The 110,245-nt window shown below is 44.5% G+C and carries 75 protein-coding genes, 1 tRNA gene and 2 pseudogenes (1 of these 78 running past the window's edge); 53 read left to right on the forward strand and 25 right to left on the reverse strand.

From position 1 onward, the window contains the following. The 12 genes and pseudogenes from BN161_RS16905 to BN161_RS30625 all read left to right on the forward strand — a co-directional run. Positions 1-1,709, forward strand: the 3' portion of a protein-coding gene (locus BN161_RS16905; RefSeq protein WP_044268461.1) for a tetratricopeptide repeat protein. It extends 34 nt beyond the left edge of the window; only the last 1,709 of its 1,743 coding nucleotides appear in the window; the start codon falls outside the window, past its left edge; the stop codon is at positions 1,707-1,709. A 128-nt stretch (positions 1,710-1,837) separates the two neighbouring features. Beyond that, positions 1,838-2,233 carry a DUF3244 domain-containing protein gene (locus BN161_RS16910; protein WP_044268464.1) on the forward strand — a complete coding sequence of 132 codons (396 nt, stop codon included), beginning with the start codon at positions 1,838-1,840 and terminating at the stop codon, positions 2,231-2,233. A gap of 98 nt (positions 2,234-2,331) precedes the next feature. Next, positions 2,332-2,955, forward strand: coding sequence for a tail fiber domain-containing protein (locus BN161_RS16915; protein ID WP_044268467.1), 624 nt, complete (start codon positions 2,332-2,334; stop codon positions 2,953-2,955). A 21-nt stretch (positions 2,956-2,976) separates the two neighbouring features. Continuing rightward, a complete protein-coding gene (locus BN161_RS16920; protein WP_044268469.1) occupies positions 2,977-3,270 on the forward strand; it encodes a hypothetical protein in 294 nt (97 codons plus the stop codon). A 79-nt stretch (positions 3,271-3,349) separates the two neighbouring features. Continuing rightward, entirely contained in the window at positions 3,350-4,303 is a 954-nt protein-coding gene (locus BN161_RS16925) for an acyltransferase family protein (protein ID WP_044268472.1), read from the forward strand. Between the two features lie 29 nt (positions 4,304-4,332). After that, positions 4,333-5,106, forward strand: a complete 774-nt coding sequence (locus tag BN161_RS16930) for a class I SAM-dependent methyltransferase (protein WP_044268474.1) — start codon at positions 4,333-4,335, stop codon at positions 5,104-5,106. Between the two features lie 97 nt (positions 5,107-5,203). Further along, the gene (locus BN161_RS16935) at positions 5,204-6,742 is read left to right on the forward strand and encodes an MAC/perforin domain-containing protein (RefSeq protein ID WP_044268475.1); all 1,539 of its coding nucleotides are present in this window, start codon (positions 5,204-5,206) and stop codon (positions 6,740-6,742) included. A gap of 158 nt (positions 6,743-6,900) precedes the next feature. Continuing rightward, positions 6,901-7,947, forward strand: a complete 1,047-nt coding sequence (locus tag BN161_RS16940; RefSeq protein ID WP_044268478.1) for an MAC/perforin domain-containing protein — start codon at positions 6,901-6,903, stop codon at positions 7,945-7,947. 132 nt (positions 7,948-8,079) lie between these two features. Further along, entirely contained in the window at positions 8,080-10,119 is a 2,040-nt protein-coding gene (gene metG, locus BN161_RS16945) for a methionine--tRNA ligase (protein WP_044268482.1), read from the forward strand. 19 nt (positions 10,120-10,138) lie between these two features. Continuing rightward, positions 10,139-11,809, forward strand: a complete 1,671-nt coding sequence (locus tag BN161_RS16950) for an ATP-binding protein (protein ID WP_044268484.1) — start codon at positions 10,139-10,141, stop codon at positions 11,807-11,809. 199 nt (positions 11,810-12,008) lie between these two features. Next, the gene (locus BN161_RS16955; RefSeq protein WP_044268488.1) at positions 12,009-13,460 is read left to right on the forward strand and encodes a lipopolysaccharide biosynthesis protein; all 1,452 of its coding nucleotides are present in this window, start codon (positions 12,009-12,011) and stop codon (positions 13,458-13,460) included. Next, a pseudogene (locus BN161_RS30625) lies at positions 13,457-15,147 on the forward strand (DUF6044 family protein). The gene BN161_RS16955 and the pseudogene BN161_RS30625 overlap by 4 nt, the downstream one beginning before the upstream one ends. Here BN161_RS30625 and BN161_RS16970 read toward each other — a convergent pair. The 5 genes from BN161_RS16970 to BN161_RS16990 are packed head-to-tail and all read right to left on the reverse strand — an operon-like array spanning position 15,129 to position 19,230. Continuing rightward, positions 15,129-15,629 carry a KdsC family phosphatase gene (locus tag BN161_RS16970; RefSeq protein ID WP_026367081.1) on the reverse strand — a complete coding sequence of 167 codons (501 nt, stop codon included), beginning with the start codon at positions 15,627-15,629 and terminating at the stop codon, positions 15,129-15,131. The pseudogene BN161_RS30625 and the gene BN161_RS16970 overlap by 19 nt on opposite strands. Positions 15,630-15,662: 33 nt before the next feature. Next, the gene (locus tag BN161_RS16975) at positions 15,663-16,526 is read right to left on the reverse strand and encodes a glycosyltransferase family protein (protein ID WP_044268496.1); all 864 of its coding nucleotides are present in this window, start codon (positions 16,524-16,526) and stop codon (positions 15,663-15,665) included. A 3-nt stretch (positions 16,527-16,529) separates the two neighbouring features. Beyond that, positions 16,530-17,570 carry an N-acetylneuraminate synthase family protein gene (locus tag BN161_RS16980; protein ID WP_044268498.1) on the reverse strand — a complete coding sequence of 347 codons (1,041 nt, stop codon included), beginning with the start codon at positions 17,568-17,570 and terminating at the stop codon, positions 16,530-16,532. Between the two features lie 59 nt (positions 17,571-17,629). Further along, a complete protein-coding gene (locus BN161_RS16985) occupies positions 17,630-18,382 on the reverse strand; it encodes a cytidylyltransferase domain-containing protein (protein ID WP_044268500.1) in 753 nt (250 codons plus the stop codon). Beyond that, positions 18,379-19,230, reverse strand: a complete 852-nt coding sequence (locus BN161_RS16990) for a hypothetical protein (RefSeq protein WP_044268502.1) — start codon at positions 19,228-19,230, stop codon at positions 18,379-18,381. The genes BN161_RS16985 and BN161_RS16990 overlap by 4 nt, the downstream gene beginning before the upstream one ends. A gap of 158 nt (positions 19,231-19,388) precedes the next feature. Here BN161_RS16990 and BN161_RS16995 point away from each other — a divergent pair, with 158 nt between their 5' ends. Genes BN161_RS16995 through BN161_RS17010 form a run of 4 tightly spaced genes read left to right on the forward strand, consistent with a single transcriptional unit; the run spans position 19,389 to position 23,287 of the window. Further along, positions 19,389-20,015 (forward strand): ORF6N domain-containing protein, encoded by a 627-nt coding sequence (locus BN161_RS16995; protein WP_044268504.1) that lies wholly within the window; start codon positions 19,389-19,391, stop codon positions 20,013-20,015. Continuing rightward, positions 20,012-21,286: a glycosyltransferase gene (locus BN161_RS17000; RefSeq protein WP_044268505.1), complete on the forward strand. Its 1,275-nt coding sequence runs from the start codon at positions 20,012-20,014 to the stop codon at positions 21,284-21,286. The genes BN161_RS16995 and BN161_RS17000 overlap by 4 nt, the downstream gene beginning before the upstream one ends. Continuing rightward, positions 21,283-22,548: a glycosyltransferase family 4 protein gene (locus BN161_RS17005; RefSeq protein ID WP_044268506.1), complete on the forward strand. Its 1,266-nt coding sequence runs from the start codon at positions 21,283-21,285 to the stop codon at positions 22,546-22,548. The genes BN161_RS17000 and BN161_RS17005 overlap by 4 nt, the downstream gene beginning before the upstream one ends. After that, positions 22,541-23,287, forward strand: coding sequence for a glycosyltransferase family 2 protein (locus BN161_RS17010; RefSeq protein WP_044268507.1), 747 nt, complete (start codon positions 22,541-22,543; stop codon positions 23,285-23,287). The genes BN161_RS17005 and BN161_RS17010 overlap by 8 nt, the downstream gene beginning before the upstream one ends. A 198-nt stretch (positions 23,288-23,485) precedes the next feature. On the opposite strand, the gene BN161_RS17015 is transcribed toward BN161_RS17010, so the two are convergent. Further along, entirely contained in the window at positions 23,486-24,187 is a 702-nt protein-coding gene (locus BN161_RS17015) for an SIR2 family NAD-dependent protein deacylase (RefSeq protein ID WP_044268508.1), read from the reverse strand. 191 nt (positions 24,188-24,378) lie between these two features. Here BN161_RS17015 and BN161_RS17020 point away from each other — a divergent pair, with 191 nt between their 5' ends. The 6 genes from BN161_RS17020 to BN161_RS17045 all read left to right on the forward strand — a co-directional run bounded on the left by BN161_RS17020 (position 24,379) and on the right by BN161_RS17045 (position 27,781). Then, on the forward strand, positions 24,379-24,975 hold the full coding sequence (locus tag BN161_RS17020; protein ID WP_007211687.1) for an FKBP-type peptidyl-prolyl cis-trans isomerase: 597 nt from the start codon (positions 24,379-24,381) through the stop codon (positions 24,973-24,975). A gap of 20 nt (positions 24,976-24,995) precedes the next feature. After that, complete coding sequence (locus BN161_RS17025; protein ID WP_044268509.1) at positions 24,996-25,862, forward strand: FKBP-type peptidyl-prolyl cis-trans isomerase; 867 nt, start codon at positions 24,996-24,998, stop codon at positions 25,860-25,862. 192 nt (positions 25,863-26,054) lie between these two features. Then, the gene (locus tag BN161_RS17030) at positions 26,055-26,519 is read left to right on the forward strand and encodes an Lrp/AsnC family transcriptional regulator (RefSeq protein ID WP_007211685.1); all 465 of its coding nucleotides are present in this window, start codon (positions 26,055-26,057) and stop codon (positions 26,517-26,519) included. A gap of 10 nt (positions 26,520-26,529) precedes the next feature. After that, positions 26,530-26,841, forward strand: coding sequence for a DUF4491 family protein (locus BN161_RS17035; protein ID WP_007211684.1), 312 nt, complete (start codon positions 26,530-26,532; stop codon positions 26,839-26,841). Positions 26,842-26,936: 95 nt separating this feature from the next. Beyond that, positions 26,937-27,010: transfer RNA gene (locus BN161_RS17040), tRNA-Ile, on the forward strand. Between the two features lie 399 nt (positions 27,011-27,409). Continuing rightward, positions 27,410-27,781, forward strand: a complete 372-nt coding sequence (locus tag BN161_RS17045) for a hypothetical protein (RefSeq protein ID WP_244436534.1) — start codon at positions 27,410-27,412, stop codon at positions 27,779-27,781. A gap of 132 nt (positions 27,782-27,913) precedes the next feature. On the opposite strand, the gene BN161_RS17050 is transcribed toward BN161_RS17045, so the two are convergent. Beyond that, positions 27,914-28,270 (reverse strand): hypothetical protein, encoded by a 357-nt coding sequence (locus BN161_RS17050; protein ID WP_022392981.1) that lies wholly within the window; start codon positions 28,268-28,270, stop codon positions 27,914-27,916. Between the two features lie 239 nt (positions 28,271-28,509). Between BN161_RS17050 and BN161_RS17055 the strand changes: the two genes are divergently transcribed. Continuing rightward, complete coding sequence (locus BN161_RS17055) at positions 28,510-29,298, forward strand: LiaF transmembrane domain-containing protein (protein WP_044268630.1); 789 nt, start codon at positions 28,510-28,512, stop codon at positions 29,296-29,298. Positions 29,299-29,302: 4 nt separating this feature from the next. Then, positions 29,303-30,106, forward strand: coding sequence for a LytTR family DNA-binding domain-containing protein (locus BN161_RS17060; protein ID WP_044268511.1), 804 nt, complete (start codon positions 29,303-29,305; stop codon positions 30,104-30,106). A gap of 103 nt (positions 30,107-30,209) precedes the next feature. Here BN161_RS17060 and BN161_RS17065 read toward each other — a convergent pair whose 3' ends face one another. Next, positions 30,210-31,868, reverse strand: coding sequence for a flotillin family protein (locus tag BN161_RS17065; RefSeq protein WP_044268515.1), 1,659 nt, complete (start codon positions 31,866-31,868; stop codon positions 30,210-30,212). 25 nt (positions 31,869-31,893) lie between these two features. Then, on the reverse strand, positions 31,894-32,391 hold the full coding sequence (locus BN161_RS17070) for a hypothetical protein (protein ID WP_044268518.1): 498 nt from the start codon (positions 32,389-32,391) through the stop codon (positions 31,894-31,896). A gap of 144 nt (positions 32,392-32,535) precedes the next feature. Between BN161_RS17070 and BN161_RS17075 the strand changes: the two genes are divergently transcribed. The 5 genes from BN161_RS17075 to BN161_RS17095 all read left to right on the forward strand — a co-directional run bounded on the left by BN161_RS17075 (position 32,536) and on the right by BN161_RS17095 (position 39,985). After that, entirely contained in the window at positions 32,536-32,988 is a 453-nt protein-coding gene (locus tag BN161_RS17075; RefSeq protein ID WP_044268521.1) for a hypothetical protein, read from the forward strand. 100 nt (positions 32,989-33,088) lie between these two features. Next, positions 33,089-33,526, forward strand: a complete 438-nt coding sequence (locus tag BN161_RS17080) for a hypothetical protein (protein ID WP_044268524.1) — start codon at positions 33,089-33,091, stop codon at positions 33,524-33,526. Between the two features lie 8 nt (positions 33,527-33,534). Beyond that, positions 33,535-34,749 carry a sodium ion-translocating decarboxylase subunit beta gene (locus BN161_RS17085; RefSeq protein ID WP_009130245.1) on the forward strand — a complete coding sequence of 405 codons (1,215 nt, stop codon included), beginning with the start codon at positions 33,535-33,537 and terminating at the stop codon, positions 34,747-34,749. A gap of 376 nt (positions 34,750-35,125) precedes the next feature. After that, on the forward strand, positions 35,126-37,378 hold the full coding sequence (gene bglX / locus BN161_RS17090; protein ID WP_044268529.1) for a beta-glucosidase BglX: 2,253 nt from the start codon (positions 35,126-35,128) through the stop codon (positions 37,376-37,378). Between the two features lie 9 nt (positions 37,379-37,387). Next, the gene (locus BN161_RS17095; RefSeq protein WP_044268531.1) at positions 37,388-39,985 is read left to right on the forward strand and encodes a beta-mannosidase; all 2,598 of its coding nucleotides are present in this window, start codon (positions 37,388-37,390) and stop codon (positions 39,983-39,985) included. A gap of 98 nt (positions 39,986-40,083) precedes the next feature. Here the strand turns inward: BN161_RS17095 and BN161_RS17100 are convergent, their stop codons facing one another. From BN161_RS17100 to BN161_RS17135, 8 genes are all read right to left on the reverse strand, one after another. Next, positions 40,084-41,256, reverse strand: coding sequence for a glycoside hydrolase family 26 protein (locus BN161_RS17100; protein WP_081743732.1), 1,173 nt, complete (start codon positions 41,254-41,256; stop codon positions 40,084-40,086). Positions 41,257-41,266: 10 nt separating this feature from the next. Next, positions 41,267-42,751 carry a hypothetical protein gene (locus tag BN161_RS17105; protein WP_044268536.1) on the reverse strand — a complete coding sequence of 495 codons (1,485 nt, stop codon included), beginning with the start codon at positions 42,749-42,751 and terminating at the stop codon, positions 41,267-41,269. A 24-nt stretch (positions 42,752-42,775) separates the two neighbouring features. Beyond that, positions 42,776-44,233: a hypothetical protein gene (locus BN161_RS17110; protein ID WP_044268635.1), complete on the reverse strand. Its 1,458-nt coding sequence runs from the start codon at positions 44,231-44,233 to the stop codon at positions 42,776-42,778. Between the two features lie 8 nt (positions 44,234-44,241). After that, positions 44,242-45,204, reverse strand: coding sequence for a hypothetical protein (locus BN161_RS17115; RefSeq protein WP_044268538.1), 963 nt, complete (start codon positions 45,202-45,204; stop codon positions 44,242-44,244). A 14-nt stretch (positions 45,205-45,218) separates the two neighbouring features. Then, positions 45,219-46,727 carry a RagB/SusD family nutrient uptake outer membrane protein gene (locus BN161_RS17120; protein ID WP_044268540.1) on the reverse strand — a complete coding sequence of 503 codons (1,509 nt, stop codon included), beginning with the start codon at positions 46,725-46,727 and terminating at the stop codon, positions 45,219-45,221. Positions 46,728-46,741: 14 nt separating this feature from the next. Beyond that, positions 46,742-49,849, reverse strand: a complete 3,108-nt coding sequence (locus tag BN161_RS17125) for a SusC/RagA family TonB-linked outer membrane protein (protein WP_125910863.1) — start codon at positions 49,847-49,849, stop codon at positions 46,742-46,744. Positions 49,850-50,096: 247 nt separating this feature from the next. After that, complete coding sequence (locus BN161_RS17130) at positions 50,097-51,128, reverse strand: glycoside hydrolase family 130 protein (protein WP_044268543.1); 1,032 nt, start codon at positions 51,126-51,128, stop codon at positions 50,097-50,099. A 29-nt stretch (positions 51,129-51,157) separates the two neighbouring features. Further along, the gene (locus tag BN161_RS17135) at positions 51,158-52,735 is read right to left on the reverse strand and encodes a sodium:solute symporter (RefSeq protein ID WP_044268639.1); all 1,578 of its coding nucleotides are present in this window, start codon (positions 52,733-52,735) and stop codon (positions 51,158-51,160) included. A 156-nt stretch (positions 52,736-52,891) separates the two neighbouring features. Here BN161_RS17135 and BN161_RS17140 point away from each other — a divergent pair, with 156 nt between their 5' ends. Beyond that, positions 52,892-53,758, forward strand: coding sequence for an AraC family transcriptional regulator (locus BN161_RS17140; protein ID WP_007219165.1), 867 nt, complete (start codon positions 52,892-52,894; stop codon positions 53,756-53,758). Positions 53,759-53,925: 167 nt separating this feature from the next. Here BN161_RS17140 and BN161_RS17145 read toward each other — a convergent pair whose 3' ends face one another. Continuing rightward, positions 53,926-55,392 (reverse strand): catalase, encoded by a 1,467-nt coding sequence (locus tag BN161_RS17145; protein WP_044268544.1) that lies wholly within the window; start codon positions 55,390-55,392, stop codon positions 53,926-53,928. A 161-nt stretch (positions 55,393-55,553) separates the two neighbouring features. Here BN161_RS17145 and BN161_RS17150 point away from each other — a divergent pair, with 161 nt between their 5' ends. After that, on the forward strand, positions 55,554-56,219 hold the full coding sequence (locus BN161_RS17150; protein ID WP_044268546.1) for a M15 family metallopeptidase: 666 nt from the start codon (positions 55,554-55,556) through the stop codon (positions 56,217-56,219). Between the two features lie 68 nt (positions 56,220-56,287). On the opposite strand, the gene BN161_RS17155 is transcribed toward BN161_RS17150, so the two are convergent. Both BN161_RS17155 and BN161_RS17160 read right to left on the reverse strand, forming a co-directional pair. Beyond that, positions 56,288-58,444, reverse strand: coding sequence for a S8 family serine peptidase (locus BN161_RS17155; protein WP_244436535.1), 2,157 nt, complete (start codon positions 58,442-58,444; stop codon positions 56,288-56,290). A gap of 82 nt (positions 58,445-58,526) precedes the next feature. Then, positions 58,527-58,976, reverse strand: a complete 450-nt coding sequence (locus tag BN161_RS17160) for a hypothetical protein (protein WP_244436537.1) — start codon at positions 58,974-58,976, stop codon at positions 58,527-58,529. A 185-nt stretch (positions 58,977-59,161) separates the two neighbouring features. Between BN161_RS17160 and BN161_RS17165 the strand changes: the two genes are divergently transcribed. The 7 genes from BN161_RS17165 to BN161_RS17195 all read left to right on the forward strand — a co-directional run bounded on the left by BN161_RS17165 (position 59,162) and on the right by BN161_RS17195 (position 71,133). Continuing rightward, positions 59,162-60,319, forward strand: coding sequence for a zinc metalloprotease (locus tag BN161_RS17165; RefSeq protein ID WP_044268644.1), 1,158 nt, complete (start codon positions 59,162-59,164; stop codon positions 60,317-60,319). Positions 60,320-60,397: 78 nt separating this feature from the next. Continuing rightward, the gene (locus tag BN161_RS17170) at positions 60,398-61,528 is read left to right on the forward strand and encodes an AAA family ATPase (RefSeq protein ID WP_044268548.1); all 1,131 of its coding nucleotides are present in this window, start codon (positions 60,398-60,400) and stop codon (positions 61,526-61,528) included. Positions 61,529-61,540: 12 nt separating this feature from the next. Then, positions 61,541-62,767 carry a THUMP-like domain-containing protein gene (locus BN161_RS17175; protein ID WP_044268550.1) on the forward strand — a complete coding sequence of 409 codons (1,227 nt, stop codon included), beginning with the start codon at positions 61,541-61,543 and terminating at the stop codon, positions 62,765-62,767. A 467-nt stretch (positions 62,768-63,234) separates the two neighbouring features. Then, positions 63,235-65,826 (forward strand): xylan 1,4-beta-xylosidase, encoded by a 2,592-nt coding sequence (gene xyl3A, locus BN161_RS17180; protein ID WP_044268553.1) that lies wholly within the window; start codon positions 63,235-63,237, stop codon positions 65,824-65,826. A gap of 49 nt (positions 65,827-65,875) precedes the next feature. After that, positions 65,876-67,135 (forward strand): glycosyl hydrolase family 8, encoded by a 1,260-nt coding sequence (locus tag BN161_RS17185; RefSeq protein WP_044268555.1) that lies wholly within the window; start codon positions 65,876-65,878, stop codon positions 67,133-67,135. 271 nt (positions 67,136-67,406) lie between these two features. Continuing rightward, positions 67,407-68,537, forward strand: a complete 1,131-nt coding sequence (locus tag BN161_RS17190; protein WP_044268558.1) for an aldose epimerase family protein — start codon at positions 67,407-67,409, stop codon at positions 68,535-68,537. Positions 68,538-68,781: 244 nt separating this feature from the next. Continuing rightward, entirely contained in the window at positions 68,782-71,133 is a 2,352-nt protein-coding gene (locus BN161_RS17195; protein ID WP_044268561.1) for a glycoside hydrolase family 2 TIM barrel-domain containing protein, read from the forward strand. A 174-nt stretch (positions 71,134-71,307) separates the two neighbouring features. On the opposite strand, the gene BN161_RS17200 is transcribed toward BN161_RS17195, so the two are convergent. Then, positions 71,308-73,311, reverse strand: a complete 2,004-nt coding sequence (locus BN161_RS17200) for a RagB/SusD family nutrient uptake outer membrane protein (protein WP_044268564.1) — start codon at positions 73,309-73,311, stop codon at positions 71,308-71,310. Positions 73,312-73,332: 21 nt separating this feature from the next. Beyond that, positions 73,333-76,395, reverse strand: coding sequence for a SusC/RagA family TonB-linked outer membrane protein (locus tag BN161_RS17205; protein ID WP_044268566.1), 3,063 nt, complete (start codon positions 76,393-76,395; stop codon positions 73,333-73,335). 383 nt (positions 76,396-76,778) lie between these two features. Here BN161_RS17205 and BN161_RS17210 point away from each other — a divergent pair, with 383 nt between their 5' ends. Beyond that, positions 76,779-80,852, forward strand: a complete 4,074-nt coding sequence (locus BN161_RS17210; RefSeq protein ID WP_044268569.1) for a hybrid sensor histidine kinase/response regulator transcription factor — start codon at positions 76,779-76,781, stop codon at positions 80,850-80,852. A 180-nt stretch (positions 80,853-81,032) separates the two neighbouring features. On the opposite strand, the gene BN161_RS17215 is transcribed toward BN161_RS17210, so the two are convergent. Continuing rightward, positions 81,033-81,890, reverse strand: coding sequence for an AraC family transcriptional regulator (locus BN161_RS17215; protein ID WP_044268572.1), 858 nt, complete (start codon positions 81,888-81,890; stop codon positions 81,033-81,035). Between the two features lie 219 nt (positions 81,891-82,109). On the opposite strand from BN161_RS17215, the gene BN161_RS17220 reads away from it, so the two are divergent. The 13 genes from BN161_RS17220 (at position 82,110) to BN161_RS17285 (ending at position 108,284) form a co-directional block, all read left to right on the forward strand. Beyond that, positions 82,110-83,750, forward strand: coding sequence for an alpha-L-fucosidase (locus BN161_RS17220; RefSeq protein WP_044268574.1), 1,641 nt, complete (start codon positions 82,110-82,112; stop codon positions 83,748-83,750). A gap of 92 nt (positions 83,751-83,842) precedes the next feature. Next, positions 83,843-86,920, forward strand: a complete 3,078-nt coding sequence (locus BN161_RS17225; RefSeq protein ID WP_044268577.1) for a SusC/RagA family TonB-linked outer membrane protein — start codon at positions 83,843-83,845, stop codon at positions 86,918-86,920. A gap of 24 nt (positions 86,921-86,944) precedes the next feature. After that, positions 86,945-88,630: a RagB/SusD family nutrient uptake outer membrane protein gene (locus BN161_RS17230; protein ID WP_044268579.1), complete on the forward strand. Its 1,686-nt coding sequence runs from the start codon at positions 86,945-86,947 to the stop codon at positions 88,628-88,630. A gap of 83 nt (positions 88,631-88,713) precedes the next feature. Beyond that, positions 88,714-91,344 carry a glycoside hydrolase family 31 protein gene (locus BN161_RS17235; protein WP_044268582.1) on the forward strand — a complete coding sequence of 877 codons (2,631 nt, stop codon included), beginning with the start codon at positions 88,714-88,716 and terminating at the stop codon, positions 91,342-91,344. Positions 91,345-91,429: 85 nt separating this feature from the next. Then, entirely contained in the window at positions 91,430-91,813 is a 384-nt protein-coding gene (locus BN161_RS17240; RefSeq protein ID WP_044268585.1) for an L-rhamnose mutarotase, read from the forward strand. A 309-nt stretch (positions 91,814-92,122) separates the two neighbouring features. After that, positions 92,123-95,305 carry a SusC/RagA family TonB-linked outer membrane protein gene (locus BN161_RS17245; protein ID WP_044268588.1) on the forward strand — a complete coding sequence of 1,061 codons (3,183 nt, stop codon included), beginning with the start codon at positions 92,123-92,125 and terminating at the stop codon, positions 95,303-95,305. A gap of 10 nt (positions 95,306-95,315) precedes the next feature. Beyond that, positions 95,316-97,313: a RagB/SusD family nutrient uptake outer membrane protein gene (locus BN161_RS17250; protein ID WP_044268591.1), complete on the forward strand. Its 1,998-nt coding sequence runs from the start codon at positions 95,316-95,318 to the stop codon at positions 97,311-97,313. A 17-nt stretch (positions 97,314-97,330) separates the two neighbouring features. Then, the gene (locus BN161_RS17255) at positions 97,331-98,521 is read left to right on the forward strand and encodes a DUF5000 domain-containing lipoprotein (RefSeq protein ID WP_044268593.1); all 1,191 of its coding nucleotides are present in this window, start codon (positions 97,331-97,333) and stop codon (positions 98,519-98,521) included. A gap of 30 nt (positions 98,522-98,551) precedes the next feature. Further along, entirely contained in the window at positions 98,552-99,790 is a 1,239-nt protein-coding gene (locus tag BN161_RS28160; protein ID WP_052356317.1) for a DUF4998 domain-containing protein, read from the forward strand. Between the two features lie 137 nt (positions 99,791-99,927). Further along, the gene (locus BN161_RS17270; RefSeq protein WP_044268595.1) at positions 99,928-101,832 is read left to right on the forward strand and encodes a glycoside hydrolase family 97 protein; all 1,905 of its coding nucleotides are present in this window, start codon (positions 99,928-99,930) and stop codon (positions 101,830-101,832) included. Positions 101,833-102,004: 172 nt separating this feature from the next. Continuing rightward, positions 102,005-104,821 carry a TonB-dependent receptor gene (locus BN161_RS17275; protein WP_044268598.1) on the forward strand — a complete coding sequence of 939 codons (2,817 nt, stop codon included), beginning with the start codon at positions 102,005-102,007 and terminating at the stop codon, positions 104,819-104,821. 295 nt (positions 104,822-105,116) lie between these two features. Then, positions 105,117-106,049, forward strand: coding sequence for a metallophosphoesterase (locus BN161_RS17280; RefSeq protein WP_044268601.1), 933 nt, complete (start codon positions 105,117-105,119; stop codon positions 106,047-106,049). A 216-nt stretch (positions 106,050-106,265) separates the two neighbouring features. Then, on the forward strand, positions 106,266-108,284 hold the full coding sequence (locus BN161_RS17285; protein ID WP_044268604.1) for an LruC domain-containing protein: 2,019 nt from the start codon (positions 106,266-106,268) through the stop codon (positions 108,282-108,284). Between the two features lie 164 nt (positions 108,285-108,448). Here the strand turns inward: BN161_RS17285 and BN161_RS17290 are convergent, their stop codons facing one another. Then, positions 108,449-109,411, reverse strand: coding sequence for a FimB/Mfa2 family fimbrial subunit (locus tag BN161_RS17290; protein WP_044268606.1), 963 nt, complete (start codon positions 109,409-109,411; stop codon positions 108,449-108,451). Positions 109,412-109,662: 251 nt separating this feature from the next. Here BN161_RS17290 and BN161_RS17295 point away from each other — a divergent pair, with 251 nt between their 5' ends. Beyond that, positions 109,663-110,016, forward strand: coding sequence for a cupin domain-containing protein (locus BN161_RS17295; protein ID WP_044268609.1), 354 nt, complete (start codon positions 109,663-109,665; stop codon positions 110,014-110,016). Positions 110,017-110,091: 75 nt separating this feature from the next. Here the strand turns inward: BN161_RS17295 and BN161_RS29235 are convergent. Beyond that, a pseudogene (locus BN161_RS29235) lies at positions 110,092-110,245 on the reverse strand (IS982 family transposase); the annotation flags it as partial.

The following is a 110,245-nucleotide window of genomic DNA, read 5'->3' on the forward strand; positions in this document are numbered from 1 at the left end:
TCTTACCACTTTACTTCCTCTCCTGTGACAGTAAACCTTATCCTCATGTCTTACAACTTGCTGACTCCCTTATAAATATTTGTCCGGACAGTGCTATTGTATTATTGGACCAATTCAAGGATAGCATCAGTCAAGAGCCAGAAGAAACACAAATATATTATCAACTGCTGACTATAAAAGCAAGAGATAAAGCATATATTGCACATACTTCGGATAGCTTGATGCTGGAAGTACTGCACTATTATGAAAAGAAGAAAGATAAAAAATATCTGCTGGAAGCATATTATTATGCAGGACGGATATATAGGGATTTGGGAGACGCACCGCAAGCGCTGGAATATTTCTTCAAAGCTATTGATGCATCAAGTGCTTGCATGGATTATAAGTTAACAAGTCGCATCTATAGTCAAATAGGAACCCTTTATCTTTATCAAGAAGTATATGATAAAGCACACGATGTATTCGTCAAAGCATATCAATATGATATCTTGGCAAAGGACAGCATCAGTATTATTTACAGCTTACGGGATATCGGACGGACATTTAGCACACTGAGCAAGGTGGACAGTGCAATATATTACTACGAAAAGGCAGATAAATTAGCTAACAAAATAAAGAACATAAATCTGAAAAGAATCGTCAACAGTGAACTATCTGAATATTACACTAAACTGGGGATGTATCAAAAAGCTTATCAAAGCATGCAAATTGCCTTTGAACAGATCAACACTATCAATTTAGCTCCCCGTTATTGTACGGCAGCGCGTTATTACTACCATACAAATCAATTAGACTCTGCGACTTATTATTACACCCAATTGTCACTCATGAACCGATATAGCTACAAGGCAGAAGGCTATCAGGGATTGGGCTACATTGCACGTCTAAAAGGAGAATATAAAAAAGCATTAGAGTATTTAGACAAAGATTTAGCATATACAGATTCTGCGAGAAATATCATTCAGACAGAAACAGTACGCAAAATAAACTCATTATATAATTACCAATTAAAAGAAAAAGAAAACAACCGATTGAAAGATATGGCTAATAACCAGAAAATATGGAATATTATTTTCATCTCCTTTCTCATCTCTCTTATACTAATCTTTGCTGTTTATTGGCAATATCATAAGAGAAAAAAACAAGAAGAATTAGCCCAACAAAGGAGAATAAAAAGAATGCAAGAAGAACAATATAACCAAAGTTTGGCATGCATTGAGGAAAACAGGAGGCAAATAAAAAAACTGGAACAATCGCTACAGAGTGCAGAAATCATAAAAAGTTCATTAAATCAAGATTTACTCAATCTCCAGAAAAAGCTTATTGAAAAAAGCAATGAGCAAATTATAGCTAAACAAGAATTTCGTGAACAAGGTATCTCTATTTTAAAGAAATCACCAATATACCACAAATTTCTAAAGGCGGAGCAAGGGATAAAAATTAAAAAAGAAGACTGGCAAGAACTGATTCATAGCATAAATGAAGCCTATACAGATTTCACGCTACGTCTACTTGATCTCTATCCAATGAAGACAATAGAGATGCAAGTTTGCCTACTCATAAAAATAGGAGTACCTCCTACCCAAATTGCATATATAACCTCACATACCAAGCAAGCCATTACATCCATACGCAAAAGGTTATACAAGAAGGTTTTCAATATGGATGGAAGCCCCGAAGATTGGGATATTTTCATTAGCTCAATGTAGTCAGAAGCGTACTTGTTGCGTACTATTATTATTGAGTACCTGCAAAATGCGTACTTATTGCGTACTTAATTATCGCATAATTCTTACACGAAGTCCCTACATTTGTAAAAACTCAAAAAGAAAGAATCATGTTACGTTATCTTTTTATCTTCATATTAGTAGCAGCATCTCTTCTTCTCACAGCAAGTGCAAAAGGAGCTATCATTCATATGATATATAACGTTGCGGAGTGCAATGATCCTAAAGACACAAACCCATGGGAACAAGACAAGCGTTCTATCACCAACTTCCCATCTGTCACGCAAGAGGACGACGTTATATATATTTATTCAAATATCATGCAAAACAACGTAAATATTATAATAAAAGACAGCAGCAATAATATTACACAATCTACTTCTATAACACTATTCCCTAATCAGCCAACAGCTATTAAGATAGTTACGACAATAAAAGGAGATTATAGGATTGAATTAAGATATAATCAAGTATCACTTTATGGTTATTTTAGCATTATGCCATAATTCACTAAAATATCAGATAATCTTCTAATATAAATCAAATAAGAAACAACGTTGTTTTCATAATATATTCTTAGTATTAACATTAAAATGTAATTAACATGAAAACAATCTTCACATTCAAAACTATCGTAAGTTTCCTTTTGCTTACATTGGGACTAAACCTTAATGCCCAAATCAAATATACTGATAGAGGCTTTCTCACTTTCGGTTCTACCACTTCTTATCATGATGGTACTAAATACTATGATTTGACACTCAAAGGAAATATATTTGTCCAAAGTCCGGCAAATGCAGGAAACTTTTTCCAAATAGACACCAATCCCGCAGCAACCCGTCTTGCAAGTCATTTGGATCAAGTAGTATTCTACAATACTGGAACAAGCACATTCAACAGCATTCAAGTGAAGAATGTATATAATTACTCCGATGCCAGAGCCAAAGCAAATATCCAATCTTTATCTCAAGGTTTGTCTATATTACAACAATTAAGACCCGTTTCATACAATTTCACAGACAATTCCGATAACACCAAGTTCAGAAAAGGTGGAGATGGAAAGGAAATCGGACTATTGGCCCAGGAAGTAGAGCAAGTTCTACCCAATATTGTCCTGACTGATCCGGATGGAAACAAATTGATTAACTACACAAGCCTCATTGCAGTACTTATAAATGCTGTTAAAGATCTAAACGAAAAAGTCGCCGCATTGGAAGCTCAACAGTAATTAAGAAAGGGGAAAACAGACATGAAAAAGAAATCCATATTAATTACTGCCTTTGCACTCGTTATCGCCATAGGCTGTACAAATGACGGAGTTATTCCGATAGAAGAAAGCAATGTCCTAACCCGCGCTGTGACTCAAACCATATTCAGTAATCAGACTGTAACATCCAACAGAACTGTTACGGGCACAGATATATTATCTGAAAATATCACAGTCAGCAATGGTGCCAAACTTATCCTAAAAGGAAGTCAAAGTATAACCATAAATAAACCTTATACTATAGAAAAAGGTTGCCAACTGGAAATAACACACTAATTCGTTTTAGGAAAGAGAAAGAAGAGGGAAGAGAATTTTCATTGTCTTCCCTCTTCTCAACGACACAAAAAAACAATTTATGGAACACCGTATTCGAGAATTAGACCACCTGAAAAGCATTTTCATTCTTCTAATGGTTGCTTTCCACTTGGTGTATATAGGCGATAAATATCCTTATGCAAAGCAGATTGTATATACATTCCATATGTCCGCCTTCCTTATTCTATCCGGCTATTTGACCAACATCCAAACAGACAACGGAAGTTTCTTAAAGAAACAATTATGGATTTTTATCCCATACATCTGCATGGAGACGGGCTATGTCATTATGTCTTATATCTTACCCGTCAGAGAAAGCGTATCAGAAGTTACCCCAACCCTATTATTACACAAAATATTTGTTAAACCAATAGGCACTTATTGGTATCTGCACACCCTTATCATCTGTAACCTTATTTATTATTACATATTCCGTTATATTCATGCAACAACCATTTCACGCATAATACTATTTGGCGTATGCCTGTTCACAATATCTTATTGGGGAGGACTTATGGCATTTGCCAATGCCATTTACTTTCTTGCAGGAGCCATTATCAGGCAAAGCAAACTACCATTCACCCATATCTTTCAGGCGTCACTCCTCGCCCTTATTCCTATCGTAATACTCTGCTGTTTCCCAGATAATCTGAACAGGGGAACATTGGCAGGTATTATCATTACTTACTTGGCAATCAGTATACTATTGTATATTCACCGCTACTTGCCCGAATGCATCAAACAAAACCTTTACTTTATTGGTCAAAATACTCTTGTTATACTTCTATTCTCTCCGATTTTCACAATCTTATGCAAGGTATTTCTACCAGTTTTACAGTTTGAGCCAACTGGAATGCTTTTTATGTTCACATCAGTCTTTTTCACAACAATGGGCTGTTTAGCAATGGCATGGGGTATGGACAAGCTACATTTATCCCACTTCTTCTTTGGGAAAGACACCATTTTTAAACCAATAATGAAATTAACAAAATAAAAATAACAGACTTACTAACATCATACATTATGCAAGAACGACAGAAAAACAGAAAACTCTACTTCGAGGAACTTTCCATAACAAGCAAGAAATACTATATTCCTTATATCTCGAAATTCAAGAAGATTGAAGAAGGAATGAATATTTTAGAGATAGGATGTGGAGATGGGGGCAATCTGTTGCCCTTTGCCGAACTGGGATGCAGCACGACAGGAGTCGACATATCCGCAGGTAGAATTAAGGATGCCATCCTGTTTTTTGAAGAAAGACAAATCAAAGGAAACTTCATTGCATCCGATATCTTCAAGCTAAAAAGCCTTGAGCATAATTTTGATTTGATTATCTGCCATGACGTTATTGAACATATAGAAGACAAAGCGACATTTTTGTTCAATCTACCGAAATATACTAAACCCGGAGGTCTTATTTTCATGTCATTCCCCGCATGGCAGATGCCGTTTGGAGGGCATCAACAAATATGCAAAAGCAAGACAATCTCTCACGTTCCCTTTATTCATCTGCTACCCGCCTTTATGTATAAAAGCATTCTGAAAATGAGTGGAGAAAACGAAGATTGCATTAAAGAACTTTTGTCCATAAAGGAAACCAGAACCCCCATAGAGTTATTTGAAAGACTCGTGCGCAAGAATCATATCACAGTTGTAGACAGACAATTGTTCTTTATAAATCCTCATTATGAAATAAAATTCGGACTGACGCCCCGAAAGCAGTCTGCAATAATCGCCGGTATTCCATATCTGAGAAATTTATTCACTACATCATGTTTCTACATTTTGAAATAAAAGATAATAAAAGAGTTTCCATTGAAGTTACTTTTACCGGAAACTTCTTCCCTTTTTGATTTTGAAATATATGAATTAAACTTTAAAAAAAAGAGTTATGAAAAAAGTACATTTTCTTTATTTAGTATCTTTATTATTGCCGTTTTGGAGCTGTAATAATGAAATGATGGATCTTGATGCACCAATAAATACTGATGCATCAACAAGAGCCACTGGAGATGGTGAAAATGATTTGCTGGGACATGGTTATGATGCAACGTCCAGTGCATTTAAAGGTTCCAAATATGGGAAAGCCAGAATTATCGACTTGGAACGCTTTTTGTCAGGAAAAGGACGTGACCCTATTACCGGAGTAGAGGTTGCAGTGTATCCCGGCAATATAGAAAAATCTCTTCTTCCTTCTGGAGGAGAAACGTATATCGAATGGGGATCCAACCTGGAAGAGTATAGTAAAGGCCAACACTCCAGATACAATGCAAATACAGAAATAAGTGCATTAGGAGTAAAGTTGTATAGCGCAGACTTGAAGGCCTTTTACAATGATTCTTCCCGATTTAGTAGTTCCTATTGCTTCTATAGAATAAATGTCCAAAAGACTACAAGGAAACTAAAACTGTCCCAGATATATCCCGCCTATTTGAAGTATTTTCTAACAGACGATTTCCTGCATGATTTGAAATATTATACAGGAGACGGCATTGTTGCAAAATATGGTACCCATGTACTTACAGATATTTTGCTAGGAGGAGTTTGCAGTGCTATGTTCAACGCAAAAATGACTACTGCCGCTAATGAGAGCTCTTTCAAAAGTGAAGCAGATTTATTTATCAGACAGGTTTCAGTCGGCACAGGCAGTTCCGAAGCACAAAAACGATTTAGTAGTTTTAAAGATGTAAGCATATCTATAGTATCTTATGGTGGCAAAGATGCAATTGATCAATCCAATATCTCGTTTGACCCATCAAAAGGTGAGCTGGGAGATTTTACTCTTAACTTTAATAATTGGCTAAATAGCATAGACCAAACTACAGAACAAGTGATTGGAATAGGGGATAATACAACGGAAATTTATTTTATAAGCGATTTAGTGGATGATGCTTCTAAAAAGAAAGAAATAGAGGATGCCATTGTGAGATATTGTGAAAAGCAACAAGTAAATATGTCTTTAATGCAAACTTTGGATTATGAAAAAGCAATTCTCCACTTTACACACACCGACAATAAGAAGTATACGCCGGCAATGATGTATATACCGGCAGAATCATATTTCCCGGAAACTGTGGTTTTGAATTATTATCCAATGGAGAGTAGTGCACCTCTAGAAATGAAAGAAAGTGATATGTGGAAATTCCGTTGGACCTTCTATCCTTATGGAGAATATTATCGCATCGGGATAAGAGGAGCGAATTTTGTTGATTATGCATTTACGGTACGTTCATTATCTACTCTATTACCAAGGTTTAACGAAAAAGCATTTGACCAATTGTGGGCTGTAGAAGCGGTTTCCATACAAAACAACAAATATATGTTGAGGCACGTAAATAGTGGACAATATCTTTCGCACGATGACTTATTATTGCACCCTAAAAACCCGAATGATCAGTCGCTATGGTTTGATATAACAATAGTTCCATAAATAAAGATTAAAAAACTCATTTCTCTTAGAATGAATACATTTTAGGGGAAATGAGCATTCATGATATTAACAAAGCGTAAAAGAATATCTTGTCAAGAAGACCGTATATGGATATTTCTTAAATTTGTTTTTTTCACTGTCAATATAAAAATTAAAATATGAGACTGAACTACACATTATTTTGGGTACTGTTACCGCTTTGGGGCGGATGTGATTCTTCGGAAACAAAAACTGAAATCGAACCACCGATCGTAGTAGAGAAAGATCCTGTTGATATAAAAGTATTTATAGAAACTGTAACGAGCGATAAAACCTATGATTACATAGATTTATTGGGCAGAGGATTTGACTGTAAAAAGAGTACCATAAAGGGATATGCCAATGTAAAAGGAAAAGTCATTGATATAGAACGTTTATTGAAGGGTGACGGATATGATTATGTAAAACAGGAACCAATAAAATTATATCCTGGTTCTCTAGAAGTATCTTTGTTGTACCAAGGGGGAATTTGGACTATAAATGAGAATCGGGACCTGAATAGATATATAGATAATATCTATTTAAATAGCCATGTGGAAACGAAGATAGGAGATGATACTCTTGAACTATTTACTGAGGATATAGGAGATATCGAGGAAAACCTGCAAGGTAATTACTTTTACAAAGCAGAATTACTAAAGCCTACCAGCAGATATACCCTCCCCCAGGTTTGTCCGGAGTTTTTATATTTTTTTCTGTCTGAAGAATTCCAGAGCGACTTGGAGAAGAGCAGCGGGAACGCGATAGTGGAAAAATACGGTACCCATGTTCTTACCGATATACTCTTGGGAGGATATGTATCTATCTCTTACATCGCTCAATACACCTATATGCTATCTGACGCAGACTATAAAAAACGAGTTCAAGTTTATACCAACTATCTTTCCGTTTCCCGTTATCCTTTGGAGGTAACCCAAATCTTTGAGAAATGCAGTAAAGTAAATATTCATTTTAAATCCAATGGAGGGGACCCGTCACAGATTGTTGCCGAAGGTGATAAAATCGTAGGCTTTGACAAGTGGATCAGAGGGATCAACAACCAAGTAGGAACTTTAATCGGGATCGGACATTCTACTACTCATGTATTTTTGATCAGTGATTTTGTAAAAGATGAAAAGAAGAAAACCGAAATAGAAAAAGCGATTTTACGGTATTGCAATCAATAACCGATACACAATTTCTGAATCTTTTTGAATACATCATTGGACATTTCATTGTCTTCTCTTTTTCTTTGAGTGGAAAACCGTTATCTTTGCACACTAAAATGCGCTCATAACAAAAGAGATACATATATCACAATGGAAAAGAAATTCAAACGCACTACCGTTACGTCGGCATTGCCCTACGCTAACGGCCCCGTTCATATCGGACACTTGGCAGGAGTTTATGTACCCGCTGATATCTACGTCCGCTATCTGAGACTGAAAAAGGAAGATGTAATCTTTATCGGAGGTTCGGACGAACACGGAGTACCCATCACAATACGCGCCAAGAAAGAAGGTGTAACACCGCAAGATATAGTAGACCGTTATCATACGCTTATCAAAGAGTCTTTTAAAGAGTTCGGCATCTCATTTGATGTATACAGCCGCACAAGTTCAAAAACTCACCACGACACCGCTTCGGAATTCTTCCGTAAGCTGTACGATAAAGGCGATTTTATCGAAAAAACCAGTATGCAGTATTACGACGAGGAAGCCAAGACTTTCCTTGCCGACCGCTATATTACAGGCGAATGTCCCCACTGCCATGCAGAAGGTGCCTACGGCGACCAATGCGAGAAGTGCGGTACGAGCCTCAGCCCCACAGACCTGATTAATCCGAAAAGCGCCATCAGCGGAAGTAAGCCCGTAATGCGCGAAACGAAGCATTGGTATCTGCCGCTTGACCAACACGAAAGCTGGTTGCGCCAATGGATTCTGGAAGATCATAAAGAATGGCGCCCCAATGTATATGGTCAGTGTAAAAGCTGGCTTGACATGGGCCTGCAACCCCGTGCAGTAAGCCGTGACCTTGATTGGGGGATTCCTGTACCCGTAGAAGGTGCGGAAGGAAAGGTGCTGTATGTATGGTTTGATGCCCCTATCGGCTACATCAGCAACACAAAAGAGTTGCTGCCCGACACTTGGGAAACCTGGTGGAAAGATCCCGAAACCCGCCTGATTCACTTTATCGGTAAAGATAATATCGTATTCCACTGCATCGTATTTCCTGCCATGCTGAAAGCGGAAGGCAGCTTTATTCTGCCTGATAACGTACCGAGTAATGAATTCCTGAACCTGGAAGGCGACAAGATTTCGACTTCACGCAATTGGGCCGTATGGTTGCACGAATACCTGGTAGACTTCCCCGGCAAGCAGGATGTGCTTCGCTATGTGCTGACAGCCAATGCGCCTGAAACTAAAGACAATGATTTCACCTGGAAAGATTTCCAGGCACGCAATAACAATGAATTGGTAGCCGTTTACGGTAACTTCGTGAACCGTGCCCTGCAACTCACCAAGAAGTATTTCGATGGTGTAGTGCCTGCTGCCGGTGAACTTACGGACTACGACCGCGAAACACTGAAAGAATTCTCGGATGTAAAAGCAGAAGTAGAAAAGTTACTGGATGTATTCAAGTTCCGCGATGCACAGAAGGAGGCCATGAACCTGGCCCGCATCGGAAACAAATATCTGGCAGATACCGAACCGTGGAAGATCGCCAAAACGGATATGGATCGTGTAGCCACTATCCTGAACATCTCCCTGCAACTGGTTGCCAACCTTGCCATTGCATTCGAACCATTCCTACCGTTCAGCAGCGAAAAACTACGTAGTATGCTGAACATGGACAGCTTCGACTGGGCTACTTTGGGCAGTACTAATTTATTGCCGGCCGGACACCAGTTGGCTACCCCTGAATTGCTCTTCGAAAAGATAGAAGACAGCGTTATTGAAGCACAGGTACAGAAGTTGCTTGATACGAAAAAGGCTAATGAGGAAGCCAACTACAAAGCTAACCCCATCCGCCCGAATATCGAATTCGATGACTTCATGAAGCTGGATATTCGTGTGGGCACCGTGCTGGAATGCCAGAAAGTCCCCAAAGCCGATAAATTACTGCAATTCAAGATTGCCGACGGACTGGAAAACCGTACTATCGTCAGTGGTATCGCACAGCACTACAATCCGGAAGAACTGGTAGGCAAGCAAGTATGCTTCATTGCCAATCTTGCTCCGCGTAAGCTGAAAGGCATCGTCAGCGAAGGTATGATCCTCTCTGCCGAGAACTTTGACGGTTCGCTCTCTGTGGTTACTACGATGAAGGAAGTGAAGCCAGGTAGTGAAGTGAAGTAAATAATAATCTTAATGCCGAATGACAACTCAAGAACTCATAAAGCTTTTGGAGGATTTCATCCACTTGCCGGGAGAAAATGAAGTCGTAGAATTCAAAAAAGCTCAGAATGGATTCGATACACTCAAGTTGGGAGAATACTTCTCAGCTCTTAGCAACGAAGCCAATCTTCGCCAGGAGGAATTTGCTTGGTTGTTATTCGGCATTCATGATAAAACCCATGCCATCTTAGGCAGTTCATATAAACCGACACGTCCTTCGCTTGATGCTCTGAAAAGGGAAATAGCCGAAGGGACTAACTGTGGTATCACTTTTACAGAAATACATGAAATCATGTATCAAGGAAAAAGAGTTATCATGTTTCAGATACCGGCAGCTCCCAAAGGTATTCCTACTTCTTATAAAGGACATTTTTATGGTCGCGACGGTGAATCATTGGTAGCCTTGAGCCTACATGAATTAGAATCTATTCGCAATCAAAGCCATCAGTCCGATTGGAGTGCTCAAATTGTAAAAGAGGCAACTTTGGACGATTTAGATCCTAGAGCTATTTCCATTGCACGCTCACTATACATTGCGAAGAATAAAAAGAATGCTCCTGAAATAGCAGAATGGGATGATGTTACCTTTCTGAACAAGGCTAAACTGACTATAAAAGGTAAAATAACCAATGCAACCATTGTCTTGTTAGGGAAAGGAGAGAGTGAAGTACTCATTTCGCCGGCAGTAGCCAAAATACGCTGGATACTCAAAGACTCACAAGGGACAGAGCGGGATTACGAGATTAAGAGTTGTCCGTTCATCATCTCCATTGAAGAGGTTTACCAGAAAATACGTAATCTGAAATATCGCTATATCAACCCTGAATTCCGCACCCTATTCCCCGAGGAAGTAGATACGTATGAGCCGTACGTCATTCGAGAAGCTATTAATAATGCCGTTGCGCACCAAGACTATACATTAGGCGGACAAATCAATGTAGTAGAGTATGAAGACAAACTTGTATTTACCAATAAAGGAAGTTTTATTCCCCGCACAATTAGTAACGTATTGAAGGACAACGCACCGGAAGAAGTTTATCGAAATCCCTTCCTGGCTCGTGCAATGGTAGGGCTACAAATGGTGGACACAATAGGCAGTGGAATACGGAAAATGTTCAATTTTCAACGCCAACGCCTCTTTCCTTTGCCCGACTATATCATTGATAGAGACAGGGTGCAAGTCACCATTATCGGAAAGATTCTGAATATGGAATATGCCAATATCTTAGCTCAAAAACAAGATTTGACATTGGTGGAGGTAGAGGCTCTCAACCGTATACAATTAAATCGTCCGATATCAGAAGAAGAGGTAGCCTTGCTCAGGAAGAAGAAACTTATTGAGGGAAGAAAGCCAAACTTATTTATAGCAAAACCGGTTGCTCAACAATTAGATCAGAGAACAGCCTATTCCAACAATAAAGGATTTGAAGATGATTACTATTGCGATCTAATCTTAAAAGCGATAACAGAACACGGAATGCTTACAAGAGAAGAAATAACTAAATTACTCTGGAAAAAGCTGCCTGATGTTTTGAATGAAAGCCAAAAACTAATCAAAGTAAAAAATCTCTTATCTAAATTGCGATCATGTAATAAAATAGTGAACCAAAGACAAGGAAGTATATCTAACTGGCTATTAAAGAAAGAGTGAAATTATCCGAGAAATATCCGAGAAATATCCGAGAAATATCCGAGAAATTGGAGTATAGTGCTGATAATCTGAACAATGCAACATCTGCATTAAATGCTGTTTAAATTGCATTTAAACAGCATTTAAACGCAATTTACGAGCAATTTATCCGAGAATTAAACGCAATTAAATGATATCTTAATCATAAACCAAACAAGTAATGGCAGAATCGTCACTAAAAGAAAAAACAGCCAAAGGAATATTTTGGGGAGGAATAGGCAGTGGTTCACTACAACTGCTTAATCTTATCTTTGGGATATTCCTTTCACGTCTATTATCGCCATCAGATTATGGTATGATAGGTGCGCTGACTGTATTCGCCGCAATGGCAGGCTCTTTTGCCGAAAGCGGATTTATACTGGCTATTGTCAACAAGAAGGAAGCAGAGCACGAAGATTATAATGCTGTTTTTTGGTTCAATATCTGCATGGGAGCACTTCTCTATCTCATACTGTTTGCCTGCGCTCCATTCATTGCTGATTTCTATCACACTCCTGAACTTACTAATCTGGCACGTTTCCTGTTCCTAAGTTTCTTCATAGGAAGCATCAGTGTAGCACCTGTCGCCTATTTCTTTCGCAATCTGATGGTGAAAGAGCGTAGCCAGATACAGATTATTGCCATCATCATCTCGGGGGCAGCAGGTCTCACCTGTGCTTATCATGGCTGGGGAGCATGGGGCATCGCCCTGCAAACCGTGCTGTACTCCAGTATCAATACTTTGCTAAATTGGTACTTCTCACCTTGGCGACCTACCTTTTCATTCCATCTGCAACCACTACGACAGATGTTGCCTTTTAGTAGCAAGTTATTGTTCACTTCCATGTTCACGCAAGTCAACAATAATATCTTCTCTGTATTACTGGGACGCTTCTACACCATACCGCAAGTGGGCTTCTACACCCAAGGAAGTAAATGGACCACCATGGGCTACTCCACTATCTTAGGAATGATAAATAATGTGGGACAGCCCGTTTTCCGCGAAGCATCGGAAGACCGGCAACGCTTGCAGAACATTTTCCATAAGCTTCTGCGTTTCACCGCTTTTGTCTGCTTTCCCGCCATGTTCGGACTGGCAATCGTCGCACAGGAACTTATTGTATTAAGCGTCACAGACAAATGGCTCCCCTGCGTGCCAATTATGCAGATTCTATGTGTGTGGGGAGCATTCATGCCTATTTCCACCCTGTACTCCAATCTTATGAATAGCCTGGGACGACCTAATATTTATATGTGGAATACCATTGGTTTAGGAGTATTCCAGTTGATTTGCCTGTGGTTCAGTTATTCCCACGGACTACAGATCATGCTGATTATTTATACCACAGCGAACATTCTCTGGCTACTGGTGTGGCAACATTTTGCTCATAAGTATGCAGGTATTCTACTATTCGATGTATTGAAAGATATTGCTCCTTACCTGATATTATCCGTTGTAGCAGTCGGAACAGCCTATATAGTTGCCAGCCGCATAGAGAATATATTCCTTTCTCTTATGCTGAAAATAGTTCTGGCAGCGGCCATTTATCTGTTTTGCATGTGGAGATTGAAGTCGCAAGTATTCCGTGAAAGCCTGCAATATCTGGTTAAAAAGAAAAAGATGCAACAATGATTTCAGCAGTTCATAACCGTTCCAAGACATTCTTTCTGACAGGTATACTGATCACATTAGGATATTACATCCCTTATTTTATCAATGGGGAGAATTCCTACATTCAGATATTAGACAATCTGGACAGCACAATAGCCTATTTGAATGTACTGAAAGAAAATGGCACTTTATTCAATACAGAAGTTCCGTTTCCAGCCATGGAAGGACTGAAAGTATCCAACATAGCATACTGCTTTCTGCCACGCCTGCTACTGGTCGATATCTTCAACCCATTTACTTCTTACATACTGAATGAACTCATCGGACGACTTATCGGTTTTACCGGAATGTGGTTCTTTCTGACTCGCTATCTACTGAAAGAGAGTAAACACAGAACTATTGTGTCTTTCCTCACCTCACTCTGTTTTTCACTGATGGCGTATTACGCAGACTACGGTTTGAGCGTGATGGGACAGCCTTTGCTGGCCTACGCATTTCTGAACCTGAAAGAAGAAAAACAAAAAATATCCAGCTATCTGATAATAATCTTTGTAGCACTCTATTCTTCATTGGTACTGGCCGGAGTATTCATTGGGATTACCCTGTTTGCATACTATCTATACCTTAAAATAAAAACAAAAAAACATATAGGCCCTATGTAACAGGGTTCTGTATATTGGTGCTGACCTACATCATCAGTAATTACAGTCTATTTACCGACTTCCTGTCACCCGTCATTTCCCACCGTACGGAAATTATCTACTCCTCATCACTCCGGGAAACCATAACGAGAAGTCTGGAAATGCTGAAAGTCACCCAGATTCACACAGGCAGCCTACCGGTTATATTCATCCTCTTCTATATATTCCTTATTTACATTCACGATAAACAAATCGACAGTAAAGTGAGGTTTCTGCTGAAAGTAATAGCTACCATTCTTCTGTGGTATCTAATCTTCAACCTCCTCAAATATGCATTTCCCAAAGCGCATATACTGACTATGTTTCAGTCTGATCGCTTCTACTTCCTTCTCCCCTTTTTATGGTTGTGTGTGACAGCCCTCCTGTTCGATAAAATCGTAAGTTACAAATACGGGCGCTACCTGTTACTTACCGCATTTACATTATTGGTGGGAGTAACTTTCTGGATCAATCCGGAATATAAGAACAACTTAAAACAATTATGCGGAATCAATATTTCCGAACCAACTTACAGACAGTTTTACGATACTCGCCTGTTTGACGACATACATGGTGTAATAGGAGATGATTCGGATAGTAACAAAGTCGCTTGCCTGGGGTTCTTTCCTTCTGTTGCGCAATATAACGGGTTTTATACATTAAACGGATACTTCCAAAATTACCCGCTGGCATACAAACATACATTCAGAAAGGTAATTGCCGGAGAACTGGAAAAATCAGCCGAACGTAAAGCGTATTATGATCGTTGGGGAAGCCGTTGTTATTTATACTCCTCTGAGCTACAGGGAGATTTATGGGGAAAAGATAAACAAGGAGAGGTCCGGAACCTGGAAATAGATACGACCACTCTGAAAGAACTGGGATGTACCTATCTATTTTCGGCTGTGAATATTCGCAATTATCAGGAACTCGGCTTGCAATACATAGGTACTTATACGACACCTACCTCTTTCTGGGAAATCAAGGTCTACAAAGTAGGGGAAAAACCTCAGGATAGGAACTGCTGAAGCACCCCTTCAAGCATCCCATTATCAGAAAGCAGTTTCTCCACAAACTCACGAAAGGCACCAAAGCCCCCATGCTGTGCAGTGACGTAATCGACCTCACGTTTCACATAATCCGGTGTATTACTGGGGGAAGCGCTGAATCCAACCTTACGGAGCAGAGCCAAGTCGTTCACATCATCACCGATGAAAGCAACATCCTGTAACGTAATGCCCAACTCACGACACAGTTCTTCCGCCTGTGCCACTTTATCTTTCACCCCCAGGTAGCAGTAATCTATCTTCAGCTTATCAGCACGTTTCTGAACAATCTGCGTATTCTCACCCGTCATAATGGCTACAGGTATATTCAGCTTGCGAAGGAAAATAACTCCCCAGCCGTCTTTCACGGAGAAGCGTTTCATCACATCGCCCTGTTCGGTATAGTACATTCCACCATCAGTCCACACACCATCAATATCGGTAATCACTAACTTTGGTAACATAGTTTTTTCTTTTTATTCAGATGATACAATCATTTATTTCCACTTCCCGCTCTTTCCCCTCAGCCCATCGCGATAGCCACACAGCAATGCCCACAATTTACTGAACTTCTGCTGCTCATACAGTATGATAAAAACCACACGCTTATAAAAATGATAGCGCAAATGCGACTTCAGATTCAACGCTTCAGGATACAGACGATGCAGGAGAATACCATTGCGCACATTATAGTAGGAACGGGCCGGACCATATTCATTAGGAAATACTTCTTTTCCCAGCAAACGCCTTTTCTTCTTCTGATAACCCAAATCGTGTGTCAGCAGAATATTCTTGAAGCATAAAACGGGAATATCTTTCCTTTTAGCCCTCCAACAAAACTCACAATCCACTCCCCAGACAAAGAGGGATTCCATAAAGTCACCCAAAGTATCGAACAGGCTAACCGGATATATACTTCCCGAAGTCATTGCCGAATACACTTCATCCACAGAGTCCGTTGGCGGATACATGGTGGTTTGCTGAGATTTAATAAAATAATTGGTAGAGAAAATGGCAGCCTTGTCCTCACCATAGTTACGGATTGCCCGAAGATAGCTTTCGAAGTTCCGCCCACCGAAACAGCTATCCTGATCCAAGGTCAGCAGATGCGTAAATCCATTTGCACGGGCATACGCCACCGCCTTATTCAGCGCAGAACCGATGCCCAGATTTTCACCACAACCATCCTGAATGATTTTCCCTCTCCCATCTCCCAAAGAATCCAAATCCAGATCCCTGCGATCGGCTGCCGGGGTATTATCCCACAACATCAATTCATCCAGCTGAGCAAGATAGGTAGCGATATTCTTTACTACCGCATCATCCGGATAATATAAGATGACTATGCCTAAGAGTTTCATAAATTATTGGATGACATCCGGATAGATAATCTCATTCCGGGGAATTTCTTTCAATACTTTATGCCCTACCACTTTCGCACGGTCCGCCCACTTAAAGCCGTCGCCGGGGCTCAACAGATGGATATCCTGTTCAGTAATAACATCTCCGGGATGCAGCGTCTTATTCGTTGCAATGGAACGCTCCAGTTTCACCTTTGCCGAGGCAACGGAAGAGTCGATATACAGTTCTTCTTTTCCCAGCCAACGTTCGGCAATACGGATATCACGTATCATGCGGTTCACACCGTCGGGGCCAAGAGAGCCTTGCTGATCGGTTCCCTTCATGCGGCGGTCGATGGTGACATGCTTCTCTATGATTTCCGCACCCATACCCACGGCAACGATAGGAGCGGCAATACCGATGGTATGGTCGGAGAAGCCGATGCAATACTGCCCGTAGTGCTGTTTCAGATAGGTGATAGTCTTCAGGTTCAGATTATCAGGCTGGGTAGGATACTGGGATACACAATGCAAGATAGAAATGTTGTTATGATAACGGGTAATCACCTCCAAAGCATCATCCAATTCTTTTCTGCCTGCCATGCCGGTAGACAGAATAATGGGTATCTTGGTTTCAGCCATCACTTCCAGCAACGGCAGGTTGGTAAGATCCCGGCTTGCCACTTTCAGACGGTCGGGCGTGAAGAGCTTCAGCAAAGAGAGGCAGCCTTTGGAGCAAAGTGTTTCCACGAAATCAAGCCCTAAAGACTTGGCGTGCCTATACACTTCGAAGTGTTCCTCGTCCGTCAGCTCTAGAAAAGCACGATGTTCGCCGTAGGTACGTCCGAAAGAATGGGGAGAATCATACGGACGGTTCATCTGTGAGTCCGTCAGTTCTTCATTCAAATCTCGTTTAGTCAATTTCACCGCATCCATCGGACGAAGTTCTATATTGAACACTTCTTCACGAACAGGGCGGGACACCAGGTCTACGATCAGTTTGGCTATATCGACGGAACCGTTATGGTTCTGTCCGATTTCTCCTATTATATAAGTACTATTCATTTACGAATTATAAATTACGAATTACACTTGGCTGCACGGCGGTAGAAGGTATACATGGACTATTTTTCATTTCTTGCAATATTCTCCAACATTCTGGCACGATATTCAGGATGCGATTGCACCAGTTGCAACAGGGCATGCACACTACGGTCGGTCTTCTCATGGAAAGTGGCATAAAGTTCCTGTAGCAAGGTGAAGTCTTCCATCGTATCGAGAGTGAAACGAAGATCGAAACGGCCTTCCAACTCAGCAGGCAACGGAAGCAGACGCACCTTGAATTTTTCGGGATGCGTATAGAGATAGATAGTGACATGCTCGATGTAGAGTTTCTCTTGCGTAGAAACGGCGGCACGACGCAGGGCATCAATCGTTGTCAACTCGGAATATAAGCCCAAATGGGATTTGATGGTAGGACGCTCATCGGCAAAGCCATAGGCAATATAATCTGCCGGACAGAAATTGTGTTCGGCAAAGAAGGTATTGAAAGTTTCGGGACGAAGGAACGGATTATCCGAACAAACACGGATAAAGCGGTTGATACCGAAAACTTCGGCAGCACGGATAAAGCGGTCGAGTACATTGTCCTCGTCGCCACGGAAACTGAGGATACCCGCCTGGCGGGCTACTTCGGCAAGCACGTCGTCCTGCGGGCGATTGGTGGTGGCAAGTACAATACATTTGTCCGGACAAGCCTGTTTGATATTGGCTATCAGAATGTCGATGATGCGCTGTTCGCCATAGAAGGGGAGCAGAATCTTGTTGTGCAGCCGGGTAGAACCGGTGCGTGCCTGAATGATTATTCCATCTTTCATAATTTCATCCGTTTAAAAGCGTCGATATAAGAGCCGGGAGTGACATTGATAATTTCCTTACCCAGCCGGCGTGCGTAGGCTTCGAGTATAAAGTAGGACTTGAAGGCTACGTGCATGTGATAGAGAATGGTGTGGAGCCGGGCACTGTTCAAGTTTTCCTGTTTCACGGTGTCGGCCTGCGATTTATTCTGGTCGTAGAAGTGCTTTTGGTGCATCAGTACTACGTTGTCGTCCGTTACGGTGATTTCCGGCAGCCAGGAATGGTCGGCACCTGCGAGATAAATCTTCTTGAAAGGCAGACGCAATCCCATAGCGATAGAAGGTATCAGCACGTTATGCGGACGGGGAACGCCCCAGCCTTTGCGGAATATCCAGTTGCAGAAACCCTGGAAGCCTTCGATAGGCGTTGTATTATAAATATAGAGCTTGATGTGGGGGTTACCCGCCAGTAAGGGTCGCCATTCTTTATTCTTTAGGGCACGGGCGGGGACAAAGAAGTTCATGTCCCAGGTAGTCTTTTCGGCCATTGTCTTGAAAAGCTGTATACGCTTCTCGGGAACGATCCAGAACAGTGGGTCTGCAATCAGATAAAGTTCGGGGCGGAGACGCTCGAACATAGGAGAACTTACACAGAAGTTCACTGCCAACAAGGTTTTTCCCTTGATGAAATCCGCCGAATCTTCTACCGTGCGGTTCAGCGAAGGGCCGTTAGCCAATATCAGCAATTCATCCGGATTACTGAAAGAAGACGGCAAGCGCGTGCGCCACTTGGACTGCAACAGGATTTTCACTATACTGAGGAAGCACTGCCAAAGCTGTTCCAACCATTTCAAACCTTTTTCTCCCATATTCACTGTTTATGATACTTCAATTCATGAGTTTGCCCACAAAGATAGAGACTTTCGTCTTTACCGGCTAAAAAAGCAGGGAATTTGTTAGACGGAAAACGGTAAAAGCCGTACTTTTGTCGAAACATTCCGAAACATCAAGACAAGAATATACGATCATGGAAACAGAAGTTATCCAGAGTAAGATATACGAAATCAGGGGTATAAAGGTTATGCTGGACAAGGATTTGGCGGAACTCTACCAAGTGGAAGTAAAAGTATTAAACCAGTCAGTCAAGAGGAACATCAAAAGATTCCCGTCGGACTTCATGTTCCAATTGACCAAGGATGAGTGGGATAACTTGAAGTCACAATTTGTGACTTCAAGTTTAGGAAGAAAAGAGGGAAACTTGAAATTCCCAAATGGAACATCAAGTTGGGGAGGTACCCGCAAGTTGCCCTTCGCTTTCACCGAACAAGGTCTTGCCATGTTGTCGGGCATTCTGAACAGCGACATAGCCATCCAAGTAAACATCTCGATAATGAGAGCTTTCGTAACCATCAGACAAGGACTTCCCGCAGTGAGCAATCATCAGGAGCTGGAAGAACTGAAGAAGCGTATACAGACATTGGAAGAAGTCAGCGAAGAGACATTGGCAGCTATCAACGACCTGTCTGAAGACAGCCGCAAGGAGTTCGATGATATTTATATGGCTCTGTCTCAACTGTCGGAAAAGAAAGATACCCGGCAGAACCCTGTCGGATATAAGGCCATTCAAAACAGAAGGGAAGGAGGAAAAGATTGAGAGTACTTATAATCAATACGTCCGAGAAAACAGGCGGAGCCGCCATCGCTGCCAGACGCCTGATGGAATCGCTCCATACAGCGGGAACAGACGTGAAGATGCTCGTCCTGCACAAGGAAAGCCAATCGGAACAGGTGATCTCTGTAGGCAAAGACTGGCAAAAGAAGTGCACTTTCCTCTGGGAAAGACTGGTTATCTGGACAAATAACCTCTTCAGCCGGAAGAATCTCTTTACCGTCTCCATAGCCAATACAGGCTTCAACGTTACCAAACTGCCTGCCTTCCGGGAAGCCGACATCATACACCTCCACTGGATAAACCAGGGAATGCTTTCACTGAACAATATACAGGAAATCTTCGAATCGGATAAGCCCGTTGTCTGGACCCTGCACGATATGTGGGAATGTACCGCCATCTGCCACCATGCCCACACCTGCACCCTCTTCAAAAGCGAATGCAGAAACTGCCGCTTCCTGCGCTTCCCAGGCAACAACGATCTGGCGCACCGGGTATTCAAGAAGAAACAAAAACTATTCAGTCATGCCAGCCCCTTGAATATCGTTGCAGTCAGCACATGGCTTTCCTCACAAATACAGCAAAGTGCCCTACTTAAAGAGAAACCTGTATCCGTGATCCCTAATACACTCTCGCCCATCGATTTCCGGATGATGGACAAAGAACTGTCCCGAAAGGAACTGTCCCTGCCCGATAAACATATCATTCTGTTCGGAGCCGCCCGCATCGACGATCCGATCAAAGGAGTGGAATATCTGCTCCAGGCCATCCGGTTATTGATTGAAAAGAAGCAATTCCCACAGGAAAAACTTCACCTGGCACTATTCGGCAAAATCAAATATCCGGAGAAACTTCTCAACTCCATCCCCGTCAGCTACACCTATCTGGGACGAATAGGCGATACAAACAAACTCTCGCAACTATATTCCGCCGCAGACGTCACCGTATCCGCCTCTTTCTATGAAACATTCGGCCAGACTCTGATCGAGGCCCAAGCCTGTGGTTGCATTCCGGTTTCTTTTGGCAACAGCGGACAGGCCGACATCATCCGCCACAAAGAGAACGGCTTCCTGGCCGACTACCTCTCTGCCGACAGCCTGGCAGAAGGCATCCGATGGGGAATATCCGAAGCCCGGACAGCCATCTCCAAAGAAAATATGCGAAGCGAAGTATTCAGGAAATACTCCGGTGAAGTCGTTGCAAAGCAATATCTCAATCTCTACCAAAACTTAATCAAAAGAAAGGTAACACAATGAGAATACTACTTATCAATACAACAGAAAAGATAGGCGGCCCCGCCGTAGCTGCAAGCCGCCTCATGGAAGCCCTCAAGAATAACGGCATCAAAGCCAAGCTATTGGTGCGCGACAAACAGACCGAACAGATCACCGTAGTGGAGTTGCCCCACAACCTGCGCATGGTATGGAAGTTCGTATGGGAGCGAATCGTTATCTGGAAAGCCAACCATTTCAACAGAAACCACCTCTTCGCCGTAGACATTGCCAACACCGGCACGGACATTACCAACTTACCGGAGTTTCAGCAAGCGGACGTTATACATCTCCATTGGATCAATCAGGGGATGCTTTCTTTAAAGAATATCGAAAAAATTCTGGCTTCGGGTAAGCCCGTAGTCTGGACTATGCACGATATGTGGCCCTGTACCGGCATCTGCCACTACTCCGGCGGATGTACACATTACGAAGAGGAGTGTCATCATTGCCCCTTCATCCACAACGGAAGCCGGAAGAAAGACCTCTCCCACCGCATCTTCCTCAAAAAGCAGAAGCTATACGAAGGCCGTCATATCAACTTTGTAGCCTGTAGCCACTGGCTGGAAGAACGCGCCCGGAAGAGTGCCCTCTTCAGCGGACATGCCATTACCAATATCCCCAATCCTATCAACACCAATCTCTTCAAGCCGCATAGCAAAAAAGCTGCACGGGAGAAATGCAGGCTTCCGCAAGACAGCAAACTGATTCTGTTCGGTTCGGTGAAGATAATGGATACCCGGAAGGGAGTGGAATATATGATTAAAGCCTGCAAACTATTGGTAGAGAAGCATCCGGAAATGAAGGACCAACTGGGTGTAGTGGCCTTTGGCAACCAGTCGCAACAGTTACAGAATATGTTGCCTTTCAAGGTTTATCCGCTCGACTTCGTCAGCAATGAGCATCAGTTAGTAGATATCTACAACGCCGTCGACCTCTTCGTCACCTCATCTCTGGAAGAGAACCTGCCGAATACTATTATGGAAGCCATGTCCTGCGGCATCCCTTGCGTAGGATTCAACGTAGGCGGCATACCGGAGATGATAGACCATCTGCACAACGGCTACGTGGCACAATACAAATCGGCCGAGGATTTTGCCAACGGCATCTACTGGATACTGACCGAACCCGAATACGCCACACTCTCCGAACAAGCCTGCCGGAAAGCCGTTTCCCATTATTCAGAAAGTACCATTGCCAAGAGATACATCGACGTTTATAACAAAATAACCGGAAGACATGCATAACCGTCCCACGCCCAAGTTCAGCATCATCACCGTGACTTACAATGCCGAGGCCGTATTGGAAGACACGATACAGAGCGTTATCTCCCAAACCTACCACCACGTAGAGTACATCATCATAGACGGTGCATCCAAAGACCGCACCCTCGCCATTGCCGAAAGGTATCGCGACCGTATCACCTTGCTTGTCAGCGAACCGGACAAAGGACTGTATGATGCCATGAACAAAGGCATCCACCTTGCAACGGGCGACTATCTCTGTTTCCTGAATGCCGGAGACAGTTTCCACGAAGACGACACCCTGCAACAAATGGTGCATACTTTAGGAATCGGCGAACTGCCGGACGTACTATATGGCGAAACAGCTTTAGTAGATAAAGAAAGGCATTTCCTCCGTATGCGCCGCCTCTCCGCCCCCGAAGTGCTGACATGGAAGAGTTTCAGGCAAGGTATGCTCGTTTGCCATCAGGCATTCTTCGCCAAACGAAGCCTGGCGGTACCATACGATATGCGATACCGCTTCTCCGCCGACTTCGACTGGTGCATCCGCATCATGAAAAAAGCGCGGACGCTGCATAACACGCATCTCACGCTTATCGATTATCTGGAAGAAGGTATGACGACGCAGAACCAAAAGGCTTCCCTGCGGGAGCGCTTCCGCATCATGGCGAAGCACTATGGACTGATAAGTACCGTGGCGCACCATGCATGGTTTGTGGTGCGGGCGGTATTGAAGAAGTAAAACTTTGCAAGCACAGCCCATACTTTCCACCCAATAACAGACGATTCCTTGCCATAGGCTTGGCATGCTTTTGCCATAGGTTTGGCAAAGTCTTGCCATGCCTATGGCAAAAGCATGCCAAGCCTATGGCAAAAGCGTGCCAATGCGATGGCACAACACGGCAAAAGTATCGCTTGTAGTTCGCTATAGTAGTGGCAGTTAACGAAGAATCTCTTTCTTCAGTTCCTTCACCCCTTCCGAAGCGCCTTTCTGAATGATATGTATCTGCCTCATTGAGTGCGTATCCACCGGTTTCGGATCAATCAGATATACTTCTGCCGTTCGAGGCACATAGTTCAGCAGTCCCGCTGCCGGATATACATTCATCGAAGTACCTATAATCACAAAGACATCCGCTTTCTCCACATAGTCGACAGCCGTTTCTATCTCCGGCACCGCCTCACCAAACCAAACAATAAACGGACGCAACTGCGAACCGTCGCCCGCCTTGTCGCCCATCTTCACCTCATATTCTTCCGGTTTCAACTCCTTTACGTAGCGAGGATTATAAGGGTCGCGACTGGAACACACCTTCGTCAGTTCACCATGCAGATGAATGATGCGCGTACTCCCGGCACGCTCGTGCAGATTATCCACATTCTGCGTAACCACCGTCACATTGAAGTCCTTCTCCAGCTCGGCAAGTCCGGTGTGCCCTGCATTGGGCTCCACATCAAGCAGCTGCTTACGGCGCTCGTTATAAAAGTTTATCACCAGCTCCGGATCGCGCACATACCCTTCGGCACTGGCTACCTGCATCACCGGATATTTGTCCCACAATCCGCCTGCGTCCCGAAACGTACTGATACCACTCTCGGCACTCATACCGGCACCGGATAAAATCACTAAATTCTTCTTCATACCAAAATCTCCTTTCTATTATAGCAGTTTCTTTTCTACAAAAATACAGAAGATTGCCGAAGTTGCCACAGATATAAGAAAATTTAAAACCTAAAAGCATAAATCATTCAAATAAAACACTTACTTTTGCGACTTGTAATTTTGCAACTGATTGAAAGAGATAATACTTTCAGTCTCAACCCCAAAGATATATGGATAAATTCAGTTACGCTATCGGCCTTGGAATAGGTCAAAATTTATTAAGTATGGGTGCAAAAGGCATCGAAGTAGATGACTTTGCACAAGCTATCAAAGACATACTGGAAGGAAACAAAACCGCCATCTCACACGCAGAAGCACGCGATATAGTAAACAAATACTTCGCAGAACTGGAAGAGAAAATGAATGCAGCCAGCATAGAGCAAGGCGTACAGTTCCTGGAAGAAAACAAGAAACGTCCGAATGTGGTTACTTTGCCAAGCGGTCTGCAATACGAAGTCATCAACGAAGGCAAGGTAGGCACTTATGCAAAAGCCACCGACCAAGTGAAATGCCACTACGAAGGCACACTGATTGACGGAACCCTGTTCGACAGTTCTATCAAACGCGGACAACCCGCCGTATTCGGTGTGAACCAGGTTATCCCCGGCTGGGTGGAAGCGCTTCAGTTGATGCCCGAAGGTGCCAAGTGGAAACTTTATATTCCTTCCGATCTTGCCTATGGCGCACAAGGTGCGGGCGAAATGATACCGCCTCACAGCACATTGATTTTTGAAGTGGAATTACTCGAAATATTATCCCAAAAATAAAAATAAACAGTAAAAGCAAAATGAAAAAAGTAACATTTATCATGGCTCTTGCAGTAGGCGCAGGTTTAGCTTCCTGTACTGCACAAAGCCCGAAAGCAAATCTGAAAACAGATGTTGACTCATTGTCTTACGCCATCGGTATGGCTCGTACGGAAGGTCTGACTCAGTACCTGATGCAACAAGGTGTTGACACTACTCAGATGGCTGAATTCATCAAAGGTTTCAACGAAGGCGCTGCTAAAACCAGCAAGAAAGACGTTGCTTACATGACCGGTATGCAAATTGGCCAGATGGTAGGCAAACAATGGGTAGAAGGCTTCAACCAACAAATCTTCGGTGGCGACTCTACTCAGACTATCAGCCGTGAAAACCTGTTGGCAGGTTTCATCGCAGGTATCACAGACAAGACTGGCGTTATGACCAAAGAAGCTGCTACAGCTTACATGCGCGACGGTATGGAAGCCATCAAGGAAAAAGCTTCAGCCGCTAAATACGCTGATAACAAAGCTGCCGGTGAAAAATTCCTTGCTGAAAACAAAGGTAAAGAAGGTGTTGTAACTACTCCGAGCGGTCTGCAATACAAAATCATCACCAAAGGTACAGGTGAGATTCCTGCCGACACCAGCAAAGTGAAAGTAAACTACAAGGGTACTTTGATTGACGGTACTGAATTCGACAGCTCTTACAAGCGCAACGAACCTGCTACCTTCCGTGCCAACCAAGTTATCAAAGGCTGGACAGAAGCCCTCACAATGATGCCTGTAGGTTCTAAGTGGGAACTTTATATTCCGCAGGAACTGGGTTACGGTGGCAGAGAAACCGGCGGTCAGATCAAACCGTTCTCTACCCTGATCTTCGAGGTAGAGCTCGTTAGCATCGAAAAATAAGTATCAGCCGAAGATTTTTTCTTCAACGGTACAGACTTAGCGGGCGAAACGGATGTAAACAAAAACATCTGCTTCGTCCGCTTCTTTTTTACTCTTTCCCTATTTTTTCCTCCTTTTTTATAGAGAAATTAAAATAAAGTCCTATATTTGCTTACTATTTGATAAAAACAAGAACTTACACAAATTGATATTATGGAAAAAATAGACAATCTTGACCGGCAGATTCTGGAAATCATCTCTCAGAATGCCCGCATTCCTTTCAAAGATGTAGCTGCTGAGTGTGGCGTATCACGTGCTGCCATTCATCAACGTGTGCAACGTTTGATAGATTTAGGCGTCATTGTCGGCTCCGGTTATCATGTGAACCCCAAATCCCTGGGCTACAGAACCTGCACATATGTAGGTATCAAGCTAGAGAAAGGTTCCATGTACAAATCAGTGGTTGCCGAAATGGAGAAAATACCGGAAATCGTGGAATGCCACTTCACTACGGGCCCTTACACGATGCTGACGAAAGTATATGCACGCGATAACGAGCATCTGATGGACTTGCTGAATAACAAAATGCAAGAAATTCCGGGTGTAACCGCTACCGAAACGTTGATTTCACTGGAGCAAAGTATCAAGAAGGAAATTCCTATTTGCCCGGAGAAATAACAGATAATTTATGGAATTCTTAAACGAATATCATCTTTCGGGACTGTTCATCGGCATTTGTACATTTCTTATCATCGGATTATTTCATCCTGTGGTAGTGAAAGCCGAGTATTATTGGGGTACCAAGTGCTGGTGGATTTTTCTTGTATTGGGCATCGGGGGCGTTGTGGCGTCGCTTTGCGTAGAGAATATCTTGATTGCGTCCCTCTTAGGCGTATTTGCTTTCTCTTCGTTCTGGACCATCAAGGAGGTCTTTGAACAAGAAGACCGCGTAAAGAAAGGTTGGTTCCCTAAGAACCCCAAACGTACGTATAAGTTCTAAAAACAAAGCAATAAACAGTATATTTTGCCCGAAAGGTTTGCATATTTCAACTGAATATACTATTTTTGTGCCCGCTATCCGATGAGGATAACACCGGACTTGTAGCTCAGTTGGTTAGAGCAACAGACTCATAATCTGGAGGTCCCTGGTTCAAGCCCAGGCTGGTCCACGAAGAAAAAGGCTGATTCCTAAGGGAATACAGCCTTTTTCTTCTTTATGGAGACCTCTGATTAAGGGTCTGTTGCTTTAGTGGTTTTAGTCTCAAATTAGCCAATTGTTGACCTATTGTTGACCCCAAATGAGCTACTTAAAATGCTAACAATTAAAGCAGAAGTCCAACAGGACAAACAGCGAAGTGACAAGACGTATAAAAATGGAAATAAAGAAAGTGGGAGAAAACCAATATTCTATTTCCACCTACTACTATGATAATGACACCTAGCAATATAGCGGATCAGAAACAATCACTCTCAATGGAAAAGTTTTAAATATCATAGAACGCTTTCCTAAAGACTTTATATTTCAATTTACATTAGAAGAATAGAACTCCATCTCATCACAATTTGTGATGACATCACGAATAAAACGACCTAAATCCGCTATGCCACTGACTCTTACAGAGCATGGAGTAGTAATGCTTTCAAGCGTACTAAAAAGCAATATTGCCATTCAGACAAATGTTCTGATTGTACGTGCTTTTGTTGCCATGCGACAACTGATTACAGCAGTTCCACAAATAAACAGAGTTGGACAATTAGAACAGCAAATGAAAAAGTTGAAAAACCACATAGAAGAAGTGTTTGCCGATTATAAAGATATTAACGATGATACGCGGATGCAGTTAGAACTCATTAATCAGACATTGGCAGAACTGCAAACCAAGAAGAAATTGGAAGAAAAAGCCACGCAGAAGAATCGGATTATACAACATGAGGAATAATTATTTGATTGTCAAACTCTGAATATAAATAATAGGTATTGGCAGGCAATGGAGGAGAAAACGAAACAGATATAAAAAGGGTATCCGATTCGCTCAGATGCCCTTTTTATACCTATTGAAAATAAGAAACAGTTATTCCAGATAAAGCGGCTCCACCTCCGTCACATTATCATGGAACCACTCATCGAGCTTTGCCTCTACCTTATCCTTTATCTGTGGTGTGATATATTTCTTCACCTTTTTATAAGCATAAACAGCAGCAAATCCTTTACCCACCATAAAGAGCTGTCCCAGAACATCCTCTATACTGGTAGGAAACACAATGGCCACCAAAGCAAGCATTATATTGGTCCGCTCACTATCGGGAGTCGTATCGGCAGTCATTACATAATAAGCGGTAAGTACGGGGCGACCGGTAGCGCGACCTGCCTTCTTAATATACTCTTCTACTTTCGTACGGATATCATCCATGGATAAATTTACTTTCATAGTTCTTCTTATTATTCATTTACTTATTAGACGCAAGAAGATGAAGTTTGGTTGCAGAATATTGCTGTTTTTTTATCAAATAGTTCCATTTCACCGCCCGAATTCACCGATTCATACCCGGAACTCATCGGCTTTTCTACCGGAAATCAGCCGGAAAGGCTATATAGAGAGGAATAATTCGCTTACCTTTGAGCCATCAAACCCTAACAATGGAATATGAATCAATAACAATAGAAACAATGGAAAAGAAACAAAACTTCCCGCCTCATGCAGGTTTATCAGGTAAGGCACTGATAGCTTCGCTCTTCATCATCTCCGGAATATTACTGTTTGCCCGTAACGTAGGGTGGATTACATATGACTTATTCAGCATAGTGGTATCCTGGAATAGTCTTCTTATTGTATTAGGTATCTATACAATGACGCGCCGCCATTATATAAGCGGACTCATCCTTACACTGATAGGAGCCTACTTCCTGATCGGAGGATTGTCATGGTTGCCGGAGAATTCACAAACCTTCGTCTGGCCTATTGCACTGATTATAGCAGGTATCCTGTTCTTTGTAAAGGCTCACCGCAGGGAACGCTGGATGAAAAGCCATATGAACGGCCATTACCGGGACTGGACTAAAGGAAGAGGTGGACATATACACATGGATATGGAAAACAATGAGCAACAATGCGAATCGGAAAACGGCTACCTGCGTTCCGACAATGCTTTTGGATCTGTACGACATGTCGTACTGGATGAATTGTTCAAAGGAGCCAGCATCCGGGCTTCATTCGGGGGAACTATCATCGATCTGCGCCACACACATCTTGCACCGGGAGAAACTTATATCGATATCGACTGTACCTGTAGTGGAATAGAACTGTACATTCCTTCAGACTGGAACGTTCTACCCCAATGCAATGCTTTTGCCGGCGGATGCGAGGATAAGCGTTGGCAGGGAGCGAATATTAATAAAGAAAGTACATTAATAATCCGCGGAAATATTTCCTTCGGCGGATTAGAAATTAAAGACTAATCCTATGAGAGCACATCCAATCATAGATTACCCTTATCGTTGGTTTCCGATGCTTGCGCTGGCATTGATTCTGGCAATCATCCAGGCGACTTTGTCGTGGGGATATGCCGGAGCTGACTGGCTGCCGGCCATCATAGACGGAATCACGACCATCGGATGGCTTGCAGTACTGGCATACCTGGCCTGGTTTGTGGTGGGTTACGTATCCATACTCCAGACAAAGGTCATCACTGTCGCAGCAGGAATATTACTCTGGATTGCGGGCAGCTTCATGATTTGTGACATTATGGTAAGAATAGCGGGAATACCTTATATATCTTTTGCTTCTACCATACCTTTCCGCCTGTTGTTTGGCGTACCAACCTGGATCGCTATCATTTTGTGGTATCACCTGATAGTAGTGAAAGATCCCGAAGCACAGGAAGAAGAATTCATAGTACCGCAAGCAGAAGAAGAAAAGCCGGAAGCACAAGATGAAATCATTGACCGCATTACGGTAAAGGACGGTTCACGTATACACATAATCAAAGTGGACGAACTACTCTATATCCAGGCATGCGGAGATTACGCAACCCTGGTTACCCCAACAGGCGAATACATCAAGGAACAAACCATGAAGTATTTCGAAGGGCATCTGCCGACAAACAATTTTGTACGTATCCACCGTTCCACCATTGTAAACGTGACACAAATATCCCGGGTTGAATTATTCGGGAAAGAGACTTATCAAGTGTTATTGAAGAACGGGACCAAACTGCGGGTCAGTCTGACGGGCTACCGTTTATTGAAAGAACGACTGGGAATATAAAGACCTGAACTATTTTATTAAGCAAAAGCGAAGAATTCCTCCCCTGTTTCAAGGGGAAATGAATCCTTCGCTTCTTTTTTAAATGACAGAGAAAGTGATTTGATTATTTCTTCTTTTCGTCTTTCTTCGGTTCTTCATTCTTGGTTTCCTGCTTGTCTTCCTTCCCTTCCGGATGGATGATACCCTTCACAGTCTCACCAATAGGCAACTTATCCAGTACACCCAGACTTGGAGCAACCGTCTTCACCAATGAACTCAAAAAGTTACTCGTACCTCCGTTTCCACCATCGAATACAGTGATGTTTCCTAAGTTCATGTGTTCGAATGCCTTCACCTGTTCTCCGGCAATTTCCTTCCACTGATCTACCATCTTGTACTGGATGGCGATAGCCGGGTTGGATTCCGCTGCACGTACCATGGCCTCGAAACCTTCAGCCTCGGCAAGCAATGACTTCTTCTTACCTTCAGCTTCGGCCTCCAGTTTCATCTGGATAGCTCTTGCTTCAGCTTCAGCCTGCGCCAGAGTAGCCTTTGCACGAGCTTCAGCCTCACGGGTAATCTTTTCGGCAACAGCATCAGCCTGAAGAATGGCTTCCTGTTTTGCAACCTCAGCAGGCACAATCTTTTCTGCCTTCAAAGAAGACTCCACCTTGCGTGCTTTAGCTTCTTCCACTTCCTTCTGTGCTATTTCACGGGCAGTCTGCACGGCAGCTTCCGAACGTGCTTCAGCTTCACCGGCCTGCTTGTCAGCATTAGCGCGAGTCACAGCCAGTTCAGCGTCAGACTGTGCCACAGCTTTCTGAGCTTCATTTCGTCCGATAGCTGCTTTCTTTCCGGCTTCTGCCTGTTTGATTTCCATGTCGGAGTTCAGTTCGGCGATGCGGCTTTCCTTCTCGGTGTTGGCCTGTTCAATTTTGATATTCTTTTCGGCTTCCGCCTTTGCCACCTGTGATTCTTTTTCAGCATTGGCAATGGCTACCTGTGAGATTCTATCCTTATCCGCATTAGCCACAGAGATCTCCTGCAACTTCTTCGTCTCGGCAATGGCGATATCCTGGTCTTTGCGTGTTTCGGCCACTTTCGTTTCACGCTCCTTTATCTGGTTAGCAATCTTGATGGCACCCAGTTTCTCCTGTTCTTCTATATTTGCCTGAGCCTCATTCAACGCCTTACTTTCAGCTTCCTTACCCAAGTTGACAATATAATTGGCGGCATCACGGATATCACTGATATTGATGTTCATCAGATATAAACCGAATTTACGGAGTTCCGTATCGATGTTATCTTTTACTTTGGAAAGGAACTTATCACGGTCGGAGTTCAGTTCTTCAATCGTCATATCGGCAATGACCAAACGCATCTGACCGTACACAACATCCGTAATCAGGTTCTGCTTATCATCTATTGTCAGTCCCAACATACGTTCGGCGGCGTTTTGCATTACCTCCGCATCGGTACTGATGGCTACGGTAATCGTAGTCGGCACATCCACACGGATATTCTGGGCAGACAGGGCACCGGTCAACTTACAGTCTATCTGCATCGGCTTCATAGACAGGAATTCATAGCCCTGAATAATCGGCCATACAAACGCGGCACCACCATGATACAACTTAGCGGACTTCTTGTCACCGCCCGTTTTACCATATACTACCAGTACTTCGTCACTTTTACATTTCCGGTAACGGGAAAGGATACCAATGAAGGTAAGCAAAATAACCGCCACGAGTATGGCGGCCATAATCATCATTTCTTGTGTCATAAATCTATGTTTTTGAGTTTCGTTTTTATTGAATATACAGTGTTCCTTCCCTGTAGGTCGTAATCATGGTTTTGTCGCCCGTCTGATAAGACTTGGTTCCTTCCGATATTACATCTATCTCGCGCATGGCTCCATCGCGACTCACCTGTACGGTATATCTGCCATCCCCCTGTTTAAAGTAGATGGTACATTCGCGCCCTACAAGCTGTTCCGTCTTTTCCGTCTTATTCACCTGCTGCAACTGATAGGCTTTCTTATAGAGAAACCACACGGCAAATACGAAAAACAGACCAATCAGAATGGCAACGGCATAACTCTGAATGTCAGTATTTCCAATCAGATACATGTACCAGCCGAAACCGATACCGAAATGCGTCAGTCCCTTAAAAGACACCATGCTGCTGATGTCGGCATCCACGTCTACATCCGCATCAATGTCTCCGAAGAAGATGGAAAGGATAAACTGTATCACAAAAATACCAGTTGTGACTACGGCGATAATCAGAAATATGTTACTACTCATAGGAATTTGAGTTATTGTGGTTTACGATATATTTAGATATATTATTCCAAATATACACATTTGCAGAACATGCGCAAAGAAACCGTTCTCTATTTAACAAAATTTTCTTGAAGGGGAACACAACATTACACAAAGATATTTGTTATGTTTGCGGACGCTACGATGAAACATCTGCACTATATATTCTTATTCATGTGCCTCGCATTAGGAATGTCCGTCATTCTGCAAGAGGAACAGCCGGCACTTCGGATGCTTACCGAAGCCTCGGCGGATGATTCCGTCACTCCTGTCCAAACAGGGTGTTTCATTTCAATGTCAACCGATTACTTCTCGACCATTGCCCACCGCCCCTTCTTCAACGATGAAAATAATGAGCGTAAAATCAATGGCATCCTTTTCCAGGAGAATTTCTACAATCAGGCCAGTGCTCCCTCGAAACTGCTGAAACTAAAGATCCATCCATCTGCAGAACAGATGCAACGTATATTTTCCACCCATTTACGGGTGGAACAGAATGCCAGTCTTTCTTTCACTCCCAGCGCTATCCGTTATTCTTACGGGTACTACGTCTACGAGCTGAAACATATTCTGATTTAAACCGCCACCTTACTTATTACCAACCATTTTCCGGAGGTATGCCATTGGCGTGTCTTTGGTCAGTCTATTGTTTATTCACTTCTAAATTAATGCGATAACTATGCTCGATTTATTAATAGCCACCCTCGAAATGATGGGGCTTACATTCGTGATCGGCTTCTTCGTGGCCTTCATCATCAAAATGATTGCCGTTGCCGCCGACTCATTCGACTTCTACAGCTCACACCAGAAAGAACTGCTTCGCCTGCGACGTCTGCGCAAACTGCGCCAGAAGGTAGAACTCATGATACGGGACATCCCCATGGAAGATAACGGACTTCTCGATGACAAACGCGAAGAGTTCAGCCGGGGAGTAAACCGGGAACTTACCGACTATCACGGATATTACCACGGGGTAAGCACCGGAGTCTCCAAAACGAACCTGGTAGATTATTACTACCCCGAAGATACACACATGATGTACCTGAATCAACAAGAAGAGATGTTATATCAAAAAAACAAAAAACACTCCGGCAAATCAGCCGATAAGACCAAATAAGAAATAGTATGGAAAATATAGATTTCGCGACCCTGTTCCAAGGTTTTGGAACGATGATGGAAAGTGGCTACCTGCTTGCGTCAGCCCGTGTATTTTTAATCCTTTTAGGTTTGCTGCTTATATATCTGGGCTGGAAAGGAGTGCTCGAACCTATGGTAATGATTCCGATGGGACTGGGTATGGTCGCCATCAATTGCGGAACACTTTTCATGCCGGACGGCACATTGGGCAACCTCTTTCTCGACCCGATGCTTTCGGACACGGACGACCTGATGAATACGATGCAGATAGACTTTCTGCAACCTGTCTATACGCTCACCTTCAGCAACGGATTGATAGCTTGCTTTGTGTTTATGGGTATAGGCACATTGCTGGATGTAGGCTTTCTGTTGCAGAAACCTTTCGTCAGTCTTTTCCTGGCTCTATGCGCCGAACTGGGTACTTTCCTGACTATCCCCGTAGCTTCGGCTCTGGGACTGACCTTGCAGGAAAGTGCTTCCGTAGCCATGGTAGGCGGTGCAGACGGTCCTATGGTTCTATTCACGTCACTGGCTCTTGCCAAACATTTGTTTGTGCCTATCACCGTAGTGGCTTACCTGTATCTCGGACTGACCTATGGCGGCTACCCGTATCTGGTGAAACTCCTGGTTCCGAAACGTCTGCGTGCCATCAAGATGACTTCAAAGAAAGCTCCCAAGAATTATGATGCCAAAGTGAAACTGGCATTCTCGGCTGTACTGTGTGCGGTGCTGTGTTTCCTGTTCCCGGTAGCTTCACCGCTGTTCTTCTCCCTCTTCCTGGGAGTGGCTGTACGTGAATCGGGTATGAAGCATATCTATGATTTCGTCAGTGGTCCGCTGCTTTACGGTTCTACATTTATGCTGGGCGTATTGCTGGGTGTGCTTTGTGACGCGCACTTGTTACTCGATCCGAAAATTCTGAAACTGCTGGTATTGGGTATAGTGGCATTATTGCTTTCCGGTATCGGTGGCATCATGGGTGGATACATCATGTACTTTATCAAGAAGGGAAATTATAATCCGGTGATCGGAATTGCCGCCGTCAGTTGTGTACCCACTACGGCTAAAGTGGCTCAGAAGCTGGTGAGCAAAGATAATCCGGACTCGTTTATTCTGGGAGATGCCTTGGGAGCGAATATTTCCGGGGTTATCACTTCGGCTATTATTACGGGTATTTATATTACGATTATCCCATATCTCTAAGCTTACAATCACAAACCTTCCTTCACCGGCAATGTGTTCCAGCAATGCCGGTGAAGATTGTTTGTACATATTTATCAATAAAAGAATATCCCCAAAGAGGGTGTCATTAATATCTGATAATCAACGGAATAAGATTGGATATATAAAGGCAACGACTGAAATGATTTAAGGTAACGACTGAAATAGGATGAAGTAACGACTGAATCAGGATGAAGTAACGACTGTTTCCGGTTCCACGTTTCATTATAAACATTTGTCCGATAATATCCGAAAGTTCAAGATAGTATCATTAAACAGCAAAATCTAATCATATCGGAAAAGGCATGTTCTGTACATTTGCACACAGAATAATAAACCTTTAAACGTACATGCCGATATGTTCAGACACATTCTTTATTATGTAACTTCAGCCTTCCTCTTGCTTCATCTATCCATCTATTATTCCACTGATTATAAATCAGATAAGGAGACAGAAAAGCGCATCGAGGCACTCCTCGGAAAGATGACACTGGAAGAGAAGATAGGGCAAATGAACCAATTGCACTGTGAGAACTTCCCATACCTTAAAGCCGAAACACGCAAGGGCAGAGTAGGCTCCGTGATGAGCATAACCGACCCAAACATCTTCAATGAAGTACAACGCATTGCCGTAGAAGACTCCCGCCTCGGTATTCCGCTTATCAACGCCAGAGACGTGATACATGGATTCAAAACCATCTTCCCTATACCTTTGGGACAAGCCGCCAGTTTCAATCCGGAGATTGCGGAAACCGGTGCCCGGATTGCCGCGACCGAAGCTTCCGCCGCAGGAATAAGATGGACATTCGCCCCCATGATAGATATCACTCATGATCCCCGCTGGGGACGTATAGCCGAAGGATTCGGAGAAGACCCGCTTCTCGTCTCTCAAATGGGCGTTGCAGCGATAAAAGGTTTTCAGGGAAGTAGCCTAAACCACCCGACCTCCATTGCTGCCTGCGCCAAACACTTTGCCGGATATGGTGCTTCGGAAGGAGGTAGAGATTACAACTCCACCTACATCACCGAACGCCAATTCCGCAACCTTTATCTCCGGCCTTTCGAAGCAGCCGTCAATGCCGGAGCAGCCACCCTGATGACGGCATTCAACGACAATGACGGCATCCCCTCTTCAGCCAATCCTTTCCTGTTGAAGGATGTGCTCCGCAATGAGTGGAATTACCGGGGCACGGTAATATCGGACTGGGCATCTGTCTCCGAAATGATCCGCCACGGATTCTGCGAGGACGAGAAGGAAGCGGCACTGAAAGCCACAAATGCGGGGACCGATATAGAGATGGTGAGCGAAACCTATATCAAGCATCTCCCTCAATTAATAAAAGAGGGGAAAGTTTCCATGGAAACTATCGACAATGCGATAAGAAACATCCTGCGATTGAAGTTCCGGCTAGGATTATTCGAACATCCATACATTGCCGACCAAAGAAAAGAGACATTCTATCGCCCGGATTTCCTGGAAGCAGCGCAGACAGCGGCCGAACAATCGGCTGTTTTATTAAAGAACGAAAGGGGAACTTTACCCATTCAGAGCAGCATAAAGACAATTCTCGTAACCGGGCCATTGGCGGACGCACCCCATGAGCAATTAGGCACCTGGGTGTTTGACGGTGATGCCTCATACTCGCAAACGCCTCTACAAGCATTGCGCCGGATAAGTGGTGACAGCATCGAAGTGCTATATGCCCCGGGATTGAACTATTCACGCGATACGGTCACCAGCCAATTCAATAAAGTAGTGGAATTAGCCCGGGAGGCGGATCTTATTCTTGCTTTCGTAGGCGAAGAAGCCATACTTTCCGGTGAGGCGCATTGCCTTGCCAACCTGAATTTGCAAGGGGCGCAATCCGGGTTACTGCACCGTTTGTCCGAAACGGGAAAACCACTGGTTACAGTAGTCATGGCAGGGCGACCGCTTACCATCGGACAGGAAGTGAATATCTCGGACGCCCTGCTCTATGCTTTCCATCCGGGAACAATGGGCGGCCCTGCATTGGCAAACCTTCTTTTCGGCAAGGTTGTACCTTCCGGTAAATTACCCGTAACCTTCCCAAAGGAAACCGGACAAATCCCCATTTACTACAACCACACCAGCACCGGACGACCGGCAAGCGGAAATGAAAAGAATATCTTCAACATCCCTGTGGGTGCCGAACAAACTTCTTTGGGGAACACCTCTTTCTATCTGGATGCAGGCAAAGATCCCCTATTCCCATTCGGATATGGCTTATCCTATACAACATTTGCATACAGTAATCTGCAATTATCTTCCACTCAATATACCCGGAATGAAGTAATTATCATTACCTTTGACCTAACTAATACCGGCAAGACGGACGGCACCGAAATAGCGCAACTCTATTTCCGCGACCTGGCGGCATCCGTAACCCGGCCGGTAAAGGAACTGGCTGCTTTTGAACGTATCCACCTGAAAGCCGGAGAGACACGGCACATACGGATGGAGATACCGGTAAAGCTGCTATCCTTCTGGAACTATGCGATGGACTATTGTGTAGAGCCCGGAAAGTTTGATTTGTGGATAGGAGGCAACAGCCGGGAAGGATTAAAAGCGACATTCAACATAACTCAATAACTAACAGTCATGAAAAAACCGAATTTGAACATGAAGCGAGCGTCACTACTGACCTCATCACTCTTGTGCAGCGCCCTGCTGATAGCCGTTCCTCTCCGGAAAGAGCTGAACGAAGGCTGGCAATTCAAACAGGCCCGGCTCAGTAACTGGTATCCCGCCACCGTTCCCGGAGTGGTGCACACCGACTTAATTAACAACAAAATCATCGAAGATCCCTTCTTCCGCCTCAACGAACGCGGCATGCAGTGGATAGACAAGGAAGACTGGATCTACCAGACCTCCTTCCAACTGACTCCCGAAATAATGGAGAGGCAGAACATCGACCTCGTATTCAAAGGACTCGACACTTATGCAGACGTATATCTGAACGAAAAGAAAATACTGGAGACCAACAACATGTTCCGCGAATGGAAAACAGACATAAAGGCGGAACTGAAACCCGGAGAAAATATCCTGAAAATCTATTTCCATTCTCCCATCAAGGTGGACATCCCCAAATGGGATGCACTGCCCTACCACTACGAAGCCAGTAACGACCAGTCCGAAAACGGTGGATTATTCGACAAGAAAGTCAGTGTATTTGCCCGCAAAGCCGGTTATCATTACGGTTGGGACTGGGGACCTCGCTTAGTGACCTCCGGCATTTGGCGTCCTGTATACATTGAAGCATGGGATAACGCCCGACTCAGCGATGTCTTCATCCGTCAGCAGGAAGTCAGTAAAAGCCGTGCATCCATCGTGGGAGAAATAGAAGTTCAATCGGACAAAGAAATAGACGAAGCCACCTTTACGGTGACTGATGCCGCTTCCGGCAGAGTAATGGCAGGCAAAACCGTTTCCCTCCACAAAGGAAACAATAAGATTTCCCTTCCGTTTATCATCCGGAATCCCCGATTGTGGTGGAGTAACGGACTGGGTGAGCAGCATTTATATGACTTCCGTACCGCACTTACCATCAATAACGAAACATCCGACATTCAGAGCACAAAAGTGGGTATCCGCTCGCTGAAGATCATCAACCGCCCGGACAAGGATGGAAAGACGTTCTATGTGGAACTGAACGGAGTCCCCGTCTTTGCCAAAGGAGCCAACTACATTCCGCAAGACAACTTCCTGCCACGCGTCACACCGGAACTGTACGAAAAGACAATCCTTGACGCCGCCAATGTCAACATGAACATGCTTCGCATCTGGGGCGGCGGCATTTATGAGAATGACCTGTTCTATGAACTCTGCGACCGCTACGGCATCCTTGTCTGGCAAGATTTCATGTTTGCATGCAGCCTCTACCCCGCTGAAGGGGAATTACTGGAGAATATCCGCCAGGAAGCCATCGACAATGTGAAACGTCTGCGTAACCATGCCTGTATCGCCCTCTGGTGTGGAAACAACGAATGTAATGACGCCTGGTTCAACTGGGGCTGGCAGAAACGATACAAGGCGCAGAATCCGGAGTATGAAAAGAAGATCTGGAAACAGTTCACCGATCAGTATTATGTCACCCTTCCCGAAGTTGTGAAGGAATACGCACCCGAAAGTTTCTATTGGCCTTCTTCCCCGTTCGCCCGTGAAGACGGTGGCAGCGATGACCACAACGGCGACCGCCACTACTGGGATGTGTGGCATGGTAAAAAGCCCATCGAGACGTACAACAAAGAACGAAGCCGTTTTTTCAGCGAATATGGCTTCCAATCCTTCCCCGAATTTGAATCCGTGAAGCGCTACGCTCCCTGTGAAGAGGACTGGGATATCTATTCGGAAGTCATGATGTCCCATCAGCGCGGAGGCATGCACGCCAACCAACTGATTGAGACTTATCTGCTGAACGAATATCGCACACCCAAAAACTTCGAAGCCTTCCTCTACATGAACCACGTACTGCAAGGAGATGCCATCAAAACAGCCATCGAGGCACACCGCCGGGATATGCCCTACTGTATGGGAACTCTCTTCTGGCAACACAACGACTGCTGGCCCGTGGCTTCCTGGGCAAGCCGCGACTACTACGGTCGCTGGAAAGCGCAGCATTACTTTGCCCGCAAGGCTTACCGTGATATTCTTGTTTCTCCCATAACCGACGAAGACGGAGTATTGAACATCCAGGTGGTTTCCGACCGCCTCAAATCCTGTAACGGCACGCTCCAGGTAGAAGTAATGAAACTGACAGGAGAGAAAGTGAGCAGTTTCAAACGAAATATAAAAATAGACGCCAACAGTAGCCAGACGGTATTCTCGGTTCCTTTGGGTGAAGCCTTAAAAAATACACCTAAAGAAGATGTATTCGTTCATGCCGTCCTGCTGACCGACAAAGGGACAAACAGTTATGCCAATAACTACTTCCTCGTGAAACAGAAAGAAGTGAACTATCCCAAAACTGCTATCACTTCGAGCATAGAGTCCATTGAAGGCGGTTTCGAACTGACTCTCAACAGCGACAACTTCGCCCGTGCCGTATTCATAACCATCGGCGATGTGGACAGTTCATTCAGCGACAATTACTTTGATATATTGCCCGGCGGTTCTGTGAAAGTGAATGTCTATACCGATTTACCGCAGCCTGCATTTGAAAAACAATTAAAAGTTATTTCCCTGAGCGACGAATACTAATCCACTCATATTTTCCATTCGCATATTCTGCATCGATCAGTTTTTTCCTGGCTTCCCAATCATCATCACCCGTATTCAGGTGATGATGATTGGGAAACTTATTTCACCTCCACATTCTCAGGCATCTGATACATGTCCGGCAGATCGCTACTGAAGAAAGTAAGCTCATTAGCATGGAACTTAATGAAATCCGCCTCAGAAGCATGCCCCTTGAATACAGAGAAATAATGCATATCCGATTCGTTGCCTCCGACAAACTTATTGCGCCACATCACAATCATGCTGACTTTGCGCCCAGTTGCAGGAGTAAGTATCTGCTTACTCCAATAATCCTTATCAGTAAATCCTTCGACACCGGTTTCCGTCACTCCGCAAGGCTTCTTCTTTTTCTTCGATAATTCGGAAATAGTCTTTAGATTGGAAGAGAAAGTGGCAGGATTCAAACCGTGGTAACAATCCATACCTATAAAATCTACATACTCATCACCCGGCCAACGGAAAAGGAAGTCCTCTTCACGCTTCACGGAATCCATCTGCGGGGAAATGGCATAGATAAACTGGTGTATACCTTTTGTATCACGAAGATAATTGACTGTAAACTTCCAGAGACCGATAAACTCCGCCTCCGTAGTGCAACTTTTCCCCCACCACGACCAAGTCTGTGTATGCTCATGGAAAGGACGGAAAATAACAGGAATCGGCTTCCCCTGATCATCTTTCAATTCACCGGCAAATGTAGCCAGGCGATCAAGCCAGGTCTTAAACTTAGCCTGTACGGCACTCCCGTCTTCAAGAATCCTACGTACGACTTCGGCACTCGAATTATCCCACGAATCACCTCCGGTCAAAGGATTATTCAGGTGGCAGCATGCAATAATTACCTCCCCACGACGACGTGCCTCAAGAATACAGCGTTTGCGAATAGCATTAGCCTCATTCCCCTCGCAGCGATCATCCATAATCTCCGCAAAATCTACACTGAATATAGCCGGATAATCTCCGCATACCTCCTTCGTATCAGAATTGCCCGAAACATCATACCATTTACGGCCATAGAACAAATCATCATGGTGTCCGAACATGAATCCGGTTTGCTGTATATCCCATAGACGGGCATACAAGGCCTTAGTTTCGGCTGTTGCACTTTTATCTACCATGCTCAGTTCTACAGTTTCGGTACCCGGCGGTTCGGGTGCAGGCTCATCATTATCTTTAGAACAGGACGAACAGCCCAACAAGGCAATAAAAATTGCCATATATACTTTTTTCATAACTATCTTATTATTGAATATCAGTTAATAACTGGAACGTCTGTGCCTTCAAGGTCGTTTTATACGTTCCTTTCAAATGAAGTCCCGTTTCCTGGGGAACAGGAAATCCATCGGCATCCTTGGGTTGAAGATTTTCCTCATACTTATAAAGGGAGGCATTCTCCATCGGACGGGATAAAGTGAGCTGCACAGATTTATCTTTCTCTCCCACATTCACCATGGCCACCGTCAATTTGCCCTGGTAAGTACCTGCCACCACATAGACATCTTTATCTTCCGAAGCTACAGCAGTATGCAATATATCCGTTCCGGCAGGAAAATAGCGACACATCAGCGACCAGGTATAGAACCAGGGCCGTATCTGTTCTTCATCGGGTTTATTAAAGACTTCCTCTCCCAGAATATTCCACATGCCCCATATCTTAACATCTTCCGTCTTTCCGGAATCTCCGCTGCTATGCATCGCATCATCCAGCATCCACACAGCCATACCCGAATATCCTCCGTTCATCACTTCCATGGCAAGCAACGGCATATCGAGACCATAGAAATAATCGTAACAGAGCATATTGCAGTCACTCCCTTTAGTGAAAGGATGCCCTTCGACCCGGCGGTTATATTCTGCCATCAACAAAGAATCAGCATCACGCCAATACTTATAACCGGCCTCACCTAAAACAATCTTTTTCCCCTCGGGAACATGACGTTTATAGCGGGAAAGAATTTCAGGATATTGCCCGGTACGCACTTCATTCTGACCCGGATAAGCATGGACATCGTACAATCCGATAATGGAGTCAGCATCCAGTGCCGCTTGTTTCACCCACCCCTCGGCATCATAGGCAGAAGCCTCATTCTTGTAATCGGCTACTACATCCGGCCCTGCAAGCATCACCTTTTCCGTCAGCCCGGGATACTCTTTCATCTTCCGGTGAAAACGGAAAAGCATTCGTTTCCACATTTCATAATCACCATTGGTAGATGCCCAGTTTCCATCAGGCTCGTTGAAGATTACAAAATACTTGATGCAAGAGAAACCAAGGTCATTCACCAGGTAATTAAGATAGTCAACGGACATATCCACCCATTTCTGATCCTGCTTCATATCCCAGGCAGGCGGATTGTATTCACCGTACATGACGGTTATCCCCCGCTCGGTGCAATACTTCAGGAGTCGGGAAATGGAAGCTATATTCCGTGTTTTATCATACATGCCTGTTGCAGAATCATAATAGCGATAGGGGCTGTTTATCATGCAACGTATATACTGCGGCTTCATAAAGTCGAGTCGTTTGCAGAGTGTTTCCCAGTCTTTATCAGAGACAGAAGCACCCCAAGCTTCAGCCTCATCATAGGGATCCCACTCGGCACCATTGCCGATATATCCGGCATTCGTCACTTCCGGTGAGACCGTAATCTCCACCACTTCTTGCGAGGTGCAAGCTGATACGAGCCATAACAGCATACAACTTAAAATCATATTTATCTTCATCATAATCTTATTATGAACGGTTATCAATTAATAATCGAAATTCGTATATACCACCAGAGACTCTCCGGGCATTTGGAATGCTTCGCCTTTGGCCGGGCGCAATGTCACCCCTTGGCGATGGGGTAATAATCGGCAATCACCTTCTTTCTGTAATCGGCCCTCGGCATACAAGTACTGTTTCACACCTTTCAATACGGGGAGAGAAGTACTTTTAAGTAATACAGATTTCTCTTCCCTGGAAACATTGACCACGGCAATCATATATTTACCGTCTTTTTCCACAGCAATCGCCTTAAGAGACTTGTCTCCTTCCACCTCAACCTTATAAGCACGCGAACCGGCAGGCATATAGCGCGTCAGCAACGACCAGGCATAAAACCAGGGACGCACTTCCTCTTCTTCTGTACCGAAATACTCTTCGCCAAAGATATTCCAAAATCCCCATACCTTCAGTTTATCAGGTGCTTCTTTCGCATGCATGGCATCATCGAGCATCCACACCACCGAACCGGAATATCCTGCATTTACTGTTTGGAAAAGAGCATCTGCCATGTCAGTACCGTACATGAAATCATAAACAAACATTTGAGAATCATCCATCGAAGCATAAGGCTTTGCCGCTGCCCTACGGAGGTTTTCACGCTGATAAACAGAATCGGCGGGTTCCACAAACTTAAATCCAATCTCACCCATCACGATTTTCCGACCTGCCGGAACAGCTTGTTTATAGGCACGGATAATGTCAGTATACTCCCCGCTGTTCACCGTTATTTTAGAAGGATAGGTATGGATATCATAAAGTCCAATCTCATCTTTCAGATGCGTAGCACAACTATCCACCCACCAGGCCTCATCAGCCGTCCAGATTGCAGCATCAGGCCCCACAACCGAAAGTTTACCTGCAAGTTTGTTCTTTTGCAATTCTCCGTAGAAGAAGCGGATGGCACGTGCCCAAAGGGAATATTTTCCGTCCGTTGAAGACCAGTAGCCATTCGGCTCATTCACCAGATTGTAGTATTTGATACAGGAATATCCTTTTTCCTCTATCAGAAAACGAACATATTCGGCAGCAGCGGAAAGATTCTTTTCACGGATCACCTCTTTCCGGGCATCTACCATTCCCCCACCCCAATCACCGAACATTACTGTCACATCACGCGATTGGCAGTAATCCAATATATGAGACAAATGCTCCAAGCCACGTTCGGGATAAAGAATTCCATCCTGCATTACCGATGTAGTGTTGGTCATGACACGTATAAACTGAGGGCGCATAAAGTCCAGACGGTCATACATCTTCTTCCAGTCGGCCTCGGAAATATCCAAACGTCCTTTTCCGTAATCCAATTGATAAGGGTCCCACTGAGCACCGTTACCGATGTAACCTTCATTGATAATCTGTTTCGTATCTACAGAAACAACAGTCTGTGAAGCGGCATAGCCGCCCCACAGAAAGAAAACAGAGAGTATAGCAAACCGTTTCATAAGATATATCAACGTTTGGAGACAGAGATCCAGTAACGGCGCACTTTCTTGACAAACTTGTCATAGTCACTGTAAATATTCGTCCAGTCATCCGTACCACTCAGATTGAAGGCAAAGGCATTCCGATCGATAGTCATGCTCAATCCGTTACCCAAGTCTTCTGTTCCGGCAGCCACTAAAGAACCAGTAGTCTTCCGGCCCTCTTTATCTGTAAAGGTAATCGTATTCGCTGCATAATCGCGTACCCATGTACTTTCACCTTCAGGAATCTGGCGATAGAACTTCTTCAGGTCGATATCTACACCGGGATTCTCTTTGTTACCGTCGCCCAGGAAGATGAAATCAGCATATTTTCCATCGGCTCCCGCATCATTGATACAGATACCGCTTGTATTACCCTCATCCGTCACTCCGGTCATTGTAAAGGTAAGCACATTGTCGCACTCAGCCTGCGGACCATACGTTTCCGACCAGCACCAAGGCTTATCTGTTAATTGCATCACGGCGCCTCCACCAAACTCCGGCCCGGTACCACCGTAGACAGTCAGCTTCTTTACATCCCAAGTGCCTACAAGAGTTTCCGTAAATTCGGATACGGTAATCGTATAATTACGTGTCTCTCCGGTAGTGGAAGTAACAGTGATTGACGCACTCCTCGAATCATTCTCAAAATTCAAGGCATCTCCCACCTGTAAGGAAGCTTCCGCCTGATAGGAGAGTTGTAGCTTTTTCAGTCTGATGTTCGACAAATCGGGTACGGCATCAACATTGATAGCCAGGTTTATATCTCCCGTAACAGCATCCACAGTCTCAATAAGGGCGGTCCCCATCTGATTTTCAAATTGTATATCCAATATGGTGCGCTCATGATTCCAGCCACCATCATTGATGTCGTCCTGCAAATCTTTCACACATGCCTGCTGGGTCAACACAATGCAGGCAAGCAAAATGTATTTCGTTAGTTTTACCATAATCTTACTTCTTTTTAAGGTCTGAGACTTCCATTCAAATTTATTTCAGCCTGCGGTATCGGATAGAAAGTCACCTGATCTTCCGAAAGCCCGGCCGCCTCGGGAACATCCGTCGTAATCCGGTTCCATCGGCGCAAATCATATACATGATCGCCTTCAAAGGCAAGTTCAAAAGTTCTCTCTTTCAGTATTTCCCTGCGGAATTCATCTTTCCCCAGATTCGGTTTCATATCTCCCAAACCGGCACGGCTACGAATGAAGTTTACCAGTTCATAAGCCTTAGCCGTAGGACCTGCCGCCTCTGCATAAATAAGCGCCACATCAGAGAAACGGAGCAGGAAAGGCCGGGTACTGGTCTTTTCACCCTCAAACTTCGGGTCTATATATTTGCGACAGAACGGATAAGGAATCTTTCCGGGATATTCTCCCAGCAGCGTACCATCTGCCTTGTAGACTTTATCAACAATAAGCTCTGTTTTACGCTTATCATTTGCATCAAAAGTATTATAAAAAGCAACCGTGGTCTGATATTCGCCCCAACCGTCATGAGTGGGGATATACTCATCCTTGTCCCCCTGTTTCAGATACAGAGTGGCTCCGTCTATATAAGGAATAAACATCTTGGATATTTTAGAGTATTGCCCTTCGGAAGAACCGCTCCGGTCCATCGCCATGATAAAAATATGTTCTTTGCCACGTGCTTTCTCAACGTCATAAATATCAAGCAGCGAGCTCTCGAGGCCATATACCGACTGCTTTTCAATCACTTCACCTGCAAAATATGCTGCACTGTCGTACATGACTGTTGCATCGCGGTGCATGTCACGATAGAGTTTCACCCCATGTTCTTTAGCAGACGCCACATACAAGTATGCCTTTGCAGCCAAGGCCTGCGCAGCCACCCGGTCGGCACGCCCTATCTTAGGAGTTTCATAAACAGGCAGTAACTCTGCGGCCCGACGACAATCCGAAAGAATCAGGTCGTACATGGCATCCATATCAGGTGCAAGCGCGGTTGAAGTCTGATCCACCGTTTCCACTACTGATTTATGCAAAGGAACAAGGCCGAAGTTACGCACCAGGTTAAAGTAATTCCAGGCGCGGAGGAAATAAGCCTCACCCAGAAAAAGGTCTTTTTGTTCTTGGCTGAAGCCTGCATCCGGCACTTTTTTAATGACGGCATTGGCACGGTTCACACCGATGAAGGCATACTTGAAGAAATTCTCCAACGAACCGTTTGTTTTAAAGTTACCCACTTTCCAGTTATTCAGGTCCTGATTGTCGGCACTTGCATCCGACTTGGTCGTCATGGTTTCACTTGCCATATCACCCAAAAAGAAAATGGTTCTGGAATATTCCAGGTAGTTCAGCGTGCCGTACGCATACATAACTGCGGCCTCTGCATCGGCTGCCGTCTTGAAGAAATTATCTTCAGAATAGAACCCGTAAGGAGTCTCATCCAGATTGCATGCTCCCAATGCCAGGGTCCCGGCAAGCAGTGATATTACAATTCTATTTTTCATATTGTATCAGTTATTTAGAAGGTTAAGTCAAGTCCGAAAGTCCATTTACGCAAACGGGGATATCCGCCGCTATAAACTCCATTCAACCCTACTTCGGGGTCGTATCCCTTGAACTTGGTGAAAGTGTATAAATTAGAAGCATTCATATAGATACGCGCTTTAGAAAGGAATGACTTTTTCGGTAAGTCAAACGTATAGCCTATATTCAGATTCTGAACACGCAGGAACGATCCGTCCTCTATCCACCAATCAGAAATCTTCACCTGACGACCGTCGCGCAGGCTCGGATACTTATTTGTCGGATTATCGGGTGTCCAGCGTAATGGAGAGTTACTGGGCTCACCGAATGCTTTCGTATTCAACACGTCCTGACCAAATACCCCGTTAAGGAATACGCTCACATCAAACTTCTTCCAGGACAGGTTCAACGCCAAACTGGCTGTAAAATCCGGATTAGGATCACCAATAATGGTCTTATCCGCTTCCGATATTTCGCTGTCTCCATTCAGATTCATGTATTTGAACTCTCCGGGGTTAGCGTAATCACCGGACAAACCGGCATCGATTCCTTCATTCAGGGTCTGGACAATACCATCCACTTTATATCCATAGAACACATTTACCGGTTGGCCGATAGCCAGTATATTGGTATAGTCGCGATATTGTTCAAGACTATTGCCCGAATATTCAAAGAGCATCCCCGTCATCGGGTCGGTAACCAAACCGGATTCCAAAGTGTTACCCAGGTCTTTCACTTTATTGCGGTTGCGCGAGTAAATCAGGGTTCCGCTCAACTGCCAGTCTTTCGTTTGCAGGATATCGGCATCTACCGTTAATTCAAAACCACGGTTCTGGATTTTACCGTCATTCACCCACATCTTGTCATATCCCGAAGACAGAGCCAGATTACGTTCACGAAGCAAGTCGCTGGTCTGTTTATCATAATAGTCAAAAGAAACTCTCAGACGGCGGTTGAGAAATGCCATGTCGATACCAAAGTCAGCTTGCGCAGTTGTTTCCCACTTCAAATCAGGGTTCGGGATACCACTCCATACCCGGTAAATCCATCCCGGACCTGTCCAGCCGGAAACATATCCCGGACCGATGGTAGTAGCCCAGCTGCCATCATTATAATACTTATCCGTACCGTAACGGCTCAAAGTCTGATAAGGACTGATTCCCTGATTACCGGAAATACCATAGCTGAAACGGAACTTCAACTCATCAAATACATTCAGATTCTTAATGAACGATTCTTCATGCGCTTTCCAGCTGACAGCTCCTGAAGGGAACATAGCCCACTTGTTATTTTTACCGAATTTAGAGGAACCATCGGCACGAGCCGTCAAGGTCAGCAGATACTTATTATCATATACATAGTTCAGACGGAACATTCCTGAAACGAGTTTATTATCCGAATATCCATTCCATATTTCATTCTTCTCCGGATTTCCGGCACCCATATTCTCATTACCCAATGCTTCGTTCACAAAATCCTTACCCGTCAGACCGGAACTTCTGGACATATAGTATTCATAAGAATAACCTACCATGGCACCGATGTCATGCTTGTCGAATTTCTTCTGGAAGTTGGCGAAAGTTTCAGAAACCAGATTGTGCCCTTCCCAGTTCTCTATCTCTGCCTGACCGTTGCTGAATTCTCCAGCTTCGGTATATTTCTTCGGATAGTACCTGTCGGATACGGACTTACCAAACTTATAGTTCAATTGGGAGGTCAGTTTCAGGAAAGGGAAGAGTTGCCATTCCAGCGCTACGGAAGAGATGACATCCAAAGACTTGGTTTCATTCTTCTGCAAGTCTGTAATCGCCATCGGATGGCTGAAGTCACTTGCATTGGTCAGATAATAGTCCCCGTTTTCGTCATAAACCGGATAAATAGGGTTTCTCCAGTACGACAAGCCACCATTGGCATTGCGCACACCGCGGGAAAGGATGTTGGAAAAGCGTACTTTGAAGTTATCATATATATTATGGTCTACACTCAAATTGTATCCACCTTTTGTGTAGTCATCTTTTATATACATACCATTATCCGTATAGAAATTAGCGCTAAGATTGAAAACAGTCCGGTCATTGGAACTGGAAATCGTAGCAGTGGTATTATTGGAAACCGGAGTGTCACGGAATACCAGATCATCCCAACGGGTATTGGTAGTCCAGGTAGTTTGCAGTTCTTCTACCGATGGATAGTAGACACCGGTGGAACTTACTTTTCCCACATAAAGCGGATCAAGCCCTCCATTGATGCGCGACTCGTTGTTTAAGGAAGCCATCAATACGGGGTCGCGCCACAAATCAAGTTTCGTATCAAACTGCGAAAGGGTAATCTGCTGGCGAACCGTTATGTTGGTAGTCCCTGTCTTCGCACGCTTTGTTGTAATCATAATAACACCGTTCGCACCGCGGGAGCCATAAATAGCAGAGGCTGAAGCATCTTTCAGGATTTCCATATTCACGATATCCGACGGATTGATCTGCTTCAGATCTCCGGCATCTCCCAACGGAAAGCCATCCACTACCACCAGTGGAGCATTGGAACCACGCAACGAACTACCACCACGGATACGCACCGTAGCGCCGGCTCCCGGGTCCTGTGAAGAATTGATGACTTGCAGACCGGCTGCACGTCCCTGTAACAATCCTTCCACCGAATTGGCGGGGATTTCTTTCAGGGCCTCTGTCTTGACGGACGTAACCGAACCTGTAACGTCACTCTTCTTCACACTACCGTAGCCTATCACCACTACCTGCTCCAGTTGAAGTGCATCGTCAAGCAGAGTTACATTGATCGTACTCTTCCCATTGACGGGCACTTCCTTATTTTGCATACCTACATAAGAAAACACCAATGTTGCCGTACGCGGCACATCTTTCAATATATAATTACCATCGATATCGGTAATCGTTCCGCCGGATACTCCTTTGACTTGCACAGTAGCGCCAATCAGGAAGTCTCCTGCTGCATCCTTTACACAGCCGGCAACTGTTATTTTATCCGGTGACTGTGCATAAGAAACGGGAATGTTACTAAAGAACATGCATAATGCCATTATCTGCCAGGACAAAAATACATGCCACCAACTTTTTGATTCATTTTTCATACTTATCAAGAATTAAAGAAAACACACATTTTACATTCATAGAATTCTATTTTTCATTAGCTATATCATGATAGGACAAAAGTAAGAGGATTATGAATGACAGCATTTATATTACTTGTTCAATGATTGTACTTTTTTGAACGTTTTTCCGGCTATAATCCACACCCTGCTACCGTTTTATTTGCAAGAGGTATCAATTATCGCATTTACATGGGATAACTAGAAGAGATCAATAACAAAAGGGGATTTAGTGCAATCTGCAGCTATCGGAAAGTAGATAATCAAGTAATTCATCAACGGCGCAAGTAGCTACACAGACATATTTATCGGCACTGCCATAGTATACGAAGAGTTCGCCGTCCACAATTACATTTCCTGTAGGAAATACACAACCATTATACAGACCGGAAGTTTCAAAATCCAGTTCCGGTTCAAGTATAGGTTGAGGAGTTTTAGCCAGAATGTGCAGCGGATTTTCCAGGTCAAGCAGCAGAGCGCCAACACGATAGTATCCCCGTCCGCCATGCTCCACACCATGATACAGCACCAGCCAACCCTTTTCCGTTTTAAGCGGAGGAGTACTTCCGCCCAACTTTTCCTCCCATGAGTTCTCGATTCCGGTAATCAGCAAATGGCTTTCCTTGTCTTCCCAATTCAGCAGATCGTCCGAGAACTTCATCCAGATGGATGGATAATCCACGCCATACTCACCGCCTATGTATTCTTTAGGACGATGCAGCATCACATACTTTCCCTGAACTTTCTCCGGGAAAAGAATAACATCCCTGTCGTCCAATACCGGAGAGGTCAGACGTCCCAGTCTCTTAAACTCACGGAAATCAGTAGTAACAGCCAATCCCGTATTACCCAGATTTTTACGGAGAGCCATAGGAGCATCACTACCGCAATCCGGCAACAACACTTCATCATGGCTGAAGTTCCAATATTGCCCCGGTGCATACGGACGATAGGCATAAGTGATGTAATACTCCGTATCGTACTTCACGATGCGGGGATCTTCCACACAACCCGAATCAGGACCGTCCTCACTGGGGCCGAACGCCGGAACATCGGATACACGCTCAAAGTGGAATCCTTCTTTACTGGTGGCCAATCCTAAACGGATCACATGTTCGGCATCATTTCCCGCAGCTCTGTACAGCATATAGAACGTACCATTGTCATAAACCACTCCGGGATTGCAGGTTACCAACGATTCCCAATCATTCGAATCCAACGGGGAAAGTATCGGATTTCCCTCAAACTTCTTTAATTTCATCTTCTTATTTCTTTATAATTATATAACAATCAACTGAATATAATCCATATCAATACACTCAACACCAACAGGACAATCGCCCATGAATGATAATTCTTGTACCATACCAGAGCACGGTTCGCCCGGAACTCCGCTTTCAGTTCACGCATGGAGAAGGTGGTATCCACAAGCCTTTCGGCAACCGGTTTCGAATAGCACATACTGACCAGATAAATAACGATCCCACTCACCGCCAACAAGAAAGGAACAATCAACAGGAAGTGCATATCGCCAAATATTTCATTCTTATAGAAAAGCATCACAACCGCTATAGCCAAGCCACTGAGCAGACCGGCAAAAGCACCATTTCCATTCACACGCTTATTAAACACACCCAGCAAAAATGCCGCAACAACAGGCGGAGCAATGTAAGAAAGCATCTCCTGATAATACTTCAGCAACGAACCGAACTTCCCGATCTGAGGTGCCCATAAGGCAGCCGCAACAATAATAACGCAAGAGGTTATCTTTCCGATAATCACGAGTTTCTGGGAGCTGGCATGCTTATTATATTGCGCATAGAAGTCCATTGTGAACAGTGTAGACGTAGAGTTAAGAATAGCACTCAAAGTAGAAGTCAAAGCAGACAAAAGCGCTGCCAGCATGATGCCCAACAATCCCACCGGTATCAGCTGAAGCACCATATTGGGATATACCATATCCGGCTTTTCAAGCCCCGGAAACAAATGGCGGGCAATCACACCCGGTATGGCAATAATAAAAAGAGTCAGCATGGTAAGGAAACCCGTAAACAATACCCCCTTACGTCCCTCATCCACTGACTTCGAACTCAATACACGCTGCACCAACGTCTGGTTATTTGCCCAGAAATAGATGCCCAGAACCGGCATACCGACTATCAGCCCCAGCCAGGGAGTGGCCGTATCCGTCAACGGACGAATCAGCTTCACCGATATATCACCACTGACAAACAACTGATAGAAATAATCTCCGCCTTGCTGGAAACAGTAGAAAGTCAGCAAGATAGATCCTAATATAAGAATGACAGCCTGTATCAATTCCGCATTAATGGCAGAAGACAAACCACCCGGGATAGTATAAGATGCAGCAATAATTGCAAACACAATAATGATCAGTTGCAAATCAGCATCGGGAAGTATCAGCTTAATAATCAGCGCAGCAGCATACAAAGCCCCGGCAGCGTCCAGGAAAATATTTCCTATGATGCAAATGGCAGAGAAGTAATAGCGCGAACGGCGGTCAAAACGCTTCTCCAGAAATTCCGGTATCGTGAATATACCCGACTTAATATAAAGAGGTAGCAGGAAAACGGCAAAGAACACCATTACCACAATACCCGTCAGGTTATAATTAAACACAGCGATACCCGTGTGATAAGCATCACCGGACTGACCTATCAAAGTGGTACTTGAAATACTGGCAGCAAACAGCGACAACCCCACTACCCACCAAGGCATTGAGCGTCCCGCCAGAAAATAGGATTGGGAGTCTGAGCTCTTACCATTCTTCAGCCCCCACCAGATGATAAAGGCCAAATAAACAAGGACTATTACAAGATCTAAATTGCTTATTGAAAATGTCTCCATAGCATAGAAATTAATTGTTTTGAATTCATGCTGCAAAAATAGAGGGGATTCTGATAATTCGCTTATGATATTCTGTCTATTGATTGTACTTTTTTGAATACCTGACTGTATTTTCATTAGAATTCGTAGCTTTGCAAGAGAGAAACAACTACGACCATGAAAGACATACAAAAAGAAATCACTCCCATTGCCGCGGATGACCTGTTCATTGTACTCAATCATCCGAACGCCAAGTTCGACTATCCGGTACACTATCATCCGGACTATGAAATCAACCTGGTTATGGACACCTACGGAAGCCGCATCGTTGGAGATTCGGTAGAGGCTTTCGAAGCCCTGGACCTCATCATGATAGGTCCCAACCTTCCGCACGCCTGGAAAGGAGAAGTAGTAGAAGGAAACCATGTGATTACCATCCAGTTCTCGGACAAGCTACTGAACTTTCCGATATTGGAAAAACGCTTATTCAACCCCATCAAACAACTGCTGCTTGAATCACAACGGGGCATTGGCTTTTCCAGACAAACCCAACTGGTGATGAAAGATAAGATTATCAAGCTGACCCGGATGCAGGGGTTCCATACGGTATTGGAGTTTTTCTCTATCCTACATGAGCTTTCTATTGCCGACCGTCATATCTTAGTCAGCAACCAATATGATACCAAAGACACCGTACGCACTTCCAAAAGCCGACGGATAGCCAAAGTCTGCGACTATATCGAGAAGAACTTTGAAGAACCGATTAAGCTGGGCGACGTGGCGCAACTGGTGAATATGTCCGAATCTGCATTCAGCCATTTCTTCAAAAAAAAGACGAATTGCACATTCATCGATTATATCACGAACCTGCGGATAGCCCGCGCTTGCCAGCTATTGGCAGAAACCACCCACACGGTAGCCGAGATCTGCTATACTTGCGGCTTCAATAACTTATCTAATTTTATAAGGATATTCAAAAAGAAGAAAGGGAGTACACCGCAAGAATACCGTATGTTCTTGCAACAGATGCTTATTAAGTATTAACCTCAAGGTTAAGCCATACCACATCCATCCCTTATTGCGGATATGCAAAAGATGCCATCTTTCGTTGCAAAAGGTGGCATCTTTCACTGTAAAAGATGGCATCTTTTGATGTAATAGATGCCATCTTTTGCATATAGGGTCTTAGTGTTGTTCAGGACATCCCTTAACTATCGGGTTGCTTTCAATGCTTCATCCAGGTCAAGGCCTAAAGCTTTGGCTACGCCTGTACCATAGGCCGGATCAGCTTTATAGCAGTTGCGCACATGACGTTGCTTAATGAAGAGTTCGGCATCACCCATGGCACGGGCTGTATTTTCGCACGTCAGTTGCTGATCTTCGGCAGACATCAGGCGGAAAAGATCACCCGGCTGGCTGTAGTAATCATCATCGTACTCACGTTCGTTATAGTTATAAACGTCGCCATGAACTTTCAAAGGCGGTTCTTTCTTCTCGGGAGAGTCTTGCCATTCACCGTAGCTGTTGGGCTCGTAGCTCTTGGCACTGCCGTAATTACCGTCTACACGCATGGCACCGTCACGATGGTAAGCATGGAACGGGCAACGGGGTTTGTTTACCGGAATCTGTTCCGCATTCACTCCCAAGCGGTAACGCTGTGCATCACCATAAGAGAAAAGGCGTCCCTGCAACATTTTGTCGGGAGAGAAACCGATACCTTCCACTATATTCTGCGGATTGAAAGCTGCTTGCTCTACTTCGGCAAAGTAGTTTTCCGGATTACGGTTCAGTTCCAGGATACCTACATCCTGAAGCGGGAAATCTTTGTGCGGCCATACCTTTGTAAGGTCGAACGGATTGATGCGGTATTCGTCCGCCTGCTCTTCCGTCATCAGCTGTATCTGGAATTGCCACTTCGGGAAGTCACCCTTTTCGATGCTCTCGTACAAGTCGCGTTGGTGCGATTCACGATCCTTGGCAATGATAGCCTCGGCCTCCTGGTCGGTCAGATTCTTGATGCCTTGCAGCGTGCGCAGATGGAACTTCACCCAAATACGTTCGTTGGCGGCATTGAAAAAGCTATAAGTATGACTACCGAAACCATGCATGTGGCGATAGGAATAAGGAATACCACGGGGACTCATCGTGATGGTCACCTGATGCAGAGCTTCGGGCAGCAGGGTCCAGAAATCCCAGTTATTGTTCGGACTGCGCATATTGGTGCGCGGGTCACGTTTTACGGCATGGTTCAAATCGGGAAATTTCAACGGATCGCGCAGGAAGAATACAGGAGTGTTATTTCCCACTAAATCCCAGTTGCCTTCTTCCGTATAGAACTTCATGGCAAAACCACGGATATCACGTTCGGCATCAGCGGCTCCCCTTTCACCGGCTACGGTGGAGAAACGTACGAAGCACTCCGTCTTCTTACCTACTTCGCTGAAGATAGCGGCACGGGTGTACTTTGTGATGTCATGTGTTACGGTAAACGTACCGTATGCGCCGGAACCTTTGGCATGCATACGTCTTTCAGGAATCACTTCACGGTCGAAGTGTGCAAGTTTTTCCAGAAACCAGGGGTCTTGCATCATGATAGGACCACGTTGTCCTGCGGTCTGAGTGTTTTGATTGTCGGCGATCAGGCGCCCGTTGGCAGAGGTGAGTTTTTTCTTTTCCATGGTATTTTTGTTTAGAGAACTAATATATGGAACAAATGTAAGGATTCGTAAGTTCATTACAAACAGATAAATTCTATGAGGAAATAGACAAAATCTATGTATTCGCACAGAACGGCTAATCCGGTGGGAATTCGTACCTTTGCAGGCAAAGAAAAAAAGGCATGAAGTATATATATTATTTTCTACTTGCTCTCTGGTTTATCCCCGCATCCGCACAAAAGAGTGAAACGGCAAGATATCTGGAAAGCATCGGACTGGTGAATATTGCCGAAGCGGACAGCTCCATCGTCGTAGACCTGATGTATACCCGGGCGGATAATTTCACGGGAAAGGTGCTATACGAAGATCTGCATGAGGCGTATCTGCATCCCGATGCCATGAAAGGACTGCTACTGGCGCAACAGGAACTGAAAAAGCGATACCCCGGCCGTCGCCTCATCGTGTATGATGCCGCCCGCCCGATGAGTGTGCAGCAGAAAATGTGGAATGTGGTGAAAGGCACCTCCAAGTATATCTATGTTTCCAATCCCGCACGTGGTGGCGGACTGCACAACTACGGTCTGGCGGTAGACATCAGCATACTGGATGAAGCGGGAAATCCCCTGCCGATGGGTACGGAAGTAGACCACCTCGGCCCCGAAGCTCACATTACGAATGAAGCCGCACTGGTGCAAAGCGGGAAAATGACAAAGCAGGAACAGGCGAACCGGCAACTGCTGCGGAGCGTCATGCGTGCCGCAGGTTTTCGCGCATTGCCCAGCGAGTGGTGGCATTTTAACTGGTGCAGCCGGCAGGAAGCTAAACAAAAATACAAAGTTATACCATAAAGTTCCTTATATTCACATAAAATTGGAATGCAAAGATTATTGATGCACATCCGCATCATAAAGCTATATTAAGGGACATATACTTTTTCTCTTATAATAGTTCCATCTTCTAATTGATATTCAATGATATAAAATCCCGGAGACAGATTTGCCGTCTTTATATCAAATGGAGCTATCAGTTTTTTATCAGAGTAAACCTGTTTATATGAAAGATTGTATACTGCAACGGATTTCGTACCGACCTGACGAGAATCCCAACTTGGTCTTCTATAACTGGGAGTAAAATTAAGCCATTCAGACCAGGAACCACATCTATTATGACCTGTAACAAGAATTGTGACTTTATTAGTGTCGTAAGGCATTATATCAGCTTTGTTATCATAGGGCCAGATTCCACAATTACCTTGTAGCAATTCCCAGGTGTAAGAGGTCGCACCATCCATATTTGCTACAACATACATATACTCCCACTCCGTGGCCTCGTCAGCCCCCTCTATATCATGCGTCTCAGGAATACCTGCATGGGGCCACTCTTCTAATGTAACGACTCTATCGTCATAATAGATAGATGCTGCAACAGGTAATGAATACCCGGGAGCGTTAGATATACGCACTTCTATTGAATTAGTACCGTCACCGGATATAATTTCTCCCCCTAAAAAAAGATTCCAGACAATAGAATCACACCTGTCAGTAGAACCTGATAGGGAGAAAGTATGGGTTTCACATTCACATAACAGATCCGGCACTATCATGGTAAATGGCTTACTGGCTATAACAGCTTCGTATGCATCGACTAATCCATAACCTGTTTCATTATTCCAAGTACCATTATTGTCCCTAACCGAATATTGATATGCAGGCAATTTTCTACAAGAAGTATAAATCCAGGAAGCTACAGAACTGGCTAGTGCATCCGGCTTGACAGACAACAGCAAGGCAGCTATACCGGCAACGTAAGGACAAGCAGCTGAAGTACCCCCAAAGTAGCAATAATCACCTGAAGAGGAACCGGTAATACCGCTAATATCCGTTGTATATATGCTTGAGCCGGGAGCAACAACCTTCAAGCCATTACCGTAATTTGAAAAGTCACAACGACTACCGTTCAAGTCCATAGCTCCGACAGAAATTACCTTATCCAAAAGGCAATAGGGATTGACACTACCTGTATATTCATTTCCTGTTGAAAAGACAACAATAGCACCACGTCCATTCCTTCCTTTTGTTGTTGCCGATACGATGGCTTCTTTTACGGTTTTACTTACTCCCCCGGTTGGAAGTATGCCAAATGAGCAACTTAACACATCAGCGTCTCCATCTCTATACGCTTTAATAATCCCATTTGCTGTAGAAGAGGTGGTTGACTTCCACTTTCTTTTACCGTCAATTGTATCCCCAGTTGCTATTCTGACAGGTATCATTTTACATTGGGGAGCAATTCCGGTCATACCTATATTGTTCTCAACAGCGGCTATAATACCGGCACATGCAGTACCATGAAAGTCATCGGGAGCCGCATCTCCATTCTGTCCCGGAGATCCCCAATTCGTTGTATCATACCCGGGAAGCAGATTGGCCTTTAAATCAGGATGATTCAAGTCTACCCCTTCATCGATAACCGCAACTTTTATATCTTTCCCTTTAGAAATTCTCCAGGCAAGTAATGCGTTTACATCAAAACCCGTGAATGTGTTTTTTATTGCCCATTGTTGCGGAGAATAATTATCTACTGTAGTATTAGCAGCAGGAGCATCTGTAAATCTTATAAAATCCGGCTCAGCATAGACAATCAAGTTGGAAGACATTAGTCTACTCACAATATCCAATGCTTTATCAGAAGATGGGACCCGAACTAAAAAAACATCTTCCAACCCATCGATTGGTGACTCTGAGATATATGGAATATTCAACTGACTGAACACAGACTCTATCCTCTCTCCAGAATTCACTTTGACAAGAATACCATCTGTCAGAACATGTATATCTCCATCTTGTGAACGAATTACACGATACACAGCCTCAACATTACTATCATTCCTTAATTGCATGACATCATCTTCAGAGTTAATGTTTAAAAACATGGATCCTCCTTTTAATGGAATGGTTTTACGGTTATTCTTAATTGCCGTTCTTTTTTGCACATCAGCAACCCCTGCCTTAAAAAGGATATAAGAAAGGGTATCAATGGTTTCGAAATGAATCTTTTGCTTATTCTCACCCAAATAAAATAGTTATTTTTGAGCTGATAAACTGCAAAAACAAAAAAACGTAAGTAAAAGCACTGTGTATTTTCTCATAATATCTCTATTTAAGGGTTATTGACCTTACATAGAAAGAGGCACTATAATCGTCTTTCTTACTTCTACTATCCGGTCTAACTTCTTCATCCTCACAAGGATAAAATTTTCCACTGAGCAATACTTGTACTGATGACTTATTCATAGTCCAGTCTCTCATTTCTGGAATGGGCAATCCCCCAACAGGGTATAGATTTCCTTCATAATAAAAGGAAATAGAAAGATAATGACCATAAACTTCACTGTTTTCCAGGTCTTCGCTATAGACTATACAATCTTTCGGTAATGGATCCGGTTTCGGAGCGCCATATTCCACTCGGAAAAGTGTCATTTCATAGTTTACAAGTTCTTTTCCAGCAGGATACGGATCTTCATCATCTTTACATGATATTGTCAATAAACACAGAACGCTAAGAGCGAAACATACATAATTAATTTTCGATTGTCGCATATTCATATTCTTTAGGTTAAACATTTTACAAATGTAGTGTTATTTACATCGATTGATATATATTTACGTATGTTTAGGAACACAGAGAAACAACATCCACTCACTTTATCTACTTAACTTTGCCAGAACTCCCGGAGATTTTCCTTATATTTGTGCAGACAAACCGGGTAAGAACTTCATACCATGCAACCATGAAACAAGCTCTCAAACTTATACTTTCCACCCTGTTCGGTGCATGCATCGGCTTCGGTGCAGTGGTGCTCTGCATTACATTCTTTACGGAAACCACATTAAGTGAATTCTTCGGGAATATGGGAAACATACAGTTGAGCCGACTCTTGCTTTCCTGTATCTTATCATTGGCCTGTCTCATCCTTGCCGTTTTCGTACAGATTATTCTGCACGAAGGCGGGCATCTGATCTTCGGACTTGCCACCGGTTACCGGTTCGTTTCTTTTCGGGTAGGTAGCCTTACACTGATAAAAGAAAAAGGAAAGTTCCGTTTCAAACGTTTCTCCATCTCCGGCACGGGCGGACAATGCCTGCTCTCTCCACCGGATAAGCCTTACGAACAGTTGCCTTATTTCTGGTATAATGCAGGCGGAGTACTGATGAATCTACTGACGGCAATCCTTGCACTTGTTCTTTGGGTTGCCTATCCCGAGATACCGCTGCCTTTACATTTATTCCTTTTATTCTCCTTTATCTGCGGTTTCTTCCTGGCACTGATGAACGGTATTCCATTGAAGATGTCGGGCATCACGAATGATGCCTACAACCTGATATTGATGCACCGGGATCTGAATACCCGGAAGTATCTGGCATTACAGTTAGCCGTCAACGCTGAAGTTCAGAAAGGCGTAAGACTGAAAGACATGCCGGACGAATGGTTCCCGAACGATGAAGTGACAGATTACAGGAATATCATGCAGGTTGCCGTGAAACTGCTCTATATTTCGCGCTATGTAGACCGGAAAGAATTTGAAACTGCACACGCCCTGTTTAGCGAAATAGAGCGGCATAAAGAGGAAATTGTCGGACTATACGTAAAAGAAATCGAGTGTGAACTCCTGTTCCTCGAACTGATAGGTGAACGGAGAAAAGAAGAAGTAGAGCGGCTTTATACAGATAAGATAAAGAGATACATCCAGCGGTATAAGATTATGATGTCTTCCAAACAACGCTTGCTGTGTGCTCTTGCCTTGTATTGGGAGAATCAGCCGGAACGGGCGAAAGAGATTTATGAAAAAGCAACGCGCAAGCGGGATAAGTATTTGCTGCAAGGCGAGGTTAACTCTGATCTGGATATTATGGAGACGATGCTTCGGGAGGCACAAGTACAGTTATAAGTGAAACCACCATTATTTTCTTTGCATTATTACTTTATAATAATTATCTTTGCATAATCATCATAAAGTAAAGAAGCCATGCTAATCATCCGAAACCCTTTCATTATAAACGGATACATATCCCCTGCCTATTTCTGTGACAGAAAAGCAGAGAGTGAGATGCTTATCCGGCAAATTACCAATGGTAATAATACCGCATTAATCTCAACGCGAAGAATGGGTAAGACAGGATTGATACGTCATTGTTTCCAGAGTAAAGAAATTCAAAAGACATATTACACATTCTTTATTGATATATATGCGACCAAATCTCTGCGTGAATTTGTGTTTGCTCTCAGCAAAGAAATTATCGAGTCATTGAAGTCCTCGGGCAAGAAAACAATACAGACTTTCTGGGAAACGATGAAGTCACTGCAAGCCAGTCTGACATTTGACTTCAATGGTAACCCTTCATTCAATTTAGGCTTGGGAGACATCCAATCTCCGGACGCTACGCTGGATGAAATATTCCATTATCTGGAACAGGCGAACAAGCCCTGCATCGTAGCCATTGACGAATTCCAGCAAATCACAAATTATGCGGAAGACAATGTGGAAGCTATCCTGCGCACTTACGTGCAACATTGCAACAATGCCCATTTCATCTTTGCCGGAAGCCAGAGGCACATTATGGGCAATATATTTCTGACAGCCTCACGCCCTTTCTATCAGAGTGTGTCGATGATGCATCTGGAAAGTATTCCTTTAGAAGAATACATCAAATTTGCTCAGAAACATTTCAAAGAAGCAGAGAAGAACATATCCAAAGAAGCCATCGAACAGATATACCAATATTTCGAAGGCATCACCTGGTATATGCAGAAAGTATTGCATACCCTATATGATATGACACCTGTTCATGAGATTGCAGATGTTTCGATGGTTGAGGAAGCCATCTGTCAAATCATAGGTTCATTTCAATATACCTACTCCGAAACCCTTTTCCGGATGCCCGAGAAACAAAAAGAACTGCTCATTGCCATTACCAAAGAAGGGAAAGCAAGTGCCATCACCTCCGGTGCATTCATCAAGAAATATAGATTGCCATCTTCCAGCTCTGTACAATCAGCATTAAAAGGACTGTTAGAGAAGGATTTTGTCACACAAGAGGCGGGAGCTTATCAGATTTACGACCGTTTCTTCGGCTTATGGCTTCAAAGAAACTACTAAACGACAAGGTTTATGGAATTGAATGACGAAACCCTTCGTTTTATACACGAACACGGCAAGGATGATGTACGCAGCCTGGCTCTGCAAGCGCCGAAATATCCCGGTGTGGATATGCCTGTTGCACTGACGCAGATAGCGGGCAGACAGGCGGCGGCAGAGAAAATACCGTCCTGGCATAAGGAAGAAGGCATTCTATATCCCCGTCACCTATCGTTAGAGCAATGTTCTTCGGAAGCTACGGCACGATACAAAGCATCTATCATTCCGGAGCCTTCCTCCGGCACACTGACCGACCTGACCGGAGGCTTCGGCATAGACTGCGCTTTTCTTTCTCCGAAATTCCATCATGTCACCTATGTGGAACGGCAGGAAGCTCTTTGCGAGATTGCATCGCACAACTTCCCGTTACTGGGCCTGAATCATATCCGGATAGAAAACAAAGACGGCATCCGGCATCTGCAAGAGATGTCTTCCGTCGACTGGATATTCATTGATCCTGCCCGTCGTGACGGGCATGGCGGGAAGACTGTTGCCATTGCCGACTGTGAACCGAATGTAGCAGAGCTGGAATCCCTGCTGCTCGAAAAGGCGCAACACGTAATGGTGAAACTCTCCCCTATGCTCGACCTGTCTTTGGCTATTCAGGATTTAAAGCACGTACAGGAAGCACACATTGTTTCTGTAAACAATGAATGCAAGGAACTTTTGCTTATCTTAGGACACAACATTGTTGCCGCAAAGAATATTCCTATCCATTGCATCAATCTGCAAACGAAGGACGGGAGGAATACAGAGACAACCGGACAGTTCTTCACTTTCACCCGCGAACAGGAACAATCAAGCCCGAATGAATATGCCGGTACTTTAGATAAATATCTGTACGAACCCAACGCGTCCATCCTCAAAGCAGGGGCTTTCCGCAATGTAACCTGCATATATAAGGTAAAGAAGCTGCATCCTAACAGTCACCTCTATACTTCCGGTGAACCGATAAAGAACTTCCCCGGAAGAAGCTTCCGGATAACGGGTATATGTACATTGAATAAGAAAGAGCTAAAAGGCGTATTAGGAGATCTAAAGAAAGCCAATATCACGGTTCGTAACTTTCCTAGTTCAGTAGCGGAACTCCGTAAACGTATCAAATTGAGCGAAGGCGGAGAAGTTTATCTGTTCGCTACGACCTTGAATAATGAACAGAAGGTTCTGATCCGATGTGAGAAAACAGAAGGAAGGAACTAATATGATTTGTTGGCGCAATTGATTCCTTCTTTTTGCGGTATTATATAGGAGTGAACTGAAGAATATAACTTCCTGTGTGATAGCCTACTTGGTGTTCCACTAAGATTAGTCGTAGTGGAACACTAGTTCAGTCGTAGTGGGAAGTGGCTTCAGTCGTAGTGGGAAGTATGTTCAGTCCTAATGGGAATATAGCTCATTACCATACCTAAAGAAATAAATCCCGCCAGCAGGTTAACACAACAAATTACAATATCCCCCTCCGAAATATAGCCTTGTAACAGGCATTTTTCTCTTTAATGTAACCTCAGCAAAACAAGATGTAACATCCGGAAGAAATCTGTAACATAGACTCAACTATCTGAAATACGATTCTTCTTCCAAATCCTCTTTTCTCCCTACTTTTGTAATCGTCATCCACAATGACAAAACAGAAGTCTATTAATAACAATAAAAAACGCACTAATACCATGAAAAGAAAACTTCAGTTGCTCACCGGAATCGGATGCCTGTGTCTGTGCTTCCTTTCCTGTTCACAACCTCCCTACAAGAACCCGGCACTAAGCCCGGAAGAACGCGCCAATGATCTGGTAGGCCGACTTACATTGGAAGAGAAAGCCGCATTGATGCAAAACACATCTCCTGCCATCTCCCGACTGGGCATAAAAGCCTATGACTGGTGGAACGAAGCGTTGCACGGCGTAGGACGTGCCGGACTGGCCACCGTATTCCCACAAGCCATCGGTATGGGAGCGTCTTTCAACAACGAACTGCTTTACGATGTATTCACCGCAGTTTCGGATGAAGCACGTGCCAAAACCACCGAGTTCAGCAAGGCCGGAGGATTGAAGCGTTATCAAGGACTCACCATGTGGACACCCAATATCAACATCTTCCGCGATCCGCGCTGGGGACGGGGACAGGAAACTTACGGAGAAGATCCTTACCTCACCAGCCAGATGGGCATGGCAGTGGTACGCGGCCTGCAAGGACCTGAAGGAGAGAAGTATGATAAGCTACATGCCTGTGCCAAGCACTATGCCGTACATTCCGGTCCGGAATGGAACCGCCATAGTTTCAATGCCGAAAACATCGACCCGCGTGATTTATGGGAAACTTATCTGCCCGCTTTTAAAGACCTGGTTCAAAAAGCGCATGTGAAAGAAGTGATGTGTGCCTACAACCGTTTTGAAGGTGAACCCTGCTGCGGAAGCAACCGCCTGCTTATGCAAATTCTGCGTGACGAATGGGGATATAAAGAAATCGTAGTATCGGATTGCTGGGCAATCAGCGACTTCTACAACAAAGGTGCCCATGAAACCGATCCCGACAAACAACACGCTTCCGCCAAAGCCGTACTCTCCGGAACAGATGTGGAATGTGGCGACAGCTATGCTTCGCTGCCCGAAGCTGTGAAAGAAGGGTTGATTGACGAGAAACAGATAGACATCTCTCTGAAGCGCCTGATGAAAGCCCGCTTTGAGTTGGGTGAGATGGACGAACCTTCGCAAGTGTCCTGGGCACAGATTCCTTACAGCGTGGTAGATAGTAAAGAACATCGTGAACTGGCACTCCGCATGGCACGCGAGAGCCTTGTATTGTTGCAAAACAATCAGAGTTTACTGCCTTTAAATAGAAACCTGAAAGTGGCCGTGGTAGGACCTAATGCCAATGACTCCGTAATGCAATGGGGCAACTACAATGGTTTCCCCTCACATACCATCACTCTATTGGAGGGCGTCCGCGAATATCTGCCCGAATCACAGATCATCTACGAACCCGGATGCGACCTAACCTCCGACGTCACTTTGCAAAGCGTATTCCAGCAATGCAGCATGGATGGCAAGCAAGGCTTCAGCGCCAAATACTGGAACAATACGAAACAGGAAGGAACACCGGATGTAACCAATCACATCAGCACCCCCTTCCACTTCATCACCACCGGTGCCACGACCTTTGCAGCCGGCATCAACCTGCAAGATTTCTCTGCCAGCTACGAATCCGTATTCCGCCCCGCCAAGAGTGAAGATATCGCTTTCCGTTTTCAGACCCAAGGGATAACAAAACTCTCCATTGACGGCAAGGAAGTTGCCGCAGGCATGAACTTCAAAAACAAGTCCAAAGTCTACACCCTCCATGCAGAAGCCGGAAAAGAATATCGTATCAAGATTGATTTTGCTTTCCGCAACCGTGATGCCGCACTCGATTTTGACATGGGGCGTGAAGTCCCCGTTGACCTGAAACAAACTGTAAACAAGGTAAAAGAGGCAGATGTCATCATCTTTGCCGGAGGTATATCCCCGGCAGTGGAAGGTGAGGAAATGCATGTCAACATTCCCGGCTTCAAGGGAGGTGACCGCGAAACCATCGAACTTCCATCTATCCAAAGCCGTCTGCTTGCCGAACTGAAGAAAGCCGGAAAGAAGATCGTATTCGTCAACTTCTCCGGTTCCGCTATCGCCCTGACTCCCGAATCGAAAACATGTGATGCTATCCTGCAGGCATGGTATCCCGGTCAGGCAGGTGGTACGGCTATCGCCAATGTCCTCTTCGGAGATTATAATCCGGCAGGACGCCTTCCGGTCACTTTCTATAAGAGTACGAGCCAACTGCCCGGCTTTGAAGATTATTCCATGAAGGGACGCACGTACCGGTACATGACGGAAGCTCCGCTCTTCCCCTTCGGGCATGGTTTGAGTTATACCACATTCCGTTATGGAGACGCTTCATTGAGTACACAGGAAGTGAAAGACGGAGAACAAACCATCCTGACCATCCCCGTGAGCAATGTAGGTGAATGCGACGGGGAAGAAGTGGTACAAGTGTATCTGCGTCGTCCGGGCGACAAAGAAGGTCCGTCTCACGCACTCCGCGCCTTTAAGCGTGTGAACATCGCCAAAGGGGCAACCGGCAATGTGACCGTATCATTAAGCAAAGAAGATTTCGAATGGTTTGATACGGAAACCAACACAATGCGCCCGATAGAAGGCGAGTATGAAATACTTTATGGTGGTACGTCGGAGCTGAAACAGTTGAAGGCGATACCAATCACTGTTAAATGATAATTTAACTACGTAATCTTGAAAATCATATAATATAAAACGTTCCTTTATGAAGAACTTATTTTACTTCCTCCTCTGCCTCATCGCCGGGACATCGTGTAGTCAGGCAGACCCGACAAAGCCCTGGGATAAAGGTGCCTTTGAGACACGGAAATACCGAAATCTCTTTGCCGAGATGGATTATAAACAGGCAGACATCGACGCCAAGCTCAAATCCGTCTTCGACGGTGTGTTCTACGGTCCTGACAAAGTATATTTTGAAGTAGGCGATTCTATGGCATATATCAGCGACATCAAAAATCATGACGTCCGCACCGAAGGTATGTCCTACGGATTAATGATTGCCGTCCAGTTCGATCGTCAGGATATCTTCGACCGCCTCTGGCGATGGGGCACAAAGTACATGCAGCATCAGGAAGGCCCATTGAAAGGCTATTTCGCTTGGAGCTGCAAGACGGACGGTACCCGTAACTCCCAAGGCCCCGCTTCCGACGGAGAACTTTACTATGTCACTGCCCTCATCTTCGCCTCCAACCGTTGGGGAAATGACACCGGCATCAACTACCTTGCCGAAGCCCAGAATATCCTGAACTGTTCCATGGAGAAAGACGGCACAAACCGTGTAATGCCGTTCATCAATGTGGAGCATAAGCTCATCACCTTCGTTCCGGACATACATGGCGGACGATTTACCGACCCGTCTTACCATGTACCCGCTTTCTACGAAGTATGGGCACGCTGGGCCAATGACGGCAGAACTGATTTTTGGCGCGAATGTGCCGAACACAGCCGCAAATATCTGCATAAAAGTATCCACCCCGTAACCGGACTGAACCCCGATTATAACAACTACGACGGCAGTCTGTTGGGCAATAACCGCATCATCGGCGACGCTTTCCGCTTTGACTCCTGGCGCGTACCGATGAACATAGCTTTAGATTACTCCTGGGCCTGTGCCGACAAAGAATGGCAGCAGGAATACGGAAATAAAATTCAGGATTTCCTTTACAGCCAAGGTATTGATACCTTCGTAGATCAGTATAACGTAGACGGCACACAAGTAAAAGATACCCTTGGAGCCGGAGAACACAAGGCTTTGAGACACTCTTTAGGCCTTGTTGCCACTTCCGCTGCTGCCTCACTGATGTGTACCCACGAGAAAAGCCGCGAGTTTGTGGATAAGTTGTGGAACGCAAAACATGAGCCGTATGAAGACGGATACTTCGATGCATACTATGACGGGCTGCTCCGCCTTTTCGCTTTCATGCACCTGAGCGGGAATTACCGGATTATCTTTCCGGAAAAGTAAAGAATAAGTAACGAACAGTTGCAACAGACTTGTAGGGGTAATATTGCCCCTACAAGCATAACATAAACACACCATTACAACAAAAAACACTAAAAGCTGCTGAAAACACCCTTCACCACTATCATAGACATCAAGAATGAACAAATAGTTTTATTTTTTGGTGCTATACTACTACGATTTCAAAACAATCTTCACTACGTTTGTGATAAGTAAGAGTTATGCATAATATAACTACTTATCACAATGCTACAGTCACTTTAATTAAAACTATATGAATAAACTGTTTCTTTTGGTATGTACAGTTCTGATGGCTGGATGTACCGCAACAACAAAAGAAGAACTGACCGAATCCGGATTGAAGCGAAGCGATTTCCAGACAGAAGTCAATGGTGAGAAAACTGACTTATTCGTTCTGAAGAACAAGAACAAGATGGAAGTGTGTGTCACTAATTTCGGAGGCCGTATCGTGTCGGTCATGGTTCCGGATAAGGATGGAAATATGAAGGATGTGGTACTGGGATTTGATTCCATACAGGACTACATCAAATATCCATCTGATTTCGGAGCAAGTATCGGACGATATGCCAATCGTATTAACCAGGGACGCTTCACACTGGATGGTGTGGAATATCAATTGCCGCAGAATAACTACGGCCATTGCTTGCATGGCGGTCCGAAAGGTTTCCAATATCGTGTGTACAAAGGGGTACAAAAGAGCGACCGGGAATTGCAACTGACTTATCTGGCAAAGGATGGAGAAGAAGGATTCCCCGGCAATCTGCAATGCACCGTCACCATGAAACTGACGGATGACAACGCCATCGACATACAGTATGAGGCGGAAACAGACAAACCGACCATCGTCAATATGACCAACCACTCTTACTTCAATCTGGATGGCAATCCTTCAAAAGATAATTCAAGTTATCTGTTGACCCTGAACGCCGACCATTATACTCCGGTGGACAGCACTTTCATGACGACCGGCGAAATAGCAAGCGTTGAAGGTACTCCCATGGATTTCAGACAACCTACTGCCATAGGTGCCAACATAAACCAAGACTTCGCACAGTTGAAGAATGGAAATGGCATCGACCACAATTGGGTGCTGAATACTCAAGGAGACGTAAGTAAAGTATGTGCCACACTCGAATCACCCGCCACAGGCATCGTTCTGGATGTTTATACCAACGAGCCCGGCATACAGGTTTATTGTGGCAACTTCCTGGACGGCACATTGACCGGCAAGAAGGGGATTGTCTACAATCTCCGTACGGCCGTTTGCCTGGAAACACAACACTATCCCGACACTCCTAACAAACCGGAGTGGCCGTCGGCTGTGTTACGGCCGGGAGAGAAATATCAGAGCCAGTGCATCTATAAATTCTCGGTACGCAAATAATTCAGAAGCCGGAGCTTATCAAAATAAGCTCCGGCTTTTTTATACACTCCTACTGAATAGCCTCTATACAGCGTTCTGCACAGAGTGACCACCCCAATGTAATACTGTGATAAGTTTATGTAACCAATCTTTCCTGAATTGTAACCAGAAGAAATAACAAGGAAACATGATTGCAAAGCCCCCTCCTGTAAAATCGTTATTTTTGTCCAGCTAAAGTAATAATCATAAATCAATAACAAAGACCATGAAGAAAGAACTATTAATGCTGGCTTTGCTTGTCTGGGCAACCCATGCTTTCTCTCAAGAACAGACACACATCAAAGAATGCTTTGACTTTGACTGGAAATTCTCCCTGAGTGACGATGTCCGGTATGCAGAACCGAAGTATGCAGATGCCCATTGGGAAGACATCCAGTTGCCACACGATTGGAACATCAAACAGGAATTCGACAGAGAGGCAGGAGGTTCGGCAGCATACCTTCCAGAAGGCATCGGCTGGTATCGCAAAACATTCAAACTTCCTTCTTCCTACAAAGGGCGCTGCATATCCATCCTTTTCGACGGCATATTCCAGCAAAGCGATGTCTACATCAATGGGCAGCATTTGGGTTTCCGCCCTTATGGCTTTTGCAGCATCGAATATGATATGACGTCTCATCTCCATTATGACAAGGAAAACGTCATCGCCGTGCGGGTGAACACGACGGGTGGCAGGCCACGCTGGTACTCCGGTGCCGGAATCTACCGCCATGCTTGGCTTCAAGCCTTAAACCCCGTCCACGTGGCAACCTATGGCACGTACATCACAACGCCTGAGGTCAGCAATGAAGAAGCGGACCTACACATCGTGACCACCATTTCCAACAAGACGGCTAAAGAACAAACCGTTAGCGTGCAGCAAAAGGTATACGATGCGGCAGGAAAGCAAGTGGTGGCTAAAAGCCCTAATTCCAAGATTGCAATCAACGCCGGAACCACAGCAGACTTGGCACAAAACTTTATACTGACCTCTCCCGAACTTTGGAGCATAGGAAAGCCTACCCTGTATCGGATGGAAACCACAGTGAAAACAGGCAATAAAGTGACAGATGTTTATAACACCACGTTCGGAGTCAGAACATTCCGTTTCGACAAGGACAAAGGATTCTTCCTCAACGACAAACCCATAAAACTAAAAGGCATGTGCCTGCACCAGGATGCAGGCAGCTTGGGAACCGCTGTGCCCGACCGCTCCTATGAACGCCGCCTCGAGATACTGAAGGAGTATGGCTGCAATGCTATCCGCTGTGCCCACAACCAACCTTCGCCCGAGTTTCTCGATATGTGCGACCGCATGGGTTTTGTAGTGATAGACGAAGCATTCGACAAATGGAAATCAGGCTATTATGAGAAATACTTCGACGAGTGGTGGCAGAAGGATATGGCAGACATGATATTGCGAGACCGTAACCACCCCGGCATCATCTTGTGGAGCATCGGAAACGAGGTGCAGGAAGCATGGGACGGCAGCACTACCGGTGTGGAACGGGCCAGAATGTTACAGGACTTCGTCCATAAGCTCGAGCCCACCCGCCCAGCCACATTGGCCGCTCAAAACAGGCATCAGGACGCCTTTGCGGGTGTCACCGATGTCATCGGATACAATTACTTGGAAGCACGTATGCTCTCGGACCGTCGGAAATATCCGGAAAGAATATTCCTGATATCAGAAGAACTGCCCTACTTCAGAGGCGAAGAAGGCAGAATCCGCAGTTATACTCCCCTGAATCCCTGGGAAATTGTTGCAAAGAACGACTTCGTGGCCGGAGGCTTCATCTGGTCCGGTGTCGATTATCTGGGAGAGGCAGGTTGGCCCAGTAAAGGCTGGCCCAACGGCTTGTTTGACATCTGCATGTTCGAAAAGCCACGAGCAGCCTACCACCGCGCAATGTGGAATCCCGAACCAATGGTACGGATAGCCATAGTAGACCCGTCGCTCGATATAGATCATGGCAGAGACTTGTGGCAATGGCCCAAGATGGCTGCACACTGGAACTTTCCGCAGTCGTACAGGGGCATGGTGATGGAAATACGCACCACCACTAATTGCGAAAGCGTGGAACTATATCTGGATGACAAGCTGATGGGAAAACAGCACACAGCCAACTTCACGAACAATACCATTGTATGGTATCTGCCCTACAATCCGGGAAAGCTGGAAGCCAAAGGGTATAACGGAGATGAAGAAGTGGCACATTATCGACTGGTAACGTCAGGAAATACCGACCGGGCTATCGTCAGCCCTGACCGTACAGAGATAAAGGCCGACGGTCAAGACCTGTCGCACATTGCTATCAGCTTGATAGACGCAAAGGGAAATCCGGTGCAGACGGACGACCGTAAAGTAACCGTAAGAATTGAAGGAGAAGGCAAGTTCCTGGGAATAGACAATGGAGATTTACGCCGTCAGAAGTCATTTGCAGGCAATGAACTAAAGACTTATTTCGGAAAGGCGCTGGCCGTTGTGCAATCCACCCGAAAGGCAGGAAAAATGACCGTATATGTGCAGGTAGAAGGGATTGATGAAGAGTATGCTATAGAAGTTGAAAGTATTTAAACAGGTTCATCATTTAACTACGCATTTGTCGGATGAACCCAAAACAATAACCCAATTTACATATAACGATTTTCTGTTCTCTGAAACTCCCCAAAACAATGCCGCTTCCCATCTTGATGGAAAGCGGCATTTCACTGGACCCCTAACGGGAATTATAAATCACCTAATACCTAATCAATATCCCGGATTTTGATAAGCTTTCTTCTCTTCATCAGTCATTTCCAAAGCATTCAGTTGTCCCGTAGGAATAGGACGCAGGTAATTGTGTGACTGGATGTTACGGGTATAAGTATGCTTGATGTGGCTACCGGGCACGCTCATCGTTCCGATGGGACTACCGTCATTCGTACCGCTACCAATCTCATAGGTAGTGGCGTATTCCACCAATTTCTCCGTGCGAACCAAATCGAACCAGCGCAAACCTTCGCCAAAATATTCACGACTACGTTCATCAAGGATATAGTTAATGTCTATGGTCGCCGGTGTAAGGCTGACCATTGTTGCACTATTGTCTTCCTCCTTGGCTACGTTGCCATTATTGTCCCAACGCCATTTACCGGCACGGGCACGAATAATATTAATCAAGCCTCTTGCGCTCCCGTCATTGGCATATGTTCCGGTGACAGTCTTTGTAGTAGCGCCTTTCACGGCAGCTTCTGCTGCAACAAAGAACAATTCTGAGAAATAGGCAATGTTGACAGGACGGGTGATACCACCGTTAGGCTCGCCAAGTCCGTCGCCATTGTTTGTACGATATGTACCCAGTTTCCAGAGGTTCGGATAACGTCCACGGCTGATATGGCTGGGGGCAATGACATAATCGCTTCTTCCCGGCATCACGCCTGCTGCCACTGCACTTTTTTTTGCTGCGTTGGAGTCGTAGTCAATATCACTGTCGTTGGCAGGATCTTCATTGAGGAAAGTCAGGATAGCATCACCCGGATGTACTGCCAGTCCGTTGGCATTATACAGAGTGTTATCACTGATGCTGCCTTTCGTCCAGTTTCCACGGAAAGTAGTCACGAAAGTACCATCGTAACGGGAGTCATTGGCCTTGTCGGCAAAAGTTTTTTGAAACACACCAATCGGAGGAGCCATGCAACTCCACGGACGTCCATAAGCCTGCGCTGCTTCACGTTGCACAGACTCGACCGCCTTTCCGTCAGAGGAACCCTGTGTACTTCTGATGAGTGTATAGTTCCAGGTGGCAAACCATACAATCTGATTGCCCGGTGCACCACCGCTAAAATAAGAATGGTTTTGGCCATCATAGAATTCGCTGCTCTCAGTATGGTCGGCATAGAGCAATACTTCAGCATTGCGGTCGTTGGAGCCAACGTGTACATCGTAGTAATAATCCATCAATTTGAACGAACCGGGATTCTCTATGCCCTCCACAGCCAGATTATAGGCCTGCTGGAAGTACCATGCTTTATCGTGTCCGTCGGGATCGGTTCGCGAGCATTCGGGATAAGTAGGAATGGTGCTTTCGAGCCACCAGCCATAAGTGAGATATGCTTTTGCCAACATAAGGCGTGCCAACGTTTTAGTTGCGCCACCCGTCACACGTCCTGTTTCGGGCAACAATTCCACTGCCAGTTTCAGGTCGGGGAAGATGGCCTTTGTATATACTTCCGGAACAGTGTTACGTACGGAATAACGCACGGGAGTAGTGTTGAACTTCAATTCGCCTGAACCCAAATCCAAAGGCACTCCGCCAAAAGTCTGTACCAACTGGAAATAGTCGAAAGCACGGAAGAACCGGGCTTCGGCAATCAATGCATCCGATACGCCTGCACCGGCACCGTTCTCTATCACACCGCTTGCAGTATTGATATTAGGAAACGCCGCACCCCACAATGCATCCGAGCGCACTGTATTCGCAGCATAGTTGCCCACCCCTTCCGTCAAGTCGATGTCCTTAAAGTTATTGTCGGCACTCCATGCAAAGGTGTACTCATCAGTCGGCATCTGGCATGCAGCATAATAATACTGCCCGTAGAACTGGCGCAAGTGGGCATACATGGCTGTCAGTCCACCCATCACACCTGTTTCGGTTTTGAAGAAAGTAGGGTCATAACTGCTGCGCGGTTGTTCGTCCAATATATCGGAACATCCTGTGAGGAACAGCGAGAAAAGTGCCGTACCCAAGATGAATTTTGTATATAACTTTTTCATACTATATCTTTTTTAGAGGGTTTAGAATGTTAAATTAAGACCTACCAGATAGTTGCGCGTTGAAGGCGAATTGGTACCTATAACCAGCAAACGCGATTTAAGGCCGGTAGTCACCGCCTGGTTTTCATTACCGTATGAGTTAGGCTCCGGATCGCAACTGCTCTCATCATAGTAGGGTGAGAAGAATACAAACGGATTCTGTACAGTGGCATAGACACGAAGATTGCTTATGCTGAAGCGGTTCAACCAATCTTTAGGAACGTTGTAGCCCAATGTAATGTTTCGTATTTTCAGGTAAGACGCATCAAAACGTCCCAGTGTGCTGCCATACTTCGGGTTATCACTCTGTTCTATTCCACCCGGTTTCGGATATTTAGCGTCCGTGTTCTCCGGTGTCCAATAGTCCACCTTCACATTGCCGCGCCGTCCCGTCAGCATGTTCAGGTAGCCGGTAGATGAATAAAGCGTACTGACAAGCGTACCGCCACTCTTGAACGCACCTACTATACTTAAATCAAAGTCCTTGTAAGCTACACGGGTATTGAAGCCACCCTGGAATTTGGGTTCCAGTGAGATAATTTGTCTGTCATCGGGACCGATACTACGGGTCGGTTTACCATTTGCATCATATTCACCAGTATATTTCACCTTAATCATACCTGCATTTCCACCCGGCTCCAGAATATTCATCAATTCTTTTTCATCCTCTTGCCAAAGGCCTATTTTCTCGTAGTCGTAAATCACATCGATGGGGTGTCCTACGAACCACCAGTTATTTTCGTCCTTTTTGGCACCCGAAGCCAATGATTTCAGCTTATTACGATTGCTATAGAGGTTGACACCTACATCCCAGCTCCAGCCGTTCACATTGTCCAGTATCACGCCGTTAAGCGAAAGCTCGAAACCTTTGTTCTGCGTAGCACCAATATTCGCCATATAGCTGCCTACACCGGCTGTAGAGGGTAGACTTACACTGAGCAATACATCCTTGGTATCTTGTATATAGTACTCGAACGTACCGTAAATGCGATGATTCAGGAACGAGAAGTCCAGACCGAAGTTATAAGTACTGGAGTATTCCCAACCCAAATTTGAATTGGGAAGTTCCGATACATAATAACCGGTTGCATAGGTGTCGGGACCAAAGTTATACGGGCGGGTAGAGAGAAGGCCGAGAGTCTTGTACGGGTCGACGGACTGATTGGAAGTTTCTCCATATCCCACACGCAGTTTCAGTTGATCTACTATAGGAAGCAGATTCTTCCAGAAACCTTCTTTGGCAATATTCCAGCCGAGGGATACGGCAGGATATGTATGCCATTTGTGTCCCGGAGCCAGACGGGAGGAAGCATCGGCACGGAACGTGACGCTTGCCATATACTTATCGTCATACGAATACATCGCACGTCCCATCCATGACATCAGACCACTTTGCTGATAACCCTGGTTACCTGGATTGACAGTAATCTCACCGTTGGCATGCCCCAGGTTGTAGTATTGGAAATATCCGGCAGGAATATCCCTTGCTGAAACTGCCGACTTATTGAAAGTAGTTTGCTCGGCAGAATACATACCCACTACGTTCAGCCGATGCTTCTCTGCAAAAGTGCGGTCGTAGGTCACTAAGTTTTCAATCGTCCAGTTGGTGGTCAGCGAATTGCTGATAGAAGCCGAAGAGGTGGTATTGGGATTCACCTCGTTGATGCCCTGTCCTTTGAAAGAACCGCCATTGCTCATGCGGAAGTTCAGACCGAGATTGGCACGATACTTCAGGCCTTCTATTCCGGGTATCTTCACCTCTCCATATATATTATTATAGGAACCGAACACTTTGTCCTCCTGAACCCATAAGTCTCCTATCCCTTCAAGCACTTCCTTGGGATAAATATACTGTTCGTCGGTTGCCATCTTGACCGTTCTCTTCCAAGTGCCGTCTTCATTCTTCGGATTAATCAGCGGAGATAAGCTCAGTGTGCCATACAAACCAATGTTTCCGCCTTCGGTCACATTATAGGTATTATTGGTGACGAAACCGACCTTAATGTATTTGCCTACTTCCTGGTCGAGGGAACCACGCAAGGAAAGACGGTTGTACTGCTGCGTAGGCACCACGCCTTCTTCGTGATAGTAGCCCAGGCCAAAGCTATAGTTATTGGCTTTGCCACCACCCGAGATACTGACATCATGGCTGGAAGTGATACCCGTCTGATAGAACAAGTCCTGCCAGTCGGTATTCATGTCGTCAGACTCATCTATACCATTGCCATATTTACCGGCAGTTTTACGAAGAGCAGCAAATTCTTCTCCATTCATCATCGGGTACTTCTGGGCACTTTTAATACCAAAGTATCCGTTGTAGGTCACCTGTGCTTTTTGCTCGGTATAACCTTTGTGCGTTGTCACCATAATCACGCCATTGGCACCACGCGAGCCATAGATAGCCGTAGAAGAAGCATCTTTCAGGATATCAAGGCTCTTGATATCATTCGGATTGATATCCGACAACGAACCTGCAAACGGAATACCGTCCAATACCACCAACGGGTCGTTGCTGGCATTGAGCGAGCGCGTACCACGTACACGTATCTGCATAGAGGCACCCGGTCTGGAAGAAGTCTGTGACATTTCGACACCAGCAACACGTCCTTGCAAAGCAGAGGAGATATTTCCCGTTTGTACCGTGCGGAGATCATCGCCACGCATGGAAACGATAGAACCCGTCACATCCGAACGCTTCGCCGTACCGTAACCAATCACTACCACTTCTTCAAGTGTTTTCGAGTCTTCTTGGAGAGTGATGTTAAGAGGAGCGACACTTGCTTTCACTTCCTGCGTCATATATCCTATAAAAGAGATTACCAAAGTGGCATCTTTCCGTACCTGTAAAGTGAAATCGCCGTCCAAACCAGTAATAATACCGTTTGTAGTTCCTTTTTCTATAATGCTGGCACCGATGACAGGCTCACCGGTTGCGTCTTTTACCATACCTTTCACTGTAATGTTTTGCGAGAACGCCCACAATGGTATCAGGCACAATAAGAATAACAGCCCCAAGGGCTTAAAATAAAGATTGGTGCTTTTCATAAAAACCATTAATTAAATTAGTTATACAAATTTTTGATTTAAGTCGGATAAATGGAAGAACAACTTCTTTTTCATGTTTTCATATTTATTAAAATTAAAAGTTAAACAATCATATAATATTTAAGGCAAAACGTTTACTCCGTTTCGGATATGACAAAATTAAACCATAAAAGAAGAAAAAGCCCATAAGGAGGTTACACAAATATTACATGAAGAGTACATCACTTTTCCCTATGTTACAAAACCTTATATTGGCGTTACACGAAGACCTTACAATGCCTGTAAAGAAGATATCTTCCGCTTATATCCGATAAATGTGAGATTCTTGTAAATCAATTATTTTGTGTAAATTTGGTGCTGTATATTTCATATATCATAATGCTATGGATATAAAAACAATCAAAAGCATCGTCATAACAATGCTATTTCTGGTGGCTCCCTCCAAAAGTATCTCTCAAACGGGAACCTATTATTCTGCCAACGAACAACTCAGCAGCAGCCTCATCAACCAATTATACCAAGATCAAAGGGGGTTCATCTGGGTATCAACCGAATTTGGCCTGAACAAGTTCGACGGTACCCACTTCACACACTATAAACACATTGACAGTGATTCCACCTCTTTAGTCAACAACCATGTAAGAGGGGTTTTTGAAGACAGCTACCAGAATTTATGGATAAGATGCCTGGGAGGATTAATGCTCTATCACCCTGAAACTGACGACTTCGAGCTGATAAAAATGAAAGGAAAAGGAAACAGGGGATGGCACGTAACCAATATCATGGAGTTACATAATGGCGAAGTATGGGGAGTAGCTGCCAACGATACCATTTTTCGCATGAACCTCTCCAGCAAAACTATAGAGCCCATTGACAAGGTCAATCAAAAACTCCGGCTAATAAGCTTTAATTCTATTTTCGAAGATGACCAGAAAAAGCTTTGGCTTACTTCGGAAGTGCAAGGGGTCGCTTGTTATGATCCGGCATCCGGGGAAATACAGCATTTCCGGTATCCGGATATTCCGGGCAACAATATATCGGCCATCGAGGAAGATGATCACGGGAATCTGTTTATCGGAACTCTGACCAAAGGCTTATGTTTATATGACAGGCAAAAGAAGAAGTTCACGCCAGTAGCTTATGGAAACAGGCAAAATCTGCCGATAAAGAATCTGGCCTTTATAGATGGAAAACTGCTGATAGGTACGGATGGAGAAGGAGTTAAAGCCTATAACCCGGAAATCCGCCAGATCGAAGACTACCCGATCAACACTTCCCCCTTTAACCTGAACACCGCAAAAGTACACAGTATTTTGCAGGATAAGGATAAAAACCTATGGTTAGGCATATTCCAGAAAGGCATTATTTTCTTGCCTGCCCATAGGGAACGCTTCGGCTACATCGGTCACAAGCTGCTGCACAACAACCCGATAGGAACAGGATGCATTATGACCATCTTTAAAGATACAGACAACCACCTATGGATAGGGGCAGACAATGAAGGCGTTTTTGAACTGGACAGTAACCATAATCTGATTAAGCATTATCGTCCCGGAAATACTTCCAAGTCCGTTTCAAACACAATTACAAGTATTTTTCAAGACTCAAACAATGATCTCTGGTTAGGGGCATACGCCAAAGGATTATCCATATTCAACAAAAAGACGGGTGAATGCAACTATATTCCTGAGTTGCTGCATGAGAAAATTATGAATATTATCGAGGACAACCATCGCAATCTCTACATTGCCACCTTGGGAAGCGGGCTATATACCTATAATTTAGACACGAAAAGACTCCGGCAATACAATGTGCCCCGTTCAGAAGGGGTAAGCCGACAACCGAACAGACCCAGTAACGACTGGGCAAACATACTTCTTTGTGATTGCGAAGGATTGATATGGATAGGCAGTTATCAGGGTGTCTCCTGTTATAATCCCGAACAAAATAGTTTCAGTAAGGTTCAGCAGATGATTCCAGGTGGTACCGGTTATAGTTTCCTTGAAGATAAAGAGGGGAATATCTGGGCGGGTACATCAAACGGACTTTACCACATAGACAGAAAAACAGAAGAAGTACAAAGATATACCATGCAAGACGGACTTCCCAACAATATTATCTGCGCTATTTGTGAAGACCACCAGCAAAATATATGGGTCAGTACCTATAATGGCATCAGTAAGCTCGACAGAAAGAGCAAACGGTTTATCAATTACTATATCGGAGACGGGTTGCAAGGCAACGAATTTACTCACGGGGCTTGCTTTCAAGATAAAGACGGAAGGATTTACTTCGGTGGCAGTGACGGAATCACTTATTTCATGCCGGAACAAATCATAGAACAACCGAGACAGAATGACGTCTACATAACCGATTTCCTGGTATTCAACCAACCTATCAATAAAAATACCCTGTCCGGCAACAAACCGATTGTTTCAACTGCCGTAATCGATGCAAATATCTTTCGCCTCAACCATCAGGACAACACATTCAGCATCGTGTTTTCCACTCTCAGGTACGACAATCCCCAGCAGATAAAGTACCAATATAGAATAACAGAATTAGGAAAAGAGTGGCAGAGCACGGAAACAGGCAATAACCGTGTCACTTACAACAAACTGCCCCATGGGAAATATACTTTCCAAGTCTGTGCCGTAGAGCATGGAAACACATCGGAAGTACGTACTATAAATATTGTCATCACCCCACCCTGGTACCTCTCCGGCTGGGCATACCTGGCTTACTTCATACTATTCATATTACTTGTATTAGCCATCATAGGATATATCTTCAACCGCATCCGCCAACGGCAGGAACTGATAGAGCGTAAGCATCAGGAAGAAATTAACGAAGCCAAATTGCAGTTCTTCATCAACATCTCCCATGAGATACGCACTCCCATGACACTAATCATCAATCCGATTGAAAAACTATTATCTGAAAACAAAACCCCGGAGTTAAACAAAACCTATCTGATGATTTACCGCAACTCACAGCGCATCTTGCGACTGGTGAATCAGCTCATGGATATACGGAAGATAGACAAAGGACAAATGTTCATGAAATTCAGAGAGACGGACATAGTAGGATTTATCAATGACCTGAAACTGACGTTTGAGTATATGGCCAGACAAAAGAACATCCGGCTGACTTTTATGCATGAAGTCTCCCTCTTGAAAGTGTGGATAGATATGAACAACTTCGACAAGATTCTTATGAACCTGCTGTCGAATGCATTCAAGTATACCCCTGACGGCGGAGAGATTATTGTCACTCTGACACAAGGCAGTAGTGACACCGACGGTCCGCTAAAGGATTATTTCGAGATAACGATAGAAGATACAGGTATCGGACTGGAAGAAGATAAGATAGAGCGTATCTTCGACCGCTTCTACCAGATAAACAACAGTTCGACTTATAATAATATGGGGACAGGAATAGGACTCCACCTGACTCACTCACTGGTACACCTCCACCACGGTACCATCACAGCCGAGAATCGCAAAGACCGTAAAGGCAGCCGCTTCACCGTGCGCATTCCACTGGGATCCTCCCACCTGAAAGCGAGCGAGCTAGAGAATCCTGCAAACTTCGAAGAAATCCCCAACTCTCAACCCATCAACGAAAAGCCAGAATTTGAGGCGGAAGAGATACCGACTGATAATGTACAGACCAAATCCAAAACCAACTTCCGCATATTGGTGGTAGAGGATGAGAAAGATATACAAAACTATTTGGCAGAGCAATTGGAAGACCTCTACAAAATAATCACCTGCAACAATGGGAAAGAAGCTTTCGGCACTATCCTGTCCACCGCCCCCGACCTGGTGATCAGCGATGTCATGATGCCCGAAATGGATGGCATAACTTTATGCAAGAAGATTAAGCAGAACGTAAATATCAACCATATTCCGGTAATCCTGCTCACAGCCAAAGGAAAACCAGAAGATTATGCAGAAGGAATAGATACCGGCGCCGATGCATACATGGTGAAACCGTTCAATGTTGAAATACTAAGGAAAACAGTTTCCAATCTGATAACTAACCGGAAACTTCTAAAAAACAAGTTTAGTGGCATGCAGCAACAAGAAGAGAAACTGGAAGTACTGAACATAAAGCCTGCAGACGAGATACTGATGGAGAAAGTAATGAAAGTCATCAACGATAATCTGGCAGAGCCTACACTGGACGTGGAGATGCTGGCAAAAAGCGTCGGGCTGAGCCGTGTGCACCTTTACCGCAAATTAAAGGCACTGACCAACCTCAGCACCCGTGATTTTATCCGAAACATACGCATACAGCAGGCTGCCAAGCTTCTGCTAGACAAGAGGATGAATATATCGGATATCGCTTATTCCGTCGGTTTTAATAATCTGGCACATTTCTCCAACTCGTTCAAGGAACAGTTTGGCATTTCACCCAAAGAGTATATGCAAAAGTACGGTAATACTCCTTGAAAAACGCAAGAGAACGCGTATATCAAATTATTGTTCTCTTTTTCCCCTTCTCATTACCCGAACCGTACCTGATCCGTATCATCTCCGTATCTATACGCTTGGACTTGATACGGACCAGGTACGGGCCAGACACGGACCGGGTATGGTTCAGACAAGAAAACTGTTCTAAATATCCGATTATCAATGATAAGAGTTACGGTATTCCTGCGGTGTCAGTCCGGTTGTCTTTTTAAATAAGCGGTTAAAGTAAGAATAGTCATCGAAAGAAAGGGCAAAGGCCACATTTTTCACCGACATCTCATCTGTTACCAGAATGAGTTGTGCTTTCTCTATTTTCTTCTGATTGATATATTTTGAAGGGGTTACACCGGTTTCCTTTTTAAATAAACGGATAAAATGATCTTTTGACAGACATGAATTCTCAGACAGAGTTGCGAGATCTATGGCCTCATAAATGTGTTTGCGTATATAAAGAATAGCTTTCTCTATACGATCGTCCTTTGTCTCTACTTTAACTTGCGCACGCTTTAAGAAATGTGCCAGTAACTGATACACAATACCACGTGATTCAACCTTATCACATAACGCACGCTGCTTGTTCTTCAGAAGATTCTGCATCAACGTGGAATTATTATCATAAGTCGAAGGGTCTGGGTTAGGCAAACTCATATGAGGATTTATCGCACACAAGCGTTGAAACAACGCAAGGTCTAAATCTCCGGCAGGTATCTCAACCGGAAACTCCCACTCATCTAATAAATTGGAATCTGACTGATGTTCTTCATAAATGTGCAGATAGTAATGACAGAAATAGGAGTTACAGATATAGCTATGTATAATAAAAGCCGGAATAAAATACAGATGATTTGGTTTCAGAATCTGTATGCCTCCCGATAATTGTATTTGAGCAGTACCTTCTGTTATATAGTACAGGCGCGTGAACGGGCTATTTACGTTTTTCCAGTTCCAGTCCGCATTATGCACGGCTAAACCAACATTCAACACCAAAGGGTGTAACTTATCAACTAATGAAGCCATAGTATATAGTATTTAGTAACTCGATAAAGGTAGGCGAATTTCTTTATCATTCAAAACGATTATCGATATTCTCAATATAAAAATCGTTTTTATCCTATCATATCAGATATATCCTATTCATATTATCGATATTTTCCAATACAAACACTTTTTAATCCTATTGCAACTACTAATTAATACATATCTTTGCATTGTACAATAGAAACAAAATTAATACCTATGAAAACCAAAACTTTATTAGTCTCTTTAGTTCTTTCAATAGGAACCTTATCTGCCCAGAACTATCAGGTTCCGGTATCAGAAAAGAACGAGCCTATGATGAAAGGTAAATTCCAGCCTACATGGGAGTCTTTGGGAAATTACCAGGTTCCCGAATGGTTCAAGAATGCAAAATTCGGAATATGGGCGCATTGGGGACCTCAATGCGTAGAAGGCTCGGGCGACTGGATGGCACGTTCCATGTACATGGAAGGAACATCAGAATATAAGTATCACGTAGAGCACTACGGACACCCCTCTGAAGTGGGTTTCAAAGACATCATACCGCTGTTTAAAGCCGAAAAATGGGATCCCGACAAGCTGGTGGCCTATTATAAAGGATTAGGCGCACAGTATTTCTTCGTTTTAGGCAATCATCATGATAATTTTGACCTTTGGGACAGTAAATATCAAGCGTGGAATTCGGTGAATATGGGACCGAAACGCGACATCCTGGCAGAATGGGAAAAGGCGGCACGCAGATACGAACTCCCGTTTGGTATCAGTTTCCATGCCGACCATGCCTGGACTTGGTATGAACCCTCCCAGCGTTACGACAGACACGGACCTAAAGCCGGTGTCCCTTACGATGGAACATTGACAAAAGCTGACGGTAAAGGCAAATGGTGGGAAGGCTATGACCCACAGGACCTGTATGCGCAAAATCATCCGATGAGTAAAGGCAGCTGGGCAGACGGCATGATTCATAGCCAATGGGCCTGGGGAAACGGGGCAGCCACGCCAACCGAAGAATTTTGCACAAACTTCTACGACCGCACCGTAGATGCCATCAACCGCTATAATCCCGATTTAATTTACTTTGATGTAACCGCTCTTCCCTTTTACCCCATCAGTGATGCTGGTTTAAAGATTGCAGCTCACTTCTACAACCATAATATGGCAACCCACAAGGGCAAATTGGAAGCTGTTCTATTTGGTAAGATTCTGGATGGTGAACAGCGTAAAGCCTTAGTTTGGGACGTAGAGCGCGGTGCACCTAATGAGATTATGGATCAACCCTGGCAATCTTGTTCATGCATTGGCGGCTGGCATTACAATACATCTATTTATGAAAATAACTGGTATAAATCAGCCTCAGACGTTGCTAAATTATTGATTGATATTGTAAGTAAGAATGGCAACATGCTTCTCAGTGTTCCCTTGCGTGCCGACGGCACCTTCGACGAAAAGGAAGAGAAGATACTGAATGAATTCGGCGAGTGGATGAATGTGAATAAAGAAGCTATTTACAATACACGCCCCTGGGAGGTATTCGGTGAAGGTCCGATTGCAGAATCTGATATTAAAATCAATGCACAAGGATTCAATGAAGGAGCGTATAGTAAAGCTACGGCACAGGAAATCCGTTTCACGCAAACCAAGAAGGATTTATATGCTACGGTTTTGGCCTGGCCGGAAAATGGAAGTGTAACCATCAAATCACTTGCAGCCGACAGCAAACTATTTCCGCAAAAGATAAAAAAGGTGGAGTTACTTGGATATGGGGCGGTACAGTTTAACCGCACAACGGAAGGGCTTTCCATTAGTCTGCCGGAGAAGAAGCTTAATAATATAGCTCCCGTCTTTAAAATAAAGAAATAAAATCATGAGAAATAAGAGAGTATTTATCGGCTTTTTAAAAGGTCGATAAGCTCTTGCTATACCTTTAAATAACCCAATAATCAATTATAATTATGAGAAACAGATTAATGTATGGACTTATGCAGCCAATGAGATTCATAATGATTCTATTGGTTTGCCATCTTAGCAATGCTACTTGGGCACAAGTGCAAAGCAGTGTGAAAGGTTTGGTTACCGACTCTGCCGGAGAACCTCTGATTGGAGTCAGTGTATTGGTTAAGAACACCAATAATGGAACGGTCAGCGATTTGGATGGTAAGTTTACTTTAACAGCTAAATCCGGCGACATTCTCCATATTAGCTATGTAGGCTATATCTCTCAGGATATAAAGGCAGAAGAGAATAAGCAACTCCGTATTATCATGGAAGAAGACATGAAGACATTGGAAGAAGTTGTCATTGTGGGGTATGGCACCCAAAAGAAAGTAAACCTGACAGGAGCTGTATCCTCCCTATCGGCTAAGGATCTGGCCAGTAAACCTGTGATGAGCACTGCACAAGCATTAGCAGGTTTAGCACCGGGATTAAGTGTTCTGCAAACTTCCGGTCGCCCGGGAACAGGAGCGACAGTCAAAATACGTGGTACAGGTACCTTCTCAAATGCCGGAACAGACCCGTTAGTATTGATTGATGGCTTATCCGGAAATATAGATGATATAGACCCCAGCGATATTCAGAGTATTTCTTTCCTGAAAGATGCTGCCTCAGCCTCTATTTACGGTAATCGTGCCGCCAATGGTGTTATTCTGGTTGAAACAAAAAAAGGAGTACAAGGAAAAACTACCATCTCATACAGTAATTCTTTCGGTTGGCAACGTCCTACAGAGTTACCGGATTTCCTGCCATCATGGGAGTATGCAGAATACTACAATATGGCTATGCGCAATATGGATAAGCAAGATGCTTACCTTCCCGAGCAGATACAGAAATTCAAAGACGGTTCGGACCCTGATGCTTACCCGAATGTAAATCATCTGAAATGGTTGTTGGAGTCAGGTTCAGGTTTCCAGCACCAGCATAACATCAGCATACAAGGTGGCAATGCTACAACCAACTACAACTTATCTATAGGATACCGCAATCAGGAAGGTATGACGGCAAATACTTCTAACGAACGTATGACAGCATTATTCACGATGAAAAGTGAAATAGCCAAAGGACTTACCCTCAACCTGAATATCAACGCCTATAACAATAAATATAATGCTCCTAACGGAGAGCCCCAAAGTATCGACGGAATGATAGGATATGCCGTGCGACAAGGCCCTGTCTATGCAGGGCAGAAATCTGACGGAAGCTTTGGATACCAGGACAATTACAGTCCGGAGGCATGGCTGGCAAGTGAATCTTTTGTACAAAACATTAATAGAAATATCAGTGCTTCCGGTCAGTTGAAATGGGACACTCCGGTTGAAGGGCTCTCTTTCATTGGAAAAGCAGGAGTTAATTATTGGACTAAGTATGATAAAGCTTATCGTGCCAATACTTATTTCGATGAAAGCAAAACCGTGGGACCGGCTTCTTTGAATGTTTGGACAGCCAACAATACATATACTACTTTCGAAGCATTGACCACTTACGAAAAGCAAATAAAAGATCATAGTTTTAAGTTGTTGGCAGGTACATCTGTAGAACAGTCTGCCAATAGAGGGTTAGAAGGCTACAGAAATACATTCCCTAATAACTATCTGTATGAATTAGGATCTGGTGACAAGTCAACAGCCACCAACAACAGTTCATTGGAAGAGTATGCATTATTATCTTTCTTCGGACGTATCAATTACTCACTAAAAGACCGTTATCTGTTAGAAGCCAATTTGCGTTATGATGGTTCTTCCCGTTTTGCAGACGGACATCGTTGGGGAATCTTCCCATCTGTATCTGCCGGATGGAGAATCTCAGAAGAAAGCTTCTGGAAGAATAGTTCAGTCTCTAATATTTTTGATAACCTGAAAGTTCGTGCTTCCTATGGAGTATTAGGAAATCAAAATATCGGCGTTTATCCATACCAGCAAACTTATGGTCTTGGACAAGATTATCCGTTTGGCAATCCTGCCACCCTGCAACCCGGCGCTACCGCAGGAACTTATAACAATCCTGAAATAACCTGGGAAAAAACAGCTATCACGGACATCGGATTGGATTTAAGCCTGTTTGGCGGGCGCTTTACCGGTACTTTAGATTATTTCTATAAATATACCTCAGACATTCTGGCACCGGTAGAAGTAGCCAGTATTATGGGACGTGGAGTTGGACAGTCAAACGTCGGTGCTGTATCCAATAAGGGTATTGAGGTGAATCTGACTTATAACGGACAGATAGGACGTGACTTCCGCTTCAGCATTTCTCCTAATTTTACTTGGGTAAAGAATGCTGTAGAGAAATTGGCAAATGGAGCTACTGAAGAAATTAATAACAACCGCATTGTAGGACAGCCCATCGGGATTATTTATGGTTACGAAACAGATGGCTTATTCGTGGACCAAGCTGAAATAGATGCTGCCCCCGAACAATTGGTCGGCAAATCAAACCTAAAGCCGGGTTATGTGAAATACAAAGACATCAGTGGCCCTGAGGGAGTGCCCGACGGCAAAGTGGATGCACAATATGACCGCACCGTGTTAGGAAGCACCACTCCTAATTTTTATTACGGTTTGAATCTATCAGCTTCTTATAAAGGATTCGATTTCTCCGCTTTACTGCAAGGGTTAGGAGGACACAAACGCCTCATCGGTTCCTATATGGCCTATGCATTTTACAATGGCGGACAAATACAGAGATGGCAGGCAGACAATTGCTGGACAGAGGCGGACCCCAATAAATGGGCAGAATACCCGCGCCTGGAAACACTGAATATGAATAATACAAATCTTCAGACCTCCGATTACTGGATTCGGAATGCCAGTTTCCTGCGGGTGAAGAATGTGCAAATAGGATACACTTTCCCAAAAACATGGACAAAGAAAGTCGGACTGGAAAATGTACGCGTCTATGTGAGTGGACAGAACCTGTTCTCTTTCAACAGCTTCTATAAAGGTTGGGACCCGGAAAATGAAATTGGTACGGGAGATGCTCCGTCATACTATCCTATCAATAGCATATATTCATTTGGATTTAATTTCAAGTTCTAAGTTAACTATTCAATCAAGAACAATATGAAAAAGATTTATCATACATTAGAAATAACAAAAGCCTGTCTACTCGCTTTGGCTTTATCATTGGGAACGGTAAGTTGTTCAGATTTATTAGATAAAGAACCTCCTTCATCTATTTCAGATGGTAATTTCTGGACCGGCGAAGGAGATGCCATGTTGGCACTGACGGGATGTTATCGTTTCCAGACAGGCTGGTCGCATGATGATTTTGCCACCCCGCAAGGATTACTTTATCTGGATTTTGCCGGAGGAAATGGTACAGAAAAAGAAAACTTTTCCACATTGATGGCAAGTTCCAACACGGCGGCCACCAACAGTAATCTGCGTTGGTATTGGGGGAATGCATATACCCAAATAGCCAAGTATAATGTTTTCTTGGAAAATATTGTGAATTGTCCTATGGACGGAGATAAAAAAGAAATCTGGTCATCCGAAGTGAAGTGCCTGCGTGCCTATTTCTTATTCAATCTTGCATTTTATTATAAGGACGTGCCAATGCCATTGAAAACATTGTCAGTAGAGGAAGCCAATACAATCTCACAGACTCCACAAGCAGACGTTTATACTCAAGTGGAGAATGATTTGAAAGCTGCTATTAATTTATTGCCAACTGAGTACTTGTCAGAAGAATACGGGCGTTTCACTAAAGGAGCTGCACAAGTACTATTGAGCCGTCTCTATCTGGCACAGGAGAGATGGTCGGATGCCGCTACGGTTTTGCGGAATGTCATTGATTCCGGAGTCTATGAGTTAGACCGTCGTAATGGTGAAGATAGCTATGAAAAATTGTTCCAAATAGGAGGAGAATATAGTCCTGAAATCATATTCTGCATCATGGGGATAAAGGATCAGTACACCAACTCGCGCTATCAGTATCTGTATCCTGAGGTGGCTTACGGCGGTTGGCACCAATTTGCTCCTTACAATGAACTGGTCAAGGAATATTTCTGCACGGATGGGAAAGATGTAAAGTCATCTGAAGTATATGATGAGAATGACCCTTACGCAAACCGTGATTTGCGCTTGTATGCTTCTGTCTTCTTACCTCCGTTGGGAAGTTATCCGGGAACTAAGTATAACGACGTGACCTACGACTGTTTCAAAGGTGCCAACACCTCGGATTATTATAACAAATTTACCCTATTCAATGGTTATTGTCCCAAGAAAGGGTGTGATCCTTCCATTATTAACAACTTAGGAGCTACTCCTACCTATACTCCGATCATGCGCTATGCAGAAGTATTGCTAAGTTATCTGGAAGCCTTGAACGAAGCTCAACCCAATGCCGTGGATCAAGATATTCTTAATCTTACGATAAACGATATCCGTGATCGTGTAAAATTGCCCGGTCTAAAAATAGAAGATATGTCGCAGGAAGTCATCCGTGAGGCTGTCCGCAAAGAAAGACGTGTAGAACTGGCTTTTGAGGGTTTGCGCTATTATGATGTGCTACGTTGGGACATTGCGGAAAAAGAACTGAACCATACATTCACAGGCGTTAAACTGTCAGATGATCCCAATGCCCGGAATTATCGAGGAAGCGGAACAGCTGCTTCTCCGGTTGATGAAGACATGTATTATCAATTCGAGAAACGCACGTGGGCACCTCATAACCGTTACTTCCCGATACCACAGAATGATTTGAATGTTAATAAGAACCTCAAACAGAACACAGGATACAATTAGTTTCTGGTTAATGGATAAGTTATTAATAGGATTTCAATTTTGACACATCCTCAATTATTATATTTTTTTAATCCAATAAGGTTATGACAGATAAAGGATATCAAGTGAAGAAAAGAATATTTCTCTTTTTACTATTCTCCCATTTATGTCTGGCTATAGGATGGGCTCAGTCGATACTTTCTTTTAGACAAGAGAGAAATAGGGTTGTATTCACTACAGCAGATGGTGAACTCCAACTTTACCCTTTGACAAATGATGCCATAAGAGTGAAATTTGCTTGCCAGCCAATGACTATGCCGGAATGGATTTATGTAGAAAACCAAACTCCTGCATATACAATAAAGGAAGAAAAGGGCTTGGTGTCTGTTTGCTTATCAAAACTTAGAGCACAAGTTGATATGCAAACCGGAAACATTACTTTCTTTTCATCCAAGGGAGATGTACTTTTAATGGAAAAGGAGAGAGAGCTTTCTCCGTCTTCAGTACAAAATAGGAAAACGTTCTGCGCTATGCAGGCCTTTCATTCTACTAAAGATGAGGCGCTTTTTGGATTAGGACAGTTTCAGGACGGATACTTGAATGTGCGTGGTCTTTCTCGTCGTCTTACACAAGTGAATACACAGATATCCATACCTTTTATAATGTCAAACAAGGGATATGGCATATTGTGGAATAACTATGGGTTGACAGATTTTAATCCGGCTGATAACAGGGTCACCCTTGTTCGTAAGGGAACAAGCGGTGATGCAGTTATGGTGGATGTCACTTCAACGGAAGGAAGAAAAAAAGAGGTTCGTAACCGAAGTATTTTTTCTTCATCTATAACAATACCTGCAGCAGGACGCTATTCCATCATGTTGGACGTAGGTCAACCCATGGCAAGAAAACATCATCTGAGAATTGGCGATAAAACCGTTTTTGATATGAGCAACGTGTGGTTGCCTCCCACAACCTCTGCTATTATAGAATTGGAAGCGGGTGTCCATAAAATCGAAGCAGAGCTGGAAAAGGATGATCAACCTACTGTTTACTTCAAAGAAGTTGAGGACGAGACTGTATTTAGGTCGCCCACTGCAGATTGTATTGACTATACTTTCTTTGCAGGAAATGCAGATGATGTGATCGCAGCTTATCGCAAAACAACCGGAGAAGTTCCAATGATGCCTAAGTGGGCATTAGGATATATTCATTGTCGCGAACGGTTTAATAGCCAACAAGAGATTATACAGACTGCAAATAGATTCCGAAAAGATAGTTTGCCGATGGATCTTATTGTGCAGGATTGGCAATATTGGGGAAAACTTGGATGGAATGCCATGCAATTTGATGAAACAAATTATCCGGATCCCAAAAAACTAGTAGATGATTTACATGCGATTGATGCTCGCCTGATGCTCTCTGTCTGGTCAAAAATAGATCCAAAATCGGAAGTTGGACAGATAATGAGCACTAAAGGATACTACATACCAAATACTTCGTGGGTTGATTTTTTCAATCCGGAAGCAGCCGCTTGTTATTGGGAGAACTTCAGTAAACGTTTATTGAAGCCTTACGGAATCGATGCTTGGTGGCAAGATGCAACGGAGCCTGAAAATGATGATTTGGTAGGAAGAAAGATATGGAATGGAACCATGCCTGGCGAATTTTTCAGAAATACTTATCCGCTTCTGGTAAATAAAGTTGTGTATGAAGGTTCAAGAAGAGATGCTCCAAATAAACGTGTGATGATTTTAACGCGAAGTGCCTTCCCTGGAATGCAGCGTTATAGCACAGCGACATGGTCAGGCGATGTCGGCCATGATTGGGAAACTTTCCGGCGGCAGATTGTAGGAGGTCTGGGTATGACTGTGTCAGGTTTACCGTGGTGGACATATGATGCGGGAGGATTCTTTCGTCCGGGAGATAATCAGTATATTGACCCGAAATATCATGAATGTTTTTTAAGATGGTTGCAAACAAGTGTCTTTCTGCCATTGATGCGCGTTCATGGCTATATGTCCAATACAGAATTTTGGAACTACGGCGCAAGGATGGCAGATTTGGCACGTAAATCTTTGAATACGCGCTATAGCCTGTTCCCGTATATTTATTCAGAAGCAGCAAATATCAGCTTTAAGGGTGGAACGATGATGCGTCCTTTAGTGATGGACTATGCCAGCGATACACTTGCAATTTCTCAGAAATACGAATATATGTTTGGATCTTCATTATTGGTGGCACCAGTTGTTGAAGAGAACAAAAAAACATGGGATGTGTATTTGCCAGAGAACAAAGGCGGATGGTATGATTTTTGGACCGGACAGTTCATTGCCGAAAAAGGTTGGAAACAGGTTCCTGTTACATTGGAACAAATTCCGGTATTTGTAAAAGCAGGAACAATATTGCCTTTTGCAGACGGCAAATTCCAAACGACTCAAGCGGCAGCAGAGGCAGATTGGATTATAAAAGTATTTGCCGGTGCTGATGGTACATATACTGTTTATGAAGATGACGGAACCAATTATGACTATGAGAAAGGTCTATATTCAAATATCCGTTTCATCTGGAATGATGCTCGGAATGAATTGACAATAACGCGTAGAGAAGGGAAATTTCCCGGTATGAATACGACACGTAATATACGGATTATCAAGATATCGAACGCCCTAAATGGGAATACAAATAAAGAAAAAACCATTATCTATAATGGGCAAAAGGTAAGTGTGAAATTGTAACAGTATTCATATGTATCGAGATTAAAAGAGACAGACTGAACTGTTTCAAATTTAATGTCAAGTTCCATCTAAAGGTAATTCAAATATGGCAATCAAAGGTTATAGAGTGAAAGAATACCGTTGTCCGGTAAAGAGATATTGTCAGACAATGGATTTGAAAGATAGTCCAGAGTTAATCGAGGAGTACATTAAGCTCCACAGTAAGCTTGAAGCCTGGCCGGAAATCAGAGCCGGTATTCGTTCAGTAGGTATTCTGGAGATGGAGATCTATATATTGGGGGCCCGGTTATTCATGATTGTAGAAACTCCACTCGACTTTGACTGGAAAACTGCTATGGAGAAATTATCCCATTTGCCCCGGCAGGAAGAATGGGAGAATTATGTATCCGGATTTCAGGAATGCATCCCGGGAAGCACTTCTGCTGAAAAATGGAAACTGATGGAACGTATGTTTTATTTGTATGATTAAAGATATTATATACCAGCTGGATTATAGATAAAATAAGATTTTAATTTAATAAGAAAACATGTTGTTATCGCATGTTTTCTTATTAAATATATCACCTCGTATTCATTAATTTTTAATTAAAATGCCTATGGAATAATAAAAAAAAGTAAAGAACGGGAAAATAGGCAAAATTTACATCCACCTATTTTCGATTTTAATTCTACAATCACAATTCTTGGCGGAATATGTGTAAGCAATTGTATAACTTTAAACCTGTACAAAGATATCACATTTTTTCAAAAAATAGACTTCTTGTACTTAAACACTTTAATGCTAATGAAAAATGTATTAAGAAAACTACTACTAATGCTGTGCTTTTTTACTTATGTAATTGAAAGTCATGCATTAGTCAATAGAACAGAAAAGACAGACATAAGTTTCGAAATTAACCAGCAAACAATTCAAGTTAAAGGCGTTGTTATGTCTGAGTTCAACGAACCTCTTCCTGGTGCCACAATCACTATAAAAGGAACCACTAAAGGAGTCATTACTGATATAGATGGTAATTTCACTATCGATGCAGCATCCGATGCCACCCTAGTCGTTTCTTATATAGGAATGGAGAAGCAAGAAATCAAAGTGAGTAACAGAAAAACGATTCACATAATATTAAAAGAGCTAAGAGATGAGTTGGAGGAAGTGACCGTCGTTGCTTTCGCTAAACAGAAAAAAGAAAGCGTTATCAGTTCGATCACTACAGTAAAGCCCAGTGAGTTGAAAGCTCCAAGCAGTAACCTTACCACTGCTTTAGCAGGACGTATGGCTGGTATGATTGCCTATCAGACAAGTGGAGAACCAGGCAAAGATAATGCACAATTCTTCATACGCGGTGTAACCACATTCGGCTATAAAAAAGATCCATTGATTCTAATTGACAATATAGAACTTAGTGCCGATGACCTCGCCCGATTAAATGTAGACGATATTGCAAGCTTCTCCATTATGAAAGATGCAACATCCACCGCCCTCTATGGAGCCCGTGGAGCAAACGGAGTCATTATGGTAACAACCAAAGAAGGAAAAGAAGGACCAGCCAAAGTTTCCATCCGCTTAGAAAATTCGATATCTACTCCTACTAAAATGGTAGAATTGGCTGATCCTATCACTTATATGCGTTTAGGAAACGAAGCCGTAACGACCCGTAACCCACTCGGAATAACTCCTTATTCTCAAGAAAAAATAGATAAAACAATAGCAGGTACTAATCCATACGCCTATCCGGCCATTGACTGGTATGATGAACTTTTTAAATCACAAGTCATGAATCAACGCGTGAATTTCAACATCAGTGGTGGAGGAAAAGTTGCTAAATATTACATTGCCGCTTCGTATACAAAAGACAATGGCGTAATAAAAATGGATAATCAAAACAATTTCAACTCCGGAATTGATTTGCAGAAATTTAACGTGCGTTCAAATATCAATATTAATCTTACACCCACCACTGAAGCATCAATCCGCTTTCAAGGTAGTTTCGATGATTACAGAGGTCCTGTGGATGGAGGAGATGCATTATTCAAAAAAGTAATGCGAACCAATCCTGTATTATTTCCCAAGTATTATCCCAAAACAGGAGAATATGCAAATTCAACCCATATTCTGTTTGGAAACTATGAGGACGGTACCTATCTAAACCCATTCGCAGACATGGTAAGAGGTTATAAAGAGTCTAATCGTAGCCTTATTCTGGCGCAGGGAGAAGTAAAACAGAAGTTAGATATAATAACCAAAGGATTATCTGCCAGAGGATTAATTAGTACAACACGCTATTCATATAATGATGTTGTGAGACAGTATAAACCATTCTACTATCAGGTTGGCTCATATAATAATCAAACCAATGAATACAGCCTACATCCGCTCAATGAGACAAGTGGTGAAGAAAATTTAAGTTATGAACCGGGAGGAAAAGATGTACAGACCACAAACTATATGGAGCTATCTATGACATATAATCGTGATTTTGACGAACATGGGATTAGTGGAATGTTAGTATACACACGGCAGGAAAAAAGAGTATCTAATGCTGGTGACTTACAAAAATCATTGCCTTACCGTAATCAAGGCTTATCAGGACGCTTCACTTACTCTTATGCAAAAAAGTATTTTGGGGAATTCAATTTTGGATACAATGGCTCTGAACGTTTTTCTAAAAATGAACGTTTTGGCTTTTTCCCTTCTATTGGTGCAGGATATATCATTTCGAATGAGAAGTTCTTCGAGCCATTAACCAAATACATCAGCAAACTAAAATTCAAATATACCTATGGTTTAGTGGGTAATGATGCAATTGGCGACGAAAACGATCGTTTTTTCTATCTATCTAATGTAAATACCAATGATGGCGGTAAGCAGCAACAATTTGGCAACAATTATGATTTCAGACCCAACGGAATAACGGTGACCCGTTATGCCAATAATTTGATCACTTGGGAAACTGCAAAGAAAATGAACTTCGGTATAGAACTTGGACTATTTAACAGCCTTGAAATTCAACTCGATTTATTCAAAGAAAACAGAAAGGATATATTGATGGAGCGCTCTTACATTCCATCAACTATGGGACTCTCAGCCCCCGTAAAAGCTAATGTAGGTGAAGCAAGTTCTAAAGGAATAGACTTATCAGTAGACTACTCTTTTATTTCACAATCTGACTTTTGGATGACTGGACGCGCCAATTTCACATATGCCATCAGCAAATTTGAAAAAGTCGAAGAGCCTGATTACAATCTGCAAAAGACTCCTTGGAGATCAAGGGTTGGACAAAGTCTAAATCAAAGATGGGGGTACATTGCTGAACGCTTATTTATAGATGAAGGAGATATCATAAATTCACCGGATCAATCCGGTTTAGGGTTCTATGAAGCAGGTGATATCAAATATAAAGATATAAATAAAGACGGGAAAATAACCGAGGCTGATATGGTACCTATCGGCTATCCTACTACGCCTGAGGTTACTTTTGGCTTTGGATTGTCAACTGGTTATAAGAACTTTGATTTTTCTGTGTTTTTCCAAGGCAATAGCAGAGTTTCATTTTGGATAGATCCGAATGCTATTTCCCCATTCATTGACACTGACGGTAATGATGCTGTTCGTTCCGAAAATGCCATGCTAAAGGTTATCGCAGACAATCATTGGTCCGAAGGTAACAGAAATTCCTATGCCTTTTGGCCCCGATTAGCCAATAGAGCAATGGATAACAATTACAAAAGCAGTACTTGGTGGATGAATGATGGTTCATTTTTGAGATTGAAATCAATAGAACTTGGATATTCTCTCCCAACCAGATTACTAAAAAAAATAAGGATCGAAGGAATGCGTATTTATGTAAGTGGAACAAATTTATTAACATTCAGTAAATTCAAATTGTGGGATCCGGAAATGGGCAGTAATGGTTTAGGATATCCTATTCAACGAGTGTATAATATGGGATTAACATTAAATTTCTAAAACAGAGAATATGAAGAAAATAAAATATATAAGCAGGCTTGTTCTTTTATTGATAATAACAAGCTGTTCTGATTATCTTAATGTAGTGCCTGATGGTGTAGCCGACCTTGAAATGATGTTCAATAACAGGACAAGTGCAGAACGATACCTGACTACCTGCTATTCATATATACCTCTTTTCGGTGCCCAGCGTGATAATCCCGGATTAACTTCCGGAAATGATATATGGTACTATACATTGAGAGACCAGTACAATGATAATGAATGGGCTTTTGGAATAGCCAACGGGCTACAAAATACTCAAGATCCATTAACAAATTATTGGGATGGCGGCAATGGAGCCAAATCAATGTTTAAGGCCATTAGGGACTGCAATATCTTTCTTGAATATGTATCTGACGAATCCAGAGTGGCCGGTTTGGACATTATGGAAAGGAAACGCTGGTTGTCTGAAGTAACAGTTTTAAAAGCCTTTTATAACTACCACTTGTTCCAATTATACGGTCCGATACCTATCGTTGATAAGAATCTCCCCGTTTCAGCCTCACCGGAAGAAGTGAGAATTAAACGGGCAAAGGTAGACGAAGTAGTTAACTATGTAGTCGATTTGATCGACAATTCTTATACAAATCTGCCTAAGTACATATCGAAATCGGCTATTGAAGACGGAAGACTGACGCAAGCAGCAGCTTTATCCATTAAAGCAAAAGTTCTATTATTGGCAGCAAGTCCTCTGTTTAACGGGAATACAGACTATGCAAACTTCCTGGATCATGATAAAGAACCGTTCTTCAATCAGAACTATGATCAATCCAAATGGACAAGAGCTGCAGAAGCGTGCAAAATGGCACTTGAATCAGCAATAAATGACCAAAGGCGCCAATTATATGACTTCAAAAGAGATGGAAAGCTTGCCGTTACAAATGACTCCATTGCCTATATGATGAATTCACGTCAGGCTCTTACAGAACGCTTTAATGTCGAGTTAGTATGGGGATGTGGAACACAATACACGGGAGATTTACAAAATGTAAGTCAACCCAGATTAAATCCCGGAACCAAAGGAGCCTCCGATGGAACAAACCAATATAACTGCAAATCCATTTATGCTCCCACCATGGAGATAGCTGAAATGTTTTATACCCGCCGAGGAGTACCAATGGAAGAAGACAAAGAATGGAACGAAAACGGGTGGTATGATGACCGTTTTACTGCATTTGAAAAGACAACAGAAAATGACAAGTATTATATGAAAGTGGACTTTGATGCCCCCCTATTGCATTTAAGGCGAGAAGCACGCTTCTATGGCGCATTAGGCTTTGATGGCTCCACTTGGTATGGACAAGGATGGACCATACCGGATGATGCTTCTACCCGCAATTATGTGGAGGGAAAACAAGGAGAATTTTCGGGTCAAAAGCTGACTACGCAATACTCAATTACAGGCTATTACGCCAAGAAACTCATTTATTATGGAAATATCATCTCCAATAATGTTGTAATCAACGAATATCCCTTCCCCATCGTTCGTCTGGCAGACCTGTATTTGATGTATGCCGAAGCTCTACTCGAATCAGTTAGCGGTGACAGTGATATCCCGGAAGAAATATACGATTGTCTGAGAGTAATCCGTGAACGTTCCGGCCTCAAGAAAAGCGATAAAGAGCCAATAGATATCGGTGATGTTCGTGAAGCTTGGAAAGCTTATTCAATCAATCCCGAAAAAGCAACAACAAAAGCAGGATTGCGAGAAATCATTCGCAGAGAACGACAAGTGGAACTTGCTTTGGAGGGACAGCGTTATTACGATATCCGACGTTGGAAATTAGCGTCAAAGGAGTTTAACAAGCCCGTCAGAGGATGGAATGTAGGTGAATCTACCACTGAAGACTTCTACAGGATAAGATACATCTACAATCAGAAATTCTACCAAAGAGATTATTTATGGCCCATCAAGGAGCAATCTTTGATCGTTAATACAAACTTAATCCAGAATCCAGGATGGTAACTTCAAAATCAAAATATATGAAAACAAAATATTGCCTCCTTCTCCTTATACTGCTGTTGACCAGTTGCAGTGAGGAGATTATAAACAAACCCTATGGGAGCAATGATGGAAAAGCTCCCGGCATTGTTGAAGTAGTTGATTATACCCCCATACCGGGTGGTGTTATTCTACAAGTCAAAAATCCTTCAGATGAAGACTTACTTTACATCAAAGCAAAATATCAACTTGATTCCGGAAAAGAAATGGAAGAGAGGATATCCGCTTACTCAAGCACAATAACTCTGGAGGGCTTTGGAAATGTTTCAGAGAAAAGCATCACACTTTCTGCCGTCGATCGTATGGAGAATGAAGGAGAATCATCTACTATTAAAGTAACGCCGGGAAGACCAACCTATTTAAAAGCATACGATTCAATGGACATGTACGTCACATTTGGAGGTATCGGAGTTTCCATTAAGAACGAAGACAAGAACAATCTGATTATCGATGTATATACAAAAGATGAAAAGGGCGAATGGTATATTACCCACACAGAATATACATCAAAACCGGACATCGTTTTTGCGGTACGCGGGTTTGAGAATAGTCCCCGTGAATTTGGAGTTACAATAAGAGATCCTTGGGAAAACAAAACAGAGCCGGTGTATACCACTGTAACCCCCTGGTACGAAGTAGAGTTGGACAAAGGTAAATTTGCAGAAGTTTTACTGCCGAACGATGCATCTATGGCATACTGGGGATTCAGCATAAGTAGAATTTGGAATGGCAATTATGCATATGGCGCAAACGACATGTGCCACTCTTCTGAAAGCGAGGGATGGCCACAGAGTTTTACATTTGACTTGGGAGTAGTAGCCAAGTTAAGCCGCTATAAATATTGGCAAAGATTACAAGATGATTACTTATACCAACATGGGAATCTAAAAAAATGGGAACTTTATGGAAGAAGTGATACTCCCCCTGCAGATGGGAGTTGGGATGGATGGATTAAACTCATGGAATGCGAAAGTCTTAAACCATCCGGACTACCTCCCGGCCAAATATCTTCAGAGGACAAGGCTTATGCTGCTGCCGGAGAAGAGTTCGAGTTTCCACCGAGTACACCGGCTGTCCGTTATATCCGCTGGAAAGGACTCGAAACATTTACCGGTGCCCAATTCATACACCTCCAGGAAGTAACATTCTACGGACAAGAAGATGGTTATTGAATAAAATAGAAATTTAAACCATAAGAAACAATGAAAATATTGAATACTATATACTTTCTTATCGTCACGATACTATTTGCGTCATGTGACGGCATGCTGGATAATATACAGGGGTATCTGGATGAGGGAGAAACTGTTTATGTAGGCAAATTGGTTTCTCCTTATGCTAATCCCGGTAAAAACCGCATTCAGTTGAATGGAACTCTATATTATGGAGTTACTCAAAGCCAATGTTTGATTGAGTGGAAAGCCCCGGACGGAACAACCGGTTCCAAAGAAGTTCCTGTTCAACGGGAAGAACAGTTGGAAGTTTTTTCGATTATCCTAGACGACTTATTGGAAGGGCAATACGATTTTACCTTTACAACCATGGATGCAACAGGAAACAGATCTTTACCTACAACGACTCAGGGATATGTATATGGAGATTTCTATGAGCAGTCTTTGATGAATAGAAGTATCGTTCAAATTGAAGCATATAAACGAGAAGGATTCATGATAACCTGGAGACCACTCAACGAAGAAGGAGCCATAAAAAGTGAGGTTACTTACACTACAGATGAAGGACAAAAAACAATTTCTGTACCTATAAATGAAAACAGCACTTTACTAAAAGGATGCATCCCGGGAAGTACTATAACTTGGAAAACAGAGTACATCCCCGTAGAAAATGCCATAGATGTATTTTATTCCACACCTTCAGAAAAAGAAGCCCCGAACGATTTTGTAATACAACTCAATAAAAACAATTTTAAAGAGGTAATATTACCTACGGACGCAAGAATGAATTATTGGGGATTTTCTCTGTCCAGAATCTGGAACGGGAATACGAATTGGGAGGCAAATAGCATGTGCCACAGCAGTGATGCAGAAGGATGGCCACAATGGTTCACTTTTGATTTGGGAGTGCTGACAAAACCAGATCGTTATAGATATTGGCAACGCTTGCAGGAAGCCTATTTATACGAGAAAGGAGACAATCCCAGAAAGTGGGAACTCTACGGACGAGCTGATACTCCTCCTGCCGATGGTAGTTGGGACGGATGGATAAAATTAATGGATTGTGAAAGCATCAAGCCATCGGGTGTATTTGACAAGACATTGACAACAGAAGACATTGAATATGCAAAAGCAGGAGAATTGTTCATGTTTCCGGAAGACACTCCGTCTGTAAGATATATCAGGTGGAAAACATCAGAAACATTCAGTGGCAAACATACGGTCCACTTCCAGCAAATAACATTCTGGGGAGAGGATTTGAGTGAATAATACAGATTAAAATAGAACAAGGTTTTCAATAGGTATCGAACTTTACCGAGAATGATTTATGAGAATCATTCCGGTAAAGTTCTAAATACATATACAAGAAACATATCAATTTTCAGCGCTTCAAACTCTCAAAAGCTATGTTCAAGAAACTATTCATTTCATTATTATTACTTTTGGCAAGTAATATGCCTCTTCCCGCCAAGTGCCTGCAATCTTTATACTCTCCGGACAGAAACATACGGTTAGTGATAAATCAGGAGCAGGAACATATAATGGCAACAGTCCAATATCAGGGAAGAACAATCATCCCCGAAATCAGATTTGGCGTACAAGAGCAAAAACAAACATTCTATGGCAGTATGAAATGTCTGGGATTCTCAGAAGAAGCTGCAGTCCGAGAGCAATACTCCGCCATCCATGGGAAGAGGAGCTCTTGCAGTAACATTGGAAATGCATTCACAATGTATCTGGAGAATTCACAAAAGCAGAAACTGGATATTGAATTCAGAGTGTATAATGATGGAGTCTGTTTCCGTTATGCTTTATCTGAAAATCAATCCGATTCTCTTCTTTTCATAAATGAATTCACCACTTATCGCATTCACCGGGAAAGCGACCGATGGATGCAGAAATACGTTCCGCACTATGAAGGAGATTTCCCGCACGAAAAAGGAAATGTCTCACAAGGAGAGTGGGGATACCCTGCATTAATTCGCCACAACGGATGCTGGGCACTGCTGACAGAAGCTAATATCGACCGGAATTATTGTGCCACACATTTGACGAATACCGCTCATAGCGAGTTCTATCAAATAGCCTATCCACACAGGGAAGAAGGGAATGGAGTAGGCTCCATACATCCGGCAACCCAAACCCCATGGTTCTCTCCCTGGAGAGTTATCATTTTAGGAGAACTAAAGAATATTGTTGAATCAACTTTAGTAGAAGATGTAAGTACCCCCTGTTTTCTAACAGAAACAGACTGGATTCTACCGGGATCAGCATCATGGATATATTGGGCGTACAACCACGGGACAAAAGATTACAGAAAATGTTGTGAGTATGTTGACTTGGCTGCTTCAATGCATTGGGAATATGTTCTGTTCGACTGGGAATGGGATCAGATGCAAAATGGAGGCACCCTTGAAGATGCGGCAGATTACGCAGTCTCCAAAGGTGTCAAACCTCTCATCTGGTACAATTCCGGAGGAACACACAATCGCGTGTCGAGTACTCCAAGAGACCGATTGATAACTAAAGAAAATAGGAATAGAGAATTTAGAAAACTCAAAGAAATGGGATTTGCCGGTATTAAGGTCGATTTCTTCGAAAGTGACAAGCAACATATGGTCAATTACTACTTAGACATTCTGGAAGATGCGGCAAAACATAAACTGATGGTCAACTTCCATGGTTGCACCTTACCCAGAGGATGGAGTCGCACCTATCCGCATCTGATGTCAATGGAGGCAGTATACGGAGCAGAACAGTATAACAACAGTCCTTATATGACAACAGCCGCATCACGCCTGAACTGTACTTATCCCTTCACCAGAAACGTAGTGGGTCCCATGGACTATACTCCTGTAGCTTTCACTGATTCACAACATCCTCACCGTACTACATATGCTCATGAGCTGGCTCTATCTGTCATTCTCGAATCCGGCATACAGCACTGGGCAGACAGGCCGGAAGGCTTCTACCAATTACCTGATGAAGTCAAGTCATTTATGAGCAATGTGCCGGCGGCATGGGATGATACCCGGTTTATTGAAGGGTATCCGGGAGAATATGTTGTACTGGCACGCAGGAAAGGGACAACATGGTATTTGGCAGGAATCAACGGAACAACTTCCCATAAGAAACTCACTGTCGCTTTAGATTTCCTGCAAGATGGCAATTATCAAATGAACTTGTTTACAGACGGGAAAGAAGCCACTCGGATACGCGCGCTCTGCAGTCGAGTAGGCAAGTCCGACAAGCTGGAAACAGAGTGGCTACCGGAAGGGGGATTCGTCGCATGCCTTAAATTACAGGAATAATCAAACATCCGGCTTGAAGACATCGGTTGCAGGAGAAGCCGGGAAATGCTGTCCCCACCTTCCCTGTAACCGAATCGTAACCTTTTTGTCACCCGTTCTTCAATCTCCCGTAAAAAGTACGTAATGCGGCGGCAGTACTTTTGCGGCAGATTATTAACAGATGACAACAAGTATGAAACAAATCGTAAGAGTATTCTTATTTTTACTCCTATTCATCGCAGCCGGCAATGCGGCCATGGCTGACGAAAAGACGAACGTTACCAAACAAGGAACGGTGCGCGGACGTATCATCGACGCGACCAAACAGACTCTCCCGGGTGCTTCTATCTACATCGAGAAACTACACACTGGCGTGACGAGCGACGTCAACGGCTTCTACACTTTCTCTAACCTTGACCCGGGAACTTATACAGTAAAGGTGAGCTACGTGGGCTACTCTCCCGTGGAACTGAAAATCACCGTCCCCGCCGGACGCACGCTGGAGAAGAACGTGGTGCTGAACGAAGGCGTGGAATTGCAGGAAGTAGTTGTGGGCGGCGCCTTCCAGGGACAACGCCGAGCCATCAACTCGCAGAAGAACAACCTGGGAGTGACGAACGTGGTTTCCGCCGACCAGGTGGGCAAGTTCCCCGACTCCAACATCGGCGACGCGCTGAAGCGCATCTCCGGCATCAACGTGCAGTACGACCAGGGCGAGGCTCGCTTCGGACAGGTGCGCGGAACGAGCGCGGACCTCAGCTCGGTGACCATCAACGGCAACCGCGTGCCGTCCGCCGAGGGCGATACGCGCAACGTGCAGCTCGACCTGATTCCTTCGGATATGATTCAGACCATCGAGGTGAACAAGGTGGTGACGCCGGAAATGGACGCGGACGCCATCGGCGGTAGCATCAACCTCGTGACCAAGAACTCGCCCTACAAGCGCTTCATCAGCGCCACGGCAGGAACGGGCTACAACTGGATCAGCGAGAAGGCGCAGCTGAACCTGGGCTTCACGTACGGCGACCGCTTCTTCAACGACAAGCTGGGCGTGATGCTGTCCGCCTCCTATCAGAACTCGCCTTCCGGATCGGACGACGTGGAGTTTGTGTGGGACCGCGACGTGGACAGCAAGGAAGTGACGCTGACGGAGTATCAAATCCGCCAATACTACGTCACCCGCGAACGCCAGAGCTACTCGGCTGCGCTGGACTACGTGTTCAACGAGAACCACAAGCTGACCTTCAAGGGCATCTTCAACAACCGCAACGACTGGGAGAACCGCTACCGCATGACCATCAAGGACTACAACATGGACGAGGACGAGAACGAAAACCCCTATTGCACCATCAACAACAAGGGTACCGTGCGCATACAGACCAAGGGCGGCACGCCGGACAACCGCAACGCCCGACTGGAACGCCAGCGCACGATGGACTTCACCCTGGGCGGCGAACACCTCTTCGGCAAGCTGGGCATGGACTGGAGCGTGAACTACGCCAAGGCAAGCGAGGTGCGCCCCAACGAACGATACATCGACTATCAGCTGAAGAAGCAGAAGTTCGATGCCGACCTGTCGGACGAACGCTGGCCGCTGCTCACCCCGCAGAGCGGCTCCAAGATGGTGCTGGACGACGACTTCGGACTGAAGGAAGTGACCGAACAGCAACAGGACATCCAGGAGAAAGACCTCAAGGCGAAGCTGGACTTCGACCTGCCGCTGAAGAAGGGCGCGTACGGCAACAAGCTGAGCTTCGGCGCCAAGCTGGTGCACAAGACCAAGGACAAGGAAATAGACTTCTACGAATACACACCGCTGGACGAAGACGGATTTGACGCCGCCAGTCTTGCATCGGCCGTCAACCAGACGCGCAGCGGATACATCCCCGGCAGCAAGTACGTGGCAGGCAGCTTCGTCAGCAAGGAATACCTCGGCAGCCTCGACCTGAACAACGCCGCCCTCTTTGAGAAGGAACAGAATCAGGAAGAGCTCGCCACCAACTACAACGCCAAGGAGACGGTGACCGCAGGCTACCTGCGCTTCGACCAGAAGCTGGGCAAGAAGTGGGACCTGATGCTGGGCCTGCGTCTGGAGAACACCCACGTGAAGTACAGCGGAAGCCAGTACGACGCCGTGGAAAAAGTGACCACCCGCACCCCCTACGAGAGCGACAGCTACCTGAACGTGCTGCCCTCGGTGCTCGCCAAGTGGGACGTGAACGACGACCTGAAGGTGCGCGCCTCCTTCACCAACACCATCGCCCGCCCCAAGTACTCGGCACTCGCCCCGAACGTGAACATCGACCGCAACGACAACGAAATCTCGCTGGGTAACCCGGGACTGAAACCTACCCTGAGCTACAACTTCGACCTCAGCGGCGAATACTACTTCAAGAGCATCGGACTGGTCAGCGCCGGCGTGTTCTACAAGAAGATAAACGACTTCATCGTGGACCAGACCCTGCGCAACTACGACTACAACGGCACCAACTACACCAAGTTCAGCCAGCCGCGCAACTCGGGCAACGCCGACCTGCTGGGCGTGGAAGTGGCCTATCAGCGCGACTTCGGCTTCATCGCCCCCGCCCTGAAGTGCATCGGCTTCTACGGCACGTACACCTACTCCTACAGCCGCGTCAACAACTTCAACTTCGAGGGACGCGAGAACGAAAGCGGCCTGCGCCTGCCGGGCTCGCCGGAGCACACCGCCAACGCATCGCTCTTCTTCGAGAAGTCCGGCCTCAGCCTCCGCTGGAGCTACAACTACGCCTCCGCCTTCATCGACGAGATGGGCAGCGAGAAGTTCTACGACCGCTACTACGATGCCGTCAGCTACATGGACGTGAACGCCAGCTACACCTTCGGCAAGAAACTGAAGACCACCTTCTATGCCGAAGCCACCAACCTGCTGAACCAACCGCTCCGTTACTATCAGGGAACGAAGGAACGCACCATGCAGAGCGAACACTACGGCGTGAAGGTGAATGCCGGAGTGAAGATAAACTTCTGATGCACCGGAGCCGGTTGCAGGTGTAAGGAATTATCACCACCCCCGCAGCCCCCCGAAAACAGATGCGCACGCAGGCAAAAATGGAAGCGCACGGAGTTAAAAATGCGTGCGCTTCCATTTTCAACTCCGTGCGCTTCCATTTTTAACTCCGTGCGCACGCAGTTTTCACCCCCTCCAGAAGTACTTCTGACGGGGGTTCGGAGAGAGAATCCGGCTCTTCGCCCCGTTTCGGGAAAACAACGGCGGAGAAGCGGAATGTAAACAGATTTCATCAATAATCCAACGAATGACAACAATGAAGAAAACAATCCTTCTACTATTCATCGCCCTGCTGGGCAGCGTGGCGCAAGCCCAAACCACCGACTACTCCGTCTTCGACGGGAAGTTCAACTTCTACGTCGCCAACGACCTCGGCCGCAACGGCTACTACGACCAGAAGCCCATCGCCGAACTCATGGGCGTGATGGCGGAGAACGGCGCCGACCCCGAATTCGTCCTCGCCACCGGCGACATCCACCACTTCGAAGGCGTGCGCAGCGTGAACGACCCCCTGTGGATGACCAACTACGAACTCATTTACTCCCACCCCGAACTGATGATAGACTGGTTCCCCCTCCTCGGCAACCACGAATACCGCGGCAACACGCAAGCCGTGCTGGACTACAGCAACGTCTCCCGCCGCTGGACCATGCCCGCCCGCTACTACACCAAAGCCTTCGAGAACGACGGCATGACCCTCCGCGTCCTCTGGCTGGACACCGCCCCCCTGATAGACAAGTACCGCAACGACACCGAAACCTATCCCGACGCCTGCCGCCAAGACTACCGGAAGCAGCTCGCCTGGGCAGACTCCGTGCTCACCGCCGCCAAGGAAGACTGGGTAATCGTGGCCGGACACCACCCCATCTACGCCGAAACCTCCAAGTCCGACACCGAACGCCGCGACATGCAGGCACGCCTCGACCCCATCCTGCGCCGCCACAAGGTGGATATGTACATCTGCGGCCACATCCACAACTTCCAGCACATCCGCGTGAAGGGCAGCGACATCGACTACGTCACCAACTCCGCCGGTTCGCTCTCCCGCAAGGTGAAGCCCGTGGAAGGCACCCTGTTCTGCAGCCCCGAACCCGGCTTCTCCATCGTCTCTGCCGACAAAAAGACACTGGTGCTGCGCATGATTGACAAGAAGGGCAACGTGCTGCACACGGTGACACGGAAGAAGTAAGCCGCAACAAACCTTACTGATTTAGCCCCTTGCCGGAGTCGGCAAGGGGCTAAATCAGTTTTTATAGCACCGAAAACAGCCCCCTACTTACGCAAAGCACCTGCCTTCAATACTTTTTTGCAGCCAAAGCTCAAATAATCAGTGAAAACTTGCTCATTCTTTCTCTATTTATTGTATTTTTGCAACAAAAACAAATGATATATAAAACTTATATCTATGAATAACCTCATTCTTAAATCAGCGACATTGCTGGCAAGCCTGTGCCTGACAGCTTGTATGGAAGATGTCAGCCGTCCCATCGAACAGCCGGAGACCGACACTCCCCTCGACCTGAACTTCGATTTCAGCACTCGCCAAAGTTGCAGTCTGAAACTCTCTGCCATCAATGAACAAGGCAAACCGGCAGTGAAAGCCCTGTTCAGCATCTACGAACAAGACCCCACCCTCGGCGAGGACGGCGGACGCAAAGCAGATGTCTATCCCCTCTACCAAGGACTCACCGATGCAAACGGGCAAATCTCCGTCGACCTTGAACTTTCCGCCAAGACTACCCAACTCTATATCTATCCCGAAATGGCCGGTCTGGGCCTCATGCAGACAGTGACGCCCGCCGAAGCCGCATCGGGCTTGACGTTCAAGGGAAACCAGCTTCCCGCAGCCACGAAAGCCTCCGCCACAAGAGCCGAAGGAGACATTGAGCGCGACCGCAAGGACCTCGGGAACATCCACAAGTTCTTCAGCTATTTCACAGATGAAGAGCTGAATGAAAAAGGTTCCTTGAACATCAATCAGGGACTGGTGACGAGCGATCCCCTTCCGGATGCCTACAAGGAAAAAGTAACCAGGATGTTTCCCGAGAAAACGGCTTATACCGGAGACGAAAGTAATACGGATCTCATAATAACCAGCGAGAACGGAGCAGAAGTATGGGCTACCTATATTGGAGACGGTGGATATGTAGAACCCAATAAAAACAGATACTTCCGCAATGGTCTCTACTACTATATCTATACCGAAAATAATGCACCGGCAGCAAAATACAACGTAGAAAGCGACGAATATGTGCTGACCGCCATCTTCCCCAATGTGAACCCCTTTGACGGAATAACCACAGGTACCCGTGTCCAGCTTCTCTATTATGACAAGGCGAAAGGCAAGTATGTAACAGTATTCCCCAAGGGAACACATATCGGATTTGTGCTGAATCATAAGGGCTATAATCCGAACGGAAACATTTCACAGAATGGATATGGATTTGGTTTGACCGTTACCACTATCGACGGCAATCCCTACTGCTCTACAAAGGAGTTCAACAAGGATAAAAACACGCATGGCATCCTTGTATGGGACGATGAATTCCAATGCTACACCTTGGGCATGGAACGCCAGGGAGCTACCGGTGACAATGACTTCAACGACATCTTAACCAAAATCGTATGTTCACCCGTAAAGCAAGGCCAGACAGGCACTGTTCCTACGCCGGAAACCCAGCCCATCGTCTCTTCCTACCAAGGCATACTGGCCTTTGAGGACAACTGGCCTTACAAGGGAGACTACGACTTCAACGACTTCGTAACCGCCTATACCTACAAGCTGATCAAAGATGCAACTTCCGGACTCGTGACAGGCATGGAGCTGACCTTCACTCCCAAAGCCATAGGAGCCAGCGGTACAAACGGCTTCGGCATCCAGCTGCCGGTCAGCACCACCAATGTATCCATAGAGAACGCAAGCCTTGAAGCGGGAAACAGCCGGGCCACCGTAATCGTCTATAGCAACGTCCGTGAAGCTTTTGCCGGCAAGACCGGTTTCATCAATACCGAATTGGGCAATGCCGTCACAGCCGCTTCAAAGACTTTCAGGCTGACCTTCACCACTCCGATGGCAGAGAGCGAAGTAGCTCTGAAGGATTTCAATCCGTTCCTTTTCCGTGACAGCAGAGACCGGGAGATCCATCTTGTGGACTATTCGCCTACGGAAAAGGCAGATATGGCATGGTTCCGGAAAGAAGGCAGCAACGACAAGTCAGATACTACTAACGGAGTCTATTATCGCATGGACAACCGGAATCCGTGGGCTTTGGACATCAGTGTGGCAACCTGGATGTGGCCTCTGGAAAGAAAAGACATCAATTTGGCTTACCCTGATTACTCGAGATGGTACGAAAATTGGGAAGAAGGCAAAGTAGCAGATTGGACGGACAACGCAAATGCCACTTATCTGTGGAGTGAATAAAGAAAATAGCAAATAAGAAAAGACTTTAAGAGCCTGTTTAAACTTTCCCCAGCATTCTTTCGAGAGCTTTTTTGAAGATATATCTCTCTGAATTTATGAGGAAAATTTAAGCAGGCTCTCTCTTTGTTCTGAATCGGCCATAAAAGAGCACCTTATCAGAATTTTCATTCCAAACTCGGAATATCAATATCCTCGCTCTCCGTCTCCCAACTATCCACCGTGAAACTGCCGGTCTCCTCTTCCGAGAAGATGCCGCCTATCGTTATCGTCAGCGTCAGCATGGTGTTCGCCTTCAAAGGATTGCTTAGCGCCTGGCTGAAGGTCTTTACCGTTCCGTTCTTCAAAGTAACTATCAGCTGGAACAACGGACTTACGGCAGACGGGAAGAGCATGGCTACGGGATTGCTCATCTGCAAGCTGTCGGCAGACAGGACAAGCGGAATGGCAACGGTCCTTGTCTGATTGACGGGGGCTGCCGTATAGACGTTCAGCCCCTCCGCAATGCCGCCGATGCGGACACTCATGCTGTCGATGGCAGAAGCCAGCGTTGCCCCACTGCTGCTTTTCACTATTGCCTGAAAGCCTGCTGTCTGCCGTCTCAGTACGGCGCTCAGCTTATCTGTACCGATGTCCGTAGGCACCACGGCATAGACCAAGTCGGGCACCGGACGATAAGTGGTGTCCGGAGAGTCCTGCACCAGGCTGAAATACTGCTGCGACAAGTCTCCGCCAAGCGTCAGCTGTGGCCCGCCAAGATTCGGATTGTTGGTTATCATCTCGCCCGTCTGAGTGGTGCCCCAGTAAAGCATGTTGTAAGTCCCCACAGGAAGGAGGATGGGACGGATGGGAGTTCCGGACACAGCCCCGTCCGCCAGCACATACATGCCGGGAAACGGACTCAGCTTGCCATTGAAATAGTTCCCGTAGTAAGTGGAAGTAGCAGGCAGGCAGGGAAACACCTCCAACGTTCCGGTCATCGGGCCTTGAGTGCCGATGGCTATGTCTATATCCGGGGTCACAAGGTCACCGTCCCCATTTCCGCCCCCATTACCCTTTATCGGGTTATCATCCGCACAGCTGGCAAAGGCGACTGCCGTCAGCATCAATAAAAAGAACGATCTTTTCATAATTCAATCTGTTGTTTAGGTTTCTATAGACAGAGAAACACCATAGCAGGAAGTTAGTTCGATGGCAATGGGAATTTATACAATAATCATTAAAGTTAATGCCCGTTAAACCTCACTTTTTAAATGCTTAGTTATCAACAATAGTAACATGCAGGTAACTGACGAAGCAAATGGTGCCTACTTGTAGGAGGCGGAAAAAGTGCCTAACTTTGCTGCTGTAAAAGAAACAACATATTATAAAAGAAGTAATTATGAAGAATTATCAGAAAGTAAGTGTAGCCCCGGAAGCACGTGTCGAGCTGCACGATTCATTGAATTTGACCGGTGCAGAAGTATCTATCAACAACTTTCCGGCAGGTGCGGGAGTGCCTTTCGTACACTCTCACAAGCAGAACGAAGAAATCTATGCCGTTCTTTCCGGCCGCGGCACAATGGTGATTGACGGCGAGAGCATCGCCCTGCAAGCCGGTGACTGGCTCCGCGTGGCTCCGGCTGCCGAACGCCAACTGTCTGCCGCTGCCGACAGCGCCATCAGCGTCATCTGCATTCAGGTGAAGGCTGGTTCGCTGGAAGGCTTCACAATGACGGATGCAATAGTGAAGTAATCTTCACAAAAAACAGGAAGGTATCTACTCCCCGCCCATTGGCAATCGGAGTAAATAACGTGAGTTCGATATAATTCAAAATAATCTTAGCTGCCCGTCGTTGACAAATTGCAGGTCAATGGCGGGCTTCTTCTCAAAGAAACAGTATGCTGCAATTGCCGCCAATGCGTTAGCAATGAAATTATTGAATGACCGATGCCTGGAGTGTTCGATCTGTGCAATATTCTTC

The organism is Bacteroides timonensis (assembly GCF_000513195.1).
Classification (GTDB): Bacteria; Bacteroidota; Bacteroidia; order Bacteroidales; family Bacteroidaceae; genus Bacteroides; species Bacteroides timonensis.

Bases quoted from the DNA above. Each gene is read 5' to 3' on its own strand.
- BN161_RS16910 (WP_044268464.1), top strand. From the start codon at position 1,838: ATGTTACGTTATCTTTTTATCTTCATATTAGTAGCAGCATCTCTTCTT.
- BN161_RS16915 (WP_044268467.1), top strand. From the start codon at position 2,332: ATGAAAACAATCTTCACATTCAAAACTATCGTAAGTTTCCTTTTGCTT.
- BN161_RS16920 (WP_044268469.1), top strand. From the start codon at position 2,977: ATGAAAAAGAAATCCATATTAATTACTGCCTTTGCACTCGTTATCGCC.
- BN161_RS16925 (WP_044268472.1), top strand. From the start codon at position 3,350: ATGGAACACCGTATTCGAGAATTAGACCACCTGAAAAGCATTTTCATT.
- BN161_RS16930 (WP_044268474.1), top strand. From the start codon at position 4,333: ATGCAAGAACGACAGAAAAACAGAAAACTCTACTTCGAGGAACTTTCC.
- BN161_RS16935 (WP_044268475.1), top strand. From the start codon at position 5,204: ATGAAAAAAGTACATTTTCTTTATTTAGTATCTTTATTATTGCCGTTT.
- BN161_RS16940 (WP_044268478.1), top strand. From the start codon at position 6,901: ATGAGACTGAACTACACATTATTTTGGGTACTGTTACCGCTTTGGGGC.
- metG (WP_044268482.1), top strand. From the start codon at position 8,080: ATGGAAAAGAAATTCAAACGCACTACCGTTACGTCGGCATTGCCCTAC.
- BN161_RS16950 (WP_044268484.1), top strand. From the start codon at position 10,139: ATGACAACTCAAGAACTCATAAAGCTTTTGGAGGATTTCATCCACTTG.
- BN161_RS16955 (WP_044268488.1), top strand. From the start codon at position 12,009: ATGGCAGAATCGTCACTAAAAGAAAAAACAGCCAAAGGAATATTTTGG.
- BN161_RS16970 (WP_026367081.1), bottom strand. From the start codon at position 15,629: ATGTTACCAAAGTTAGTGATTACCGATATTGATGGTGTGTGGACTGAT.
- BN161_RS16975 (WP_044268496.1), bottom strand. From the start codon at position 16,526: ATGAAACTCTTAGGCATAGTCATCTTATATTATCCGGATGATGCGGTA.
- BN161_RS16980 (WP_044268498.1), bottom strand. From the start codon at position 17,570: ATGAATAGTACTTATATAATAGGAGAAATCGGACAGAACCATAACGGT.
- BN161_RS16985 (WP_044268500.1), bottom strand. From the start codon at position 18,382: ATGAAAGATGGAATAATCATTCAGGCACGCACCGGTTCTACCCGGCTG.
- BN161_RS16990 (WP_044268502.1), bottom strand. From the start codon at position 19,230: ATGGGAGAAAAAGGTTTGAAATGGTTGGAACAGCTTTGGCAGTGCTTC.
- BN161_RS16995 (WP_044268504.1), top strand. From the start codon at position 19,389: ATGGAAACAGAAGTTATCCAGAGTAAGATATACGAAATCAGGGGTATA.
- BN161_RS17005 (WP_044268506.1), top strand. From the start codon at position 21,283: ATGAGAATACTACTTATCAATACAACAGAAAAGATAGGCGGCCCCGCC.
- BN161_RS17010 (WP_044268507.1), top strand. From the start codon at position 22,541: ATGCATAACCGTCCCACGCCCAAGTTCAGCATCATCACCGTGACTTAC.
- BN161_RS17015 (WP_044268508.1), bottom strand. From the start codon at position 24,187: ATGAAGAAGAATTTAGTGATTTTATCCGGTGCCGGTATGAGTGCCGAG.
- BN161_RS17020 (WP_007211687.1), top strand. From the start codon at position 24,379: ATGGATAAATTCAGTTACGCTATCGGCCTTGGAATAGGTCAAAATTTA.
- BN161_RS17025 (WP_044268509.1), top strand. From the start codon at position 24,996: ATGAAAAAAGTAACATTTATCATGGCTCTTGCAGTAGGCGCAGGTTTA.
- BN161_RS17030 (WP_007211685.1), top strand. From the start codon at position 26,055: ATGGAAAAAATAGACAATCTTGACCGGCAGATTCTGGAAATCATCTCT.
- BN161_RS17035 (WP_007211684.1), top strand. From the start codon at position 26,530: ATGGAATTCTTAAACGAATATCATCTTTCGGGACTGTTCATCGGCATT.
- BN161_RS17045 (WP_244436534.1), top strand. From the start codon at position 27,410: ATGACATCACGAATAAAACGACCTAAATCCGCTATGCCACTGACTCTT.
- BN161_RS17050 (WP_022392981.1), bottom strand. From the start codon at position 28,270: ATGAAAGTAAATTTATCCATGGATGATATCCGTACGAAAGTAGAAGAG.
- BN161_RS17055 (WP_044268630.1), top strand. From the start codon at position 28,510: ATGGAAAAGAAACAAAACTTCCCGCCTCATGCAGGTTTATCAGGTAAG.
- BN161_RS17060 (WP_044268511.1), top strand. From the start codon at position 29,303: ATGAGAGCACATCCAATCATAGATTACCCTTATCGTTGGTTTCCGATG.
- BN161_RS17065 (WP_044268515.1), bottom strand. From the start codon at position 31,868: ATGACACAAGAAATGATGATTATGGCCGCCATACTCGTGGCGGTTATT.
- BN161_RS17070 (WP_044268518.1), bottom strand. From the start codon at position 32,391: ATGAGTAGTAACATATTTCTGATTATCGCCGTAGTCACAACTGGTATT.
- BN161_RS17075 (WP_044268521.1), top strand. From the start codon at position 32,536: ATGTTTGCGGACGCTACGATGAAACATCTGCACTATATATTCTTATTC.
- BN161_RS17080 (WP_044268524.1), top strand. From the start codon at position 33,089: ATGCTCGATTTATTAATAGCCACCCTCGAAATGATGGGGCTTACATTC.
- BN161_RS17085 (WP_009130245.1), top strand. From the start codon at position 33,535: ATGGAAAATATAGATTTCGCGACCCTGTTCCAAGGTTTTGGAACGATG.
- bglX (WP_044268529.1), top strand. From the start codon at position 35,126: ATGTTCAGACACATTCTTTATTATGTAACTTCAGCCTTCCTCTTGCTT.
- BN161_RS17095 (WP_044268531.1), top strand. From the start codon at position 37,388: ATGAAAAAACCGAATTTGAACATGAAGCGAGCGTCACTACTGACCTCA.
- BN161_RS17100 (WP_081743732.1), bottom strand. From the start codon at position 41,256: ATGAAAAAAGTATATATGGCAATTTTTATTGCCTTGTTGGGCTGTTCG.
- BN161_RS17105 (WP_044268536.1), bottom strand. From the start codon at position 42,751: ATGATGAAGATAAATATGATTTTAAGTTGTATGCTGTTATGGCTCGTA.
- BN161_RS17110 (WP_044268635.1), bottom strand. From the start codon at position 44,233: ATGAAACGGTTTGCTATACTCTCTGTTTTCTTTCTGTGGGGCGGCTAT.
- BN161_RS17115 (WP_044268538.1), bottom strand. From the start codon at position 45,204: ATGGTAAAACTAACGAAATACATTTTGCTTGCCTGCATTGTGTTGACC.
- BN161_RS17120 (WP_044268540.1), bottom strand. From the start codon at position 46,727: ATGAAAAATAGAATTGTAATATCACTGCTTGCCGGGACCCTGGCATTG.
- BN161_RS17125 (WP_125910863.1), bottom strand. From the start codon at position 49,849: ATGAAAAATGAATCAAAAAGTTGGTGGCATGTATTTTTGTCCTGGCAG.
- BN161_RS17130 (WP_044268543.1), bottom strand. From the start codon at position 51,128: ATGAAATTAAAGAAGTTTGAGGGAAATCCGATACTTTCCCCGTTGGAT.
- BN161_RS17135 (WP_044268639.1), bottom strand. From the start codon at position 52,735: ATGGAGACATTTTCAATAAGCAATTTAGATCTTGTAATAGTCCTTGTT.
- BN161_RS17140 (WP_007219165.1), top strand. From the start codon at position 52,892: ATGAAAGACATACAAAAAGAAATCACTCCCATTGCCGCGGATGACCTG.
- BN161_RS17145 (WP_044268544.1), bottom strand. From the start codon at position 55,392: ATGGAAAAGAAAAAACTCACCTCTGCCAACGGGCGCCTGATCGCCGAC.
- BN161_RS17150 (WP_044268546.1), top strand. From the start codon at position 55,554: ATGAAGTATATATATTATTTTCTACTTGCTCTCTGGTTTATCCCCGCA.
- BN161_RS17160 (WP_244436537.1), bottom strand. From the start codon at position 58,976: ATGAATATGCGACAATCGAAAATTAATTATGTATGTTTCGCTCTTAGC.
- BN161_RS17165 (WP_044268644.1), top strand. From the start codon at position 59,162: ATGAAACAAGCTCTCAAACTTATACTTTCCACCCTGTTCGGTGCATGC.
- BN161_RS17170 (WP_044268548.1), top strand. From the start codon at position 60,398: ATGCTAATCATCCGAAACCCTTTCATTATAAACGGATACATATCCCCT.
- BN161_RS17175 (WP_044268550.1), top strand. From the start codon at position 61,541: ATGGAATTGAATGACGAAACCCTTCGTTTTATACACGAACACGGCAAG.
- xyl3A (WP_044268553.1), top strand. From the start codon at position 63,235: ATGAAAAGAAAACTTCAGTTGCTCACCGGAATCGGATGCCTGTGTCTG.
- BN161_RS17185 (WP_044268555.1), top strand. From the start codon at position 65,876: ATGAAGAACTTATTTTACTTCCTCCTCTGCCTCATCGCCGGGACATCG.
- BN161_RS17190 (WP_044268558.1), top strand. From the start codon at position 67,407: ATGAATAAACTGTTTCTTTTGGTATGTACAGTTCTGATGGCTGGATGT.
- BN161_RS17195 (WP_044268561.1), top strand. From the start codon at position 68,782: ATGAAGAAAGAACTATTAATGCTGGCTTTGCTTGTCTGGGCAACCCAT.
- BN161_RS17200 (WP_044268564.1), bottom strand. From the start codon at position 73,311: ATGAAAAAGTTATATACAAAATTCATCTTGGGTACGGCACTTTTCTCG.
- BN161_RS17205 (WP_044268566.1), bottom strand. From the start codon at position 76,395: ATGAAAAGCACCAATCTTTATTTTAAGCCCTTGGGGCTGTTATTCTTA.
- BN161_RS17210 (WP_044268569.1), top strand. From the start codon at position 76,779: ATGGATATAAAAACAATCAAAAGCATCGTCATAACAATGCTATTTCTG.
- BN161_RS17215 (WP_044268572.1), bottom strand. From the start codon at position 81,890: ATGGCTTCATTAGTTGATAAGTTACACCCTTTGGTGTTGAATGTTGGT.
- BN161_RS17220 (WP_044268574.1), top strand. From the start codon at position 82,110: ATGAAAACCAAAACTTTATTAGTCTCTTTAGTTCTTTCAATAGGAACC.
- BN161_RS17225 (WP_044268577.1), top strand. From the start codon at position 83,843: ATGAGAAACAGATTAATGTATGGACTTATGCAGCCAATGAGATTCATA.
- BN161_RS17230 (WP_044268579.1), top strand. From the start codon at position 86,945: ATGAAAAAGATTTATCATACATTAGAAATAACAAAAGCCTGTCTACTC.
- BN161_RS17235 (WP_044268582.1), top strand. From the start codon at position 88,714: ATGACAGATAAAGGATATCAAGTGAAGAAAAGAATATTTCTCTTTTTA.
- BN161_RS17240 (WP_044268585.1), top strand. From the start codon at position 91,430: ATGGCAATCAAAGGTTATAGAGTGAAAGAATACCGTTGTCCGGTAAAG.
- BN161_RS17245 (WP_044268588.1), top strand. From the start codon at position 92,123: ATGCTAATGAAAAATGTATTAAGAAAACTACTACTAATGCTGTGCTTT.
- BN161_RS17250 (WP_044268591.1), top strand. From the start codon at position 95,316: ATGAAGAAAATAAAATATATAAGCAGGCTTGTTCTTTTATTGATAATA.
- BN161_RS17255 (WP_044268593.1), top strand. From the start codon at position 97,331: ATGAAAACAAAATATTGCCTCCTTCTCCTTATACTGCTGTTGACCAGT.
- BN161_RS28160 (WP_052356317.1), top strand. From the start codon at position 98,552: ATGAAAATATTGAATACTATATACTTTCTTATCGTCACGATACTATTT.
- BN161_RS17270 (WP_044268595.1), top strand. From the start codon at position 99,928: ATGTTCAAGAAACTATTCATTTCATTATTATTACTTTTGGCAAGTAAT.
- BN161_RS17275 (WP_044268598.1), top strand. From the start codon at position 102,005: ATGAAACAAATCGTAAGAGTATTCTTATTTTTACTCCTATTCATCGCA.
- BN161_RS17280 (WP_044268601.1), top strand. From the start codon at position 105,117: ATGAAGAAAACAATCCTTCTACTATTCATCGCCCTGCTGGGCAGCGTG.
- BN161_RS17285 (WP_044268604.1), top strand. From the start codon at position 106,266: ATGAATAACCTCATTCTTAAATCAGCGACATTGCTGGCAAGCCTGTGC.
- BN161_RS17290 (WP_044268606.1), bottom strand. From the start codon at position 109,411: ATGAAAAGATCGTTCTTTTTATTGATGCTGACGGCAGTCGCCTTTGCC.
- BN161_RS17295 (WP_044268609.1), top strand. From the start codon at position 109,663: ATGAAGAATTATCAGAAAGTAAGTGTAGCCCCGGAAGCACGTGTCGAG.